Raw genomic sequence first — 115,343 nt, 5'->3', positions numbered from 1 at the left:
AGTATCATCATGCGACGATGGTTGAGCTGGTGAGGGAAAGCAATCTTTCATCTCCTGTTGTTAAACAGATCTTAGAAGAAATGGAATCACGGGGATATGTTGAAAAACAGATGTTGAATACATCTTCCAAAGGTAGAAATGCCAATGTATATAGTTTAAATCATAAGAAATTTATGATTTTGGGATTATTTATTGATGAGCGAACAGTGGATATATCCATACGAGATGCTTTATCACATACGCATTATGAAAACCATCTCTATCTGAAAGAAACAAAAGAACTGGAAGATTTTATTGTGACACTGGTAGAACGTTTTGCGGTGACATGTGTCAGTGTTGCGGCTGCCGGTATCGTGGATGGTCTGTATTTTTATCGTAATCAAAAAGGAACGCTCGGTCAATTTGGCATATGCGAACAACTAAGCAAACGTTTGTCAATTCCTGTCATAATTCAAAATGATGTAAAAACGATGATGATGGGATATGTTGCCAATCATACGATAAAAGATCTAGCATATGTATATTTTAGTACGACAGGTGTAGGAAGCAGTTATTGTTTTCATAAACAGATGATACAGGGGGTTCATCATTACAGTGGAGAACTAGGAATGATTCCATTTTATGGAAAAAGTATCAATGAAATCATTCAATCTGGTGTAGATGATCAGGTAATGAAAAATATTATCACACAGATCATCACCATTGTATCGGTAACCATTGATCCACAATGTATCGTTATTGCAGGTAAAAATATTCCTTTTCATTTAGAAAAAGAAATCAAAGAAAGTTGTAAAACATATTTAGGGGATCGATATGATCTGCACTTAGAATTTCGCAATGTTCCATTACTTGATGTAATGGAGGGGGTTCATTATCTAGGAATCCAGCGATTGTTTGAAGAATATGTAAAACAAGGTGAAAAAGCGTAATTTTCAGTTGACAAAGCGATACGAAATGAGTAAACTAAAAGTACATCCGATGAAAAAGAGCATGTGCATGGATGTTTAGATAGAGAAGAAAACCTTGGCTGGAAGTTTTCACTAGACGATTGCATGATGGACACTTTGGAGGAGTTATCAGGAAATGGATAACCGTAGTTCTTGCGTTAAAGATAAAAGTGCATTCGTTATGAATGAAGTTAGGTGGTACCGCGTGAACAACGTCCTTTCATGTAAAGGACGTTTTTTTTAGGATGAACGTGGTGATAACATATGATAAAAAGGAGGAAATCAGTATGAACTATCAGGTCCCAAGAGGAACACAGGATGTATTGCCAAAGGATATTAGTAAATGGCACCAGATTGAAGAAATGATCCGTCAGTTTTGTTATGTATACAACTTTGAAGAAATCCGTACACCAATTTTTGAGCACACCAACGTATTCAAAAGAGGAAATGACTCCAGTGATATGGTCAATAAAGAAATGTATACTTTTACATTGGAAAACAGCTCCACATCATTGACACTTCGCCCAGAAGGAACAGCTGGTGTTGTCAGAAGTTTCGTGGAAAATAAAATGTTTGGATATCCAGATTTACCAATGAAGATGTATTATGTCGGTCCACAATGCCGTCATGAACGTCCACAGAAAGGTAGAATGAGAATCTTCAACCAGTTTGGTGTGGAAGTCGTTGGCGCAAAAAGTCCAATGCTAGATGTAGAAGCCATCGCTTTAGGGTATTCATTTTTATCTGCTGTTGGTTTACAGGATATGAAGGTATTAATTAATACTTTGGGTGATGATGCATCACGTGATGCTTATCGTACAGCATTAAAAGAACACTTTAAAGACGGTATCAAAGATATGTGTGGAGATTGTCAACGTCGTTATGAACAAAATCCTTTACGTATCTTAGATTGTAAAGTCGATCATGATTCTGAATTAATGAAAACAGCGCCTAAGATGAGTGATTATCTTACAGAAGAGAGTAAAGCTTATTTTCAGGCAGTATTAGATGGCTTGGATGCACTGGGTATCCCATATGAAATTGAGGATACATTAGTACGTGGATTAGATTATTATACACACACCGTATTTGAAATCGTAAGTGAAAATAAAGAAATGGGTGCACAGTCTACTGTACTTGCTGGTGGCCGTTATGATGGACTAGTTGAATATTTTGGTGGTCCTGAAAAGATGAGTGGTATTGGATGGGCACTGGGTATTGAACGTTTGATTATCGCATGTGAAGCAGAAGGTATCGCATTAGGTGAAGATGAAGGCTTAGATGCTTATGTATTATGTTTATCACCAAAGGTACAAATTGAAGCTTTACAGATTGTTACAGAGTTAAGAGCTGCCGGTTATCGCAGTGAATGTGAATTCTTAAATCGTTCATTTAAAGCACAGTTTAAAACTGTAGAGCGCAAGAAAGCTAAGACTGCGATCATCGTTGGTGAAAAGGATATTGAACAGGGTACTGTCAATATCAAAAATATCGCTACACAAACACAACAGACAGTTGCATTAGATGGTGTTGTGGATGCAATGGATGCATTGTTTGGTGAAGAAGAACATGAACATGTTTGTACATGTGAAGATGGAAACTGTACATGTGGACAGCATAAAGAATAGGAGAATAAGCATGAAAAGAACACATACAAATGGAGAATTGAGATTATCCAATGTGAATGAACAGGTGACACTTGTTGGATGGGTCGCAAAACGCAGAAATTTTGGCGCACTTGTTTTCATTGATTTACGTGATCGTTCTGGTATCACACAGCTGGTATTCAATGAAGAACTGGCAAAACAGATCAGTGACGTGCGTAATGAATACATATTACAGGTAAGCGGCATTGTTGTGGAACGTAAAGATAAGAACCCAAAACTTGCGACAGGGGATATCGAAATTCAGGTAGAAGAAGTCACCATCGTAAATAAAGCAGAAACTACGCCAATCATTGTTGCGGATGAAACAGATGCATTGGAAGATACACGTTTGAAATATCGTTATCTTGATTTAAGAAGAAGTCCGATACAAAAGAATCTGATGCTTCGCCATCAGGTCACAATGATCACAAGAAACTTCTTGTCAGATCATGGATTCTTGGAAATTGAAACACCAATCCTATGTAAGTCTACACCAGAAGGTGCTCGTGACTATTTGGTTCCAAGTCGTGTAAGTCCTGGAGAATTTTATGCACTTCCACAATCACCACAGATTTATAAACAATTATTGATGGTGGGTGGATTAGAAAAATATTTCCAGATCGCAAGATGTTTCCGTGATGAAGATTTACGTGCAGACCGTCAGCCTGAGTTTACACAGATCGATATTGAAATGAGCTTTATCGAAGAAGAAGATATCTGGAATATTACAGAGGAACTGATGCGTAAGATATTTAAAGAAATCAAGCATGTGGATCTTCCTGAATTTGTACGTATTCCATATGATGAATGTATGGAACGCTTTGGAAGCGATAAACCTGATATGCGTTTCGGTATGGAATTGTGCAATGTAAATGATATTTTTGCGAATACAACCTTTAAGATTTTCGCAGACGTATTAGAAAATAAAGGCGTTATTCAGGCAATGGTTGTGAAAGGCGGCGCAGATAAATTCTCACGTAAAGATTTAGACAAGCTGCAGGAATTTGTAAAAGTATATGGCGCAAAAGCGCTGGCGTATTTAAAACTTGCGAATGGGGAATTTAGTGGCTCTGTCGCAAAAGTTGTAAGTGATGAAGAAAAAGCTGCACTAAAAGCACAGCTTGGTTTAGAGGATAATGATTTATTGTTCATGGTTGCGGCTAAGAAAAAAGTTGCCCAAACATCACTTGGTGCCTTAAGAAACAAGCTTGGTCATGATTTAAATCTGATTGATGAATCAAAATTCGCCTTCCTTTGGGTCACAAACTTCCCAATGTTTGAATATGTAGAAGAAGAGGATCGATATGTTGCGGCACATCATCCATTCACTTGTCCAAATTTAGAAGATGTAGATAAATTGATGAGTGATCCAGCAAATTGCTATTCTCGTGCATATGACCTTGTATTAAATGGCTATGAACTGTTAAGTGGCTCTATCCGTATTCATGATCAGGAACTTCAAAAGAAAGTCTTTGAAGCAATCGGCATGTCTTTAGAAGAAGCTTATAATAAATTTGGATTCTTCATTGATGCATTTAAATACGGTACACCTCCACATGGTGGTGTAGGTATTGGATTAGAGCGTTTGGTCATGATTCTGGCAGGAACTGACAATATCCGTGATGTTGTCGCATTCCCTAAAACAGCTAGTGCATCTGATTTAATGAGTGAAGCACCAAGTCCGGTATATGATGAACAATTGAAAGAATTGCATATTGGTATTACACATCCTGTAAAAGAACACTAATACATATATAAAAAATCGGTTGAAAAATCGATTTTTTTATTTTTAAAATGGAGTTTATTGAAAAATGGTTAAAGATTATCTTTTAATTTCCAAAATGATTACACGACATACATATATAATCTATTTTTTTATTATATTTCAAAAAAATGAAAACGTTTGCTTTTTTATTAAAACTGATATATTATTAATTATATGGTAAGCAAAATCATATTAGATTAATATTTTAAGGATTCCACAATGTAAGAAAGGAGATTTCTATGATTTCATTAAACAACATAACAAAACAATTTGGAAAGCATGTCGTTTTACAAGATTTAAGCCTTGAGTTTGAGGCAAACAATATGTATGCCATCACTGGTGTAAGCGGCTGTGGCAAGAGCACCTTATTAAATATCATTGGAAAATTGGATAAACCAACACAAGGTGAAGTTTTATATCATCAAAAGCCAATTAAGAACGTAAGAAATTATTTACGAAGTGAAATTGGTTATTTGTTTCAAAATTATGCGTTGATCGAAGAACAAAATGTAGAAAAAAATTTAAAAATCGCTTTGGCTTATCAAAAAAATAAAGAAAAATCTATATCTCAGGTACTCGAAACTGTTGGACTGAGTGGCTATGAAAAGCAAATGATTTATGAATTAAGTGGTGGAGAACAACAACGAGTAGCATTGGCAAGAATTTTGTTAAAGCCATGTAATGTGGTATTAGCAGATGAACCGACCGGAAATTTAGATGAAAAAAATCGTAATGAAGTTATCGAAATATTAAAAGGAATGAAAAAAGAAGGAAAATGTGTGATTATTGCGACTCATGATCCATTTGTGGCAAATGCATGTGATCATATCATCACATTGGAAAAACATAAATGAAAAAAGTGCTGATTCTTGTATGGCTGTTCATATCTGCAATCATGGGGTATATGTCTATACAAACAGTTTCTAAAATAGATCAACAAAGAAGTTTTTCCTTCCTTTATACGAACGATAATGTGTGGCGATACAATATCGCTAATGATACAAATAAAGATATCACTAATCAATTACAACAATTCGCCAAAGAAGAACACTTAAATATGTTTTTTACAAAAACGAAAAAAATATTTTATCCTAATATGCCAGTGCAAGAAGAATTTGAAGTCATTGTGGGTAATCCTCAACAGATGAATGAAATTTGTTCTGATTGGGAGAATGATCATCAATGTCAAATTGAATTTAGTGATAAAAAAAATCAAGTAACAATTAAAAATTATGAAAATATTGATCCTACAATATTTTACATAAGTGGAAACATACAAGAACTAACTGATATACAAACAAAGTTATCTAAATTATTTCCAGATATGAAAGTAACAACTGAAGAAATGCCGGGATATGAGATTCACAATAGTCCAGTTGTATCCATGATTAGCACAGTATTTCTGGAAGATACAAAACCCTATCTGGTTGCCATTATTGTTTTACTAGTTATCACATTATTATATTTTGTCGGTCAGAGCAAAACGTTTGCTGTAAAAAATCTTCATGGATATGCATTTATACGGACATATTTAGATGAGATGAAAGAAATTATAAAAATAGGTTGTATTTGTACTGTCATCATATTCGGTATAAAAATCATCTATCTATTTATAATGAAAACAGCATTTAAAAACATTTTGTTTTACCTATGGATAAATTTACTTTCTGTTTTGTTTTTGTTTATTCTATATTTGCTGCTCAGCTTCCCAAGCTTATATTTGTGCACAAGACAAAAAATTGTTAATTTATTAAAGGGAAAGTTAAATTTAAGACCAGCCAAAATAACCATTTCGGTTTTAAAAGTAATCTTGGTCTCTTTATGTATTGTGAGTAGTTGTGAATATATGTTCAGTATTGAAAGGGCATATCATAATATTCAGCATAAAGAAGTGTATGAAAAATTATGTACAGGTTTTTCTGTGATTCAGTTAGATGAGAACTGGAACTATGAATTTGATGATAATAATTATTTCACAAACACAATAGATGCACTGAGTAAGAAATATGAACTAATTTATTGGAGAGAAAGGATTAGTGTCGCAACAAATGTAGAAATCGACTTATATGATGAAATTGGTCGTACAACGAATTATGAGTATATCAACCGTCTTAAATTGATAGATGTAGATGGAAATGTCGTACATATTGAACCTCAAAGCGGAAAACATCTACTTATGAGTGAAAAATATAAAGATCAGCAAAAAGAAATTGAAAAAGTATATCCAATATTATCGACTTATGTGACATATTTAAAAGAAGATCAACCAATATTCTTGTTTGATGTACAAGATAAGAAATATGCGACAGGAAAAGGAGAGGATTACGTCTTATTTACAGATACACAATTACTGACATCTTCCATGAGTCATTCATATATATATTTTAAAGCAACACCAGAGGAGTTGAAAGCAACACTTCAGGAAGCTGGTATAAAAAATCATCTTTTATATGATGATTTAGCTGTTTTAAGCAATCATGAATATGATCGTTGGATGAAACGAGCAGAAAATGATATTTTCAATTTTCTAGTCTATTTTACAATGATTATAGTCATTCTTAGTATGGACATAAGTTTCTATAAGAAAAGTAACTGGAAACAAATCATGGTAAGACAGTTATTAGGATATAGTGAACAAAGGATTCATCGTAAAAAGATATTGAAAGAAATTGGCTTTATACTCATAGAATGTATACTATCCTATTTTATCATGTTTGTATATGGACATAACGGATATTATACAGATTACTTTATTTTCATGATGATTACAATTACAGTTTTAGATTTTATAATGTTTAGTGTATCCATGTATTTGATGAACCGAAATACGCTTCAGGAAAATCTGAAAAAATAAAGACCAAATGGAGAATAATAATAGGAAATCATAAACGAAAAGAGATTTCTAAAATGATGAGTATCATTAATCATTTTAAAAATCTTTTTTCATCTGTAATTAGGAAAATTGTACTTTATACTATTGTGCTTTTTTCATACACTCTTCAGGTAATTTATCATCACGAAAACCTTTAAATACCGGTTGACGAAGGCCACCTTGTTTTGTATATTCCATAAACTTAACAGTACCAACTAGAAATGGCTTGATCCATATCGCATTTTCATTTCCTTCAGGATAAATATCAAATGGACAGTCTTCACTTTTCTTACTGTGCGTTTGTAGATAGGAAAGGGAAACACCCATACTGACATGCCCCATATAGGTAAGATGTTGATGATCATATTGTGCCATTACCAGTGAAACAACACCTTTTTCTTTTAAAATATATCCTGTAATCACAAAGTCATCATCTAAAAGATTTTTACATTTAATCCATTCTTTTGTACGTTTATCCATATGATATTTGCTTTCCTTGCGTTTGGCAACGATGCCTTCTAATCCATGTTGTTTCGCCAAATCAAACAAACGGATGCCATCTTTTTCAATATAGCGGCTGATATTGATTCTTTCATTTTCTTTGATGATTTTTGATAAATGCTGCTTTCTTTTCATCAAAGGTAGATCCACAAGAAATTGATCTTTATCATATAAGATATCAAATGCTGTAAAGGTAGCTGGATATTTGGAAGCATGTAGCCTGATTTTGAAAGGATCACTTGTTAGAGTACGTTTCTGTACTTCAAAGAAATCGTTGATGCCATCTTTGAAAATATATAACTCACCATCCAGAATACAACGGTGTTTAACCTGTTTGCCAATATCTTTTAACTCTGGAAACTTTCGATTCAATAATAATCCACGTTTATTTTGCAAGACAGCTTTATGCTCATCTACATAAACCAGACAGCGAACACCATCCATCTTCCATTCATAGATATAATCTTCATCATCAAATGCCGGCTGTTCAACACCAATCAACATAGGGCGGATATCCCGTTTATCAAAGTCCATCAGTGAGTAACCCGCCGTCTTCTGCCTTTGGCTTTTGACTTACTTTGCGCAATAGACTGTTGTAAAGCTTCCATTAAATCCATTGGTGTAATGTTATCTTTACGTGCATCACTGCCATGGACAACATCATCTCCATGAATTTTAGCTTCAATGGCTTCTTTTAAACGTTCCTGAAACTCATCATGATATAACTCTGGCTCAAATGGTTTCTTCATACTTTCAATCAATTGTTTTGCCATATCTTTTTCAGCTTTTTCGATTTTTGGATGTGTAAGAGTTTTAGGCATATCCACAATTTCATCATCATAAAATAATGTTTTCACTAAGATGCCTTCCTCTTCTGGACATAATGCCAATAGTGTTTCCTTTGTGCCAATCACGGTTTTCGCAATAGCGACAACACCTAGATCCTTCATTGCGGCATATAATAACTCATATGCTTTTTCCGCATGTTTTTCAGGTATCGCATAATAGTTTTTTTCATAGAAAATATCGCGTATCCCTTCCAGCTCACTGAACTGAAGGATATGAATGGTACGATCTTTTTCTGCCTTTAATTCTTCAATTTCATCATTTGTCATAATGACATATTTATCCTTTTCATACTGATATCCTTTCACGATATCATCACTTTTTAATTCTTTCTGACAATTAGGACAATATTTCTTATATTTGACACGTTCTTTCGTATCCTTGCATAACTGATTAAAAGAAATATCATTATCCTGTGTTGTTCGATACATTTGGATAGGAATATGTACAAGTCCAAATGAAATAGCACCTTTATGTGCGACTGCCATGTTATCACCTCTATATTATTCTGTAAGGTTTTTGCCAAATCATTCTATGAAGATAGGAAACAATCAGCAAGTGAGGAAACAGCACGATTTAGAACAAGAAAAAAAATAATGTCAAGGGGTATATTTTTTTAGAAACCATGATATACTATATTTGTCCAAGAGGTATAAATTTTTCCTACACTTAGAGATAAGGGAGCCCGGACGTCGCATTTTTGTGTTGAAGACCTGCTACGTGCAGGGATCCTGAAAATTTGCGCAGGACACCCACCTGTATATACAGGGAAAGATCTCTCCTCTTGGACTTAAAAAAGCAGATGAAGAATGTTTCATCTGCTTTTTTTATGCTTTATTGATATGATGGGAAATATAATATATTAAAGGGGGGATACTAAATAGATTTGTAATAAAAAATTATATTTTCATAAAATATTGTTTCGTTTATTTTTACTTTTTATTTCCGTACGGTAATGTTATAATGAATCCATATCATACAAACATTCAGGAGGATTTTTATGGACGCAAAAGAACGTTTTATCAACATATATAAAGAGATGATTCATCGTGAAGGCAGCGATAAATTGTTAGATTATTTATTAAGTGAACACTGTGATTTTTTCACTGCTCCCGCTTCTACTAGATTTCATGGCGCATATCCACAAGGACTTCTGGAGCATAGTTTAAACGTTTATGACTGTCTTTGTGATTATTTATCAAGAGAGCGGGCAAAGCTGGTTTATCATATGAATTATTCAGATGAAACAATCGCAATCGTGGCCCTGTTACATGATATCTGTAAGGTCAACTGTTATAAGGAAAGTACACGGAATGTGAAGGTGAACGGTACATGGACACAGGTACCATATTATGAATTTGATGATCAACTGCCATATGGGCATGGAGAAAAAAGTGTATACATCATCACAGGCTTTATGCGTTTAAGCAGGGAAGAAGCATTCGCAATTCGCTATCATATGGGATTTAGCGGGAATGATGAAGTAAGAAATGTTGGACAAAGCTTTGAACAGTTTCCACTATCTTTTGCATTAAGCTGTGCGGATATGGAGGCAACTTATTATATTGAAGGAAAGTAAAAACGATGTGATTTTTTCATTACACATCGTTTTCTTTCATCATTTTTTCAAAAGGATCTTCCTCGTCATCCTGCAGCTTATGCCATAGATCTACTTGCTTTTCATTGCTTAACATATGTACGAAATTGCCTTTTGCCATTGGATATTTTTCATAAAGCTCTTTCAACATGTCTTTCATTTCCTGTCGTTCTGTATAACCATCATTTGGACAGGTGCTTTTCACAAAAGGGATTTCATTATTGTATTGTGCATTTAAAATATCTTCTTCAAAGCAGTAAATCAAAGGACGTATAAACATCACATCGGTACGTGACATATACATCTTTGGTAAGAATGTCGCAATCTTGCCACCATGGATCATATTCATAAATAAAGTTTCTACAGCATCATTGCTGTGATGACCAAATGCGATTTTATTACAGTTGAGCTTTTTGGCTTCTTCAATGACAGAAGCCTTTTTGAATTTTGAACACAGACTGCATTTTAAGTCGCCATTTTTATCTAGATTACGTTGTAAGATTTTATATATCATAGAATCAAAGCTGTGAAATTCTATGCCTTCACGTTCACAGAAAGCTTCTACTTCTGAAAAATCCATATTGGGAAAACCAATTTTGATATGAATACCAACAACATGAAAGTTTTTTCCCTGAAATTTTGAATACATATGTAGCGCCGCAAGCAGTACCATACTGTCTTTTCCACCGCTTACCCCAACCGCAATACGATCGCCATCCTGAATCATACGATAATCCTGATCCGCTTTCCTGATATTGCGTAATATCTCCTGTAATTTCATATTTTTACACATCCTTACATAACGTACAACATTATAGCATGCTTTTGTTTAAATCTGGAATGTAAATTTTTAAGATGACATAGAAATTCCATGCTTTTTTTCTATCATAACAAAATACGAATAGATAGCTATTTCATTTCGTTTGTTGTATAATAAAGAACGGTGATAACATGGATGGAATTTTAGTAATTCATAAAGAAGCGGGTATGACAAGTCATGATGTTGTAGCCCAGCTAAGAAGAATTTTACATATAAAAAAAATCGGACATAGTGGAACCTTGGATCCACAGGCAACCGGTGTTTTATTGGTACTGGTAGGCAAGGCATGTAAAGCATTGCCTTATTTAGAGGATACAGATAAAGAATATATCGCAACCATGCGTTTGGGAGAAAAATATGATACTGATGATATCTGGGGAGCGTTACAGGAAACAAGAGAAGTAATGCCAATCCAGAATTTTGATTCTGTATTACAAACGTTTCAAGGGAATATCAAACAATATCCGCCAATGGTCAGCAGTGTTCGGGTCAATGGCAGAAAACTATATGAATATGCAAGAAATCATGAAACGGTGGAACGTCCTTTAAGAGATGTCACGATTTATGATATTGAAGCATTAGATGACCAAAAACTAGAGTTTCGTGTTGCTTGCAGTTCTGGTACATATATTCGCTCTTTATGTGTGGATATCGCAGAGAAAACAGGCAATCTTGGCTGTATGTCATCTTTGGTGCGCACAAAAGTAGGCAGATTTTCTTTAAACGATGCTTGTACATTAGATGATGTAAGAAATGGAAATTTTAAATTACATACCTTAATGGATATGTTTGCGGGATATACACAAATCGCATATGAACCCATTCAGGATGTTTTTAATGGGAAGAAAATTAAACTGCAATGTGATGCTGATGAAGTCATGATTACGCATGATCAGGAAATTGTTGCTGTTTATCAAAGAGTGGAAAACGATGTATATCGTTGTGCACGTGGATTATGGTAGGTGAAAGAATGAAGATATATCATATAGGAATCGATCATGGAGATGAGATAAAAACACCAATTACAGCATGTATCGGATATTTTGACGGTTTGCATTTGGGACATCAAAAACTGGTAGAATGTGTTGTGGAAACGGCTAAAAATACAAATACGGAGCCTTCTTTGATTACATTTGAACCAGACCCATGGAAGGTTATTAAACATATGGAACATATCCCACATATAACACCAATGAAAAAACGTATGCAGATTGGAGAAACGCTGGGAATCAAAAACTGGATCATCTTGGATTTCACAAAAAGCATGGCAAATTTAAGTGTAGAAGGATTTCATCAGGAAGTACTTGGAAAATTAAATCTACATACACTTGTATGCGGCTATGATTTCCATTATGCCGGCATGGGCAAAGGAAGTGTAGATACGCTGAAAAGTCAAAGAGAATTTGAGGTAAAAGTTGTTGAAGAAGTTGACAGTGAACATCAAAAAATATCCAGTACTCGTATAGAAAAACTGTTAGAAGATGGAAGAATGGAGAAAGCAGCTGCCATTATGGGGCGAGCTTATGAAATCGAAGGACATGTAAAAGAAGGAAACCATATTGGCAGAACTGTAGGCTTTCCTACAGCTAATCTATTAATGGATGATCATTATATAACACCAAAACAAGGTGTTTATGTCGGTGAAGTTTTATGTAAAGGAATATGGTATCCTGCGATTATGAATGTAGGGCATAACCCAAGCTTTAATTATCAAAAGGATACATCTATGGAAGCGCATCTATTAGATTTTCAGGATGACATCTATGGAGAAGCAGTTGTTTTTCGCTTTCTGTCGTTTTTAAGAGAAGAATGTCGTTTTCCTGGGAAAGACGCATTCATGGCACAGTTAAAGAAAGATGAACAGACTGCCCGTACATATTTCCAAAAGAGAAAGGAAGGATCAGCATGCGTTTAAAGGTATTTGATACCATTGATTCTACGTTGGATTTATTAGAGAAAAACCATTCCTTTTATCGTGAAGTAGAAGATGAATTACATGAATATATTGAATTTTTGATGCGTGGAAAACGAGAGATGGTTGTGGATATCAATTCCCGTATAAAATCAAAAGACAGTTTACGTGAAAAAATCATACGTAATCGTTTCTACGTAGAAAACAACAGTGCTCAGGAGATATTAGACAGCTTGAGTGATCTGGTTGGATTTATTATCGAATGTCGTTTTATCGAGGATGAATTTAATGTATTAAAAGTGTTACGGGATAAGCTGAATCGTTTCCATGAAGAAGATGGTTATTACTATAATGAAGTAAATCCAAATTTCTTTTTAGATGTTGCGTCCCGTCAGCCGCAGATTCAAAAAAATGGTTTTGCGATTTATCGTATTGACGGCTATTATTTAAAAGATGGCATGCGTGTGAATGTAGAACTGCAAATTAAGGCACTGGTACATTCCTTCTGGGGTGAGATTGAACATAAACTGGTATATAAGAATACCAACTACTATGTATATGATGATTTCATGAAAGATCTACTGGCAAGTATCAAGGCGAATTTAACCATTACAGATCGTCAGTTGAATATCATTTATAATCAGATGCAGGAATCCAGTGTGAGTGATACAAGCATTACAGAAGGCACATTTGAAAAACAGATATCCAAAGCAATCAATGACTTATTCGCAAGAAAAATGAATGAATCCATTGGTTTTACCATGAATATCAAAAATACTTCTACCATACTGGGCCATTATATCTTTTTAAAGGATATCCGCTATGATGGAGGTAGTAATGATCGTGTAACCTCTTTATTCAAGACGTTTAAAAAGCTGAACAGTATTGATCTGGATTTTGAAAATGAAATAGAAATTGAGGAAGAATTCTTGTCACAGGATATTTTTATTCATATCCTGGGCAACTATTTGTTGAGTATTATCAATACTGATTATGATTGGTATGTATTCTTCAATATGCTGTTTGCGATAGAGCCTGGAAACAATATGGAAGATTTCTGTATGTTTTTAAATGTAATTAAAAATTATCTTGTGGATAATTATTGGTTAAATACAAGCTTTGTGAAACTGCCTATGGATCAAAGTGATCTGTTGCATGAAGAGTGTAGTAAAATCTTAGCAGAATCTTTATGTGAGATTGGTACGATTCATATTATCTATGATGATAAAATGGTCGCTATCAATCATGCTTTTGTGACATTCATTGAAGAACTAGAAGGCCGTGTTATTTCTTATTCAGATTTTATGGAATATCGCAATGCCTATTATGATGAATGGATGAAACGTGTATATCAGATTTTTCAGTCTTAAGAGTGGAGATTTTCCACTCTTTTTTTGTCATAATCCTTCTAATGAAAACATAGGATAGAACAAGACAGGAGGGCAAGACCATGAATAAACAGGCATTGGCATTTCTAACAATGTTTTCTCTGGTGCTCATGTTATCTGTGTATTATGTAACATTACCATCTGATTCCACAAGCGTGATGAGCAATCAGACAACCAGCGGGGAACAAGAAGATTCCAAGGACAGCGAACAGGAAAATACATCCAAACAGGATAATGAGAAAAAGGATTCTGCAGAAGAATTACAGGATCAAATCAATCAAAAGAAAGAAACACAGATCAACGACAATAACCAGGTGGTTGCGGATAAGGACAGTGAAGAAAAAGATAAGGAAGATGCTTTATCGACCATGGAAGAAGTAAAGAGTGAACAACAGTTACAAACAGATATCAAGAATGCCTTAACAAAACAAAAGCTGAACAGTGCTGTAGAAATCAAGGATACCACTTGTACCATAACCATTTTTGATACAAAAGCCGATAAAAAAACAGCCGCGAATATCATGAAAACTGCCAAGGATATCGTAAAAAATCAATATCTGATTGAAGTAGCCTTTAAATAATGAAACAGACTGTGTAAAAGCAGTCTTTTCTATTGACTTCATCCATTTATAACGTTATATTCAAAGAAGAAAGAAGGCGCTTATGATGAGCATATTAGATCATCCTTTTCTTCAGTTTTTCAAGCCGTTACCAAAAGGTGAAAAGCTGAAACATGATTTCATCATTCAATTCAAAAATGGGGTACACATTGACAGGAAAACATTTAATGCTTGTCCAACAGGACTACAAAGTGGCCCATGGGATCCATATGCGGATGGCTTTCGTGGTCATACCAGCATGGAGGAAGATGCATTGATAAAAGGATTTGTGAATGATCTGCATATCCAGGTAGATGATATACAAATCATTCGTGTATCAAATGGTTGGAATTTTGTGAAAGTGTAGAGCACAATGGGTAAATAAAACGTTGAATAAGAAAGCCTGTTCTGTTATAATATCCATAGAAGGTGATGAATATGGCACAAGAATATATAGCATTAAAAGAAAACAACGACGTTGGTGTGATTGCATTAAGCACAGCAGCTTTCCAAGCAATAGCAAAGAATGTGATTGATGAAGAAGAAAATCTGAAGCTGGCAGCTGGAAGTAAACCATTTAAATATCCATTATCATGCAAGATCGTAAATGATCAGCTGATTTTGAACTTGGATGTGAAAGTGAAATACAGTGTGAATGTAAATGATACCTGCAGTAAGGTACAAGGTAAGATCTTTGAGAATATTGAACATATGACTGGATATACTCCGGATGTAATTGATATCCGTGTCGTTGGCTTTATATTTTAAAAGAAATCCTTACGGGATTTCTTTTTTTCGTGAAAGGAGTGAATGATATGGCAGTTACATTAGATGATTGTCTGGTCATTGGCATCAGTTCCAGAGCATTGTTTGATTTAGATGAAGAAAACCGCATCTTTGATGAACAAGGGTTGACAGCGTATGCCCAATATCAGATTGAACATGAAAATGATATATTAAAACCAGGCAGTGGCTTTGCGTTGGTAAAGGCTTTATTAAAGCTGAATGAAGATAAGCATCGCGTGGAAGTCATTATTATGTCAAGAAACAGTGCAGATACTTCTTTACGTATTTTTAACAGTATCGCCCATTACAAACTGGGAATCTCTCGTGCAGTACTTGCGGGAGGAAGCTCTTTGGCAGAATATCTTGGCGCATTTGGTGTAGATTTGTTTTTGAGTGCCAATGAAGGTGATGTAGAAGATGCAATCAATGCAGGCTTTGCGGCTGGAAGAATCTATACAGATCCTATCCGTAAGCCGGAAGTATATGAAGATATTGACCAGATACGTATCGCATTTGATGGAGATGCTGTATTGTTCTCGGATGAAAGCGAGCGTATCTTTCAAAAGGATGGATTGGAAGCATTCGTGGAAAATGAAAAGCGTCTTGCGAAAAAAGAACTACCACAAGGCCCGTTTGCCCATTTTCTTAAGACAATTTCTGATCTTCAAAAACAATTTCCACATGATGCATCACCGATTCGTACAGCACTTGTGACTGCACGAAATGCCCCTGCACATGAACGTGTCATACGAACACTGCGGGCGTGGGATGTAAGAATTGATGAAGCATTCTTTTTAGGTGGTTTACCAAAGAAAGATATATTAGAGGCTTTTCATCCACATATCTTCTTTGATGATCAGGAGGTACATGCCAAGCCGGCAAGCAGCGTAGTTCCAAGCGCGCAGGTCCCTTATCGAAAATAAGAAAACCATAGCACAAGAATAGAAATATATGATGAAACTATGATAAAATAACATATGAGCGGAGGATTTATATTATGGCAAGCAGACATCAGTTAAGAGAAAAAGGCATGACATGTCTTTATCAACATTTATTATTGAACAAAGATATCAAACTGGCATTATATGACAACTGTGAAGGAAATGAAGTAGATCCTTTCCTTTATACAATTACAGTGGATGCAATTACTTATAAAGATGTATATATTGACAAAATCAATGAAAGACTAAATGAGGAATGGACATTTGCACGTCTGGGTTTTGTGGAACAGGCAATTTTATTAATGGCTTGTTGCGAACTGGATTTAGAAACAGCACCAAAACCTATTGTTATTGATGAGGCAATCACACTTGCGAAAAAATATTGCGATGATGAAGCATATAAATTGATCAATGGAGTTTTAGATCGTCTATGAGTAAACCAATGTACAGTGTCGCTGGACTTGTAAAATATATTAAGGGTTCCCTTGATCATGATATGAATCTTCAAAGTATCCTGGTCAAAGGAGAAGTGAGTAATTTTACGAATCATCGAAGCGGTCACTGGTACTTTTCCTTAAAAGACAATAAAGCAAAAATCAGTTGCGTCATGTTTTCTTCTTATGCATGCAGATGTAAAATGCTATTGAAGGAAGGCATGAAAGTCATTGTCAGCGCAAGTGTTTCCATGTATGAAGCAAGTGGAACGACACAATTATATGTCACTGCAGTACAGCAGGATGGACTGGGTGATTTGTTTTTACAATTAGAAGAAGTAAAAAACAGAATGCGTTTAGAAGGCTGTTTTGATGAAGCACGCAAGAAACCTTTACCTGCGTATCCAATGAATATCGCAATTATTACTGCTAAAACAGGTGCAGCTGTGCAGGATATTCTAACAACGATTTCCCGCAGATGGCCGATTTGTGAAGTAAGTGTATATCCAAGTTTAGTACAGGGTATCTCAGCCACTAAAAATCTGATTGAAAACCTTGAAAAGGCAGATGCGATGAAGCATGATGTCATACTACTAGCAAGAGGTGGAGGAGCGATTGAAGATTTGTGGTGCTTTAATGAAGAAGCATTGGCACGTGCGATTTTAAAATGTGAAACGCCAGTAGTTACTGGTGTTGGGCATGAAACAGATACCACTCTGGTAGATTATGTTTCTGATGCACGAGCACCAACACCTACTGCAGCAGCTGAACTGATTACTCCCAATATAGAAGAAGTAAAAAGTTCGCTTTCTGATATCAGAGTGCGTATGATACAGGATATGCGCCAGTTATATATGGAAAAGAAACATCAGCTGGTGCAGATAAAGGAAAACCGTTATTTAAAAGATCCAATGTCGTATATTATGAAAGAACAGATGACACTTGCCATGCATGTACAAAGTTTAGGTAAAGTGGAATCGATGATCAAAACACAGAAAAGTTCTTTACAACAATTATCCAATGCACTGGCAATCTATGCTAAAAAAATCGCCAGTGAAAATGAGAAACAAATGCAAAGTCAAAAAGATCTGTTGATCTATACGATGAAGCAGTTTGAAAATAAACAGAAACAGGCTTATGCCACAAAGCTATCTTTATTAGATGCGTATAGTCCTTTAAAGATCCTTGAAAGAGGCTATGCAATCACTTATCAGGATGATCATGTGGTAAAAAGCATCCATGATATAAAAGAAAATGATTCTATTCGTGTAAGAATGCAGGATGGTTTCATTCATGCAGATGTAAAGAAAAAGGAGGAATTATCATGACAACCAAAACACCATCATTTAAAAAATCAATGCTGCGTTTAAATGAAATCGTTGGCGCACTTGAAAAAAATGATTTGGAACTGGAAGAAGCAATCGCCCTGTTTGAAGAAGGACTTTCGCTTGTTCAAACATGTGATGGACAGTTAAAAAACTTTGAGAATAAAGTAGCCAGTCTGTTAGAAAGCTACCAGGAGGACGCAAACCATGAATAACTTTGAAGAATATTTACTACATACCCTGGATGGTGTGCAGGATTCTAAAGTCAAAGAAGCGATGAAGTATTCTTTGATGGCAGGAGGCAAACGTATACGTCCACGTTTATTGTTTGCGGTATTATCAGCATATGGTGTTCGTGAAGAAGCAGGTTATCCTGTAGCTGCTGCGATTGAAATGATTCATACATATTCTTTGATTCATGATGATCTTCCTGCAATGGATAATGATACCCTGCGCAGAGGAAAACCAACATGTCATGTACAATTTGATGAAGCAACTGCCATACTTGCAGGGGATGCTTTATTGACACAGGCATTTATCATCGCAAGTGAAGTAGATACAACTTCTGCATTAAAAGCAGATATCTTGCGTGCACTTGCTCAATACAGTGGTGCGGATGGTATGATTTTAGGACAAATTAAAGATATCGAAGGCGAAGCAAAAGCTTCCGTCACATTGGAAGAACTGCTGGATATCTTTGAATATAAGACAGGCAAGCTTTTAACACTGCCAATGGTATGTGCCTGCTTTATCGCAGAGCGTAAAGGTGATATCTCCGTATGGAAGAAAATTGGCCGTGCTATCGGCTTAAGCTTCCAGATTCAGGATGATATTTTGGATGTTACAAGTACCAAAGAAGAACTTGGAAAGAATATCCATAGTGATTTATCGAATGATAAGACCACTTATGTATCTCTTCGTGGAGTAGAGGGTGCACAGGTTGATGCACAGAAGTATTATGATGAAGCGATGGCAGAATTAAAGAGTCTGACCGTACATGATGAAAAAGTGACTGAGCTATTACAGTTATTAATCAACAGAAAACATTGAGAGGTGTCTTTTTATGAATATTTATGATATCAAAAGCCCGGATGATATCAAACACTGTTCCATCCCAGAATTAGAAGATCTGTGTGTGCAGATACGTGAGTTCTTAATTGACAGTGTATCAAAAACCGGAGGACATCTGTCTAGCAATCTTGGAATTGTGGAATTAAGTGTCGCCATGCACTATGTTTTTTCAACTCCACAGGATAAATTTCTGTTTGATGTTGGGCATCAGTCATATGTACATAAAATATTAACCGGTCGTGTTTCACAATTTCCAACCTTACGTCAATATAAAGGATTAGCAGGCTTTCAGAAACGTAATGAGAGCGAGCATGATGCCTGGGAGGCTGGACATTCCAGTACATCGCTGTCTGGTGCACTGGGCATGGCAATCGCAAGAGATCTGCGCCATGAAGATTTTGAAGTTGTTCCTGTGATAGGCGATGGTGCATTGAGCGGGGGCATGGCAATGGAAGCATTGAATCAGATTGGTGCGTTAAACAGCAAGATGGTCATCATCTTCAATGATAACAATATGTCCATATCAAAAAATGTCGGAGCAATGGATGAGGCGTTCACAAGACTGCGCACCAGCCGTCCATATAATAATCTGAAAGAGGACTTAAAAGGTGCTTTATCTGGCACAAAAACGGGTTCTGCAGTATTAAAAAGCATGCGCAGTGTGAAAAATGCTGTAAAAGCCAACGTGGTAGATACATCGATTTTTGGTGAATTCAATCTGGATTATATCGGCCCTGTAGATGGACATGATCTTCGTACCTTGATCAAAGTATTACATAATGCGAAAAATCATGACGGGCCAATTGTTGTTCATGTCATGACAAAAAAAGGAAAAGGATATTCCTTTGCGGAAGAGGATAAAGAAGGAAACTGGCATGGCGTTTCTCAATTTGATCCACAAAGTGGTCAAACACTTGCGAAGATGCCAGCAGGTCATTTAAGCTGGAGTGAAGTGATTTCCAAAACACTGATAGACTTAGCCCAACAGGATGAACGTATCGTAGGAATTACACCTGCGATGATTGGCGGCAGCAAACTGCGTGATTTTTTCAATGAATTTCCTGAGCGGGCATTTGACTGTGGCATTGCGGAAGAACATGCCATGACGTTTGCGGCAGGGCTTGCCACAAGCGGCATTCGTCCTTTTATCTCCGTATACTCCTCATTCTTACAACGTGCATATGATCAAATCAATCACGATGTTGCTAGAATGGATCTACCTGTTGTCATTGGTATTGATCGTTGTGGTTTGGTTGGTGAAGATGGTGAAACCCATCATGGCGTTTTTGATATTGCGATGCTCAGAAGTATTCCCAATATGATTTTATCACAGCCAAAAGATGCGATAGAGGCACAAAATCTAATGTATACAGCCTTTCTGCAATCTCATCCTTTTACCATCCGATATCCAAGGGGAAATACCCCTTATCAAAAGCTAAAACATTATACACCACTTGAAATTGGCAGCTGGACCAGCTGGCAGATGGATACATATGAAGTCATCATTATCACTTATGGACCGGATGTTGATCGTATCATCTCAAAAGCCAAGGTGAATCAATTGCCAGTTAGAGTTGTGAATGCACGCTTCTTTAAACCAATCGATACCATGATGCTGGAAGAAATATGTGCACAGAAGAAGCCTGTCATCATTTATGAATCTGATATGTTGGCAGGAGGCTTATCCAGTGCAATTTTAGAATATGTCAATGATCATCATTTAGCTACAGAATTTATACGCTTGGGTATTCGTGATCATTATGTAACACATGGTTCTCTGCCACAGCTTCGTAAACTGGAGCATTTGGATATCAATTCCTTATGTGAACTGGTATTAGATTTGATCAGGGAGAAACATCATGCGAATTGATCAATACTTAGTGGAACATGGCTATGTGACAACCCGAAGCAAGGCACAGGATGCGATTAAAGCACAACGTGTTTCTGTAAATCAGCACATCATAACAAAAAATAGTTTTCAAGTCAAAGATGAGGATGATGTTCAAGTGGCATCATCCCAGCTTTCTTTTGTGTCACGGGCAGGATTTAAGCTATATGATGTCATAGAAGATTTTCAATTAAACTTAAAAGATCGTATCTGTATGGATGTAGGTGCCAGCACAGGAGGATTTAGTGATGTCTGTCTGCGGGAAGGCGCAAAGCTTGTTTATGCATTAGATGTAGGTAGTGATCAATTAGATCCTGCATTAAGAAATGATCCTCGTATCATCAATATGGAGCATACCAATTGCCGCTATTTAACCAAAGATATGTTTGATCAGATTCCTACATTCGCCTGCATGGATGTATCCTTTATTTCTATCAAACTGATTCTTCCAGCTATCAAAGAAGTCATGGATGATGTAGAGCTTGTGGCATTAGTAAAACCACAATTTGAAGCAGGAAAAGAACATATCGGCAAACATGGAATTGTAAAAGATAAAAAAATTCATGTACAGGTGTTAAAAGATATGATATCCTATGTACAGGAAGTTGGATTATATGTGCACCATCTACAGTCCAGCAGTATATTGGGGCGTGATGGAAATAAAGAATTTGTTATGCATATCAAATCTGAACCAACTAAGAAAAGTTTTGATTTAAAACGTATTGTAGAGGAACAAAAAATCATTCGTACATAAGCAAAGGTAGGTGTTGTATATGCTGCAGAGTATTTTTGTGAAGAATTTTGTATTAATTGATGAAGTATCCTTGGAATTTCAAAAGGGATTATCTGCATTTACTGGTGAAACAGGTGCTGGTAAGTCGCTTTTAATGGATGCCATTGGCGTTTTAAAAGGTGATCGTGCCAATGCCGGTATGGTAAAAAAAGGCTGTGATAAAGCAATCATTGAAGGCGCATTCCTCATTGAACATGAAGCTTTGATCAAACAGTTAGAAGCAGATGGTTTTGATATGGAAGAAGGCCTTTTGATTATCACAAGAGAAATCACAAAAGAAGGAAAAAGCACGACACGCGTGAATCATCGTGTTTCTTCTGTTTCCTATGTGAAAGAAATCATATCACGAATCGTGGATATCCACTCTCAGCATGATACACAATATCTGTTGAATGCACGTTATCATCTGTCTTTATTAGATAACTTTGTGAAAGAAGATGCGCTGCGTGAGGAGGTATACCATACATATCATGCTTATAAGAAAATCAAAGATGAATTGGAAGCAGCTTTATCCAGTGACTATAATGAAGATGATTTAGAGTACCTGACATTTCAGTTAAATGAGATTGATCAGGCAGAACTTAGAGAAGAAGAACTGGATGAACTGGAAACACAGTTAAAACGCATGCAGTCTTTTGAAAAAATCAGTGAAGGCGTACAAATTGCCATCGACAAGCTGGAACAGGAAGTGCATCCTGGTTTATATCAGGCTTTTAAACCACTTTCCACATTGCCAGATGATCGTTTGACAAAGATGTCTGAAACGTTAAGCGACCATTACTATCAAATGGAAGACATGATTAGTGAACTGCACGATTTCATGGATCAAATGGAGTATGATGAAGAAACGTTCAACACCATACAGGACCGTATCTTCTTGATACGTAAAATCTATCGTAAATATGGTGGAGATTATTCATCTGTAATGAAAAAACGTGAAGAACTGGATCGAAAGATTGACAGTATCCTACATCGTCAGGATTTTATCGCAAAACAGGAAACATATCTGAAAAAGGCAGAAGATACCTTTTTAAAGGCAGCACATAAACTTCATGATATCCGACAACTGAAAGCAAATGAACTTTCTGATTTAGTTGTACAGCAGTTAAAGGACTTACAGCTGGAGCATGCTCGTTTCAAGATTCAGTTTGAAACAATGGAAGGAAATGCCCATGGAATCGATAAAGTAGAATTTATGATTTCCATGAATGCTGGTGAAGCTTTAAAGCCATTATCCCAAACAGCATCCGGTGGGGAATTATCTCGTTTGATGCTGGGTTTAAAAACCGTATTTACTTCCCTTATGGGAATGGAAACCGTCATTTTTGATGAAATTGATACAGGTGTCAGTGGTAAAGTAGCGTTCGCCATTGGTAGAAAGATGAAACAGTTAAGTGAAACAGCACAGGTATTCTGTGTGACACATTTAGCTCCTGTAGCGGCATGTGCCAATACCCATTACATGGTAGAAAAACATCAGGATGAAGAAACAACACATACCAATATCGTTTATTTAAATGAGCAGGAAAGAATCATGGAACTGGCAAATATTGCCAGTGGTTCACAAAGTGAACATGCCATCAGTTCTGCGAAAGAATTATATGAAATAGCCCAAGGTCATAGGGAATAATTTACTAGAGTGCGCATCATCTAATGAGAGTAGACTAACTTTCAGGAGGTGATGCGTTTTGTATAAAAAAGTCTTATGTATCCTGACATCCTTCGCTTTTTTCTTTGGAAGTATTTCCGCCAAAGAACTGGTGCCAGGAGGTGAAAGTATTGGTATACAGGTGAGTTATGATGGTGTGCTGGTTAGTGGAACCTATACATTTATGGCAGGCAGCCAGCGAATTGATCCATCCCATGTCATCAAGGCAAATGATTTGATTATCGCAATCAATGGTGTAAAAGTTGCTTCTTTACAAGATATGGCCAATGAGATGAATAAATATCAAAAAGAAATCAATGATTTGACAATGACAATTATCCGCAATGATGCAAAGATGGATGTATCGATACAAACAAGTTATGATAAAACTGGTTTTCACAGTGGATTATATGTCAAAGATAAAATCACAGGTGTTGGTACGATATCTTATTATGATCCAGATACAGGAAGGTATGGTGCTTTAGGTCATGAAATTATGGATTCCGATACCCATACATTTGCGAAGGTTCATGAAGGAAATATTTATCCTGCCATTGTAGATGGTATCCAAAAGGCGAAAAAGAATGTTCCTGGTGAGAAACAAGCAACCATTGATTTCACAAAAAGTCTTGGTGACGTTGAAAAAAACAGCAGCCTTGGAATCTTTGGACAATATGATCTGTTGCCTGAAAACAAGCAGGCAATCGAAGTCGGCGATCATACAAAGGTGCATACAGGAAAAGCGATGATTTATACAGTATTATCTGGTAATCAGATAGAAATGTATCAAATTACCATTACAAAAGTGAATAAACAAAACAGCAGGGATATGAAGGGAATCGAATTAACTGTAGATGATCCTGCATTAACAAGTCAAACCAATGGCATCATACAGGGGATGAGTGGTTCTCCTATCATACAGGATGGAAAAATCGTTGGTGCCCTGACTCATGTTGTGACATCAGATCCTATGCGTGGATATGGAGTTTTCATTGATTGGATGCTGGAAGAAAGCGTTTTATAACGAATCTTCGACCTTTTTAACTACCGTATTTGGCAATATGTCAAAAACAATGGTAAAAAAGGTCGATTTTTCATTTTCTTTCTGCAAACTTTGCTAAAATTCTTTTTTCATTTGACAAAACTCGTGCTATTCTGCACCAATACACCGTATAATAAAGTAGGTAAAAGGAGAGAGAGGAACAATATGAACAACAAGATTCAGATTTATGTAGTAGACGATAGCTTAGAAATGATTCATTGTATGAAGGAAGCATTTGCGAAGAGCGATGTGTATCAAATCGTTGGCAGTGCAACGAATGGAGAACAATGTATTAAAGAATTACATGGAAAGCATATTGATGTATTATTGTTAGATTTAATTATGCCGAAGAAAGATGGTATCAGTGTGCTTTCGGATTTAAAAAAGAATAAGATTGAAATTGAACATATCGTATGTACGACGCCATTTGTCAATGATCTTATCGTTAATGCAGTATCGAATTATAAGATTGATTACATATTGATGAAGCCTTTTGAAATAACAGAGCTGGTAGAGAAATTAAATTTCGTGATTGGATTCAGTAAAAAACAGAACATGGCCGCCAGTATAGCGAAGGTCAATCTGAATGAGGATGAAAAGAAACGTATGGTAAAACTGGAACTGGAAGGAGAAATTACCGAAATCTTACATGAAATTGGAATACCTGCGCATATCAAAGGATATATGTATTTAAGAACAGCGATATTGGAAACCTATTTAAATGTTGATTTTCTAGGACAAATCACCAAAGTATTATATCCTGAGATAGCAAAGAAATATGCGACAACTGCTTCTCGAGTAGAAAGAGCAATACGTCATGCGATTGAGGTTGCATGGAACAGGGGCAATATTGATGCCATTGATGATATCTTTGGTTATACGATATCCGCCAGTAAAGCAAAACCAACCAATTCAGAATTTATTGCGATGATTTCTGATAAGCTGCGTTTGGAACATCGTATGAAGAATAAAAACAGTATGATAAAACAATATCGTTAAGGTAGATTTTTTCACAAAATTCCTTTATACTTATCCATAAAGGATGTGTTGTGTTTGAGTGCAAGAGTAATATTTCATATCGATTTAAATTCATTTTTTGCCAGTGCCGAGATTTTAAAAAACTCCGCATTGGCAGGACAACCGGTCGTTGTCGCAGGATTAAACCGCAGAAGTGTTGTATCTACTGCCAGTTATGAAGCAAGAAGCTATGGCGTACATAGTGCTATGCCTCTTCATATGGCGATGGAAAAATGTCCTGAGCTGGTAGTTGTACAAGGCGATTACAGCTGGTATGAGGAATTGAGTGAGCGTTTCTTTAAATATTTAAGAAAGTTTTCTCCTTTTATTGAACCAGCCAGTATTGATGAGTGCTACATGGATGTCACGGAGGCAATCAAGGCTTATAAACGTCCTTTAGATCTTGCTTGGATCATACAGAAAAATGTTATGGATGATTTAAGGCTGCCTTGCAGTATCGGTGTTGCGCCAAATAAATTTTTAGCTAAGATGGCCAGTGATATGCGAAAACCTATGGGAATCACAGTGCTTCGAAAACAGGAGGTACCAAGAAAATTATGGCCATTACCCATTAGTGATATGTGGGGTATTGGCAAGAAAAGTGTTCCTTTATTAATCGAGAATGGCATCGAAACCATTGGTGATCTAGCAAGTGAAGAAAACGAGAAAAAAGTGATGACATTACTAGGTAAACATGCATATGGCTTTATCCAGAATGCTAGAGGCAATGGAAGCAGTAAATTAAATTACAACCAGGGTGTACAATCCATATCCCAATCAACAACACTTGATCGCGATATCAGTGAATATGATGAAGTAAAAACCGTATTTATCCGTTTGGCGAAGTCATTAAGCGCAAGAGCTAAAGAAGAACGACTACAGGGAAAACTGATTTCTATATCTATACGCTATAGTGATTTTTCCAATATGGTAAGAAGTGTTAGTTTACAACACTATACCAATGATGTGAACGTATTGATTGAACATGCGTTATATCTATTTGACCACAACTACAGTGGTGCACCCATTCGACATTTAGGGATTGGGCTAGCATCATTTCAAAGTGCGAAAAGCGTTCATCAAATAAATATGTTTCAAGAGCCGATCGAAAACACCAATAAAGTAGATCTGGTACTGGAAGAATTAAATAAACAATTACCCAATGCCAATCTTACCACACTAGGCAGAATGAAAAAAAGCTGAATATGTCGAACGAAAAGAAGCTATGAAACTTCTTTTTTTTCATATGCTCTAGTAGAGGTGAGTACATGAAACAACAAGCATATCATGGCTTTTTCAGGAAATATCGTCACGTATATCTGTTTATCGGGATATTATTGATTGCAGGAATTGCGGCTGGACTTTATTTCAGTAAGACCATCGACATCAATGATATGAAAAATTTTACCAGTTATATGAATTCCATATCCAGTGATTCTACCTCTTTTTCGGCACAGCTGTTTTCAGGTATCATCTTCATCCTTTTTGTGTTTTTATTAGGTACCAGTATCATCGGCATCCCACTCATCAGTTTTATTATCTTTTCCAAGGGGATGCAGATTGGTTTCTCTTGTGCATTGTTTGTCTATACCTATCAATTAAAGGGTATCGCAGGCATTATATTAACATTATTTCCTCAACTAGTAATCGATTGTTTAGCAACTTTCTTAATATCCGCAAGTGCCATCCAGCTAAGTATGTATCTGATCATCTCTTGCAGCAATCGTGAGAAACTGGATTTTCACAGATTATTCAATTCGATTTTAAATGATTTGATCATCTGTTTTATCATGGTTATAGCAGAAGCATATGTAAAAGCTGATTTGATGGTCTGGTTTGTAAAACTGTTTAATCTCATAGGGAAATAAGGTAGCTGAATCTTGGATACAATGATATAATATACAGGAAAAAGTGAGGGATTCTATGGGTTATACGTATGATTTTATCAATGGCACAGATATTTATTTATATCAGGATGAAGAGATGTTTCGCATGAACAGCGATACCGCTTTATTGGCAAATTTCATGAAGATCAAACGAAACAATCGTGTATTAGATATCGGTACCAATAATGGTGCACTGTTGGCTGTCGCAAACAGCTTTGCACCATCTTGCTTAATCGGTATTGATATACAGGAAAAAGCAGTGGCACTTGCCCGTTATAATATGGAACAATTAAACATTCCCCATGCACAGATTTTGTTGGGAGATGTCAAGGATATGAAAATGCCAAAGGTTGATGTGGTCATCTGTAATCCTCCATACTTTCCAGATCACACCACAAGCGCAAAAAATGAAACGGAAGCACTTCGAATCGCACGTCATGAAATCTATCTATCTTTAGATACACTTGCGAAAAAAAGCTGGGGAGGCACTTGATGAAAAGGGGCGCTTTTATTTGGTGCATCGAAGTGATCGTCTGATCGATATTGTCACAACACTTCGTACATATCGTCTGGAAACAAGGAGTATTCAATTTGTTTATGATGAAAACAAAAAGGAAGCAATTTCAGTTTTGATTGAAGCTATTAAAGATGGAAAACCAAACTGTCATATTTTAAAACCAATCTATAAGACACGTTCATAAGTTTCAGGGTCTTTTTATGAGAAATAATAAGAAAGCTGTGGTATAATAATTTAGGTGGTTTAAATGAATATCGATGAAGCAAAAGAAGATTATATCCACTATATCCGTGTTGTTGTTCAAAAATCGCTGGCGACGGTTTCTTCCTATACCCATGATTTAGATTTATATACTGCATATTTAAATAATCAGGGGATTTCATGTATGGAAGATATTACCGTTTCCCATCTACAGGATTTTCTTGCCATACAAAGTGATCAAAAAGCAGCTGGCAGCGTCAATCGAATGATCGTATCGATTCATATGTTTCATCGTTTTATCAGTATGAATAATCCAGACATTGATGATCCAAGCCAGCATATACATGGACGAAGGACAAGCAAAAAACTGCCAAAGTATTTTAATGTTCATGATATTGAAATACTCTTAGACAGCTTTGATGAAAGTGATCAGGGACTGTTTGATAAAGCCATACTGGAAGTATTATATGGCTGTGGACTTCGTGTTAGTGAGTTATGCGGACTTCATATGTCTATGATCAATCTGGACCATGGCTTTTTACGGGTCATTGGTAAAGGGGATAAAGAACGTATGATTCCTATGCATCAAAGAAGCATTGATGCTTTACAAAATTATATCGTTCATGTACGCCCACAATGGCTGAAGAAAAAAACACAATATGTATTTGTGAAGGCGAATGGAAACCCGTTATTAAGACAGGATGTACATAAACTGATCAAAGCCAGATTACATATGTTAGGATTGAATGAAGCATTAAGTGCCCATAGCTTTCGCCATAGTTTTGCGACACATCTGCTTGATGGTGGCGCTGACTTGCGTGTGGTACAGGAATTGCTGGGGCATAGTGATATCGCAACCACACAGATTTATACCCATATACAGAATAAAAAACTGAAGGATGCCTATACATCCTTTCATCCATTCGCAAAGGAGGATAAAAACGATGAAAAAATATAAGCGTATATTTACAATCGTCATCGATTCCTTAGGTGTAGGCGCTATGCCAAATGCTGCCCAATATGATGATGAAGGCAGTGATACCTTAGGACATATTGATGAACATATGAAACCATTTAATATTCCTTATCTTGCTGATTTAGGACTTGCAAATCTACATCCTCTTCAACATGTAGAATCACGTGTAAACCCACTTGGGTATTATACAAAGATGTTAGAAGCAAGTGTTGGAAAAGATACGATGACCGGTCATTGGGAAATGATGGGATTACATATCACGACACCTTTTCAAACATTCACGGAAACAGGCTTTCCAAAAGAACTGCTGGATGAGTTAAGTAAACGCTGTGGTCATAAGATTATTGGAAATAAAGCGGCTAGTGGCACAGCCATATTAGAAGAGCTTGGCCAACAATCCAATGATACTGGAGATATGATTGTATATACAAGTGCAGATAGTGTGCTTCAAATCTGTGGCAATGAAGAAACATTTGGCTTAGATGAATTATACCGTTGTTGTGAAATTGCCAGAGAATTGACTATGAAAGATGAATGGAAAGTTGGACGTGTGATTGCTAGACCCTATGTAGGTAATTGCAAGGATGGTTTTACACGTACATCCAATCGTCATGACTATGCATTAAAGCCTTATGGAGAAACAACATTAAATGCATTGAAGAATGCTGGCTATGATGTGATTTCTATTGGAAAGATCAAGGATATCTTTGATGGTGAAGGAATCACACAGGCATATAAATCAAAAAGCAGTGTACATGGAATGACACAAACATTAGAAGTCATGGATCAGGATTTTACTGGTTTATGCTTTGTGAATCTTGTGGATTTTGATGCCTTATGGGGACATCGTAGAAATCCTGTTGGATATGGAAAAGAATTGGAAGCATTTGATCAGTCTTTAGGACTTGTATTAGATAAATTAAAATGTGATGATTTATTGATCATCACCGCAGACCATGGAAATGATCCTACCTATAAAGGCAGTGATCATACCAAAGAAATGGTACCATTTTTAGCATATTCACCATCGATGAATGGTCATGGTTTATTGCCATACAGTGATAGCTTTGCGATGGTTGGCGCAACCATTGCGGATAACTTTGATGTGGCAATGCCTGAACATACGATTGGTAAGAGTATATTAGAGGAACTCAGATAGAATAGAGAAGGAGTGTACGTAAAATGAGTAACTGTAACAGTTGTCCTAGTAAAGGAACATGTGGCAAAAGTGAAGATTCTTGTGGAATCCAGAACAATGTCAACAACAAGATCAAACACGTGATTGGCGTGATGAGTGGAAAAGGCGGTGTTGGAAAAAGCAGCATGAGTGTATTGCTTGCGAAAGCACTTGCGGATATGGGATATCAGGTAGGTATTATGGATGCTGATATCACTGGTCCAAGTATTCCTCGTCTAATGGGGCTGGAAAGAGAAAAAGCATATGGAACAAATGATGCTATTCAGCCAGTTATAGATAAAGACGGTATTAAAGTCATGTCATTAAACTTCTTAATGGAAGATGAAAACCAGCCAGTTGTATGGCGTGGTCCAATTGTTGGCAATGCGGTACGTCAGTTCTGGACAGATGTTATCTGGGGAGAATTGGATTACCTGTTAATTGATATGCCTCCTGGAACAGGAGATGTTGCTTTGACGGTATTACAGAATATACCTGTCAATGGGGTTGTCATGGTATCTACACCACAGCCAATGGTTTCTATGATTGTATCAAAAGCAATCAATATGTGCCATCAGGTAGAAGTACCAGTATTAGGTGTTATTGAAAACATGAGCTATGTTGTATGTCCTGATTGTGGTAAACGTATTGAAATCTTCCAGCAGAAGAATACAGAGGATTTCTTAAAAGAAAACAATTTGGAATTGTGGGCAGAATTGCCTATGACACCAAGCATCAATATGATTCATCAGGATGATAACTTTGACAGCGAAACAGCAAAAGAAATGAAAGCATGGATTCAGCCAGCTGCTGAAAAACTGGTAGAAAAATTCAAATAAGCAAGAAAGGCCGATTTTTTGGCCTTTTTTTCTGTCACAAGAGCATTAGAAAAGAATATCTTTAAATATCCATATTTTTCAATGTGAAAAAATATGAAAAATAATGTGAAAATTATTTCCTTTTACGATGATTTGTGCTATATTATTAAAGGATTTTTTGACACAAGAAAACCTTAAAAAATCCCTAAGGAGGAATCATATTATGCCAGGTTATGTAGTAGTAGGTACCCAATGGGGCGATGAAGGAAAAGGGAAGGTCGTAGACTATCTTGGATCAAAAATGGATTATGTCGTTCGTTTTCAGGGTGGAAACAACGCAGGACATACGGTAGTTGTAAAAGATGAAAAAGTAGTTTTACATCTTTTACCTAGTGGTGTTCTTCAAAAAGCAACATGTGTGATTGGACCAGGTGTTGTTGTAGATCCATTCGTGTTTCTTGATGAAATCAAGGCACTGGAAGACAAAGGAATGCATACAGATCATGTGAAAATATCTGATTGTTCCCACATCATTATGCCATATCACGTATTGTTAGATGAATTAATTGAAGAATCATTAAAAGATAATAAAATTGGTACAACCAAACGTGGTATCGGACCATGTTATGCTGATAAATATTCACGTACAGGACTTCGCATGGGCGATCTTCTGGACTTTGAAAGCTTTAAAAAGAAACTGAAAACGGCAGTGGATATGAAAAACATAACCTTTCAGAAAGTATATGATCATAAAGGCTTTGACTATGAAGAACTGGTTCAAAGATTTGAAAAGATCAAAGATTTGTTAACACCAAGAATCATCAATGCCCAGATTGAAGTCAATCAGGCATTAGATGAAAATAAACAAGTATTATTTGAGGGTGCGCAGGCAGCTATGCTGGATATCAATTATGGAAACTATCCATATGTGACATCTTCTTCACCAACAAGTGCAGGTGTATGTACAGGTGCAGGCGTATCACCTAAAAAACTGGATGTGATCATTGGTATTGCCAAAGCATATTCTACCCGTGTGGGAGAAGGTCCATTTGTTTGTGAGCTGTTTGATGACATGGGAGAAACACTAAGAACAAAAGGTCATGAATTTGGCGCAACAACTGGCAGACCAAGACGTTGTGGATGGTTAGATGTCAATGTTGTACGTCATGCGGCAATGATCAATGGTTTAACAGATTTGGTCATTACGAAACTGGATATCCTAACGGGTATCAAAACAATCAAAATGTGTGTTGCATATGAAATTGATGGAAAACGTTATGACTATATTCCAAGCAGCGTAGAAGATTTAGCAAAAGCCAAACCTATCTATGAAGAATTTGAAGGCTGGAATGAAGATATATCCAAAATGCATACGTATGAGGAACTGCCAGAGAACGCAAAAAAATATCTGGCACGTATCGAAGAACTTACAAAGACAAAGATTTCCATGATCTCTGTTGGTCCAGAACGAAACTGCAATATCGTTGTGAAAGAAATGATAAAATAATCTATTGAACAAAGGCGTTCATGAAGAGAAAAACAACTGCTTTTTCTATCTTCATAAACGCTTTTTTTTATTGTTTTCGGATGAAGTGGATACACTAACAATGATAAACGAGGTGAACAAATGAAACTAAATGTTTTAATCGTATCCAGTCAAAGAAGCCTGAATCAATGTATCAAAGAGATACTATTGAAAGAAAGTGTATCCATCATCACTTTCTGTGATCGACTTGATCAAATAGAAGAAGAATGTAAAGAAATGACATATGATATGATGATTGTAAATGAGGACAGTATCCATGACATCCATAACCTCATGATCTATCATAAAAAATTTTCCTGCATCATTGTATGCTTGAAGCATCAAGTAAAAGAATCATATCTTCAACAATGCAAGGCACATCATATGGTGATCTTGATGAAACCAATAAAAAAACATGTATTCACACAGATCCTACAGGTTTGTATACAATCACAGCTTCAGATGAAAGAAAACAATCAAAAACTGCAAGCATTAAACCAGCGTTATCAGGAATTAAAGATCATTCATCATGCAAAATATCTGTTGATGGAAAAGGAACATTTAAAGGAATCACAAGCCCATCGTATGATTGAAAAACAAGCGATGGATAAACGATGCAGTAAACTTGCGATAGCGCAAAGATATATTAAAAAATATGAAGAAAAAGGAGAATAAGTGTATGTGTAAATTTATATTTGTGACTGGTGGTGTTGTTAGTGGTCTTGGAAAAGGTATCACAGCAGCATCGTTAGGAAGATTATTAAAATCAAGAGGATTAAATGTAACGGCGATGAAATTAGACCCATATATCAATGTGGATCCTGGCACCATGAGTCCTTATCAGCATGGAGAGGTCTTTGTGACAGAAGATGGTAGTGAAACGGATTTGGATTTAGGTCATTATGAACGTTTCATGGATGAAGACTTAAATCAGTATTCTAATATCACAACAGGAAAAGTTTATTGGAATGTCCTACAAAAAGAACGTGCAGGTAAATATCTAGGAGAAACTGTACAGGTAATACCACATATCACCAATGAAATCAAAGAACATATCTATTTGGCCCAGCAAAAAAGCAAGGCAGATGTCTTGATCTGTGAGGTTGGCGGTACTACTGGTGATATCGAAAGTCAGCCATTTTTAGAAGCCATACGTCAGGTAGCCCTTGAAAAAGGCAGAGCGAATTGCATCTATATGCATGTGACATTGATCCCCTTTATTGAAGGCAGCAATGAACCTAAATCCAAGCCAACTCAGCATTCCGTTAAAGAACTGCATTCCTATGGTATCTTTCCTGATATCTTGATTGCTAGATGTAATCGTCCTATTGACGAACAAATTAAGGAAAAAATCTCATTGTTCTGTGATATTCCAAAGGATTGTGTTATTGAAAATAAAACCTTGGATTCCTTATATGATGTACCATTTATGCTGCAGCAGCAGGGCCTGGATGATATCATATGTAAACATTTCAGCTTTGATACTCCACAAGCCGATTTATCTGCATGGTCATCTTATATAAAGGAAACAGAGAACATGAACCATGTGAATATTGCGCTGATTGGAAAATATGTCAAGCTGCATGATGCATATCTGTCTGTAATAGAATCTTTACATCACGCAGGCTTTGTGAACCATGCGCATATCCATATCAAGTGGATCGACAGTGAAACAATCACAAACGATAGTATACAGGAATTATTAAGCGATGTGCAGGGCATCTTAATCCCTGGTGGATTTGGAAGCAGGGGAGTAGAAGGAAAGATACTTGCGGCTACATATGCACGTGAACACAATATTCCATATCTTGGGATCTGTTTGGGTATGCAGATTGCTTCTATTGCATTTGCCCGCAGTGTTCTACAATACAAGGATGCCAATTCTATTGAATTTGATCAAGACACCACACATCCTGTAATTCACTTTATGGATACTCAGAATGATGATTTACAAAAAGGTGGCACCATGCGATTAGGTGCTTATCCTATGCGTATAAAAAAAGACACACAACTATATGCCTGTTATCAAGAAATAGAAATAAGTGAACGTCATCGTCATCGTTATGAATTCAATCAAGCGTATCGAAAAGCTTTTGAACAGCATGGCATGATCATATCTGGAACATCATTAGATGATGAGCTGGTAGAAGCAATTGAATATTCTGACAATGATTTTTATATTGGTGTACAATATCACCCTGAATTTAAAAGCCGTATCAACCGGCCACATCCTTTATTTGTAAATTTTGTGAGATATGCATTAAAGCATAAATAAAAGCATCATCACAGCTGTATGATGCTTTTTTTCATATATTAAACGTTGATATCCGCATGCATGCCTAGTGCGGATTTTTCTTGTTCCAGAATAGGATCAATATAATCTCTAAAGAATTCAACTGTCTGATTTGGTGCACGTCCTACAAAGTTTTCAGGGGACATGATGGATTTTAGTTGTTCCATATCCTGAGGGAATGCATCATCATGAGCGATTCTTTCCAACAAATCATTTTCTTTACCTTCTACTTTTACCATTTTACCAGCTTCCATAGAATGTACACGAATATGTTCATGTAACTCCTGACGATCGCCACCAGCTTTTACAGCATCCATCAAGATCATTTCTGTTGCCATAAAAGGCAGCTCTTTCATCAAATGAGATTCAATAACCTTAGGATATACAACCAGACCATCTGTGATATTCAAGTATAAATCTAAAATACCATCAATGGCAAGGAATGCTTCTGGAATACTGATACGTTTATTTGCGGAATCATCCAGAGTTCTTTCAAACCATTGTGTAGCAGCAACGATGGCAGGATTTAATGTATCCGCAATCACATAGTTGGCAAGGGAAGCCATACGCTCACTTCTCATAGGATTACGTTTATAAGCCATAGCACTAGAGCCAATCTGTCCCTTTTCAAAAGGTTCTTCTACTTCTTTTAAATTTTGTAGTAAACGAATATCATTAGAGAACTTATGTGCACTTTGTGCAATAGCCCCCAAAGCGTTTAAGATACGAGAATCCACCTTACGGGAATATGTCTGTGTAGATACAGGATAGCTTTCCTTATATCCCATCTTATCCGCAACCATCTGGTCTAATTTCTTTACTTTATCTTCATCATTATCAAATAATTCCATAAAGCTTGCCTGTGTACCAGTGGTTCCTTTACATCCACGAAGCTTTTTATTTTCTAATAAATAACAGATATCTTCATAATCCATTAACAGATCCTGTGCCCAGATTGCTGCACGTTTTCCAAGTGTTGTTGGCTGTGCAGGCTGGAAATGTGTAAATGCCAAAACTGGCAGATCTTTATATTCCAATGCAAATTTTTCTAATTCTGCAAGAACATTTACCAGCTTTTTCTTTACCAGCTCCAAAGCTTCATACATGATGATAAGATCTGTGTTATCTCCAACGAAACATGAAGTAGCGCCTAAATGAATGATGCCTTTTGCATTAGGACATTGTTCACCATATGCATAAACATGGCTCATCACATCATGACGAACGATTTTTTCACGCTCTTTTGCGACATCGTAATTGATATCCTCTGCATGTGCTTTTAATTCATCGATTTGTTCCTGTGTGATATCCAAGCCCAGCTCTTTTTCACTTTCCGCAAGTGCAATCCACAGCTTTCTCCAAGTCTTGAATTTTTTGTCCTGAGAGAATAACTGCTGCATTTCTTTTCCTGCATAACGCTGTCCTAAAGGACTTTCATATCTATCGTACATATGTATGATTCCTTTCTTTTATTTGATGCCTAAACGGCGATATACTTCCTGGTATGCATCTTCTACATTTCCAAGATCTCGTCTGAAACGATCCTTATCTAAATGATCATGTGTATGAATATCCCAGAAACGACAAGTATCAGGAGAGATTTCATCTGCCAGCACGATTTGATCATGATAACGGCCAAATTCCAGTTTAAAATCAATTAATTCAATATCTGCGGCTTCGAAAATGTGTTTTAGCTCTTCATTTACTTTAAATGCCATATCAGAAATAGTATCAATATCTTGCTGGGTAGCAATACCAATTGCCAATGCCATGTAGTGATTGATCATAGGATCACCTAAATCATCATTTTTATAGCTGAATTCAAGTATTGGACATTTCAATTCCATACCTTCTTCAAGGCCCATACGTTTTGCGAAGCTTCCCGCAACTTTATTACGGACAATCACCTCCAAAGGTACGATTTCCACCTTTTTCACTAACGTTCTACGATCATCCAGTTCTTCGATAAAATGTGTTGGGATGCCTTTTTCTTCCAGCTTTTGTAGTAAGAAGTTAGTCATTTTGTTGTTTACAACACCTTTGCCTATGATCGTTCCTTTTTTTGCTCCGTTGAATGCTGTCGCATCATCCTTGTAATCAACGATCACCTGATCAGGGTTCTCAGTAGCAAAAACCTTTTTTGCCTTACCTTCGTATAACATTTCTAACTCTTTCATTTTGTTCGTCCTCCATATGTAGAACACTTTGAGGCAATGATTCAGCGTAAGAAAAATCAGCTGAACCACCCACCTGAATTTTCTACCTTTCAATTATAGGGCAGTGTTTTTTTGATGTCAATAAACATATGAAAAAAACTGTAAATAGGGGAATGATATGACTTCCTATTTACAGTTTCTAAATTTTCTATTTACCTAAAATCATGTTTGTTAAATCAACAGGATCAACAATCGCGCCATCTTTATAAACACGCATGTTTCCAGAAGCAATTTCGTCAATCAGAATTACTTCATCATTGTTGTAACCAAATTCGAATTTGATATCATACAGATCAAGACCTTTTTTCTTCAAATCATCTGCAACGATCTGTGTGATTTTTAAAGTCTGTTCTTTCATGCTGGCGAATTGTTCTTCACTCATGATACCAAGAGCTGCAAGACCTTCACTTGTGATTAGTGGATCACCTTTCGCATCATCTTTTAACGTAGTTTCAACATAGCCCCCAACAAGAGGTGTACCATCTTCGATATAATCACCATAACGACGGATAAAGCTTCCTGTAGCAACTAGACGACAGATAACTTCCAATCCTTTACCAAATACTTTGGCAGGCAATACTTCCATTGTAGCATTTTCGATATCAGCACTAACATAGTGAGTTTTGATACCTGCATCTTTTAAAATTTCAAAGAAGTGAATAGAAGTTTCAAGGTTTGCTTTTCCAATACCTTCGATTGTTAAACCGACAGAGTTTTCACCTGGATCAAATACGCCATCTTTTCCAGTGCAATCATCCTTGAATTTCAACATTACGTTTCCATTGTCTAATGCGTAGACATCTTTTGTCTTACCTTCGTAAATTTTTTTCATGATTTTCCTCCATTTATCATAACACGATTATTATATCATTATTTTTTTGAATTTCTATGTAAAATTTGGCATTTACACTATTTTTTTAAAATTTTTTTCTGATTTTATTCATCAAAAACACAAAAACGACGCATTTATCAATTAATAAACAGCTGGAAACACATAATAAGAAAGAAAATGACATAAAAAGACATGTTAACGTGGAACTTTTCACTCATTCCATGTATAATAAAAAAGTCTAAAAAGAACAATTACTTCCAAGGGAGGAATTATATGAATACGATTTCTATTTTAGCAACAAAACTTTCAGCGTTCTTATTAAGGCTGATTCACAGAGGCGGCTCTATGCCAGGCTCTATCGGATTGAAGATATCCCCACATGTTTTGAAAAGTCTGAAAATCAACTGTCCCGTCATTCTGGTAACAGGCACCAATGGAAAAACATCTACCAGCAATATGATTGCGGATATGATGATACATGCCAATAAAAAAGTTATCAATAATCGAAAAGGGGATAACCTGAAAGAAGGAATCACCACGGCCCTTTTAACCAATACCGGATTTAACAAAAAGGTACATGCGGATGCCATTGTATTGGAAGTAGACGAATTAAATATTCCATTCATTATGAAGAATCTTCATGTAGATGCGCTGGTTGTGACAAATTTCTTTCGAGATCAGTTAGATCGTGCTCGTGAGATGGAACAGCTAATTCAAAAAATCGAATCAGCGATCAAAGATTATGATGGTACACTTGTTTTAAATGGCAATGATCCTAATGTTGTACGTTTAAAAGATGCTGCGCCAAAGGCGAAAACACAATACTTTGGTATTCATGAATGTGCAACTAGTATGAAAAAAACAAATGAAGCCAGTGAAGGAAAATTCTGTCCTCGTTGTGGAAAGCGTCTGGATTATGATTTCTATCAATACTCTCACATTGGTGTATTCCATTGCTCTGGCTGTGATTTCAAAACACCTGAATTAGATATTGCTGGAGATGTGATTGATATCCCAAGACGATTATTTAAATGGCAAAACGAAGAATTCTGTGCACCTCAAGGCGGCTTATATACGATGTATAACTGTATCGCTGTTTTGGCAGTTGCGGATTTATTTAACATTCCAGCTACATGCGCAAAAAAAGCATTCAAAGAAATCAAAGTACCAGATGGTAGAAATGAAACATTTACATATCATAACCATTCTCTGATTTTAAACCTTGTGAAAAATCCAACAGGCGCAAACGAAGTCATGAAAGTCATTGAAGAGGATCATAGTAAGAAAACCATTTTGATCGTATTAAATGATCATGCACAGGATGGTACGGATGTATCATGGATCTATGATACCTTCTTTGAAAAATTGATGTGTGAAGAAACAACGAAAATCATTGTATCTGGTACACGGTGTTATGATATGGCGCTACGTTTCAAATATGGTGGATATACTGGTGAAATGGAAGTATATGAAAACCTGAAAGACAGCGTCAGCGCATTATTGAAGGCTGATACAACGCTATATGCGATTGCGACCTATACCGCACTGCAGCCAGTGAGAAATCTGCTGATAAGCGAAATGAAAGCGTAAGAAAGGATGTGCTGACATGGAGTTGAATGTATGTTGGATGTATCATGATATCATGGATTTATATGGTGATAAAGGCAATATGATGGTTTTAAAGAAACGTTGCCTTGATCGTGGCATCCAAATAAAAATAGATACCTTGTCTATCAAAGATGAGTGTGATTTATCAACATATGATTTATTATTTCTTGGCGGTGGAGCCGATAAAGAACAAAAAATGTTAATTGACGATTTATTATCAAGAAAAGAAAACATTGCGAAAGCAATGAATGAAAATACTTTTATACTATTGATATGTGGTGGCTATCAATTGTTTGGACAATATTATATAAGCGCAGACAATGAAAAAATCGAAGGGTTGAAATTCTTTGATTATTATACAGAAACAGGCTCTAATGGAACACGTTGTATTGGTAATATCGCAATAGAATGTGATCTTGACGGCAACAAAATTACTGCTGTTGGTTTTGAAAATCATGGTGGGCAAACATGCAATGTTAAAGCTCCATTAGGACATGTTCTACATGGATATGGAAACAGCTTTGAAGGAAAACAGGAAGGATTCTATAATGGTCAGGTACTTGCGACATATATGCATGGACCATTACTTCCAAAAAATCCAGAAATCACAGATTTTGTTATTTATAAAGCATTAAAGAAAAGAAATCCTGATATTGCATTACAGGATTTAGCCCCACTAGATGATACGCTGGAGCATCAAGCAAAAGACTATATGTTAAAAAGATTAAGTTCAAAATAACTATACATAAAAAGTAGGCAAGGGAAGTCAGGTTAAAAATACCTGGCTTTTTTGATGTAAAACATGATAAATGATAATTTATATATGATGGTGTATCTTATGAAAATGCATGTATCATGAATGTTATTTGTACAGGGATATGATATCTATTACGGCAAACAAGATTGACTTTATAGATTTTATACAATACATGATAAGATACATATGTATAATAGATTATAAGATTATGCTTAATACTAAAAGGAATAAGGAATGATATAGGTATTTATTTGGATGTAATTTGCAATGAGATGAAAAAGACTGGTGATTATACATCTGGTTGCAAAATAGAATATAGCTTTCACAAAAAAGATAAGCTGAACAAAGAATGAATAATAGATGTATCTTTATCAAAGAATCAATAATTATAAAGAAATCTAATGAAATATCATATTTTAAAGATTTTTTATAATCTCAAATTATAACATAATATATATTATGCGAAGTAATGTATAAAATAAGAAGTGGAAGTCAGGAGAATAATACCAAACTTCCACTCATTCATTAATCGTTGTTTCTTCTGTTATTACCTAAGATCATTAGTAAAATTCTTAAGATTTGTGCCAATGTGGCAAGCACAGCTGCTACATATGTGAAGGCTGCAGCTTTTAACATTCCTTTGACATAAGGTTTTTCATCTTCGTTGATCATATGCATGCTTTGTAATTGTTTAATTGCTCTGCTGGATGCATTGAATTCTACAGGTAGTGTGACAATCTGGAATAACAGAACCACACAAATCATGGATAATCCAATATATAATACAACTGGTGTTGATACAAACATGAATAGACCAATTGTTAATATAACCCAGCCAAGCTGTGATGCAATGTTTGCGACTGGCAGGATGCGGTTACGTATTGCGATAAAGCCATAATGTTCTTTATGCTGAATAACATGCCCTACCTCATGCGCTGCTACTGCAATGGATGCAATACTTGTGTTGTAGTAGATATCACTTGATAAACGTACAACATGATGTACGGGATCATAATGATCACTTAAACTTCCACCAGTGCTAACTTCTACTGGAACATTATGAAGTCTATTCGCATCCAGAATCATTCGTGCAGCATCTTTTCCTGTAATACCTTTTTCGTTTCTTATTTGTTTATATCGATTATATGCACGTTGTACACTAGATTGGGCAATCATGATGATAACAAATGCAAATATATATAATAAATATTGTTGTGAGTAATAACCAGACAGGATCATATGATTCTACCTCCTAATATATCTCTAATTGCTCAACATTATAACATACAAATGTGTGAGAAACAACAACCAAAATTTAACAAAAAAAGGACAAATTCGATGTCCTTTATTTATCCTTATTTTACAGCGTCTTTTAATGCTTTAGCAGCTTTAAATTTAGGAGATTTTGAAGCAGCAATTTCGATTGGTTCTTTAGTAGCTGGGTTGATTCCTTTACGTGCAGCACGTTCGCTAACTTCAAATTTACCGAAACCAGAAATATCAACTTTGCCACCGTTTGCTAAAGTTTCAGCAATTTCATCAAATACTGTATCAACTGCAACAGTCGCATCTTTCTTTGTCATTTCTAATTTTTCTGCAACGCTTTCAACTAATGCTTTTTTATTTAAAATTTCACTCATGTTTATTACCTCCAACATGAGTATATAATACCATTGCAAAGCCTTTTTTTCAATACATTTTAAGAAAAATAAATAAGAATTAAGAAATCACATCATTTTTCTATAATTTATAAAACGATTGCGATAACGTTTCCTTTCCCCTTATTCACAAGCTTCGTCAGAATATCTTGTAAACGGATTCTTGCGGCTTCCGGTATCATAGATAGTTTTGCGTTTAAACCATCGCGAATCAGATCACTTAATTTGCGGCCAAAGATATCGCTGTCCCAGATAGAACCATCATCGTTTCCTTCATCTCTTAGCAGATAACGTATTAATTCTTCACTTTGTTCTTTGCTGCCAATAATCGGCTCAAAGCTTGATTCTACGTCGACTTTTATCATATGGATACTTGGTGCTATCGCTTTTAATTTAACGCCATAGCGGCTTCCCTGCTTGATGATTTCAGGCTTGCTTAACTCAATATCCTGTAAAGAAGCACTAGCAAAGCCATAGCCTGTCTGTTTTACCATTTTAAGGGCACTGGAAATCGTATCATATTCCCGTTTGGCTTTGCTGTATTCCTGCATCAATGCAATCAATTCGCTTTTATCTTTGATTTCTACGCCAATGATCTCTTTGAGTATTTCATTATACAGTCCGTTTTTTATTGTGATATCAACATTCACAACCCCTGCACCTGTATCAATTGTCGCAATATTGCTGCTATCGATATATTCATTTTCATTTAATACATCTTTGATATTTTCAACTTCTTTTAATTTTTCTACACTGGACATACTGTCCTGAATCGTTTGATTAAAGCTTTTCTTTAGCCAGTGTTCATCATCTAATACTGCAATCCATTGTGGCATGTTGATATTGATTTCTGAAACTGGGAATTCATATAGTGCTTCTCTCAGGATATCGTGGACATCATTTTCACTCATATTGTTAACTGCGATTGCAAGTACAGGTACTTCATATTTTTCTTTTAGTTTATCTACAACTGCCTTACATGCCAGTGAATTTACATCACTGCTGTTTACAACTACAATAAATGGTTTTCCAATGCTTTTTAATTCATCAATGACTTCTGCTTCTGCCTCAATATAAGCTTCTCTAGATAAGTCGGAAATACTGCCGTCCGTTGTTACAACAATGCCAATCGTTGAATGATCCTGAATAACTTTCTGTGTACCGATTTTTGCTGCCTCATTAAAAGGCATAGCTTCATCACTCCATGGTGTTCTTACCATGCGGATACCATCTTCATCCTTGTATCCTTTGGCTTCCGGTATTACATAACCTACACAGTCCACAAGACGTACATTCACAGTAAATCCATCTTCAAATTCGATTGTAGCGGCATTATTAGGCACAAATTTGGGTTCGGTGGTCATGATGGTCTTTCCAACGCCTGCTTGAGGCAGTTCATCGATCATACGTGCTTTTTCATATTCGTCATTCACATAAGGAATGACTGCTTTTTCCATGAATTCTTTGATGAAAGTTGATTTTCCAACACGTACAGGGCCTACGATACCTAAGTATATATCACCACCGCATCTCTGTGCTATATTTTTTAAAATTTCTGTGGTATTCATTGTTTATCCTCCCTTAGTCACTCTAAACTTATGATATCTGTTCATGTTTTATGCCTCTTGAATAAAAGAAAAAGCCGATGTTTTCTTTCATCGACTTATTTCTGATTTAATAATTGAGCAACTAATGCTTCAACTTCATCATTACATGCTCCACATACTGTTCCTGCACCTGTCTTTTCTTGTACCTGTGCAAAGTTTTGACAGCCGGAAGCTATTGCATCTTTGATGTCTTTTACACTGACACCAAGGCAATAACAAACAATATCATCATCATTCATATCTAACACTCCTCGTATTTAGTATGAACTTTTGATTATTGTTTATTCAGCGTTACCTACTTCACTTAATGTTAAGCCTTTATTTTGTTCTGTTGCCCATTTGATTCCCCAGTTGTTCATGAAGATGATCAGATTTCTGCCTTTTAAATCACGAACACGTTTTGATTCGCTTGTCAAATTCAATGTATTTGGATCAATGCTTTGATCATCAATCCAGCGAACACATTGATATGGCAGAATTTCTAGTTTGATATCAACATTATATTCACTCTTTAATCGCTGTTCCAATACGTCAAACTGTAAGACACCTACGCCTCCGACAATGATTTCTTCCATACCGATATTGATTTCCTGGAATACCTGAATTGCACCCTCCTGGGCAATCTGTGTAATTCCTTTGATGAACTGTTTACGTTTCATAGTATCACGCTGTGTTACACGTGCGAAGTGTTCTGGCGCAAAGGTTGGAATTTTTTTAAATTCAAATTTCATAGATGGATCACATAAGGTATCGCCAATGGAAAAGATTCCTGGGTCAAAGACACCAATTACATCCCCTGCATATGCTTCATCGATGATTTCACGATCTTGTGCCATAAACTGCTGCGGTTGTGATAGTTTCACTTTCTTATTCTGTTGCATTAAAGTGACTTCCATGCCTTTTTCAAAACGGCCACTGCAAATACGCATAAATGCGATACGATCACGATGTGCTTTATTCATGTTGGCCTGAATCTTGAATACAAAGGCAGAGAAACGTTCATCAAATGGATCAATTTCCCCAATGGATGATTCCCTTGGAAGTGGAGATGTTGTCATATCAAGGAAATGACTTAAGAATGGCTCTACACCAAAGTTTGTTAACGCACTACCAAAGAAAACAGGCGTCATCTGTCCATGATTGATTTTGTCTTTATCAAATTGTGTACTGGCAATATCCAGCAATTCACTATCTTCTTTTAGCTTTTCAAAGAAATGATCACCTAATACAGAACGAAATGTTTCATCTTCTAAGCTGCCTTCTGTAACTTCTGCGGCTTTCATACCATGATCTCCACCATGGAATGCGATGATACGTTTATGATCACGTTCATAAACTCCTTTGAATTCTTTACCGGAACCAATTGGCCAGTTCATAGCATAAGTTTCCATGCCTAGTTCTGATTCGATATGTTCAAGCAGTTTGAAGGGATCCATCGCGGCACGATCCATTTTATTAATGAATGTGAAAATAGGAATATGGCGTAATAAACATACTTTAAATAATTTCTTTGTCTGTGCCTCGACACCTTTGCTGGCATCAATAACCATCACGGCAGAGTCTGCGGCCATTAAGGTACGATAAGTATCTTCACTAAAGTCCTGGTGCCCTGGTGTATCAAGAATATTGATACAGAAGTCATTATATTCAAACTGTAATACAGAACTAGTAACAGAGATACCTCTTTGTTTTTCAATTTCCATCCAGTCACTGACAGCATGTTTGTTGGCTTTTTTACCTTTTACACTACCTGCCTGAAGGATGGCTCCTCCATACAGCAATAGTTTTTCAGTCAATGTTGTTTTCCCGGCATCCGGGTGAGATATGATGGCGAAGGTTCTTCTTCGCTTGATTTCTTTTTGTAAATCAGACATATTGCATTCCTCCCTGAAAAATTTTCATTCAGCGTTAGTTATTATACCATTAATTATCGGCTTTATCTAGCCAAAAAGAAAGAAACGCAAGTATTTATAACGTTTCTTTCTACATTGTTATATCATTTCATGTTTTAAATCACGAAGCATTAAATCTTTTGCACTTTCTTTTGGATCTTTATCTTCATACAGCACTTTATAAATTTCTTCAATGATCGGCATATCAATACCCTTTTCATGTGCTACATCATGTACAACTTTTGCTGTACGCACACCTTCAACGGTTTTTGTGTTGTTATCCCAGAAGTATTTTGCACTGTTGTGTTTTCCTATATCATATCCAGCCTGGAAATTACGTGAGTGCTTACTTGTACAGGTAACAATTAAATCACCTATACCTGTCATTCCCATAAATGTTTCTTTACGGCCACCCATGGCTACCCCATAACGAATCATTTCCGCTAAGCCACGTGTAATTAAAGCTGCTCTTGTATTATCTCCATAGCCTAAGCCATACAATACACCACTAGCAACAGCAATTGCATTTTTTAATGCCACTCCTGTTTCACTGCCGATTTCATCATCGCCACGATATACACGAAGATAATCATTGCTGAATAGCTTCTGAATGGTTTTCGCATCTTCTTCATTTAAGGATACCGCACAAATTGTTGTCAACATACGGATAACCACTTCTTCAGCATGGCTTGGGCCAATCAAGGATACGACACTGCTTAAATGTTCCTTTGAAATATTGGCGCGAATAACATTGGACATACGATCATTTGTCTGAGGATGAAATCCTTTGGATGCATTTACCGCAATGATCTTCTTTGTTAGAATTGGATCAATCTGTTTACATACAGATTCTATTGCAATAGTAGGTACCACAAACAAGACAACATCAGCGTCATGGAATACATTTAAATCCATAGTTGCTTTTAAATCATGATGTAGTTCTACATCCTCAAAGAACTTTGAATTGCGATGATTTTCATTGATATCATTGATTTCTGCTGGATTATTTCCATAAACCATGACATCTACATGATTATCACATAATACTTGTGCCAGTGCACAGCCCCAGCTGCCACTTCCTGCGACTACGACCTTCATTTTATCACCTGTTTCTTTCTCTTGCGATTATCTTTAACGTTGTTCCTTCAAAACTGAATGCTTCACGTAAACGGTTTTCAAGGAAACGTTGATAACTAAAATGTAATAACTCAGGTTCATTCACAAATAACACAAATGTTGGCGGTGCTACTGCAACCTGGGATGCATAATAGATTTTTAAACGTTTTCCATTATGGGTTGGTGGAGGTGTCATCAACTGTGCATCCATCAACACTTCATTTAATACATTCGTTTGAATACGCATCAAAGAATAATCATGTACTTTATCGATCTCTGGTAAAATTGTTTGAATACGCTGTTTGTTTTTAGCGGATACAAACAGAATTGGCGCATAGCTCAGATACAAAAACTGTGTTCTGATTTCCTTTGTGATTTTATTCATGGTCTGTTCATCTTTTTCCACCGTATCCCATTTATTATACACAATGATAACACCTTTACCAGCTTCATGGGCATATCCTGCGACATGTTTATCCTGTTCACGGATACCGGTTTCTCCATCAATCACAACCAATACAACATCACTTCGCTCAATCGCACTCATGGCACGAAGGACAGAATATTTTTCAATGTTTTCATATACTTTCCCACGCTTACGGATACCGGCAGTATCAATAACGACATAGTCTTTTCCTTCCCGTTTGAAAGGTGTATCAATAGCATCTCTTGTTGTACCTTCTACATTGCTGACGATAACTCTTTCTTGATTCAAAATGGCATTTACCAAAGAGCTTTTTCCAACATTTGGACGTCCAATGACACAAAATCTTGTCATGCCTTCATATTCTTTACGCGTTTCTTTTGGGAAACTTTGAATGATAGCATCTAATACATCACCAATACCAATACCATGTACACCACTGACGGCGATAGGATCGCCTAAGCCTAAAGCATAGAATTCATAAATAGAATCATTCAACTGCTGGTTATCTACTTTATTAACTGCAAGAATCACTGGCTTGCCGCTTCGCTGTAATAATCTTGCGATATATTCATCATCCGGTGTCAAGCCTTCTTTACCACTTACCACAAATACGATCGTATCTGCTTCATCAATGGCGATTTCTACTTGCATTTTAATTTCTTCCTGGAATGGCTGATCAGCTAACTGAATTCCTCCTGTATCAATGATACGAAATTCTTTTGTTAACCATTCTGCTTTACCATAGATACGATCACGTGTAACACCCGGCGTATCTTCTACAATACTTTTTCTCTCACCGATCATTCGATTGAAGATCGTGGATTTTCCTACATTTGGTCTTCCGACAATTGCTACTATACCATTTATCATATACACTGTTCATCAGCTGCATGCTGATGAAACTTCACCTCCTGTTATTCAATACATGGTTGAATCAGATTACGGATGGCACTTACGACTTCTTCAATCGTCATATCGCTGGTATCGATTTCTTTCGCGTCGTCCGCTTTTCTCAAAGGAGATGTCTTACGGTTCATATCCTGATAATCACGTTTCTCAATATCCTGATAGATTTCATCATAATCTGCTTCGATATGTTTTTCTTCATATTCTTTAAATCTTCTTTTTGCACGTGCTTCTACACTTGCAATCATATAAACCTTGACTTCGGCATCAGGTAGTACAACTGTTCCTATATCACGTCCATCAAGAATATATCCTTTATCCTTCGCAATTTTCTGCTGCATTTCCACAAGTTTTTCCCTAACCATAGGATGGGCACTGACACTGCTTGCACGCATGCTCATATCATTGGTACGGATCGCTTTGGAAACATCTTCTCCATTGATGAATACATTCCCCATACTGTCAAAGGAAATCTGCATATCATCAATCATTGCCGCAAGTGCTTGTTCATCATGTTCATCGATTCCTTTTACTTTGGAATAGTAACCAACACAACGATACATGGCACCAGTATCTAAATGGGCATAGCCTAATTCTTTGGCTAACAGTTTACTGATTGTGCTTTTCCCTGCAGCACTAGGTCCATCAATTGCGATATTAATTCTATTCATTAAATCTTACCTCCGGCTTTTAATAAAGAGTATGCAATGAATCCGATAATTACCAACAATACCAGAATCAAAAAGCATAATACAAAATTCAATAATTTATTTGTTTTTTCTACACCATCACTTAAATCGGTTAATTCATCTTCATATTCATCCATTTGTACACGAAGCTGCTGCGTTTCTTCTAACAGCTTTTTATGGATGGTTGGAGAAACAGGAATATCATCATTTTCCTCTTCCTCATCATCTGTTTCTTCTTTTTTCTTTTTGAAAAAGCCTCGTTTTTTAGGCGTTGGTTCTTCTTCCTCTTCTATTTCTTCTTCACTTTCATCTGAAGTATCTTCGATTTCATCATCCAAATGGGAAAAGGAATCCTTGATCAACAATGTCTGCTCAACATCCATATCTGCCTGTTCATTCACCTCAGCTGAAACTGGTGTTTCTTCCTTAACTTCTGTTTCATCCTCTACATCATCTTCTTCTCTTAAAAGATTCTGTACTTCTAACGCAATATCTTCTTTTTTCAAAATCTGTTTCACAGGTGTAGAAACCATTGGCTCTTCTTTTACTTCATCTTCAATTTTTTCTACATATTGTGTCCGTTTTGCACGATTGACAGCATTCAGCTGATTTAAAATATCCACTTGTGTATTTTCACATTCTCTTGTGCCTTTACGAATATTATATTGACGAACTTCACGAATAAAATCGTCCAGATATTCATTTGTGAAACCGGCTTCTTCCCCTTGTGAACCAGTTTCTTCTTTTACTTCCTCGATTACTTTTTCACGTCCTGGCTGATAAGTATCTTCTTTGATTTCAGCTTTCTTCAGCACGGAGGAATCAAAACGTTTTAAGGTATCATCATTATGTAAAGTAGCTTCTTCTTTCTTATCTACATGATTATCAGTTTCGATTGATTTTCTAAGTTCTTCATATTTTTTAACGCGTGACAATTTTTCCATATTGGTAAACCTCCCAACCTAAACTTTATTATATCAAAAATTAGCTTGCTTGAATACAAAAGATATGCAATTCTTTTATAAATTATGAAAAAAAGAAAACTCGTATGAGTTTTCTTAGTCTTTTGATCTGCCAGAATATTTACCATCTGCTGTATTGATGACGATCATTTCATCCTGAGAGATGAATAAAGGTACTTTTACCTGTAATCCAGTTTCTACAACAGCATTCTTCTGTGCACTTGTTGCAGTATCGCCTTTTACAGCTGGTTCACATTCAACAACCTGTAATGTTACCTTATCTGGAAGGATAACACCTAAAATTTCACCTTCAAACATAGAAATCATGACATTGTCATTTGGTTTCATGAAATTGATTTCCCATTCTAAGTGATCTTTTGGAATTTCAATCTGTTCGTAAGTTTCATTGTCCATGAATACCAGAGCATCATCAGTATCATATAAATACTGCATTTCTTTTTTATCGATACGAGCAGGCTGGATTTTATCTCCTCCACCCCAAGAAAGTTCTACGTTAGAACCTGTACGAAGGTTTCTTACTTTTGCTTTAACAACCATGGCAGAACGTGCTGTTTTGTTCTGACTCTGTTCTAAGACTACGAAGATATCACCATCCTGCTGAATTGTCATACCTGGTTTTAAATCATTTGAGCTTATCATAATTTGTATTCACCTTTCCTTAATTTATCCTATTATATTGTAATGCATTTCGCATTTTTGTCAAATATTTTCTTAAATAAGGCTTTTAAAACGAATACTATCTGCGTAAAGTTCTACACATAGAAAGACTACAAGATAATAATAGGTAAAAAATACTTTGGAAATCGCAAACCCCATCAGCTGGTAGCAAAGATAGAAAATCCAAGTGATGATCAAAGTAAATAGAAAATCTTTTCCTTCTATAGATTTTGTATTTGCTTCTTTATAGAAAAAGGAAACACCCCATAACAGCAAAAGAAAGATTGGCATCATCCAGTATGCCTGTGCATTTAAGAATTGAAGCACATTGCCAAGAAATAGAAATAATAGAAAAAATAATGTTGTAATACTGAGTGTCAGCATAACATCACCTCCCCTTTTATTGTTCCTTGTTTTGTTTGTTTTATGCCTATGTATAGCGGATATCCATTATTTCATGTTGTTCATTTACATAAATGTCCATAGCATAGGTTATATGATTTAAACGATAGCTGATATTTACGCTTTCTTTTGTATAGCTAAAAGTTATTGTTGTGCCCTGATAATTCTTTGTTACTCTTTCTACCTCCTTCAAAGATTGTTCATCTAAATCAGTTTCTTTTGATTCTTCACTGGTTTCCTTTTCCTCTGTCAAAGTTTCTTTTAACTTATCTTTTGCCTGATGGATACAATATAACTCAATGATATGCTGTTTGCTTTGTTTTATCAATAACGCTGTAGTTTGTGTTTTCATGACACAATAGGTCACAAAGGATAGAATAATACATAAAACAGCAAGTGCGTAAATAGACACAAAGCCCTGTTTATTCGCAATACAGCGTCGTTTCCTGCTTATTCCAGTGGAATGTGATACAATTTCCTTCTTGTGCAAAATATCCCTCCTTTATATCCTTTATAAAGATTTCATATCCTGGTGTTTTCACAAGCCGGTGATTATGCAATTTTAATGTGATATCTGAATCATGATAACGAAAGGTACACTCTTGATTGCCGCACTGCATGTCATATCCCTGTGCAAACAGCATTCGTAACTGCCGTATGGCGATGATATCATCATTTTGATGGGTATCATCGGATGCCTTTTGTAGTAAGCCACAAACTCCGCTAAATAAAAGTAGACATAAAGATAAACAGGAAAGTGCCACCAGCACTTCAACCATTGTGAATCCATTATTCATAGAGCCTTTGTATTTCTTCATTTTGATACAATCCCCTTTCGGTATCATTCAATTGATGTAAAGATAAGATGCAGGAAGTCATAATCAGCAGTAAAATCGAAACGATCACAAACAATAACAGAGTTTCTATTAAAATCATCCCTTTGTTATCGGACATAAATGGCACCACTTCCAAGTTCTATAACCAAACTTTTTTGTTTACCCTGACAGTTACAGCGAATGGTCTTAGCCTGACTGACGTTTCCATTTGCATAATAATAAAGGGTTGTAGGAGCACAATCCATGCCATCCACAAAGGTATAGCGCTTATGATCATAAAGCATGGAATTAGAGGAGATTTTCACCATCTTTTCCCTGTGTTCGTTTACTGCTGATATTTGTGTCTGTAACAGCAGCTGTTTGATTGTCTGCATTTCATATCCTAATTGAATTTGTTTCTGTGGCTTAATCAATGGAAAAATAACCACCAGCATACTGATCACAAATAGTACTACCAGCATTTCCATCAAAGTGAAGCCTTTATTTGACACGTGCTTCACCATTGACGATTTCTATCATATCCCCACTGGGGCATCTTCTCTGTGATTCTTTTAAATATCCTTTGCGTATGAGATCATTCATACTGGAGGGAGGTGTCAAGTTGTCTACTTCATAAAGCAAAATTTGTCCGTCCACTACTTTTTGTAAAGCATTGCATCCCTGATCACGAATGATTTTTTCTTTCTGTTGAATGTTAGGGAGTGTTAATAAAAATACCAGTGCAATAATGGATAAAACAATCATCATCTCTAAAATCGTAAAACCTTTTGTATTATTTTTCATATGTATGTTCTCTCTTTCTTTTCTACATTGTATCTAACATTTGTAAAGGAATTAACATGATCTGATAAACACTTAATACCATACATGCGATAAACGCATAAGCAAGGCATTGAATCCCCATACCGGCTTTTTTAATCAGTTTTTCCCAATACAGTTCCTGTTGTTTCATAAACAGCTTCATCATTTCACAGATATTGTCGTTATGGGCGCCAATAAAAAACATCTGTTTAAATGCGTCACTTAACAGTGTGCTTTTCTCCATGGTTTCATGTAACTGGGCACCACTTTCCAAAGCGAAGATCATATCCTTCATAAAATGATGCAGTATAGATGTATTCTTTAAATGCAGCAGATAATGAAAGGCGGCCTTGGTGGAGATACCTTTGGCCTCCAGTTCATAAAGATAGCCAGACAGCTGGTAAGATAAAATATCTTTCAATAAAGGAATATGCTGGTGGTGCTGATAAAGCCATACGCTTTGTTTGCGTGGGCGAAAAGCTCCATACAGAAAGAAACCCGCCAAACATAAAACCATCGCCAGAAACAAGTAAAACACGTATTGTAGTATGGATAATAAAGATATCAGCAACTGAAAATCATCTCCAGCATCAAAACTGTTTAACATTTGGGGAATGATAAAGCGTGAAAAAAACACCAGAATCACAAAAGCAAATACCAGAAGAAACAAGGGATAACTGCATTGCTTCACTAACTTTTTCTTAATGTTTTTCTCAAAAGACATCATATGTAACGCACTTTCTATCGCATCTGCCAAAGATGACACTTCTAAAAAGAAAGCAAAATGCATATAGAAGCGCCCTTTATGGTGAGCTAAAAATATATCCTGTATACTTTGTCCATTCTCCAATGCTGCTTTCACCTTTTCCTCATCCTTTTTCAGAAAGGATAAAGCCTCCAGCAAAGGATATCCTTTTTTCAATAGTTCACTTAGAAAATAAAACTCTTGTTCATTCAGTGACAAGATCGTAGGATGCGTCTTTTTCTTTGATCCACCCTTTTGAAACAGCAGCGCAAATGTTGGCAGATATATCTCGATAAGTTTTTTTGCTTTGTCCATGGGCAAGGCAGTACTGCAGTTCTTCTTTTTCCATGATTTCATAAATACATACTCTCCCCTTTCCGTTCGCTGATGGATATAAGCGCTGATTCACGATTGCACTTAGCGTATGTGTTAATTCTTCATTGCTTAAGCCAAACTCATTTAATCGTTTGATTGCTTCACTACAGGATTTTGCGTGTATCGTTGTGAAAATCAAATGTCCGCTAAGAGCACTACGAAGCAACATCCTGGCACTGCTTGGATCACGAATCTCTCCAATCATGATGACATCTGGGTCATGTCGCATGAGCTGCTTGATTCCCTCTTCATAAGAAAAATTGTTTTTTTCATTGATCTGTAATTGTAGATAGCTGTCATCAAAGATTTCAATAGGATCTTCTAAAGATACGACCTGTAAATGATGATCATTAGCAATCTGATGTAAGATTGCATGCAGAGTGGTTGTCTTTCCACTGCCGGTGGGACCAGATAACACGATTAAACCACTCCTTATTTTGGTCCAGTTCATAAAGCTTTGCAGCTGGGCTTGATCTTTGGTAAGATCTTTTAATTCAATTTCACTGTGATTGTTTAATATACGAAGCACAGCAGTCTGCATATGTAGAGTTGTTAACAGACTAAAACGAAAATACAACAGATTCCCCTCATATGTGTACTGAAAATTTCCACTCTGGGGCACACTGAGATTTCCTAAATCTAGATTGCTTAAATATTTCAAATAATGAAATAAAGAAGCATCCAGGGCTGGTGAATAGATTTCCTCCATTCCATACAGCCCGCGCATACTAACCGACAGTTTCTCCTTCTTCATGACGAAGTGAATATCTGTCGCATGATGCAGTTGCGCAAGACGAAGCATTTGATTCATTTTCTCTTGCATAAAAAAATCACCTCCTATTAATACATATACGTAAAAAGGAGGTGAAAATCCTAAAAAAAATGAAGAAATTTTAAAATTCCTTCATTTTCACATATTTAAGTACGGATTTTGTTGTAATTCCCATCTCAAGTCAGTCACAGGACCATGCCCTGGATAAATTTTAATAGATGGATCTAAATCTTTGAATATACGTAAACTATTTCGCATTTTGCCCATATCACCATCTGGCAAATCTGTTCTGCCAATACTTCCCGCAAATAAAACATCCCCGCTAAACAGATTTTCATCCCATAAAATCATACTGCAGCCACTGCTGTGTCCTGGCGCATAAATAAACTGAAATTCAAACACGCCAATTGTATGCTTACCTGCATCTAGGAACTGTGGTTTTGTATGCACAATGATTTCAGGAAGTCCCATTGCTCCAGAAGCATTCAAATACGCATCCTGCAACATATCTTTATCCCATGCATTCATATAGAGCGGACAATGATAATGCTCTACCAACGCATCAACACCGCCAATATGATCAAAATGTCCATGTGTCAAAACGATGCCATCTACAATACCGCCTCGATCATCAATATCTTTCATCAATTTTGAAGAGGCAGTTCCTGGATCAATGATCAATACATGATTATCCTGCCATAGTACATAACAGTTTACCTGCACCATACCTAATACATATGTTTCTATCTTTTTCATATCATTTCACATAATAAAAAAGACCAAGTCTTTGGCCCTTCTTATTTTTTCTCCTTATGTAAAGTTTTCTTGTTACAACGTGGGCAATATTTTTGAATTTGCATACGTTCTGGATTTTTACGTTTATTACGTGTTCCAATGTAGTTTTCTTCGCCACATTCTGAACATTTGAATGTAATTCTATCTCTCATGTTGACCCTCCTCGTACTAGTGCTAGAAAATTATAACATACAATATCGGAAAATGCTAATACTTTTTAATCTTTCTTGTCAATTGGATATTTTTTAAAGAAATCTTGAATGATTTCTGGCATAATTTCCTGATAACAGATATTACCTGCAAGGTTCGTACCTATATTGGTATCTGAATCCGGTGCTAAACAAACAAAAGCTAATGTTGGGTTTTCATATGGTGCCCATCCAATCAAAGCCGCATTGGTTGTTTTACCACCATGTTCTGCACTTTCGGCAGTACCTGTTTTCGCAGCGATATCATAAGGTAAACTTTTGATTGCGCCACCACAGTTACCATCTAAAACACATTGATGAAATCCTGCTCTAACAACATCTAAATCGCTTTCTTTGCCTTTTAATGTTGAAAGAATTGTTGTTTCATTTTTATATACCACATAATCACTATTGACTTCTGTAGCTGTATTCACAAGCTTTGGCTGTACTTTCTTGCCGCCATTGGCAAGCGTGGATACATATTGTGCAATCTGAATTGGTGTGTAAAGATCATACTGTCCAATCGCAAAGTCCAAAAATTTACCGACATCGGTACTGTTACCAACAAATGAAGTTGATGTTTCATCAGGAACATCCAATCCTGTACTTGTGCCTAATCCAAACATAGAATAATAAGAACGCATCAAACGAACAATTCCTGCATAATCATTTACAATCAATGGGCCTTTTGGCACATAGTTTACACCAGCTAATGCCATAACCGTGTACCACATATACACGTTACTGGATACAGATAAAGCCTTTACCGCATTGACTGGACCATGATTTTGATAAGATGCTTTCTTCTGAGATCCTTTGAATTCAATTGGCGCATCTATAAATATGGTGTTTGCGTCAATGACACCTTCCGTAAGTCCCATGTATACTGTCGCACCCTTCACAATAGATCCAGGTACAACACCAGCTTTATAATTACCAGTCGCAAAATTTGTGATTTTGCCATCGTCCCCTTTTGCTTTTCCACTCATCGCATAAATCTCACCGGTTTGTGGATTTATCAAGATCACATACGCATTTTTGAAATACTGTCGACGGCTGTCATTGCTTGCATTTTTTAAAACCTTCTCAAGGACATCATCAACTTTTTTCTGTAGTTCGATATCAATGCTCATATGCAAATCATAGCCTTTTTTACCACTGTTGATTTCATTTAAAACAGCAATGCCGTTTTCATCATATGTGATTTCACTGACTTTACGTGTACCTGTTAATAGATCTTCGTATTGCTTTTCAAGTCCACTGGTTCCAACACGATCGACCATGGAATAACCTTTTGCTTCATAATACGTTTTTAATTCACTAGGTACTCCCTGTACACTGGTTGATACACCACCTAATACATCTCTAAATGTTGATCCATATGGATATTCACGTTTCCAGCCACCCATATCGACATCAAATCCTGGATATTCATCTTTATGTTCTTCCAGATAATATACGATTTCTTTATCTACATCTTCCAAAACAACTTTTAACTGGCTGCTTGGGGCACGACGCATCGCACCAAAGATTGCATAGGCATTTAAATCTTCTTCAGAAAATTCTTTTTCTACCATCTCCTGCGTGATACGTTCACGTTTTAGTTTTTCTGCATCAGCGCTGCCAAGATTTAATTCATCACCTGATAGCAAATTGTTTCCATTATCTTTTTTACCATTTGCATCTGTATGTAAATATAAATAGGCATCCTGATAATCGCTTAGTGTAAAACGATCATGATTGGTTTTAAACTGTTTCGCAAATTTTTGTGCCAACTCCCACTGTTCATCACTTGTCGTGTTCTTTGGTGGAAAATATGTGATATTCAATGCGGATACAGTTCCAGCAACAACTTTCCCATTACGATCATAAATCATACCACGTGGTGTCATGTCTGTCTGTTTTTTACTTGTATAGCTTTCTAACTTTGCAGTGTAGGTTTCTTCTCCTCGTATCTGTAAGAATGCAAGGCGTACTACTACAATTGAGAATACCAGTATAATCACAAGTGCAAAGACACCAATTCGTTTATTTACGATTTTATAATAATCATTTTGCGTCTTTAACGCATCAGAGCTGCGTCTTAATTTTTTTTGATCCAAGTCACGAAATGGATTTCTTAACAAGGCATTCACCTCCTGTCCTTTAGTATATCATAAATGATTTTGAGTTGCTACAAGTTCAGAATTTTGTAAGGTTTTCATTTCTGTTTTCTTCATTGAATTTCCTATTTAACACTGTTATAATGAAACCACGAGGTGAAAACATGAAACGTAATGAAACAAGAGAAATACATGTAGGTAATTTAACGATTGGTCATCAAAATAAGGTAGTGATTCAATCAATGTGTAATACTAGAACATCTGATGTGGATGCCACAGTCAATCAGATTTTAGCACTGGAAAAGGCTGGATGTGAACTGGTAAGAATGGCAATCATAGATGAAGAAGATGCAAAAGCAATTACTGAAATCAAAAAAAGAACACATATTCCACTCGTTGCGGATATTCATTATGATTATCGTTTGGCAATCTCTGCTATTGAACATGGCATTGATAAGATTCGATTGAATCCTGGTAATATCGGTGCGAAGGAAAATGTAGAAGCGGTCGTTAAAGTTTGTAAGGAGCATCATATCCCTATCCGTATTGGAATCAACAGTGGTTCTTTAGAAAAGGATATTCATGAAAAATATGGCAAACCAACAGCAGAAGGCATGATGGAAAGTGCAAAACGCCACGTAAAAATCTTGGAGGATTTAGATTTCCATGACATCTGCTTATCTTTTAAAAGCAGTGATCCATTGCTTTGCATTGATGCATATCGACTAGCAAGTAAAACGTTCCCTTATCCACTTCATCTAGGTGTTACAGAAGCTGGTACATTTATTGGTTCTGCGATAAAAAGCAGTATGGCGCTGGGTACCTTGTTAAATGAAGGTATTGGGGATACCATTCGTATCAGTGTCAATGGCGATCCGGTGAATGAAATCACGATTGTAAAACAATTATTGAAATGCTGTGGTTTATTAAAAGGAGTACCAAATCTGATTGCCTGTCCAACATGTGGTAGAACTGCCTGGGATATGCAGCCTGTTGTAGATGAAATTGAAAAATTTCTACAAACGGTCAACTGTAATGTAAATGTAGCGATTATGGGTTGTGCAGTCAATGGTCCTGGTGAAGCAAAACATGCGGATATTGCTATTGCCGGTGGTAAAAAAGAAGGTTTGTTGATTAAAAAAGGTGTAATTATTGAAAAACTTCCACAAGAAGAAATCGTAGAACGTTTAAAACAAGAAATTCTGGCTTTTGAAGAAGAACATAAAAATGATTAAAAGAAGAAAACAGTTGAAACTACATATTGTAGCTCAACTGTTTTTCATTTGATAACACATTTCTAAGCGTATTTCCTGATGCTTGACATCTTCATTGGAAAAGGCAGATAAGTCACATCCTAAAAATAGGAAGCCATGTTTTTGATAAAAACGAATGGCGGGTACATTATAGGACTGTGTTTCTAAAACAATGCCTCGCATATTTTGTGATGAGGCATATGCTTTTGCATGTTTCATCAATATCGTGCCTATGCCATCATGTCGCTTTTCTTCCTTCACAAAAATGTTGGTTATACGTAAACGCTGATTCCATTCTTTATTCAATTCCACAAAGCCAACAAATTCATTTTGTTCAAATGCACCATAGACAATAGGCTCATTCAGCCATTCACTCATCAAAACATCATCAAAGTGATATATTTTCTGTTCAGAAAATGGTGTATAGTGAAAGATTACACCAAATTGATCATTTGTCTGTTTAATATCCGCATGGAAATAGCCATCTGTTTTTACAACAAAGTGAATAGGCATTCCCTGATAACTTTGATCCAGCTGTCTGATTTCCATTATGCTTCCTCAATGATTTTATCCAATAAATGTTCATCAAACACTTTGTTTTTTAACATCGCAATTTCATATTTATAAGGTGGATGTCCATCTACATATGGGGTTTCCAAGATTTTTACGACATGTGCTACACGTGGGTGATGTACGATGGTACATAATTTATCAAATCCGATCTCGCCAAAGCCAATATTTGCATGGCGGTCTTTCTTCGCACCTTTGATATTTTTTGAATCATTGATATGCATACATAATAAGCGGTCAAGGCCGATTTTTTCATCAAATTCATCTAAGATTGCGTCAAAATCTGATAAGTCAAAACCAGCATCATGGATATGACAGGTATCCATACAAACACCTATATGATCACCATATTTTGCATGCTTGATCAAATAGGCGATATGATCAAATGTATATCCGATTTCACTGCCCTTGCCTGCCATGGTTTCTATAGCAATATGCACATCCTGCATGTCATGCATTGCTTCATCTAATCCTTGAATAATCTTTTCAAGACCAGCTTCCTCTCCTGCTTTTACATGAGAACCTGGATGTAGAACAAGGGTTGTCGCATGTAATGCCTGTACACGTTTGATTTCTTTTTCTAAGAATTCTACACCTAATTGAAAGGTTTCTTCTTTTAGACAGTTCGCCAGATTGATGATATAAGGTGCATGTACGATGACACTGCTTTCCTCAATACCGGATTGTTTCATCAACTCTAAAGCTTCTGCAATGCGTAATTCCTGCATTGGTTTTCTTCTGGTATTTTGTGGTGCGCCAGTATACAGCATGAGTGCATTTGCCCCATATTGAAGAGCTTCTTTGACAGAACCTAATACATATTCAGGCGCAGACATGGATACATGAGAACCTATTTTCATTCTTCATTTCTCCTTCTTTCCAGCTGTTTGCTCTTCGCACGTTCTTTCTTTTGACGCTGGATATCTTCCTGAATAATGGAACGTTTTGCTTTACGTTTTAACTTTTCTACTTCCTGTTTACGTTTCACTTTATATCCTGGTTTTACTTTCTTTTTTTTCTTAGCAACGATCTTTGAAATTTCTTTTTCTAAAGGATCATCTTTTTTTACTTTTTTCTTATGTAATGGTTCTAATGCATTCCAATTGCCATTCTTCAAAGAACGATGTTCAAAATGAATGCCGCGTTTTTCCAGTGCACGGATCATTTGATCATCTTGTTTTTGATATAAGGCATAGCAGATTCCCTTTTTACCAGCACGTCCGGTTCTTCCTGAACGATGAATATAATAATCTAATTCTTTTGGGAAACCTAAAGAAATAACATGACTGATTCCATCAATATCAATTCCTCTGGCAGCTATATCGGTTGCTACAACATAAGGCTTTTGAATATTTTCCAGTTCTTTCATTGCCTTTGTACGTTCACGGCTTGTTAAATCACCATGTAATTCAATTAATGGATATCCTGCATCACGCATCAAAGAAGCTATGTTTGCGGCCTGTTCTCTTGTATTTGCGAAAATCAAACATACGTATGGTGTAAAAGTTGGTAAGATTTCCATTAGTTTCTGTTCATAATTCAAAGGAGTACATGGCACAAGCACATGCTCGATTTGTGGATGAAACTGTTTTGCATCTTCGATATGCACCATTGCTGGCTGTGTCATATATTTCTTCAAAAAGATTTTCAAAGCATTTGGCATCGTCGCAGAAAAACTCATCATCTGAAGATTTTTCTTCATTCTTCCAGCCATTGCGTCGATATCTTCTAAGAAGCCAAATTCCAATGTCATATCCGCTTCATCAACAATCAGCATATCTGCACTTTCTACACGCAGGGTTTTCTCATTTAAAAATAAATCTTTGATTCTTCCAGGTGTACCGATGACAACATGTGGCTGAACCTTTAAGGATTCATTCATTCGACTTTTTTCCATACCGCCAGTAATCAATTTGATACGTAAGGTTGGATCTGCTTCCTGCATATTCTTTGTACGGGTATACAGCTGTAAAGCCAGTTCTCTTGTAGGTGCTGTAATGACTGCCTGAATACGATCGATGGATGTATCCACACGTTCCATCACAGGGATTAAAAAAGCATGGGTTTTTCCACTTCCAGTCGCACTGATACCAATGACATCCTTACCTTTACAGGCAAGGGGCAGTATCTCTTTTTGTATAGGTGTAGGTTCTAAAAAGCCTTCCAACTCTAAGAACTTCTTTGTTGTTTCTTTAAACATATAATCACGATAACTCATTGTATCGCCTCCATTTCTACAATTCTAAAATCAGCTCTTTCATTATACAGGATTTCATAAACTTGTAAAGTAAATCCTTTTTTTGTTGATATCTCTATTTTATCATAAAAATAAATTTTTCATTCATAGAATGCTAGGCATATGTGCAGGATATAGGATATAATAAACACGAGGTGAAAAACATGGAAGTTATAAAAGTTACACCAAGAGGATATTGTAAAGGCGTAACCCGTGCCATTGCTTTAGCAAAAAAAACAGCACAGGAATATCCCGATACGCCAATTTATGTACTGGGAATGTTAGTTCATAACGCTTATGTTATGGAAGCATTAAAGCAACTGCATATTCAGCCGATTGATGATAAAACCAAAACAAGAATGGAATTATTAGATCAAATAGATGAAGGTGTTGTGATCTTCACAGCCCATGGTATCGCTCCACAGGTAATTGAAAAAGCAAGGGCAAAAGGCTTGATCTGCGTGGATGCCAGCTGTCCAGATGTTGTGAAAACGCAGGATATCGTAAAAGATGCATTAACGAAAGGCAGCGAGATTTTCTATATAGGAAAAAAGTATCATCCAGAAGCGGAAGCAGTATTGAGCATGGATGAACATGTACATCTGATTACCTGCGAGCGTGATATTCCTGATATGCCAGAAAATACAAAGATTTTTGTGACCAATCAGACCACAATGTCCATTTTTGATATTGATGCATTGTTTCAAAGTATCGCTAAGCAATATCCAAATGCTGAATTCTGTGAAGAAATATGCAATGCGACAAGAATTCGCCAACAGGCAGTTGCGGATTTAAAACAGCAGCAAATTGATGTGTTATATGTTGTAGGCGATGCACATTCTAACAACTCTAATCGATTGGCTGCCATCGCAAAGGATGCGGGTATTCCTGATGTATACCTGATTGATGATGTTCATGGCATTTTTGATGAGCAATTAGTAAATAAAACTAAAGTTGCGATTACATCTGGTGCTAGTACGCCTACGTATTTAACTGCTCAGGTCATTGCGTATTTAGAAAATTATGAACCAGGTTTAACAAAACCAGAAATTGATATTCAAAAAATCATTTAAAAGCGCTGAAACTATTCATTCAGCGCTTTTTCTATCCTATCCATTAATGCCTTTGTTTTCATATAATTTTCATGAGATGGTGACAACTGATCTAAGATCACCTTTTTTTTCTCATAGATATAATGCCAATATTCTTTGAATAATGGATCTTTTTTGGTATAGATACCAAATAAGCATTGTTCCTTCGTAAGTGGTGTTGTTTCTTCTTTATGCATGGAAATCAGTTGATAATAATGAGAATCTTTTACAATACGCTCATCATCGATCTTAAATCCATGATCACTTAACCATTGACGAAATTCATCCACGTGACCATTGCACTGGATCACCATTTGTTTGAATTTAGAACATTTTTTTAAATCCTGAGATAAGATATGTTTGATGGTATCAAAACCCATACCGGCTATTACGACACCATTCACATCTTCTCCTATTTGTGACATGCCATCACATAGAATGGGAATTACCTGATGCTGCAGACCTGCTTCTTCAATTGCTTCTTTTGCTCTTGAAAGTGGTCCAATACGAACATCACAGGCATATGCTTTTTCACATTTGCCCTGTTTTACCAAAGCAATTGGCAAAAGTCCATGATCACACCCAATATCTGCAATCACTAATCCAGGCTGAATCATATCAAAAATCGCCTGTAAACGTACTTTACCTGCCATACTAAGGTTTATCAACAAAGTCCTTTAAACGTTTACTTCTTGTAGGATGTTTCAATTTACGCAGAGCTTTTGCTTCAATCTGACGAATACGTTCACGTGTAACGTTAAACTCTTTACCAACTTCTTCAAGGGTACGAGTTCTTCCATCATATAAGCCAAAACGTAAACGCAGTACTTTTTCTTCACGTTCTGTAAGTCCCTGTAATACATTGTTGATTTCATCCTTCAACAACTGGTTGTTTGCATATTCATCTGGAGATAATGCTTCTTTATCTTCAATGAAATCACCTAAGTGAGAGTCATCTTCTTCACCAATTGGTGTTTCCAAAGATACTGGTTCCAATGCGATTTTCTGGATTTCACGTACTTTTTCTGGAGAAATGTTTTCCATTTTGGCTGCAATTTCTTCCGCGGAAGGATCACGACCTAAATCCTGAACCAACTGACGCTGGATACGTGTTAATTTATTAATCGTTTCTACCATATGTACAGGAATACGGATCGTTCTTGCCTGATCAGCGATTGCTCTTGTGATCGCCTGACGAATCCACCATGTCGCATATGTAGAAAATTTAAATCCTTTGGTATAATCAAATTTTTCTACTGCTTTTACTAAACCCATGTTACCTTCCTGAATCAAATCCAAGAACAACATGCCACGGCCAACATATTTCTTCGCGATGGATACAACCAAACGAAGGTTTGCTGCAATCAGTTTTTTCTTGGCTTCTTCATCACCAGCCTGAATACGTCTGGCAATTTCAGGTTCTTCTCTAGGGTCTAACAGTTCTACACGACCAATTTCCTTTAAATACATTTTAACCGGATCATTGATCTTTGTATGAGAGGAATTTGCAAATGATTGCTCTAAAGATTCAATATCACTTGCCAAAGCATCATCTTCATCCTCGTCTGCATCATCTAAAAAGTCTAAATCTTCATCATCAACAGCTACAATATCATCATCTAAAATATCTACGTCATCTTCATCACTGATTACGATATCATTGTCTTTAAACCATTCTAATAAATCATCATATTCTTTATCTGTCATATCCAGATGTTCCACTGCATCCAACACATCTTTCTGTTCCAGAACATGTGTCAAATCATAGGATTCTTTTAATTCTTCTTTGATTGCATCCAGGGTTTTATATTCTGGTAATACGGTTGCTTTTTTCTTTTTCGCCATAGTATCTACTTCCTTCCACTTGCTTGTATCCATTTTTCTTTTTCAATAATCAGTTTATTTCGTTCATCGGCCAGTTTTGCCTTTTCTAAAGGATCATGAAGCTCTTTGATTTTCAAATTGATCATATGAATCTGATCCTCTAACAAGCTGGCTTTCTCATTGGCAATCGCTTCATGAAGTACATCAATGTTCACTTCTTTTCTGGCCAGCTCCCAGCTAGCTATCTCCAGCAGAAGATTTTTTACATTCTGCTCCTTTATGACATCCAGTAAGTCTGCGACCAAGATTTCATCATGTGTACGATAATAATCAATGATATAGATGGCCAGTTTATTACTGACATCATCCTTTAAAAAGCCAAGATCTTCTTTAAAGACATTACAGGCAGCAATGCCATTCATCATTTGTGAAAGTATTTCATATTCCGCATGTCCCCGTTTCGTTTTTGGAAATGTCAAAAACGTACGTTTCACATAATCGGTTTTCTTCTTTTCTACAGGTGCTTCCACCTGGTTCACCTGCATATCAAAATCGGTTAATTCACGCAAGCGGACATAATAATTCGTTCTTTCAAAATCATTTTCCAACTTAGCGATTTCTGATGCTATCTCCATGGCATAATCTTTTTTCTGAGAATAATTATCCAGGTTATAGCGTGTCAATAAAAATTCAAAAAGGAAGTCGATCCATGAGATGGTCTTATTGACCAGTGCTTTTAATTCTTCCTTGCCATAAGCATCGATAATTTCATTAGGATCAAGACCTGTTTTATTATCTACGATGACAAAAGGAAGCTTATGCTCAATTGCCATCTTACCAAATTTATAAGTGGCATTCTTCCCTGCATTATCTCCATCGTAACAAACGGTGATTTCCGCATGCATCATTTTTAACAGCTGAATCTGTTCCTTTGTACAGGCGGTACCAAGAGTTGCTACAGCATTTGATATTTCTACTTTTTCAAAAGCTAAAACATCCATGGCACCTTCCACCAGATAGACAGTTCCTGCTTTTCTAGCCAAAGGTTTTGCACGATGGTAATTAAATATCAGATCACCTTTTTTATAGATATCTGTTTCTCCGGTATTGATATATTTTGCTTCATCACTATCTAACAGTCGTCTTGCCGTAAAACCAACCGGATTTCCCATTGCATCATGAATGGGAATCATAATACGATTTTGGAATACATCATGATACCCGCCACTGGTCAAACGGACAACGCCTGCTTTGATCAGATTCTCATCAGAATGCTTCTTCTTATGCAGAAAATGATATAAGGCATCATCTGGCGGATTAAAGCCAATTGAGAATTTCTTTATAATATCTTCTGTAATATTTCGCTTTTGAAGATATTCCTTCACTCTTTTCGCATCCAGTGTATCCAATTGATAATGCGTAAACTCAATAGTATCACTACATACTTTATATAATGCTTCTTTGTAGGGATCAACTTTTTTTTGTGGCAGATCTAAATCAACGGATAAGCTTACCCCTGCATAGTCTGCCACTTTTTTTACAGCTTCAATATAGGAAATCTTTTCATAGTTTTTAACAAAGGTAAAAACATTTCCTCCGGCACCACATGAAAAACATTTATAGATCTGTTTTTCTGTGGATATGCTCATGGATGGTGAATGGTCGTCATGAAAAGGACAGACGCATTGATAATCTTTTCCTTTACGATTTAGCGTAACATAATGTCCAATGACATCAACGATATCTGCCTTGTTACGGATTTGATTGATTTCCTGTTCACTTAAACGAGCCAATCAAGCCACCCTGCTTTCTTAAAGTTTAATACGTTCTTCAATGTATGCAACTAAATCATTGATATTGACGCGTTCTTGTTTCATTGTGTCACGTTCTCTAACAGTCACACAATTATCATTTGCTGTTTCAAAATCAACAGTGATACAGAAAGGTGTACCAATCGCATCCTGACGACGATAACGTTTACCAATGCTTCCTGCTTCATCATAATCACAATAGCCAACAGGTGCCAAAAGCTTAAATACTTCCATTGCCTGTTCACTTAGTTTCTTGCTTAATGGCAGAATACATGCCTTGATCGGTGCTAAGAATGGATGTAAATGAAGAACAGTACGTATATCATCATTTTCCAGTTTTTCTTCATCATATGCATCACACATAAATGCTAAGAACAAACGTTCTACACCAACACTTGGTTCAATACAATATGCAAGATATTTTTCATTTGTTTCAGGATCAAGATATTCTAATGACTTCTTACTTGCTTCCTGATGTTGTCTTAAATCATAATCCGTACGATCAGCAATACCCCATACTTCTCCCCATCCAATCTGTGAATGGAAATTATATTCGATATCGCAGGTACCTTTTGAATAGAATGCCAATTCTTCTGGTGTATGATCACGGAAACGTAAATGATCAGCTTCAATGCCAAGATCTGTCAAAAATTTCATACAGTTTTCTTTATAATAAGCATACCAGTCTAAATCAGTTCCCGGTTTACAGAAAAATTCCAGTTCCATCTGTTCAAATTCACGTGTACGGAAAATAAAGTTTCCCGGTGTAATTTCATTACGGAAGCTTTTCCCGATTTGTCCGATACCAAAAGGCAGTTTTTTACGCATGCTTCTTTGAACATTTTTAAAATTCACAAACATACCCTGTGCTGTTTCTGGGCGTAGATAAATCGTATTTTTCGCATCTTCTACAACACCCTGGAATGTTTTAAACATCAGGTTAAACTGACGAATATCCGTAAAGTTGTGTGCACCACACTTTGGACAAGCGATATTGTGTTCTTTGATAAAATCAGCCATAGCTTCATTGCTCCAGCCTTCTACACTGACTTCACCATTTGTTGCTTCTTCAATCAGCTGGTCAGCACGAAATCTTGACTTACATTCTTTACAATCCATCAATGGATCAGAGAAACCGCCAACATGTCCACTGGCTACCCAGACATTTGGATTCATTAAAATTGCAGACTGAATACCCACATTATATGGAGATTCCTGAATGAATTTACGCCACCAGGCTTTTTTAATGTTTTCTTTTAATTCTACACCCAAAGGGCCGAAGTCCCAGGTATTGCTCAATCCACCATAGATTTCTGAACCCTGGTATACAAAGCCACTGTTTTTCGCATGGGCTACGACTGTATCAAATAGTTTTTCGTTCATTGTGTTATGCCCCTTTCAGAAAAAAACGCATCCTTCATATCGAATGCTATCAAACTATAAAATAGTTACAAGAATACACTATAATATAACACTTAATTTTGTCAAATGTCAATGATTTATACGATTTGTAACGAAAAAAAAGGATTTTCAGCTAAAAATCCTTTCCCTTCGATTCCTCTGCATAGATTTTCTTCAATTTTCAACTGTCATAGGTACGTCAAATGGTGTGGCTTAGATGACTTTGATCTGCGTACATACACGATGTTGTGCTTTTTCTACATAAAAAAGACAAGAAAACGATAAAACCCATTTTCCTGTCTTAAGACATATCTTTTAATATCCTCAAAAATTGAATGCTTTTGATTGGGATACCTGCATATTCTTCAAAGAATGCATACAGCTGTTCAAAGTGTTCAAAGCGAAAGCCGCCAATTTCCTTTAATATATTATAATGCTCTAACTGGGCTTTATTCAATAAGCGAAAACATTTTAAATCCTTGCTGGAATACACTTTATCATAGCCTTTTGCACACATTTTACAAATGAAACCACCATCTTTTAAAGAAATTGCGTAGATGCCTTTGGTTGTGCCACATCGTACACAGCCATCACATTGCATTTCGATACCATGCATTCGATTTACGATTACCTGAAACAAGCATAAGATCACCATGGGATCATCCTGACTTTTTAATATATCAAGCGCATGTTTTAATAAATCAAAAGCAAATGGAGTTTCAAAGTGACTGTATAAGATCATTTCACAGAAGTATGCCGCAATCGATTGTTTGATCAGATCTTCACGGATATGGCGATAACTTTCTAAGATCTCTGCGCTTTTTAAACTTTGCATTGTGCTAGTTTCTCTATAATTCAAATACCAGCGGGAATAAGTAAACAGTTGACATGCCGGAGCATTCTTACTCTTTACTTTCTGAATACCTTTGGCAGATATCTTTATAATAACACCATCATCACGTAATACAGATAGAAGAGCATCATGTTCCCGATATTCCCGATATTCAATCACAATGCCACAAAAAGCATCATTCATCCTCTTCTAGTTCCAGATATCCTAATTGCTGTAATTTGCTGGAACGATTTCTCCAGTTCTTTTCGACACGAACATATAATTCCAACTCTACCCTTTTCTGGAACTTTTCTTTCAGTTCCTTTTGTGCCGCAAGACGAATTTTGCGAATCATTTCGGCTTGTTTACCAATCAGAATTGATTTTTGAGAAGTACGCTCCACAACAATCAGAGCCCGAATGAAGATTTTCGTATCGGTTTCTTCTTTCTTTTCAATGACCACCGCCACAGAATGCGGTACTTCTTCTTCAGTTTTATACAACACTTTTTCACGAATGATTTCCGCAATCTGGAATTGTTCCCCATGATCAGAAATCATATCATCAGGAAAGTATTGTGGACCTTCGTTTAAGTATCCTTTGGTTACTTCCAATAACTGATCAATGTTATCTTTTTTTAATGCACTGATTGGGAATATTTCCGCAAATGCATAACGCTCTTTCCATTCCTGTAAAACTTTGATTAGTTTTTCTTTTCCCAATAAATCAATTTTATTTAAGATTAGAAAACATGGAATATGACTGGTCTTGATTTTTTCAAGAATAAATTCATCTCCAGGTCCAAAGCTTTGGGTCGCATCTACCATCCAGAAATTTACATCTGCTTCTGCGATAGCAGTATATGCATTTTTATTCAATGTCTTTCCCAGCTCATGTTTGGGCTTATGAATGCCTGGTGTATCAATGAAAATAAACTGGGCATCTTCTCTTGTTAAGATACCAGAAATATTATTTCTGGTTGTTTGCGGCTTATTACTTGTAATCGCAACCTTTTGGTTAACGATTGCATTCAACAGCGTACTTTTTCCAGCATTCGGTCTGCCGATAATTGATATAAATCCTGAACGATACATTATAACACATCCTCACTTGTAAATGACATTGGCAACAGTTCTTTTATATTGGTTACCTTTTCTTCTTTATGATTGCTTAAGATAATCGGGGTATCTTCTTCAAGCAGTTCAACCAGTACCTGACGACAGGCACCACATGGAGCTGCAAGTTTCTCTCCATCACTAACAATCGCAATCATTTCTATATCTTCTTTGCGATAGCCTAAGGAATATGCCGCAAATACTGCACTGCGCTCAGCACAGTTGGTTAATCCATAGGATGCATTTTCTATATTGACACCTGGAATAAAATTTCCATCTTTTGTTTTGATACAGGCCCCTACATGATACTTGCTGTAGGGTGCATAGGCATGTGCCATTGCGGAAAATGCACGTTCTATCAAATCTTTATATTCTTCCTTCATCATAGTTTTCCTTTCAGAATCATCAATCCAACTACAGCTGCCACAATGGACATCACAAGCACCGCTGCTGCGGCATAATCTTTCATAATTTTAGCTTTTTCGTTATATTCTGGAGAGATGAAATCCACAATCGTTTCAATTGCGCTATTGATAAATTCCAATGCGATAATGGAACCAATCAGTATCAGTACGATTACCCATTCTATCATTGTTAAATGGAAAAAAGCAAATACAATGATAACACAAACGGTTATCAGACACTGTAAAAAGATACTTCGATCATGTGTAATGCCATGAAACAGGCCACCAAAGGCATAACGGAATTTATTTACGTATTTTTTTAGGAACGATATCATCTAAGATCACATCCTGTAACGCAAACATTTGCTTTTCATCTTCTTCACACATATGATCATAGCCTAACAGATGCAATAATCCATGTGTAAATAAGAAGCATACCTCACGACGCATGCTGTGTCCATATTCACTTGCCTGATCAACGATTGCCTGTATATTGATAAAAATATCTCCCAGTTCATTGTCTTCTTCCATCATTTCATAATCATCTGCTTCATCACGCAGTGCAAAACTGATGACATCGGTTGGTCGATCAATGTTTCGATATGTTTTATTGATTTCATGAATTTCTTCAGGATCCACAAAAATAACAGACATGCTGTATTCATCTTCCAGTTTTAATACTTCCTGGGCACGTTGTGCAATCAATAAGAAGTCTTTTTTGTATCTTGACCATTTTTTCTGCGAGCTTTGATTTGTTATATTGATTTCCATAATCCACCTCATCTACACCATTCTTTTATGGTAAAAACCATCTTTTTTCGCTGTATAAAGTATAACATAAGATACCGCAAAAAGTCATTCCTGATAAAAAAATCTTCAAAATTAAAATTAATTTGTTTTTCAAAGGTATACAGATTGTTAAGAAAATGTTAAAATTATACCGATGTAAGTTTTTACAGGAGGTTTTATATGTTACATATAGCAGCCAATTCGATGTCTGCGGACATCAGCTGGGACTTCATCATCGGTGGGCTTGCCCTCTTCTTATTTGGTATTGAATTCATGGGAGATGGATTGAAAAGCATCGCAGGTGAAAAATTAAGAGATTATATCGACAAATACACGAACAAACCGTGGAAAGGGATTCTTGTAGGTGCTCTGATCACCGTATTTATTCAGTCTAGTAGTGCAACAAGTGCCATAGCGATTGGATTTGTACGTGCAGGGCTAATGACGTTGGAACAATCCATCGGGATCATTATCGGTGCCAATATTGGTACAACGGTAACTGCATTCCTGATTGGTATGAAGGTAGAAACACTTGCCCTCTACTTTGTGTTCCTTGGGGTTTTGATTACCATGTTCTCCAGTCGAAAGAAACAGACCTATCTTGGACAAATTATTTTAGGATTTGGTTTACTGTTCTTTGGACTTCGATTAATGGGCGATGAGTTAAGTAAGCTAGGACAGCTGGATTTCTTTGAAAATCTTGCGACAACGATGGCAGATCAGCCATGGCTTGGCTTATTGTGTGGTACGATCATGACAGGTATCGTACAATCGAGTAGTGCCGTCATTGGAATCATACAGAAGATTTATGATTCAGGGGCAATGACTTTGGCAGCAGCACTTCCATTTGTATTTGGAAGTAACATTGGTACGACTGTTACAGCTGTATTCGCTTCTATTGGAGGCAGCCTTGCGGCAAAACGAAGTGCTTTCTTCAACGTATTGTTTAATGTGATTGGTGCATTATTGTTTATGCTGTTGTTGAATCCATATGTAGATTTCATACAGTATCTTGCTGATACATACAATGTATCTCCAATGATGCAGATTGCGATCGCGCATATCATACGTACGCTGGTAATTTCCATTCTGACATATCCATTTATCAATCAGATGGTCAATTTGATCAAACGTATCATGCCTGGTGAAAGCGAAGAACGTATTGAAGTAGATTTCAATGCACTTGACCCACAGCTTGCGGCTTCTTTGCCAAGTGGAGCTTTGGTTGTCAGTAAACAGGTAACGATTAAAATGGGTGAACTTGCCAGTGACTGTTTAAAAGAAAGTCAAAAATATTTCAATAAACAAAACAGCAAGTATAAAGATGTATCCCGCCAATATGAGGATGCTATCAATTCACTAGACAGTAAGATTACAAGTTATCTGATGAGTATAGCACATAACAGCTTAAGTGAACATGATACAGATGAATTTATTGGAAACTTACAGGTTATCAAAAACATTGAACGTGTTGGTGATTTAACCATGAATCTGAATGAATTCTATGAACTGGCATATGATGATAAAGGTATCTTCTCAAGTGATGCCATCACAGATGTAAATGAAATGTATGACACTGTATTAGAAATGAATGAATTGGCATTACAGTACTTCTCATCAAGAGAAGAACACATTATAAAAGTTATTACAGATAAAGAAAATTATCTTGACCTGGTGGAAGAAAAAGCCAGACAGCGCCATTTCAAACGTATGGCAGATAATTCCTGTAATTCCAGTGTTGCCGCAGGTATTTATGTAGATATCCTGGGTACATTAGAACGTATTGGTGATCATATCTGGAATATCGTAAAAGAAACCAACGATGATTTACCTTTACATGAAGAATTAGAAGAAAAAATTTAGGAAAGCATATTCGCTTTCCTTTTTCTTTACCCAAAATCGTAGTGTTGTCCTTTTACCATATAAATCACATGTTCACAAATATTCTTGACATGATCCCCTGCTCGTTCAATGTTTCTTAACATACTGCTGATTTCAAATACATGCTCCAGTAATGCTTCTTCCTGCTGTTTGGTAACATTATGCTTGGTTTCCTTTAATAATGTATTGATTTGTTTATCCTGCTCCGGTATTTCAAATGCAGCCTCTACATCAGCATTCATATAACAGGTGATTGCATTTTCCAGCATGGCAATGAATTCCTTCTCCATGCTTCTCGCATATTCTCTGATATTTTCATCGAGTTCTTCATGCTTGATCATAAAAATCGCAATATTTTTCGCATAATCACCAATTCGCTCCAATTCACTGGCAATCTTAATTGCCGCAATCACTTTGCGAAGATCACTTGCGACAGGTGATAATAATGCCAAGGATGTAATGGCCTGATCATTGATTTCTTCTTCTAAATGATTGATTCGATCATCACTTTGGATGATTTCTAATTCCTTTTCTTTATCTGGATGCTCTAACACATCCATCACAGCGGTATGCATCAAAATGACTTTGTTTCCCATCTTGATGATATTTTCTTCCATCTCGTTTAACTCTTTATCAATTTTTACCATATGTTTTATCTCCTATCCAAATCTTCCTGTAATATAATCTTCTGTTCGTTTATCTTTTGGCTGCTGGAAAATCGTACTGGTTTTGTCATACTCCACCACTTCTCCCATCAAGAAGAAGGCAGTACGATCACTTACACGTGATGCCTGTTGCATGGAATGTGTTACGATGACGATTGTATAGTCTTTTTTTAATTCCTCAATCAAATCTTCAATCTTGCTTGTGGCTATGGGATCAAGTGCACTGGTTGGCTCATCCATCAAAATGACTTCAGGCTCCATGGCAATCGCTCTTGCGATACATAAACGCTGTTGCTGTCCACCGCTTAATCCAAAGGCACTATCATGCAAACGATCTTTTACTTCATCCCATAAAGCTGCCTTTCTTAAAGACTGCTCTACAATTTCAGATAACACCTTCTTATTTTTGATTCCCTGACATCTTGGTCCATATGTGATATTATCAAAGATTGACATTGGAAATGGATTAGGCTTTTGAAATACCATGCCCACCCTTGTACGTAAATCTACCACATTTAATTTATCACCATACACATCGGTTGTATCAATTTCTATTTTTCCTTCAATCTTACAGCCGTCAATCAAATCATTCATACGATTCAAACAGCGAAGAAACGTTGATTTCCCACATCCACTGGGGCCAATCAATGCCGTTACCTTGTTTTTTTCTATATCCATACAAATATCTTTTAATGCGTGTTTTTCTCCATAATATAAATTCAAATCTTTTACATGAAAGATGGTATCATTCATTTTCATTTCCTCCTAATACCAGGCTTTATTTAATTTCCTGCTTAATAACTTCACAATAATATTCAATATAAGTACAAATACTAAGATCACAATCGAAATTGCACTTGCTAATTCAAAATTCGGCATTTCACTACTCATGATATTATAAATATGAACAGCCAGACTAGTTCCCTGTGATGTAAGGGTTGGGGTATCATTCACATAAGTTCCCATGGTATAGATCAACGCTGCACTTTCGCCTATTACACGCCCAATGCTTAATAATACACCTGTCAATATTCCAGGTATCGCACAAGGCAGCACAACTTTAAAAATCGTCTGGGATTGGTTTGCGCCAATAGATAAGGAGGCATCACGTAAAGATTGTGGTACAACGATTAATGCTTCTTCCGTAGAGCGGATAATCGTTGGCAATAAGATAATCGACATTGTAAAGGAACCTAACAATATATTGGAAGTCGTTGCGCCAAACAGCTGTGTGATTGGAAACAACACCACAACGCCCATCAAACCAAAGATGATGCTTGGAACACCTGTCAACATTTCAATCGCACTGCGAATCAAAGCAGTTAGACGGTTTTTAGGTGCATATTCATGCAGATAGATGGCGGATGCTACACCAAGTGGTAAAGCAATTAACATGGATATAATGATCAGCCATATGGTGGAAATGATACTTCCTTTGATTCCACCTCCTGGTGTTTTAAAGAATACCTGAGATATTTGCTGAGCTTTTTGATCAAGAACGGTAGTTAATTGGGAAGCATTTTGACCAAACAGTTTACCCGCACTCATCTTTGTGCCATGCTCATTCACATACACAAGCTTTTCCACCTGATAACCAGTTTCAGCTTTCATCGTAACAGTTTTATCTTTGATACTGTCATCGATCATATATTGAAATGGTGATTGGGGAGCTATATATTCCACCAGAATCACATTGTCTTTGTTTTGATCCTTGGCATCCACAAAGCCAACACCCCACTTTGTGCTAAAGCTGACATCCTTGTTTAAATCATCTGGTCTTTCATAAACAGCAGGCATGTTTTTGGTTTCTTCCACACTGCTTAAATAACTTTTAGACCAATAATTGCCTGTCAACAGATGCATTCCCAAAGAACTGAAGCCTTTAGAAAAGATAAACACAAAGATAGCAATCAGGATAAAGATACTTAGACCACTGGAGAAATATGTAACGCCATTTAGGACACCATCTTTGATTTTTCGTTTCTTTTTCTGCAACTGAGTGTTCATCATTGCACCTTCCCTACTTTCTTTTTGACATAATTCAATAATAAATTGCTTAATAATATGACTGCCATTAATACAAGACCAGTTGAAAAACGAATATCATAATCCAATCCAGTTGTTTCATTTAATCCAGCTAACATCGTGGTTGTCAGGGTACGTGTGGTATCAAACAGATTCAGCGTTGGTCCAAACATTTTATTGCCCGCAACCATTGCCACAGCAGTAGCTTCTCCAAATGCCCGCCCAATACCTAATATCGCACCAGCAAAGATTCCTGATTTTGCACTGGTTAGAATTACTTTAAAATTGGTTTGTGTCTTTGTTGCACCTAATGCCAGACTGCCTTCTTCAATCTCTTTTCCAACAGAGCGTATCGCTGTAATAGATAAAGATGTAATCGTTGGGAAAATCATAATGGCAAGCAACAGGATAACAGCCAGTAAAGAACTACCTCCAGCTGTAATATAATGAAACTTTTGTGCCAGACCTGATACCAATACGGTAATCGTACCAGAAGCAAATACCCCATATACTACCGATGGAATGGAGGCTAATAATTCAATGACCGTTGTCATGATTTCCGCTACTTTTTTAGGTGCGATCTTTGCGATAAACAAAGCTGTCAAAACGGATAAAGGAAATGACAATAATAATGCACCAAATGCAGACACCAGTGTATTGATGATGATAAATCCTACCCCATAAATACCCTGATCCTTTCGCCATAATGTACCTGTTAAAAACCCAACAAGATCTACCTGTCCATATGTGTAATCAGGAAGGAATGGAAGAATACCTTTTATACTAATAAAAATAATAATGATGGCTATTGCACTTGAGGAAATAAGTGCTGCCAGCATAAACATCAAACGCATATGCTGATCTTTCTTCAGCTTTTTTGCGTTTTTCTCTGTACTGATAAAACTTCTAACATACGATTTCATACAATCACCGTTCCTTATCAAATTCATAAAGGACAGCCTGTTTTTTCAGACTGTCAATTGCTTGTTTTTATTGAATATCTTCCCAGTTTGTCGTTTTACCTGTGAAAATGTCCTTTAACTGTGCCTGCGTCATATTGGTAATATTCTGGTTATCTTTATTTACCACTGCCACAACTGCATCGATGCAATATTGTCCATTTAGCATTGCTTTTGAAATATCTTCACTGCCATCTTCCTTTAATGCTCGACTGGCAAATCCAATATCCCCGGCATTTGCGCCATCTTTTTCACTACCCAGTGTATACTTTACAGCATCCCCACTACCACTTTGATTCATGGTATATGATACATTTCCAGCAAGTGGAGAGAATGCTTCAAGCGCCGCCTTAATGGTTTTTTCTACAGAAGTAGAACCTACTGTACGAATTGTAATTTTCGCATTATCCTTATTCAATACCGGATAATTTTTTGCTATTTCTTCCCATGGTTTTGCTTTTGTGATATCCACTTCACCACCAGCTGCTTTTACCACTTCCATGCCTTCTTGTGAATTAGAAATAAAATCCAAGAAAGCTTTGATCAGCTGCTGTTTATCATCATTTCCAAAATCACCTTCTGCTCTTGTGACATATACAAATGGACGTTGTAGTTTATAAGATCCATCTAATACCGTTTCACTTGACGCATTTACACCTTCATACTGTAAAGCTTTGACATTGTTTTTTTCAAAATCAGTAGATAAAGAAGTATAGCCGATTCCATTCACACTCTGCCCTACTTTGGCTGCCATATCATCATTGCTTTTTACTTCCGTAGCATCTTTTGTAAGTTCCTTTTCAAAGCCGATTCCTTTTTCAAATGCCTCTCTTGTTCCACTAGATGAATCACGTGTATATACCACGATTTTTCCACTTACCTTGCCAGTTTCCCCATTGCTTGCACATCCCGCCAGCAAAGCGACTGCTAATAAACTAACAAATAATTTCTTCATGCTTCATTCCTCCTGTATTTCATATTCTTCCTTGAATACACCTATATGATAAGGGATGATTGTAAATAGAATATGAAGGCTATGTAAAGGAAATGTTAAAAATGATATTTCTATTTGACTTATGTTTTGTATGTTCTTTCCTATTTCTGTCATTTTTTTCTTGCAAACAATTGTGTGATAGTGCTATAATAGGTAAGCAGAAAAAATGTCGCGTTCGGCAAGCGGTTAAGCCACAGCCCTCTCAAGGCTGTATCACGGGTTCAAGTCCCGTACGCGATACCATATAAAAAGCAAGCCTTTGGATAAAAGGCTTTTTTTATACTAATTTATAATCATAAAAGATAAAAATTTATGATTAGGAAATCTATCCTCTCAGATAATTATAAGCATTACGGATATAATACATCCCAGTATTATAAAGGTTTTTCACAAGATGCATCACAAGCACGAATGGTTCATAGAACTTATGAGTAGGCTTTATAAGACAGCGAAAAAAGAAGGAAAATGCTTACAAAGATTTTTTATATTGCTGCATTCACGCCCAAAGAGTGCACAGCGTGTATTCCAACATACTCGTTGCTGTTGAAATAGTAGTTTTCTAACTTCTTTGATAAATATAAAATCAAGTTATACCACCAAAAAGCATCAAATTCTAAATAGTAAAAAACTTATCCTTAACTAATGAGCATTCATCAAGGATAAGTTTTTTTTAATTCTTTAATTTTATAGAGAAAGTGGTTCCCTTGCCTGGGGTGCTATGTACCTCTAACTTGCCTCCATGTGCATCAATGATACCTTTAACAATTGGAAGTCCTAAGCCACTTCCCCCACTTTTTCTGCTTCGATCATCATCAACACGGTAAAAGCGTTCAAAAATATGAGAAAGCTGATATTCGTTTAAACCAGCGCCTTGATCTTCTACCTCGATAATATAATAAGGTGATTCATTCTTTGTCCTTAAGGTAATGGTTCCTGAATCACTGTATTTAATGGCATTGCTTAACAGGTTGACAATGACCTGCTGCATTTTGCCTGGATCAGCGAATACTTCATCCTGACTATGAAAATCACAAATGATGGATAAGCCTTTTTTTTCAGCTTGTTTTTCTAAGGAATGGATGCATTTTTGAATTATCTCACATATATTGATTTTTCTACGTTCCAATATTGGATTTGACATGGATAATCGTGAAAGCTGAAGCAGATCTTTGACAAGGACATCTAATCTATTGATTTCTACTTCGATTTGTTTCATGAATTCAATTCGTGTGGGTTCATCGTCAAAATCATCACGGTTTAGGATTTCTACCATCCCCTTGATGACTGCAATTGGTGTTTTTAATTCATGGGATGCATCCGCAATAAAACGCTTCTGGATTTTTTCGCCTTCCAAAGTTTTGGAGATATCTTGAAACAGTATCAAACAGCCGCTGTATTTCTTTTTTGCGGTAACAGGAACACTAAGTCCCTGATATTCTACACCATTTACCTTCATAATCTTATCTAAGGGCTTTTCCAGGATGAAAGCGTCTTTTATGAATTCAGATATAGGTCTTACGAAATTATTGTTTAAATAGCTCATATCGTCCTGAAAAGGCATATCTAAGGATATCTCAGACAAGTTGTTATGCATAACGATATTTCCAAACTGATCCATTAACAGCATAGGAAATGGGATACTACCAACGATTGCCAGCAGCTGTTTATTTTTTAAATGAGCATCTTTGGCAGTTGATTTGATTTCTTCCTGCAGCTCTAGATTTTCTTTGATCTGCATGGCTTTCTGCGTGTTTTCCAGATACAGCCATAAAAACCCAAAGCCAATACTCATTAAAATGATCATGACATATACATCAAAATCAAGGAAATATTCTACTAATGCGGATATAAGCAGAAAGTAGAACATCACAATGAATTTATTCTGCTTCATGTTTTTCCTCTAGCAGATAGCCTACACCTCTGGATGATTTGATATGTACGCTAGAGCCGTTTAATTTGTTTCTCAGCTTGAAAACATGTACATCCACAATTCTGGTGTCGCCATCATAATCAAAGCCCCAGATGTCATTTAAGATGCTGTCACGGGACAATACGATATTTTTGTTTTGTACAAAATACTCCAGCAGATCAAATTCTTTCTTAGTCAATGTCATTTGTTCATCTTTGATGAAAGCTTCCCTGCGCTTCATATCCATGATCAAATCACCAATACAATGTTTTTCATCCTGTTTCTTCTGCTGGCGTTTTAAATGTGCATTGACACGTGCAAGCAGTTCCCTTGGTGAAAATGGCTTTGTTACATAATCATCTACACCTTGTTCAAAGGCATACAGAATATCTGACTCATCATCTCTTGCTGTCAGCATGATCATAATACTGTCTTTTCCTTCACTGCGTAATTTCTTGACGATATCAATGCCACTGTAATGTGGCAGCATCCAGTCAATGATCAATACATCAAAATCTTCCTTCATGACTTGCTCGATGGCTTCTTTTCCATCCCCACATTCGGTGATATCATATCCGCTTTTTATTAAATCATAAGCTATAATCTTACGAATGTTTTCTTCATCTTCGATTAATAAAATCTTCGCCATACCCTTCTTCCTCCTTCTCATAACGTTCAATGATCTTTTGAACAAGTGGATGACGTACAACATCAAGACTTGTAAGTTCCACAAAGGAGATACCCTCAATACCATATAACAGCTGTTTTGCGTTTAACAGTCCACTGTCACGTTTTTTGATCAAATCGATCTGTGTTACATCTCCGGTAATCACAATACGGGAATGAAATCCCATACGTGTCAAAAACATTTTCATCTGCGCTCTGGTGGTATTCTGTGCTTCATCCAGAATAATGAATGCATTATCTAATGTTCTTCCACGCATATACGCTAATGGTGCAATTTCAATCACTTCTTTTTCCAGAAGCTTTTCTACCTGTTCATTGCCTAAGGTATCATATAATGCATCATATAATGGACGTAAGTATGGATCTACTTTTTCTTTTAAATCACCCGGTAAAAAGCCCAGATTTTCTCCGGCTTCTACGGCTGGTCTGGTTAGTATGATTTTTTTGATTTCTCCTTTTTTCAAAAGATTGGCTGCATAGACAACAGCCAGATAGGTTTTCCCCGTACCAGCAACTCCTGTGGCAAATACGATTTCCGCATGACGCATTGCCTGAAGCAGCTGGCGCTGACCAATCGTTTTGGGATAAATCATTTTTCCATTGATGGTTTTTCCTACCGGCTGTTGATACGTATTGCCGATTTCTTTAATTTTGCCAAGCTTTGCCAAACGGCAACAATAATCCACATCTCGTTCACTAAGATCGATATGTTGATCCATCATGTCAAACAATGCCTGTAGAACTTCTTTGATTTTGTTTATGGTATCCTCTTGTTCACAAAGGATCACAAATTGGTTATCACGTAAAGTCAATTGACATGTGAATGCTTCACGAATTACATCTAAATGTTTATCGTTTGGTCCACATAACTTTACGATCTGGTTCATATCTTTATCGCTTACTTCTATTGTATATTTTCTGTCCATAAATTCTCCTTCACATTCAAGGCGTGGTAATATCCTGAATCAGTGTGTAATGTACTACCATGTTTATTTTACCCGCTTCTTTGGAGAATTGCAAAATATTTTCCTTATAGAGTGCATCATCTTTCTTCATTTGTTCGCTGATTTTATCTCTTGCCTGAAATAACAGCATATAATACTGAAATGCCTTGGGCATTTTATCGTCCTTCATTTGGACATGTACATCTTTCCATGTATAAGCAAATACTCTACCCTTTACAAACAGTTCTTCTTTACTGTTGCTGGATGTATCAATCACATTAGAAACAAGGACATCGCCTTTATGCACGAATTCATTGACCTTATGCAGCTTGTTGCCATGTAAAACATCAAAACGCTGTATCACACCATCACATCGGGCGATGAGTTCTTCATGCTTCAGCTGTTCAATGATGGCGAATTCTTTTGGTGTATACGAGATTTGATAGCGACTGCCTTTTTTCTCAATTTCCAGCCATGCAATTTTATTTTCCAGTTTTTTCTTTAGATCCGTTTTTAACTGTGCTGTATCTTTTTCATAAAAAGGGACCACAATCTGCATATCTTTCAATGTTTTTTGAATCAGCGCCCGGCTTTCATCATCTTCGCCTTTGATATCGATTGCATATACCATATGAGATAATCCATACCATAAAATAATAGCGCATATGATTCCTGCCACCCTGGCTGGCTTTTTCAAAGAACGAAACAGATAGCCTAACATTCCTGTGGTGCATAGATGTTCACAGTTTTCAAAATGTGCAAAAATGATATGGCGCTCATATACTGGCACATAGACAATGACATAGCCTTTATATTCTTGTGCATCGTACATCGCAATATGAAAACGAGAGGCAATTTGTAAGACATGTAAAAGTGAACCATATAGTTTCCATTGATCCAGTCCGATTGATTTCTTATTTTTCATAAACAAACTCGATGCTTTCCAGCTTTCCTGCCATATAAATTTCAGTTGCCTCTAATGCCAATATTTTTAAGTCTTTACCGGATACATGCAGTTTGTAATCTTTAAAACGTACACTTACAAAGCTGGATGTAACGGAAACAAGTTCCGTATAATGTTCCATCATAATCTTATTATTTTCTATGGAAAGCATACACTCACCTCTATACAAGATATGTTTTTTTATGTGATGTTATGCCAGTTCTTTCTCACCTTCCTTTACCATTTTATTATAATGTAAAGAAAAGGATGGTTTTGTAATGTTTTTGTTAAATTTAAACTCTTATGATGATACGATCTATAGGAAAAAGAGTATGCATCGTACACATACTCTAAAGATTTTCCTTTTGTATTTTTATGCGATTAATTCAAATTGTTCTGCAATAGGCGCTAATACTTCCACAACTGCAATATCAATATTTAATGCACTTTGCTTTGTGTTTATTTTCTTTAACATCTTCATCAGATGCTTCTCATCAACAAATACAATATTTTTATCCTGTATCAGCTGATAAATATCATAGATCATGATCAAAGCATTATTTCTGAATTTGTATGTTGTGTGATTCAAAAGTTCAATATCTACAACGATAGGAAAACGAAACAAATCTGTATACGGTTTATGTAAAGGTCCTCCATACCATTTCTGGGCATGACAGCGTATGGTCTTTACCTGATCAAATGGTATGCAGATTTCTTCTTTCTTAGGATAAGCGATAAAAGCATCTGTATGAAGTGGCGCTGAAATCAAAATACGTTCATCATTCATATCAACACTTAATAATGGAAAAGGATAAGCTGCATCGTATATCGTATCGTTTATCTTAAAACCTGCTGGAATATATGTTCCGGTTTTCATAATCTCAGAAATTTTCATATTATCGCTCCTTGCCTGTTATTCTATCTATATCTGTTAACTTCATGATAACACTTTTTATAATATTGTAAAGTCTAAAAAAAGAACCCTCATCATGAGGATTCCATTTGTTTTATAATACTTTACTTAAGAATTCAATCGTTCTTTGATTCTGTGGATGATTGAAGATCTGATCAGGTGTTCCCTGTTCCTGGATATAACCACCATCCATAAACAACACACGATCACTGATTTGTTTCGCAAATGCCATTTCATGAGTAACGATTACAATCGTCATTCCCTGATCTGCCAAACCTTTGATAACATCCAGTACATCTTTTACCATTTCTGGGTCTAATGCGCTGGTAGGCTCATCAAATAAAATGACATCCGGATGCATGGCAAGGGCACGTACGATTGCCAAACGCTGTTTTTGTCCACCAGACAGTTTTCTTGGATATTCATCCTTTTTATCCAGCAGGCCGACTTTCGCAAGTAATTCACAGCCTAGCTTTTCAGCTTCTTCTTTTGGCATTTTTAATTCTAGCGTCGGTGTAATGGTAATATTTTCTAATACAGTCAAATGTGGGAATACATTGAAATGCTGGAATACCATACCGATTTTTTGACGGTGTGTATCGATATTCACACTTTTATCTGCGATATTGACACCTTCAAAAATCACTTTACCATCAGTTGGCACTTCTAATAGATTTAAACAACGAAGGAATGTACTTTTTCCTGAACCACTAGGTCCGATGATACTTACAACTTCCCCTTCATGTATTTCTTCATTGATGCCTTTTAATACTTCCAGATCACCAAAACTTTTTGTTAGATTTTCAACTTTGATCAATGCTTGACTAGTCACTGACACTCAGCCTCCTTTCCATATAATTTACCAGTTTACTTAAAGTAAATGTAGCCACGAAATAAATAATGGCAGTAATCGTTAATGTTTCAAGTGAGAAATATGTTGCGGTTTTTACGACATTGTTGGCAGTCATCAATTCTCCGATATAGAAAGTAGATGCAAGAGATGTTTCCTTTACCATCATGATAAATTCATTACCAAGAGATGGAAGAATCGTCTTGAATGCTTGTGGGAAAATGATTTTTACCATCATATGCTGATTGCTCATACCAAGACTCTTCGCAGCTTCCCATTGTCCTTTATCCACAGACATGATACCACCACGAATGATTTCTGCGACATATGCACTGGAATTGATTACAAGTGCGGTAATGACACTGACGATCATCTGATCGTTTCCAAACATCGCAAATATTGTTACAAACAGCCATAACTGTAATAATAATGGAGTACCACGAATGATTTCTACATATGCACTGGATAGAAACTTCACAAATTTATTCTTAGATAATTTTACAAGTGCAAGGATCGTTCCAAGCAGTGTACCACCAATGACAGTGATAAGGGCAAGACCTAATGTAGCAGCAAGGCCTGTCAAGAATTTTGGCCAGTAAATGCTGAAAATCTGTGCAACACGTTGTAAATAGTTTCCTTCAATTTTCTGTTTGTCATAATTTAAAGCTGTCTGATACCATTCTTCATAAAGGTGTTTGTCTTTGACATCCTTGATGATATCATTCACACGATACAACAATGCTGTTTCACCTTTTGGAATACCGATACGATTACCTGTATAATCTTTGTTTAATGTGAATAACAGTTCTTCTCCAATATACAGGCCGCTTTTTTGTTTTACAAAGTCTTGGCCAGTTCCATAAGCTGTTGCGACTGCATCAACGGTACCGTTGTTTAATAATTCAATCGCATCATTTAACTGTGTGATATACTGTTTCTTTGCATCAGGCAATTGTTCACTGACATATAAGTCCTGCAGGCTGCCTGCCTGTACTGCGATTTTTTTGCCTTTTAATGTATCCAAAGAAGTGTATACATCTTTTTTATCTTCTTTGATCAGGATACCCTGCCAGCCGGATTCGCCTTCTTCATCAAAGTAAGAATCACTCATTTCCATAGAATCTTCACGGGCAGGTGTTTTTGTAATACCAGTGATTGCAAGGTCAATCTGTTTGGTTGTTACACTGGCAAGTACTGCATCAAAGTCCATTGCTTTGATTGTCAGCTTAACGCCTAAAGAATCTGCGATATATTTTGCAAGTTCAATGTCACAGCCAACATACTGATCCTGTCCTGTTTTGGTTGTATCAATAAATTCCATTGGCGGAAAGTCTGGTGATGTACCGACAATTAATTCGCCACGGTCTAAAATCTGTTGTAAAAAGTCGCCCTCGCCTTTTTGTGTGTTATCGTCTTCTGCATGAATGATTGGCATGTTTACACAAATGATTGCCAGCACACTTAGAATCGTTAACAATTTTTTTATTTGTTTCATATTGATCTTCCTTTCTCCTTATAAAAATAAAACGCCGCCTCGATTAGAGGCGACGTATCGCGGTACCACTCTGTTTCATCTTCTGTATCCCACAAAAGATCTTTAGCCTTGTAACGTAAGGCAGACGACCCCTTCTACTGTTTTCAAAGGGACACTCCCAGATGCGCTTCTAAAGATTTCTTACCGCTGACCTTCCACTCTGTATCAGCTCGCTGATGGCGAAATTCTTTATACTCCTTCTGATCCACATTTTTTTATAAGTGTTTTTATCTTACTGTATCTTTTTTTATTTGTCAATATATGTTTTTATAAATTTTACACATATTTATCCATCCACAAAAGATACGCCTCTACACTATCCTATGCATCGTTGACCATCTGGCATAAAAAAAGAAGAAGTTTCCTTCTTCTTATTTACCGCGACGTGCTTTACGTGCAGCTTCTGATTTCAATTTACGGCGTACGCCTGGTTTTACATAAAACTCTCTTTTGCGAGCTTCAGCAAGGGTTCCATTTCTTGACACTTGGCGTTTGAATCTACGTAAAGCATCATCAAGAACTTCGTTTTCTTTTAATACTACTTTCGGCATGATTTACCCTCCCTTCTGATGCAAGCAACACTATTATACTGAAAACATTTGAAAAATGCAACTAATTTTGTATATTTGATGAGATTTTTCAAAGTTTTTTTCTTTAAAAGCGTTACTTCCTATATCCCTTACAGCTTTTCTTCGTCATCTTCAAGTCCCAAACAGTATTTTCTAATACAGTGGCGAGCGACATGGTTATCACCCATCCATGGCTCTCTGCCAAATTCACGATACATAAATACCTCATCCCCTTTTCCAAGGATCAGTACCGTATCGCCAACATTGGCACTTTCAATAGCCTGACGAATTGCTGCATAGCGATCTTCAATAAAGATGTTATTGGTGTGTTCAATACCGCCTTTGATTTCATTGGCGATATCTCTTGGATCTTCATCACGTGGATCATCCTCAGTTAAAATAATACTTTCACAATAACGATCCGCAATCTCTCCAAACACCTTACGTTTCTTGGTATCACGTTTTCCTGCAGAACCAAATACAGAAATAATCGCATGGCCCTCTTCCGTGATACTCTTCGCATATTCAAATACCTTTTCCAAACCATCCGGGGTATGTGCAAAATCTACGATGACATTAAACAACTGTCCTTCATCGATTCGTTCCATTCTTCCATCTACCTGTGTCAAAGAATTGACGTATGGTAAAATTTCTTCTAATGGGATACCACTTTCTGCCATAGCCGCAATCGCTGCCAACAGATTGGAAATGTTATACATTGCCACTAGGTTGGTTCTTACTGGGTATTCTTTTCCATCATGATACAGGATAAAACTAGAACCATCCGTTCCAATCTGAATCTCACTGCCACGATAGTCTGCGTCTTTTTCAATACCATATGTCACAATACGTGCACTGCACGCTTCTTTTAAACGTTCAAAGTATGCATCATCCATATTCAATACAGCGACGCCATCCGGTTTTAAATTGGTAAACAATTTCTTTTTCGCTTCAAAATAATTTTCAATCGTTCCATGAAAATCCAAATGATCATATGTCAGATTGGAAAATATCGCAACATCAAAATCAACACTTTGTACACGTCCAAGTTCTAATCCATGAGAGCTGACTTCCAAAGCCACTGCCTTCATCTTCGCATCCAGCATATCTTTTAATGTCTTATGTATCAAAATCGCATCTGGTGTCGTTAAACTAGGTGGTAAAACCACATCTCCATAACTGATGGAAATCGTACCGATATAGCCACATGGTTCAAAATGACTGTATACATCCTTTATGATGCTTGTGATCGTACTTTTTCCATTTGTGCCAGTTACACCAAATACTTTCAGTTTCCGACTTGGATAGCCATAAAACTTACTGGCAAGGATATTTAGCGTGTTGTTTACATTTTCTACCTTGATGTACGCAACGCCTTTTCGTGTATTTTCAACAGGTTTGGTATGAACAATACATACAGCACCTTTATCAATGACTTCATCAATAAATTCATGCCCATCATGTACCATGCCTTCCATACAAAAATACATATCATTTTTCTTGACTTTTCTTGAATCAATACATAATCCGCCAATTTCTATATCCGGCGCATTATCAAACATCTGTGACAGTTTCATGTAAGATGCCTCCTTAAACTGCATAAAGCTTATCGTTTTCAAATGTCTGAATGACAACTTTCTTCATTTTGTGGAGATCTTCAGGATTTCCTTTGACATAAACCGGCAGATATTCACTGGTATGCCCAAATAAATAGCCATCTTCCATTTTTTCTAACAATACATCTACTTCTTTGCCAATAAAGCGTTCTTTATAGTTATCGTAAAGTTCTTTACTTATTTCAATCAGTTTTCCCGCACGTTCTTTTTTTACTTTGTTTTCAATATGCCCACTCATCTTTGCCGCAACGGTATTGTCACGTTTACTGAATGGAAACACATGCAGAAAAGAGAAATTGATTTCTTTGATATTCTTCATGGTATCCGCAAATTCTTCTTCACTTTCCTGAGGAAAACCAGTAATTACATCCGTGGATATGGAAATATCCGGCATTAAAGAACGAATATATGCCACACGCTGTTTAAACCATTCCACATCATAAGGACGATTCATATTCTTCAATACAGTATTATTTGCGGTTTGAATCGGTATATGTAAATGACGTGCTATTTTTGGTTCTTCTTTCATATACATTAACAATTCATCACTCAGCTCATTCATTTCAATGGATGAAATACGAATACGTTTTAATCCATCGATTTCATTTACCATACGTTTCATCAAATGTAAAAGATTTGTATGGATATCACGACCATAACGACCCGTATGTATACCACTTAATACAATTTCCAAATGTCCGTTTTTCACCAGATCCGTAGCAACACGTAATGCTTCTTCTTCCTTTAAAGAACGCTCAGCACCACGTGCATAGGGAATGATACAATAGCTGCAAAACTGATTACAGCCATCCTGTATCTTCAAGAATGCTCTTGTCTGATGTTCAAATTTATGAATAGGAAGGGCTTCAAAAGCCTTTACCTGGCGCACATCATGCAGCATGATCTGTTTATCTCTATGTATCAGAGCATGTTCAATCATATCTGCCAATTGACTCTTCCCATCACTTCCAACAATAATATCGACATGTTCCATCGCTTCCATTGCATCTTTTGATGTCTGTACATAACAACCAACCACCGCAATGATAGCGTTTGGATTGGCTGCATGTGCCTGATGGATTTTCTGTCTGCTTTTTGCACCTGCCGTATTGGTTACTGCACAGGTATTAATGATATAAATATCGGCTTTATCTTTGAAGGATACTTCTTCATATCCTTTATCTAACAATGCACTTTCATAACCCTGGGATTCATATGTATTTACTTTACATCCCAATGTCGCAATCGCAAATGTAGTCATGCACTCACTCCTTAGTGTTGATTATACTCTAAATCATATCGCTTGAAAAGGTTTCTAGGTATTATTTTTATTCCTTTTTGCCTGCTTTTCCAGTAATTTACTGATTTTTTTCTTCATTTTATCAGGAATCAAAGTACTTTCTATCAGCATTTGGGCAAGATCCTCCTCACGTCCCAGCAAAAACAGCATTGCTGCCATACGCAGTTCTTTTTCATCTATATTCTGCATTTTAGGATCAAGGGACAAGCTGCTGGTATAGTGACCATGCAAAAAACAATAGAAACGGTGAACCATTGGCTGATACACCACAAAGCTATCTCCCATCTGGGCATATACCTGTGTACTTGTAAAACCATTTTCATATGGTAATACGCCATAAAGATCATCTTTGATTTCCTTTTCAAAATCACGGATAAATGTATGATACTGTTTTAAATCCAGTAAAACGATTTCCGTATTATATAAATGATTCATACGTGAATCGAAACATGGCATAAAGATTTCTTCCTCTTCATACATGAAATGCTTCATATCCTGCTTACAGGCATCAATATCCACGTTCATCTGTTGTTTACGTTCTTTATATGTCAAATCATACCAATAATCATACATTTTCACATACGTATCAAAAAATACTTCTTCAAAATGCTGTTTATTTTTGATGGATGACACATAAATTTCATAATGTATACAATCAATATCATCACTTTTTGAACAGGTTACTTTATTTTCTGTCAAAAAGTTTTTCATTTCTTTTAACGTTTTTTTATATTCTTTATGATTCTCTAATTTTTGATCATATGTTTTATTCAATAATTCCACAAGCGTCTTCATGATTGATCCCCCACCATCTCATAAAAGAAAGCAATGTTGTTGATGAGTGAAATAGCAGCAGTTTCTGCACGTAATATCCTTGCGCCTAAAGACACGCGGATAAAACCACTTGCTTCCAATTGTTCCACTTCTTCTATAGAAAAACCGCCTTCACTGCCTACAACCACCAATACAGAAGAAATATTTTTATGCTGTTGCAATACCTGATACAAATGTTCACTTTGATGATCAGCATCTTCATAAGCAATCAGTTTCAAATCTGCTTCTACATCTTTTATTTTTTTTAAATCAACGGTATCCTGAAATTCTACCAATGTACTACGTTTACATTGTTCACAGGCTTCTTGAAGGATCTTTTCATATCGCTGACGCTTTTTATCTGCTTTTTCATCTTTCATCTTCACAACCGTACGGCTGGAGATAAAAGGCAGGATACAACTAACACCTAATTCTGCACTTTTCTGTAGCAGAAAATCCCACTTTTCCTTCTTAATCAAGCCTTGTGCCAGTGTGATATGTACTTTATTCTTTGTATGATCTTCAATCATCTCATCAATATGTGCGAACACATGCTTCCCATCGATATGAATATGAGCAAAATACATCTGTGAAGATGTATCCACAATACGTATCACATCATCCTCCCGCATACGTAAAACATGTGTAATATGATGGGATTGTTCTGTGTTTAAAGCTATCTGATCATTCATATGCGCGATCGTATCAATAAAATACTGCTGCATATATCTACACCTCAATTCCTAATACATGAAAAATCAGGGAATGTCCCTGTTATTTATTTTTCATTTCGCCTTTTTCCGCAAGAGAACGCAATTGTTTTACCTCAAAAGGTTTTAAGATACGGTATTCTCCCTGTCTTAAATCACTACAATGTAAAAAAGCAATCTGTTTTCTATGCAGACGACGTACTTCATATCCAAGAGCTTCCATCATTCGTTTGATCTGACGGTTTCTGCCTTCACAAATCGTCAAATCAAAACTGCACTGATTCTTTTCTTTATCTTTTTCCGTAAACTTGAATTTTGCCGGTAAGGTCTTTGTGCCATCATCTAAAATGATTCCATTTTTGATTTTTTTCATATCTTCAATCGTTAAAATTCCATTGATTGTCAGATTATAAACCTTGGGAATGTGATAACGGGGATGAATGATTGCATTTGCGAAATCTCCATCGTTGGTTAAAATCAAAACACCACTGGTATCATAATCTAATCGACCTACTGTAAAAATACGTTCTTTACAATGAATCAGGTCCACTACACATGTACGGTCAAATTCATCATTTGATGTACACATGGTTTTCTTAGGCTTATTCATTAAAAAATACACTTTATTTTCTTTTTCAATTGGATTTCCATCAACTTCAATGTAATCTCCTTTTTTTACTTTATATCCCATTTCAGACACGATTTCTCCATTGACGCTGACACGTCCCTGTGCGATCATTTCTTCCGCTTTTCTTCTGGATGCAACTCCTGCCTGTGCTATTACTTTCTGTAAACGTTCCATATCTGACACCTCACTGCTTAATTGTACACGAAATGATGTAAATTGTAAAAGATTTTATAAAAAAAACAATGCAAGCCACTATACTCGCATTGTTTTACATCATGAAGCGATGCCATATGCAGAAAATTGCGAACGTATGTTTGCTCTTGTTTCTTTTAGCTTTTCTAGTACGCTAAAAGAGTCCAATGCATCTAACGCCATTTCTTCACTCAAACTGCCAGCCATGATTTCTTGATTATATTGTCTTTTTTTTAAATCGCTCATTTTGAAATCAATCATGTCATGATGCAAAATCATATCAACAGAAATATTATTTCCATCCGTTGTCAAATAAGCATCTTCTTTTATATGATATTTCCCATATAAACCAGAAACAAGGTTATAATTACCATTATCCTCTCGCCTTAGAAATACAATGTATTCTTCTTGTGTTCGCATTGGCAAACATGCTCCAAACACATACAATAAATCTTCTTCACTTATCCCATGTTCAATTCTGAAAGGTTCATACATTTGAATTTTTGTTTCTTTGATATTCATATCTCCTTTATAGACATCTAAAACTTCTACTTCACTGCAAATTGTATTGATTTTTTGAGAACGGTTTTTCAACGTTACTTTTGCAATTAAATCACTATTCTCATATAAAGTATCTATCTTATTCCCATTTGTTTCATACATAGCCGTCACATTGGGATATGAAGGTACATCCCCCTCTTTTCCAGCACTTTCTAAAGTTAGCATTACTTCCTTAATATGATTCAAACCCGTATATGCTTTTGTTTCTAAATTTTTCCCAGCGAAATAAGCATAACCAAGCAAAGCAATAACGATCAATAAAAATATAATGATAAGTTTATTCACTTGTTTCATATAACTGAACCGTCCCATTATTAAATTTATATGTTACATCACATAGATTTTCTATATCTTTTCGATTATGTGATGTAATCATAATCAACTTTCCTTTATTCTTTTCTTCATGTAAAACGTCATAAATCATAGAAACTCCATTTTCATCTAAACCGCTTGTGATTTCATCAAGAATCAAAATATCATTATCTTCCATAATCGCCTGTGCTATTCCTAACCGTTGCCGCATGCCTAATGAATATTTCCCAACTTTTTTATTTTCTTGTGTAAATAGTCCTACTTTCTTAATCGCATTTATAATTTCATTAATTCCAATTTCATTACGTATTTTTGCTAACATTTCCAAATTTTCTAATCCACTTAATTCATTGAAAAAATCAGGTTTTTCTAGTACAATTCCGATTTTAGGCATTTGATGAATCGTACGATACGGGATATCATCTAAAAATAATTCTCCTTCCGTTGGTTTTACCAAATTACTGATAACACGTAATAACATTGTTTTTCCACACCCATTATATCCCACAAAACCATAAATCTTTCCAGAATTCATTTCTACATTAACATTTTGAAAAATACATTGACCTTTTATTACTTTACTAACATTTTCAACTTTTATCTTCATTTTCATCAGCTCCTTAATAATAATCTAGATGATTCACAGCGTAACAATTTCCTATAAACAGCAGTAGCATAACTACACCAAGCCAAATTATTGTTAGTATATCATGTGTTCTCATTAAAATGATTTCAGCCCCAGTTCCTGTTACAATACTTGAAAAAGTGATAACAATAAACACAATCATTCCATAGCTAAATAGTTTTGTATCTTTATAAAATTGATAAATAAGAAACATGGTTAATACTAAGATTTGAATTCTGAAATAACCTTCGACAAGGTATGTTATAAAAGAAATATTATTAGCTCGAAATAATTCATTTATACCATACTTCAATACTAGCATAATGCATAACACAACACTTCCTTTCAAAAATGTTTTCATTAACCATTTGCTGCGATTTCGCATTCTAATAGCATAAAACAATAAATGAGAACGATAATTTTTAAACATCAAATTTAATGTTACAGACACAAGAAATACAGTTGATGATATCCACATAAAGTATGGCAGTACAATTTCTGTAATTACAATGAAAAAGATTTGTGGGAACCCTATAGAATCAATGATAGAAAGATTTTGATACATTATATTCTGTAGCAAAAATAGTATAATAGCCATAATTATAATGAAAAAATTCATGCTTATTTTACATAAATATTCCCATTTCCACTTCAACATGAATATTGTTACATTGATGATAAAAATTGATAATGTCATTATCATAAAAATACTAAAATAATTTTCATTACCTTCAACGTAAAAATTATAGAATGGTGGCATAATCTTAAGTATGATCATATATCCTACACTAATGCTTAAACATAAAAAGTAAGATAAACTTGCCTTTTTCGTTATAATACATTGATGATTAGTTTGAGCAATAAAAACAAAAATTAAAAGTGTATGGATATATAAAATCAAGATATATCTTATATACGATAATGTCATAGAAAAGCAACATAGAAATAATATTAAATAATACAATGTAACAAGAATAAAGCTAGCAAGTACACAATCTTTTAGAAAGCTTTTGTTCCATTCATTTATATCTTTATATCGTATTTGACAAAATATGTTATTATAATAGCGATTAACACGATAAAATATAAAACAAATAAATATTGGCAAAAATAGAAATTGCATACCTTCAAAAAAGAATTCTATAATTTTTTCTCCACCTAATCCAATTTTCCAACGATAAAGTACCGTCAAAGTTAAAAGAAAAAAGAAGATTGCATCTATTATTTTGGATTTATAAATATAAGCATTTTTATTCAAAAGGATCCCTCCTCGCATATATTTTGAATAACACAAAATCAATTAATAAGAACATGAGCAAAAACACAAAATAGACCCATACACTTAATTTAGCGTTTGTATTGTAAGGAGATATTAATGCCTGAAAATACCACTTTCCATAAGGATCATTAAGAAATGAAAAAAGAATATTAGGTATAAACGATAGAAAAAAAACAGCAATATATGTAAGCACTTTTTGTTTACAAATTAAACTAATAGAAAATGCCAGCATGGCACACAAACCTCCATATGTACTGACAATTGCAAAAAAAACTAATATATAAATATATGGATGAGTTGCATATAATTGATAAAAAGTAAATGTTGATTCCAATTCTTTAAAATTATTTTCAGCAGCAATATAAGTGAACATTGTCATTTGATTTGTATGTAAATCCAACATTAATATTTCAGACAAAAAGCTAATCAATAAAGGAATGAATAATAATAAGAATCCAGAAAGAAAGCAAATCAAATACTTAGAGGTAAAAAAATTTTTTTTATTTACCCTGGTAAAAACCACATCTGTCATATTTCTTTCGCTAAGCCATGTATCTGCAAATGGGAACACAACAAGCAAAGGAATCAGATTAAACAATCCATTTTTAAACGAAATTTTCAAATAGTCAGAACCTATTATAAAATGATGTTGATATGAATAACCTTTCGTATATACATCCGTTATATCTCTTAATGAAATATACGAAAAAAGCAGAGTCAATATTATCAACATAATTAGAAATATCTTTTTATGTAATAAAAGATACACATCTTTTTTTAGAGTTTGTAGCATATCATATCCTCCCAAAAAAATTATAAAACAAGCAATCAGACGATTGCTTATTTATTTTTAATATACATTTACTACCCCTTTACAGGTGTATGCAAACGCATTTCCCTCATAATCTCTCCATACTACTTTTACGGATTCTCCACTTTGTCCTCTTGCTGCTTTAGTGATTGGACCGCCTCCTTCTTTTACTATAATATTATCTCCTAATAATGTAGTAGATGGATTATTATACATACAAAGTATCATGGTATTAACTTTTCCATCTAAATCAAATTTAGCTGTCCATTTTTTTCATTTGTATTTTTTGTCACTACTTTGCTAAGTGTTCCATTAGTGGCTGCTATTTGGGTAATTCCAAAAGATGCAGCATCTACATTTGTCATAGCGCATAAGATACCTGCTACAGCCAGCAAATAAATCATATTTCTTTTTTCATAAACTGCTCCCTTCTTGATTTGATATACAAATACTTTTCTAAGATAATTATACTTAAAAAGAGATACTAATGCAAGCGTTTTCATAGCTTTTTTTCGCTGTTTTTAATGATAGAATGTTTCATTTCTTACGAATTATAGAAGTATAAAGTATATTCATATTCATGCAAAAAACAGCATTGTTAAAAGAATTGCCATAGAGATACCCGCAACATCCGCAATCAACCCAATCGATAATGCATTTTTTATTTTTTTAATACCTACGCTGGAGAAATAAAGGGTAATTACATAAAACGTTGTATCGGTAGAACCTTGAATAATACTGGCCATATTCCCTGCTAAGGAATCTACACCACATGTTTGAAAGATGTCCGCAAGAACTGCTAAGGAGGCATTACCTGATATTGGACGAAAGAATACCATCGGCCATATTTGAGAAGGTATGCCTTTGATCATAGATGACATAAAGTTACAAATCATGTCCATCAAGCCACTTTTTCTAAGTAAAGTAATCGCAAACATCATCGCAAGCAAGGCAGGATAGATATCCATAAACAAAGATAATCCATCTTTAACTCCTTGAGTAAATACAGGATATGCTTTGACATGGCGAAAAAATGCAATCACAAAGATGACTAATACAATACAGGGCATGATATAAGCTGTTTTATTCATGATAATTCCACCAGCGATCAACCATGATTCCTATAAAGCTTGCGAATAATGTGGACACGATGGCATATGGTAAAAATCCCATAACATCTATGGAATGAAAACTGGAGCGCATAGCGACAAGGGTTGTAGAGAATAAAGTTACTCCTGCTGTATTTAATACTAGAAAGGTCACCATAGAGCGGGTTGCTGTATCTTTTTGTTCATTATGTTTTTGCATACCTTCCATTGCTTTTAATCCAACAGGGGTGGCCGCTGAACCAAGTCCTACCATATTAACAACGACATTGGTTGCGACATAGCCAAGTGTTTCTTCATCATGTTTCAAATCTGGAAACAGCCATTTTAAAAGTGGATGCATCAAACGTTCCACAAAATGAATAATGCCTGCTTCCCTTGCGACATATAATACACCGTTCCAAAATACCGTGACACATAACAATGGAATCACAAAATCAAAGGTATCTTTGCCCACGTTCACAAATACATCATTGATGATATTCACATCTCCATTTGCTAATGCATACGCGATACTTCCAAGAATCATGACAACCCATAAAAAATTCATGACTGATCTCCTTTCACCTTTTGTAAAGGATAGCTATAAACATTGCTGACATTATTTTTAATGACTTCCACCACAAAATTATTTTTCTCTACATGACTTTTTACCTGCAAGGTATCTTTACCATCTTTTTGAAGGCTTACAGCGATATCCGTATCCACTTGAATCTGTTTTTTCCCAATACAATAGGTTCCTTTATTCAGTAGCACTTCAGTTTTATATTTTTCAAATACCTCCTGGTGTTTACTTTCATGAAATGCAAAGTCATCACTGCTTCTAAGTGTCACGACTACACTGTTTACACCATCATGACTGGCGGTTGTGACAAGTGTTCTTCCGGCCTTTTTTGTAAAGCCAGTCTTGCCTCCTGTGGTAAATGGAAATTCAAATAATAAACGGTTTTTATTTTTCCAGCGATAGTTCCATGTACTTGTATAATATTTAGCGCCTGTAATTTTCTGAAAATCATCATTTTTCATCGCATAGCTCATTAATATTGCCATATCATAAGCCGTTGAAATATTTCCTCCATCTTCTTCATCTAATCCGCTTGGATTATGAAATGTGGTATTCAGCATGCCAATTTGTCTGGCTTTTTTATTCATTTCTTTCACGAAATCATCCACATTTCCTTTGACATGTGTCGCAATCGCAACTGCCGCATCATTTCCACTGCGTAACATCAATCCATATAATAAATCCTGCAGGTTGACTTGTTGGCCTGCTTTTAAGTAGATACTGCTGCCATTTGCCAGTTTGATTTCATCCCCTACATTCCATGTATCTTTTAAATCGCCTTCTTCTATTGCAATCATTGCTGTCATGATTTTTGAGATACTTGCGACACTTTGTGGTTCATTCATATCTTTTTCTTCAATCACTGTATTATCATCTTCGCTTAATACACAATAACTGTCCGCATGTACAACACTGCACTGGATTAGTAAACATAATAAAATACAACCCCATTTTTTCATATCATCACCATTCACAAGTATATGTCGAAGAACAGAAAAAGATGTTGTCCTGACACATCATTTTTGATATGCGGACAACATCTTTTCTAATTGTATTCTATTTAAATTCTGTATGGATATGACAGGACTTGGATCATCATATGGCAATAGATTTTTTTCATAAACACCCACATCCAGCCAACGGCCGTGTTTATAACCTGTCTTATGATATACGCCACACTTTTCAAAACCATATTTTTGATGCATGCCTTCACTTTTTTCATTTGGAAGTGTGATCAGACTGTATGCATTTTTTATACCCTGCAGTTTTAAGATATCGATCATTGCCTGAAACAGGATACTACCATAGCCTTTGGATGTATACTCCTTGTGAAAGTATTGTGACAATTCAACATCCCAGTCATATGCCTTTCTTTGAAACATGCGATGCGCATAAGCATATCCGATGATATGTCCATCTTCTTCTAATACCAGATAAGGATAATCCTTCATGATATCACTCATACGTGTTTGAAATTCCTGTAAGGATGGTACATCATATTCAAACGTGATCTGCGTCTGTTTTACATAATAAGCATAGATATCTAAAATTGCCTGTGCATCTTCTATTTTCGCAAATCGTATATTCATCATATACTCCTTTCTTCTTCATGGTAAATGCCATCTAAATAAGTAATTGCTTCAATCGCATCCCATACGATATTATCAAAGCTTTCTAGTATTTCATAGCGTTCTAATTGATTCATGACAGATGCACTTACACCACATAATATAACACGAATATGCTGATTTTTACAGCCTGTAGCGATATCATTTAACTCCTGTACACCATTTTGATCAATAGATGGAACTCCACGCATAGAGAAAATCAATGCTTCTGCTTCTGTGATAGACGCTTTTAATACCTGCTTGATTTTTCCTTGTGTCGCAAAAAACATTGGACCACTTAAGTATATCAGTTTGGTTTGTTCATGTGAATATTTTAAATCTTTATCTAATCGCTTAAAATCGACATCTTCTACACTGATAGATAAATCAGAGTTATTCACAATAAATAAAATACAAGATACTAAGATGCCAATGAAAATGGCGATTGTTAAATCAAATACAATGGTCGCAATCATGGTTGTAAAAAACTGTGCCAGATTGGTTTTCAGCCTTTTATCGAACATGTGATGAATTTCTCTCCATTCATTCATACGCCATGCGGTCATCATCAATACGCCGGCAAGTGCTGCCATGGGTATTTTTGACATATAAGGTCCTAACAAAAACATAGATGCCAATAATACAAGAGAATGAATCATCGATACCAGACGTGTCTGTCCGCCTGCTTTAATGGCAACACTTGTTCTAGCGATAGCTGCTGTAGCAGGTACACCACCAAAGAATGGTAAAATCGTATTTCCAATCCCCTGTGCCAAAAGTTCACGATCGGCATGTAAGGGTTCATTTTTCATTTTTGATGCACTTGCCCCACATAATAAGGATTCAATCATTCCCAAAGCAGCAATACTTACAGCCGGCATTATCAGGTTCTGCATATTTGACCATGGTATCTGATCCATAAACAAGCGGACATCCGGAAGCAGAGTGGATGGAATTGCACCTACCTCTTTTACCTCATAAGGTAAGAGCATATGGAAAGTTAAAGCAATTAGAATTGCCGCAAGTGATGATGGAAACACACTTTGCCATTTTTTAGGCCATATGATCATAATACCAACAACCATGGCACCAAACAACAATGTCATCCCATCAATAGAAAACCCAAGTTGTCCATAAGACGCCAGTTTTTCAATTAGATTCGTTCCAGATGATGTTGTCCCAAAGAAGTTATCAATTTGTCCTGCAGCAATAATGATCGCAATACCACTGGTAAAACCGGTCACAACACTTGAAGGAATAAATGAAACAATTCTTCCAACTTTAAATACAGAGGCAAGCATCAATATAATGCCTGACATCAAAGATGCCACAAAGACTCCCTGTAAACCATATGTGGCAGATAAGCCAATCAAGATAGCACTCATAGCACCGGTTGGTCCGGAAATCTGATAAGATGCCCCAGATAATCCTCCAATAACGATTCCAGCGATAATCGCAGTAATCATACCTGCAGCAGCATCTGCACCACTGCTGACACCAAATGCTAAAGCAAGTGGCAAAGCAACAGCCGCAACTGTAAATCCTGCCAGCAGATCTTTTAAAAACCGCTGTGTATTATATCCCTTGAATTCCCTTTTTAAATCATTTACAAACGTGTTCAAAACAATTTCCTCCTCAAAAATAATAGACAGGTTTTATTATATGTGTTTTTTATTCAAAATGAAACAAAAAAATTACATTTTTCACAAAAAAAGAAGAAACCCTTGAACGATTTCTTCTTTTCTATATTGCGCTGAAGTCATGCTAATACTCTCTGGCTTCCTCATCTCTTCTATGATCAGTTTCACCATTTCACATGTTCCTTCAGCTGCTATAGATACTTTTTCATCAATTCTTATCACGCCTTAGGCTTTCACCATTTCCAACACATTGTTCCTCATGGCTTTCACCTGCTTGACTTTTCCTTGATGTCATCCTTCCTGACTACATGATTCCCGACGTCCTTGGCTCTGGTATGTTCTGCATACTTCCAAGTCTAATCGGTTTTTGTCATTCTTGATGTTTCTCTATAGCCTTTTCACAAGTGGCCATTACTATCCTGACGCTGGATAAGATAGATACTTTATTATGTTCTTCCTACCTCTTGCCAGTTTCATGAACCATTTGTTAATAAGCTTTTTTCTTTGTACCTTTGTTACGTTTACAGTATAACCCGCATCTTTTCATTCGTAAACATTTTTGGAATAATTTACAGTTTTATGGAATAATTTGCAAAATATCTTATTTTGTTTCTTTTGGCATGACAATCATAAAAATAATATACGCAATCAAACCACTGGAATAAGCCAGTGTAAACAATACAAACAACAAACGTATTATCTTAGGATCGATATCAAAAAATTTCGCTATGCCACCACATACACCGGCTAAATATCTTCCTTTTCTTACTCTAACCAATTTCTTCATGATGTAACCCTTTTACTAACATGCCTGATATACAGCCACATATCCATAATATGATAAGAGAACATATCCAATTTTGTGTAGTTGTATCATAATAACCTGATATACCAAAAACAGCTGTTATTGGATATAATGTTTTTAACGTTTGTGACATACTCATAAACAGTCCTGCAAAAGAATATATTTCCGTAAGCACCATGGATACCCAATAACTTTTTTTCAAATAGGGCGCAATCGCAATGAATGGTGATACAGCAAAGAATACACCAATCCCATCCAACAGATACATTTTGAAAAAGCTGCCGATTAGTGCCCATGACAGATGAGATACATGTACACAAACCTCTATAAAAAGCGTAATGAAAAACAACAATAAATATATGAGAACACAAAATATAAATGTCACGATCAGCTTCGCAAATGTCAGCTTTGTTTCATCAACTGGAATGAGGCGTAAAGATTTCATAGTATCCTCTTGTTCCTCACGGCAAATCATGTAGCTTCCTAAAAGGGCAATCATGGCAGGCAGGACAAATAATGTTGCCCATACCTGTGTAGTTGTCAGATACCAGCCAGTTAAATCCATGGATAATTGTTCATTGGATAATGTTGTAATTCCACCAATATAAACAATAACTGCAATCAAAACAGTCGCAAGCATTGTAATAAAAACAATATTAGAACGTTTGAGTTTTTGAAATTCTGCCCATAATAATATCCGCATGCTTCCACCTTACTTTCTTTTGCTTAACTTTATGTTCGCAAATAAAACAGAAGCTATGCCCCATATGCAAAGGCTGATAAAGGCAATGGAAACATTCGTCTGTGGAAGTGTAAAACCTGAAAGTGTTCCATTTCTTGCGATAATCACAAAAACGCAGGATAAAGGATGTATGCAGGAATTTACAGGTGTGATAAATACACCGGCAAATACATAGATCAACGTTACACATACAGGAAATATATAACCTTTTTGTGAAGCGGATAGCGCAAAGACGGGTAGTATCGCAACAGCTGTCAATACCGCAATCTCGATACTTCGTTCAAGTAAACGCAGGATATCGCCCCAGTCAAATGCTACATAATGTGGTAACACACTAAACAATATAGATGCAAATACATTTAATAACATAAAACAGATGCCATAGATCAATACAACAAAGAACTTGCTAAATAGTAAACCCATTTTACTTACCGGTACGATCCATAACTGTTTCAACATATCATATCGGTTTTCATCATGCATCAACATGGTAGCAAATAAACCTAATACAAATGGAAGGATAATAAATAACGTATAGTTGTATGAGGACCATTTATAAAACGCTGCAGGATCTATATCTTTCTGCCCTAAGTAACCAAAATATAGAAAAGCAAAGAATGGCATGATCCACGCTGACAATAACATGAGCCATATCTGTTTCTTACGGCGCAGCTTACAAAACTCAATTGAAACCAGTTTAAGCAATGCCCTCACCTCCAGTGATTTTTTTGAAATAATCTTCCAGGGTATCATTACAGATACTAGAGCTGATGACAGTGATATTCTCCATAAATAACGCTTTATTGATTTCTCCCATGTGCAGTGTTGTATCATAAATACGAATGGTTTGTTCATCCTGTACAGAATAATCAAATATATGAAATTGACGTTCTAAAAGCAGCGTTGTTTTTGGCACATCGGATACCTGTAACAAGATGTATTTACGATTTCGTTTTTCTAATGCTTGCATACTGCTTTCTTCCAGAAGCACACCATGATCAATAATACCAATATCATCCGCAAGTAATGCGATTTCAGAAAGAATATGACTGGAAATGATGATTGTTTTTCCATATTCATTGCTTAATCGTTTAATAAACTCCCTGACTTCTGCTATGCCGATAGGATCAAGACCATTGGTTGGTTCATCTAAAATCAACAATTCTGGATCATGCAGTATCGCATTCGCAATTCCAAGACGCTGTTTCATTCCAAGTGAATATTTTCCAAAGGTTTTTTTATCTTTATAAGGCAGTCCAACAATCTGTAAGGCTTTCTTTACCGCATCATGGGTTGGTGTGCCCCGCAGTCTTGCGAATATTTCTAAATTTTCTGTACCTGTCAAATTTGGATAAAATCCTGGAGTTTCTATGATTGCGCCAATACGAGGATATATTTTCTTTTCCAGTCCTTTTATATTTTTTCCAAACACTTCTATGTTTCCAGAAGTGATTGGCGTCAATCCTAAAATCATTTTCATAATCGTTGTTTTCCCAGCACCATTACGCCCCAACAAGCCATAAATACGACCTTCTTTCACATGTAGGTTCACTTTGTTCACAACTGTTTGTTTTCCATATTTTTTTGTTAATTGGTTTGTTTGTATTACATGTTCATTCATATCAATTACCTCACTTTCCATAAACCAGTAATATGGTAATGATTATTTACCACTTACACTATGCATTATATCGAAACAACCTTGCCAAAACCTTGCTGAAATCTTGCTTTTACCTTGCTTTACGACAAGAAAGCTCCGTATCTCTACAGAGCTTTTGGTAATGATATGATAAATTCAGTTCCAACATTAGGAGTACTGTTGGCGATGATGGTTCCTTTATGTATGCTTACAAGTTCTTTTGTGATCGCAAGTCCCAGCCCATTTCCTCTAGCGGAGCGTGAGTCATCACATTGATATAATCGCTCAAAGATATGAGGCAGATGTTGTGAGGTGATGCCCTTTCCATTATCCGCTACAATGATCTGTACCTTTTCTTGTTCTTCCATTAAAGATATTTTAAGCAGGTCTGCTTCACTGTGAACGATTATATTTTGTATTAGATTATTAAGAATACGGGTATACGCATTTTGGTCAATTCGCATAAAACACTCATTTTCTGGAATATCGATTTCGTATGCATTATGGTTATTTTCCAAAACAGGTATCCAATCCGCCATAATATTACGCGATAATTCATTTATATCCAAACGTTCAAAATGAAATACTTGTTCTCCAGAATCTAATTTTACCCATTCAAACAGATTTTCTACAAAATGCTTTAAATGCTGTGATTTTTCATAAGCCACATGAAGGTATGCATCTTTTTCTTCACCAGTCACAATATTATTTTCTATCGCCTCCAGATATCCCACCAAAGAAGCAAGAGGTGTTTTCACATCATGGGAAAGACTTGTCATTAAGCGTTTATAAGCCTGTTCCGACTGTTTTTGATGAATCAACTGTGCCTGAGCACTCATTGCGATTTGATTAATGTCATAACAAATTTGTTTTGTCATGTCTTTTTGCGCAAGTACACGTCTGTTTAAATTTCCATCTTTTAAATCCTGTAAAACATCTTTGATAAATGTAATTTGTTCTTTGATATGATACAACTTCACAAGCAGATAGATGATGATACACAAGGCAATGATGAGTGCAATGAAAAGATACTGTTGTATATCCATTTTTATGCCTCCTTATTGAATCGATAACCAACACCTCTAATGGTCTGTATATAAAATGGATGTTCTGGATCTGGTTCTATCTTTTTTCTTAACTTACTAATGAAAGACATGATATTGCTGTCATCAAATGCATATTCATCTTCCCATACCTGCGTATAAATCTGTTTCTTTGTAAATATACGCCCTTTATTAGACGCAAGAAATAATAATAGATCAAATTCTTTACCTGTTAATTCTACAGGCTGCTCATTCACCTCCACAATACGACTTGTTTTATCAATCATCATGCCTTTCAGTATCAAGCGCTCTGTATCTCCTGTAAAAGTAGGATTTAAGGTTGTATAACGACGAATTAATGAATTCACCCGTGCCATCAACTCATTGATACTAAACGGTTTTGTCAGATAATCATCTGCACCTAAGCGTAATCCAAAGACTTTATCATCCTCTGCATTCTTCGCTGTCAACATCAAAATAGGAATATTATTTTCCTCCCTGATTTTCTTTAAAACCTGAAACCCATCCATGTAAGGCATCATAACATCTAAAATGATAAGTGCCAATGTATGACTATCTTTATTTTCTTCCATCAGATGTAGCCCATCTATCCCATTATGAGCAATCATAACATATAAATTCTCCTGTTCCATGCACTTTTTCATTAAGGCACACAGGTCTTTGTCATCATCAATAATCAAAATACTATGCATGATCTATTCCAACTCCTCATCTTTTGTTTAATATTATATTCATATATTTCAACAAAATCAAGAAAGTGTCCCTGATTAAGCAGAGTATAAAATTAATCTTTCTTTTTTAGAAACATTATGGCTTCTAAAAACAATGAGAAAAAACTGATGAATAATAGTGACCACAAAAGAAATGTGTGAGATTCTATAAACTCAAGCACAAGAATCCTTTCATCCACGCAATACTGCCTTTCCAAAACAGTGTCAGCATCATACAAAAAATGATAAAGCTAAATAGTAATTTTATATATCGAAAATATTTCATCATCATTGCCTTCTTTCTTTTTATATCGATAGTATAACTTATAGATTATGACTCGTAAATACCCATGCATATAAAAAAAGAGGAGCTTAATCCTCAAATAATTCACTATCTTCATCCTCATGGAAAGTAGGCAGTTCTGGCAGTTCCTTTAAACTTTCTAATTTAAACGCATCCATAAATTCATCTGTGACTTCATATAGAAACGGTCTGCCTGGTGCATCACTTCGCCCACATTCTTTAATCAGGTTTCTAGCTAACAGCTTTCTAACCATCATATCACAGCCTACACCTCTGATTTCTTCAATTTCTCCACGTGTAATGGGCTGTTTATACGCAATAATCGCTAGTGTTTCAAGTGCTGCCTGCGATAAGGTTGAAATCTTTGTAGATGCGAACATTTTTTCCGCATAAGGATGAATATCCTGTTTAGATACAAATTTATAGATTCCCCCAAAGCGTACCATCTCATACCCACGACGATCATCTTCTAAATATTCTTTCATCATTTCATCCAATAGCTTTTCAATATCTTCTGCTGTTTTATCATCCTCTAAACAGCTTTTGATCTGTTCAACACTTAATCCTTCATCCCCTGCGATAAACAACAGACCTTCAAATATTTTCTTCATATTAGGCTGTGGCATATACTTCTTCTCCTTTAATAATCCATATTTCTTCATCCTGATCAATCGTAAAGCTTAACTCCCTGTGCTGGATTAAATCCAGTATTGATAGAAATGTAACGATGACCATATGCAGACTAGTACAATCATTACATAATTCTTCAAAGCTCATCTTCCCTTTCCAATCTCTCAAACGTTTTTTAATCTGTACAACACGTTCATCCAAAGATAATTCTTTTACCGTCATTTTGGTTTCATAAGGATGTGCCAGCACCTGACGGCGAATTACCTTTTGCATCGCTTTGATCAAATCATAAGGATTTCCTCTTAAATCTTCTTCAATCGTTGTTTTGATCCATTTATTTGCTTCTTCACTTAACGGCTTTGAAAACAACATCTGTCGTTCTGCATATTTCTTTTCAAAATCAGCTGTTACTTCTTTAAACCGTTGATATTCCAACAATCGCTGTGCAAGCTTTTGTTTATCTTCTTCATAATCCTCTTCTACCTCCACCTTTTCTCGTGGCAATAGTTTTCTGCTTTTATATTCTAAAAGTCCTGCAAGTTCTGCCAAATATTCACTTGCGACTTCTAAATGCATGGATTCCATGGCATTCAAATAGGTCAGATATTGTTCAGTTAAAACATCCATATCCAGATCAAACAAATCCAGTTTATTATCTTTTACCAGATGCAGCATCAAATCCAAAGGTCCTTCAAACTGATCTATCGTTACTGTAAATGCCATTGTACCACCTCACAAGTAACAATTATATCATAGGAATTTCGTTTGTGCTATATTTTCTTAAGCCTTCCCTATGCTTCTAAAGGTTTGTCAATATAAGAAAAAAAGAAAATATGTAAGCTCATGCCTACATATTTTCCTGTCATGATTTAAATTTCCCGATTTCCTGCCGCAAATTCTTTTGGGCAGATATCCAATACATCACGAATTGGCTGAATCAGACTTTTTTCATACTGGCAGGTCCATGGAATATTTTGATCCATATATCCTTCTTGATTAATACCATCAATGGTATCTTTAGATTCAATTGGAAAATCATGTTCCAGCTGATAAGATAACACATTGTATACATAACCAACGACATGATTAGGGTTTAAAGAATGAAAATGCATTTGTACATCTGGATATTCTAAAGCATATGCGCCTATAGAGTCAATTACATGCTCATCTTCTTTTCCTTGAATATTGAAGAAACGTACATTCACATACATATTAATAAAGCGATAGACAATATCTTTATCTTGTACAGATAATATTTGATCACGTGTCATAAATTTTCCTGAACAATCCATATAGGTTCCTATACAATCCGGATACATTTCCAAAGCTGCTTCTACTGCATGAACCATTAATTCCATACGCTTTTGATATGGTAGGCCAATGCTCATCATATCAAAGACTGAAATTCCATATTGACAATTTGATAATTGTTCTAATGCATTTTCTACATCCCAATACTGACTTTTTTCTAGATCACTAATGGCATCCAATTTAAATTCCAATGGTTCTATCATATTCAGCATCGCAGGTACTTCTACTTCCTCTTTTGCGTCATTTAACATTTTTGTACAATATCCTTTTACCGCAAACATGGATAAGTTTCCATCACTGACAAGATCTATGTCACCTAAGCGTTTCTCTAAAGCTTCTTTATATGCATCCGCACTGCATAATACCGGCTTTTCATGAAATAACAGTTTCGCAAATAATAAATGATGCTCCTGTGCTACATCCTGCACATCTTGTTGTAATACGTTTTCTTCCATTTTTTCATTCTCCTTTTATGATTTCTTCTATCTCATCCAAAATATCTTCTATCGGCTGATCATCTATATCAACTTTGATGGTATCTAGACATTCATATTTTTGTTGTCTTGCTAAACTCTGGGCAATACAGGAAGCATGACGTTTTCCTGTATCAATATCATGTTGTAAATGCTTTGTGAGGGTTTCATTTTTTAAACGAAGGGTGATGGTATAAATATCAACTGGTTTGTATATACGGCTGATTACTTCATTGATGATAGCTGCCTCATCCATCACCCAGCAAAAGATGATATGTTCATAATCTTTTTGGGATATGAAATTGTTTAACAGATAAGTGATATTATCAAGAACCATGGCTTTGGTATCTTCATTTACCACAAATGGATCTGCCATCCAGCACCAGTCACCATCTAGCCAAACGCTATGAGGCAAGCGTTTATTCAACGCTTTGCATACAGTGGATTTACCTGCCCCCATGGTTCCATTGATCAATATTAATTTTTTCATTTTTGTTCCTTTCCCAAAGAATAAGTAAATTTATCATGTTCTTGCATCATCCCTTGTTTTTTATAAAATGCATGTGCAATCTGCCTGGTTTTATTACAGGATAATTCAACTTGTAAAGCACCTTTTTCTTTTGCACATGTATATAAGGCGGTAAACATTTTAGAACCAATTCCCTGATGTTGATGCGTTTGTTTTACACATAATTCTTCAATTTCTGCGATTTTTGCGCAATGATGTAAGGGATAATGAAAATAAATACTGCCAAAAGCGATAACGCCACTATTTTCATCAACTATATAAATAAATTTATCATCCTTTAAATTACGCTTATAATGCATAAAAAAGATATCTTTGTCAAAGGCTGTTTCTTCTAATTCACAAATCAATTCATAAATAGCATCTGCATCTTCAATTGTCGCATATCGTATCATCGTATCACTTCCAACCGTGTTTATTATACCATGGAAAGTGTAAAACATTCCATCTAAAAAATCCATGATAAGATTGTATCATGGAAAGTTTCATATTACTTTGATAAAAAAAGACTAGATAACTAATCTTTTTTAACTTTAATAGGTGCCCCCACAAAAATTCGTTTACATTCCTTATAGGAGAATGGAATGAAGGGATATAAATAAGGAAACTTGATTGTTTTTGTAGACAGTAAAATCAGCATATGAATGAAAACGCCAATACAAAATCCGTTACATCCAAAGAAAAGTGCCAGGGTACCAATGAAGATACGAAAGACTTTATTCGCAAGGGATAACTCATAACTTGGAGTTAAAAGATTACCAATGTTTGATACCGCCACCATAATTAATATTTCTGATGTATAGGCACCTAATTCAATCGCCATATCACCTAACACAAATACCGCAATAAAACTCATGATGCTGGATAAGATACTGGGTGTATGAATCAGGGACTGACGAATCCATTCCACAACGATATCCGCCAAAATCACCTGAAAACCAAAGGTGATGGGATGAATATCCAACATGGGAAGTTTTAACATCGTAGGAATACGATCAATCAAAAGTCCAATCCAAAGTGGCAATAGATATAAAGAAAATGCGATACCAATTAAACGCAATACCCTGGTAAATATGGCAACCATGGTTGTCTGGGTATATTCTTCGATTTGTTTGGTTTGTTCAAAAAAGGTAGTGGGAAGAATCATGGCTGTTGGTGAATTATCTACCAAGGCAATAAGATATCCTTGTAGAAGATGAATGGCACAGATATCTGGGCGTTCTGTATAACGCACATGTGGATAAGGATTCCACGTTTTGCCATATAAGGATTCACACAGATTACGCTCACTTAATATTTCTGTTTCATCTAACATTTTTAAGCGGTGTTCAAAGTCTTGTAAAACATCTACATCCACCAATTCATCAATATACAGATATGCGATATCCGTTCTGGTTTTAACGCCTTCTTTATTCATCGTGACCACAAGTCGTGGATCACGAATCCTTCTGCGTATCAATCCAACATTTAAAATCACATTCTCCACAAAGCCATCATGTGATCCCCTTACGCTTTTTTCTACGCTGGGTTCTGAAGTAGATCGGGCGGGATAATGTCTAGTTTCTATACAGTAATAATCATCACTATGCTCTAATAGCACAAGTGCCTGTCCGCTTAATAAATTGGTAATGGCTTTCTTATCATCCTGTATTGCTTCTACACCACCGGGATAAAACGTGATATTTAAATGGTTGGATACAGTAGATACAAAGCTTTCCACAAGTCTTGTGATTAAGGCACTGTCACTTAAACTGGATATAAAGAATACCCATGCCTGTGTTCCCTGTATGGATAAATGACGGGATACCACATCAAATGATGAGGATAATTGTGAGGATATGATGTCATAACGCTCCTGCAGTTTCATGATTTTGGTTTAAACACCAATGCCACTAGAAATGCAAACAAGATGGCAGAGGTAATTCCTGCAGCTGTTAAATCAAACATGCCAAGTAATATTCCCATCAAACCTTCCTGTTGCGCTTTCGCAAGTGCTCCATGAATCAGGGAATGTCCAAAGCTTGTGATGGGAAGACTTGCTCCCATACCTGCAAATTTTAACAATTTATCATACCAGCCAAAAGTATCAAGTGCCGCACCGATGACCACAAACAAAGATGTAATATGTCCAGCAGTTAATTTACTGTGATCATAGATCAACTGTCCCACAAGAGAGATAGCACCACAAACAAGAAATGCATTCAGATACATCATGCTTACTCACTCCTTTCATAAACGATGGCATGTGCGATACATGGAATAGATTCTTTCTGCTGCACTGCCACAGGGGATAGTAATGCACCCGTTGCCACTACCATAATACGTTTCATTTCCCCTTGTTCAATCATATTTAAAAGCTTTGTCAAAGATACACACATACTGCATGCACATCCACTTCCTCCACAGAATACTTCCTGATCATCAAAGTTATACATCATCAAACCACAATCATGTAAACGATTATCAATGTGATAATTCTCCTGTACCAGTAAATCAGTTAAGAATGAAAATCCAATTTTTGATAAATCGCCTGTCACGATCATATCGTAATCTTTAAAATCTCGATGAGTATCTTTAAAATGTGTCTGGATGGTATCAAAAGCAGCCGGAGCCATTGCTAAGCCCATATCATTGGCATCTTTATGATCCCAGTCAATAATTTTTCCAGGTGTAAATGCACTGACTTTTATATGTGAGGGTGTTTTAGATAATACGACAGCACCTGCACCCGTAACCGTTGAAGTCGTAGTTTCTTTTTTCTGTACACCATATTCATTAGGATAGCGAAACTGGCGTTCCGCTGTTGCTACATGAGAACTTGTGAAGCTTACCACATTGTCTGCCATATCGTGTTCTACCCATAATGCCCCTTGTCCAATAACCAGAGAAGAAGTAGCACATGCGCCATACATACCGATGAACGGTACAGCTAAATCCTTCGCAAAATAATGAGAACTTGTTAATTGATTAATTAAATCACCGCCTACTAATAAGCCGATATCATCTACCTTTAAAGAGGCTTTTCGTAACGCTGCATCTACTGCATCATAAACAAGCATTCGTTCCGCTTTTTCAAAGCTTGTTTCTGTACAGTAATTATTATCATAGCTTTTATCAAATAAATCACCTAGTGGACCATCTTTTTCAAGAGGACCTACAGCAGTTGCTCTAGATTTGACATATACATTCTTAAAATTTATCGTTGTCATAATTCTACGCTCCAAACATCAAATAGCGGATCGTACCAAAGACAAATGCACTTGCGATGCCATAGGTCAATACACTACCTGCAAGTTTAAACATATTGCCTCCAATACCATAAATAAAGCCTTCTGTTTTTCCTTCTAATGCACAAGAAGTAAGTGAGTTGGCAAAGCCTGTAATGGGGATAAATAGTCCTGCCCCACACACCTGAGCTGCTTTATCAAAGACACCAAATCCTGTTAATATAGAAGTAATCAGAATGACAGTTACCACACACATGGGCATGGCTGTTTCCTGATCAATACCTAATACAATCATATAGATACGCATCAGCAACTGGGCTGCAGCACCTAATGCACCTCCGCTTAAAAATGCTATCAGTGCATGTTTTCCTGCATGCTTGGCAGGTTCATGTTTTTTCGCTGTTTCTTTTAATTGTTTATTATTCATATGTATCCTCCTTCCCTTTCAGTATGTGCATTCCATAAGGTTTTATAAGCAAAATTCAAAAAATCTTCACATAAAATCAACCAGTTCTTTAAAGCTGTCTTGCATATAAAAGATCCAGTGTTTAAACCAGAATATCATTTGAATATGTTTAAATAAGGTTGTTGAAAGAAGCAAGTTGCTTTATAATGAAAGTCGAGGTGAGTTGACATGCAAAAAAAAGTATCATCAAAACAAACATATGAAGCAAGAATTTTTACCATCAGCAAGGATATCATAGAAGATGATGCAGGAAAACAATTTGAAAGAGATATTGTACACCATCACGGCGGCGTTGGTGTTTTAGCCAGAAAAGGCGATCAGATATTATTTGTTCATCAATATCGTCCTGCTGTTGATGCCATGATGTTGGAAATACCCGCAGGTAAGTTAGAAAAAGATGAAGATCCTTATACCTGTGGATTACGTGAATTGGAGGAAGAAAGTGGCTTTACTTGTGATAATTTATCATTGATTTGTGAATTTTATTCGACGCCAGGTTTCTGTAATGAGAAATTATATATCTATGAAGCAAGTGATTTAATTCCTGTGGAGCATCCAAAAGCAATGGATGAAGATGAAGAAATCGAATTATGCTGGTATGATATTGATCAGGCATTAGATATGATCAAACGCAAAGAAATCATAGATGCGAAAACAATCATTGCGATTCAATATGCAGCTATGCATAGATAATAAACAAAAAGGGTTGGGATAGTTAACAACATTGTGTGAACTGCCCAGCCCTTTTATTTTAAATATAAATTATGATTTTTTCTTCATTGCTTCTTCTAATGCCAGCTGAAAAGCACTTTTTTCCTGTTTTACTTCCTGCTCCTGCTTTTTCATATATGCCTTTAACTCTTGTTTACCGGCTTTATTGCTTTTTTGCTTTAATTGTTCATTAAAACGGTCAAATTTTTCACGGAAACCACAGCCGCAGGTATATAGACGTTTTTCCTTTTCTCCAACCACAGTTAACTTTTTGTGACAGTTTGGACATCTTGCGTTACTGATAAAAGATAATTGCTGTTTATATTTACAGGAAGGATCACTGCACACCAATAACTTACCACGTTTCCCATTGACCTCTAACAAGTTTTTACCACAAACAGGACATTTTTTCATCGTCATATTATCATGGCGATAATTTGCTTCACTGTTTTTTACGGCTTCTACAAGTGAAGTTGCATAGGTGCGCATTTCTTGTTTAAATGCGCCATCCTTCATTTGATTTTTCGCAATTTTAGTTAATTTTTCTTCCCATTTGGCTGTCAATAATGGTGAACGCAAATCTTCCGGCACTAAAGAAATTAACTGGATTCCTTTACTTAATGGATAGATATAATTACCACGTTTCTCAATATAATTGGTTTTAAACAGCTTTTCAATAATATCTGCACGAGTTGCGACAGTCCCTATGCCATTCGCATCTTCTAAAATAGTTTTCATTTTAGCATTGTTTATAAATTTGCCTGGGTGCTCCATTGCGGATAATAAAGTTGCTTCTGTATAACGGGCTGGTGGATTGGTGAAATGTGTAGATAATACAACCTGATGAATAGAATACTGTTGATTTTTTTGTACTGCTGGAAGGCTTTGATCATCAATTTCTTCTTCATCTTCATCAAAGACATCTTTTAGATTATATAATGCTCTCCATCCAGCTTCGACTACGATTTTACCACTTGTTTTAAAGGTATGGTTTTTACATTTTGCACTAATTCTTGTAACGTCATACTCACTAGCTGGCATAAAAACTGCCAAAAAACGTCTGACTACTAAATCATAGATGTTACGTTCATCTCTTGATAAACGATGTAGTTCTACATATTCCTCCGTTGGAATGATTGCATGATGATCACTTACTTTACTGTTATCAACGATACGCTTATTGGTTTTTATACCACTTTTCAATATCTTTTGCGCAAATGGTTCATAAACATCAATAGAGATTGACTGTAGACGTTCTTTTAAAGTCGGGATGATATCATCACTGATATAACGTGAATCTGTCCTTGGATACGTAAGCAGCTTATGTGTTTCATATAAACTCTGCATAATATTCAAAGTCTGTTTGGCACTGTAGCCAAAACGTTTATTCGCATCTCTTTGTAACTCTGTTAAATCATATAATAAAGGTGGCAACTCTTTTTTTCGTGTTTTCTTCACATCTGTGATGATAAGTTTTTGACCTTTTAATTCATTAGCTATTTGTTGTGCCTTTTCTTTATCAAAAATCTGTGACTGCTGTTTTTCATTTATATATTGTAAATCAAAACCATCACTCTTAATCTTCATTACTTGATATTCTACCGGCTTAAACTTTTTTATTTCTTCCTCTCTTGCCACAATCATGGCAAGGGTTGGCGTCTGTACACGACCTGCGGATAATTGTGCATTGAATTTACATGTTAATGCACGTGTTACATTTAAACCAACCAGCCAATCAGCCTCCGCACGACAAACAGCGCTATGATAAAGTGGTTCATATGCTTTCGCATCTTTTAAATTTGCGAAACCCTGTTTGATTGCTTTATCCGTTTGAGAAGATATCCATAATCGTTTTAATGGCTTATGAAACCCAGCCATTTTGATGATCCAGCGAGCCACAAGTTCTCCTTCTCTTCCTGCATCTGTCGCAATGACAAGCGATGAGATATCTTTTCTTAACATCTGCTGTTTCACAACACGAAACTGTCTGCCTGTTTCTTTCATTACTTTTAACTGCATTTTTTCAGGAAGCATGGGAAGATCATCCATATTCCATGTTTCTAATCGTTTGTCATAATCCTGTGGATCAGCCAGAGTAACCAAATGTCCTAATGCCCATGTGACAACATAATCATTGCCTTCTACATATCCTTCTTTCATTTGTTTACAGCCAAGTACCCTTGCCAGCTCTTTTCCTACAGAGGGCTTTTCTGCCAATACTAAAGTTTTCATTTCCATTCCTCCCAGAAGCCGGCCATTTTCATCAGCTGCTTCGCATTTGTTGTCTTACAACGTCCATCTTTTAACGTATAGTCAAAATGGATTCGATCATCTTCATAGTATTCAGAGAAGTGATAATTTCTTGCCTGTATCTTCTCATCATATTCCAGATCACATAACTCAAAATCATGTGTACTAACTGCACAGATCACCCATGGCAAATGTAATCGGACAATTGCCTGTTTTGCGCACAGGATACGATCCGCACTATTGGTTCCTTTAAATATTTCATCAATCAATACCAGCATTGGTTCTTTCTTTTTGCTTTCCTCCATCATCTGTTTAATACGAAGGATTTCTGCATAGAAAGTAGAAATGCCTTCACTGACATCATCATGTACCCGCATGGAAGTATAAATGGATAATGGTGAAGCGATAAATTCATCAGCACATACAGGTGCTCCAGCCTGAAACAAGATCATATTGACACCAATGGTACGAAGGAAAGTCGTCTTTCCTGACATATTGCTTCCTGTAATCACATAAGAGCCATCCACCATCTGTAAGGAATTAGAAACAGCTTTTTCTTCATTGATCAAAGGATGTGCCATATGCTTCATATCGATCATAAAAGTATTTGATACTTCTCCAAAACAGATATGATCTTTTGCATATCCTAACTGGGCAAGTGACATCAACGCTTCCATTTCACCAATTGCCTCTAACCATCCACGAACATGATTTCCATATTGATCTTTCCATTTTTTTAATGCTCGCATGCAATGAAAATCCATTAAAAACAAGCCATTGGCAAATAAGAATAAGATTGAATTACTGCGTACTCTTACAAACCCTAATATTTGATTTAATTTACGGATACCATCCTGTGCATCGGATAACTGCTGCTTTAACTGTGTTAATTCTTCACAATCAAAGGATTGCTTTGCGACATTCACA

124 protein-coding genes, 1 tRNA gene and 1 other annotated feature (2 of these 126 running past the window's edge) are annotated in these 115,343 nt (G+C 36.0%); of the genes, 39 read left to right on the top strand and 86 right to left on the bottom strand.

The annotated features are described in order from the left end of the window. The 5 genes from DW761_RS06285 to DW761_RS06265 form a co-directional block, all read left to right on the top strand. On the top strand, nt 1-929 hold the 3' portion of the coding sequence (locus tag DW761_RS06285; protein WP_117516886.1) for an ROK family transcriptional regulator. 40 nt of this gene lie to the left of the window's left edge; only the last 929 of its 969 coding nucleotides appear in the window; its start codon lies off the left edge, out of view; it ends in the stop codon at nt 927-929. 305 nt (nt 930-1,234) lie between these two features. Further along, on the top strand, nt 1,235-2,575 hold the full coding sequence (gene hisS / locus DW761_RS06280) for a histidine--tRNA ligase (RefSeq protein WP_117516884.1): 1,341 nt from the start codon (nt 1,235-1,237) through the stop codon (nt 2,573-2,575). 10 nt (nt 2,576-2,585) lie between these two features. After that, nucleotides 2,586-4,340, top strand: coding sequence for an aspartate--tRNA ligase (gene aspS / locus DW761_RS06275; RefSeq protein WP_117516882.1), 1,755 nt, complete (start codon nt 2,586-2,588; stop codon nt 4,338-4,340). 257 nt (nt 4,341-4,597) lie between these two features. Continuing rightward, the gene (locus DW761_RS06270; RefSeq protein ID WP_117516880.1) at nt 4,598-5,212 is read left to right on the top strand and encodes a putative bacteriocin export ABC transporter; all 615 of its coding nucleotides are present in this window, start codon (nt 4,598-4,600) and stop codon (nt 5,210-5,212) included. Further along, on the top strand, nt 5,209-7,212 hold the full coding sequence (locus DW761_RS06265; RefSeq protein WP_117516878.1) for a hypothetical protein: 2,004 nt from the start codon (nt 5,209-5,211) through the stop codon (nt 7,210-7,212). Before DW761_RS06270 ends, DW761_RS06265 begins: the two co-directional genes overlap by 4 nt. Before the next feature lie 120 nt (nt 7,213-7,332). Here the strand turns inward: DW761_RS06265 and DW761_RS06260 are convergent, their stop codons facing one another. Beyond that, on the bottom strand, nt 7,333-8,265 hold the full coding sequence (locus tag DW761_RS06260) for an RNA ligase family protein (RefSeq protein WP_117516876.1): 933 nt from the start codon (nt 8,263-8,265) through the stop codon (nt 7,333-7,335). Next, the gene (locus DW761_RS06255) at nt 8,265-9,065 is read right to left on the bottom strand and encodes a Ku protein (protein WP_117516874.1); all 801 of its coding nucleotides are present in this window, start codon (nt 9,063-9,065) and stop codon (nt 8,265-8,267) included. The genes DW761_RS06260 and DW761_RS06255 overlap by 1 nt, the downstream gene beginning before the upstream one ends. Before the next feature lie 512 nt (nt 9,066-9,577). Between DW761_RS06255 and DW761_RS06250 the strand changes: the two genes are divergently transcribed. After that, nucleotides 9,578-10,156, top strand: a complete 579-nt coding sequence (locus tag DW761_RS06250; RefSeq protein WP_117516872.1) for a hydrolase — start codon at nt 9,578-9,580, stop codon at nt 10,154-10,156. Between the two features lie 19 nt (nt 10,157-10,175). Here the strand turns inward: DW761_RS06250 and DW761_RS06245 are convergent, their stop codons facing one another. Beyond that, the gene (locus tag DW761_RS06245; protein WP_117516870.1) at nt 10,176-10,955 is read right to left on the bottom strand and encodes an ATP-binding protein; all 780 of its coding nucleotides are present in this window, start codon (nt 10,953-10,955) and stop codon (nt 10,176-10,178) included. Between the two features lie 170 nt (nt 10,956-11,125). Between DW761_RS06245 and truB the strand changes: the two genes are divergently transcribed. The 26 genes from truB to DW761_RS06120 all read left to right on the top strand — a co-directional run bounded on the left by truB (nt 11,126) and on the right by DW761_RS06120 (nt 35,213). After that, on the top strand, nt 11,126-11,956 hold the full coding sequence (truB, locus tag DW761_RS06240) for a tRNA pseudouridine(55) synthase TruB (RefSeq protein WP_117516868.1): 831 nt from the start codon (nt 11,126-11,128) through the stop codon (nt 11,954-11,956). 8 nt (nt 11,957-11,964) lie between these two features. Continuing rightward, nucleotides 11,965-12,909 carry a riboflavin biosynthesis protein RibF gene (gene ribF / locus DW761_RS06235; protein ID WP_117516866.1) on the top strand — a complete coding sequence of 315 codons (945 nt, stop codon included), beginning with the start codon at nt 11,965-11,967 and terminating at the stop codon, nt 12,907-12,909. Beyond that, nucleotides 12,900-14,276, top strand: a complete 1,377-nt coding sequence (locus tag DW761_RS06230; protein WP_117453658.1) for a RelA/spoT family protein — start codon at nt 12,900-12,902, stop codon at nt 14,274-14,276. Before ribF ends, DW761_RS06230 begins: the two co-directional genes overlap by 10 nt. An 80-nt stretch (nt 14,277-14,356) precedes the next feature. Beyond that, nucleotides 14,357-14,875, top strand: coding sequence for a stage III sporulation protein AH (locus DW761_RS06225; protein WP_117516864.1), 519 nt, complete (start codon nt 14,357-14,359; stop codon nt 14,873-14,875). A gap of 82 nt (nt 14,876-14,957) precedes the next feature. After that, nucleotides 14,958-15,260, top strand: coding sequence for a hypothetical protein (locus DW761_RS06220; protein WP_233513042.1), 303 nt, complete (start codon nt 14,958-14,960; stop codon nt 15,258-15,260). A 71-nt stretch (nt 15,261-15,331) separates the two neighbouring features. After that, entirely contained in the window at nt 15,332-15,661 is a 330-nt protein-coding gene (locus DW761_RS06215; protein ID WP_117453655.1) for an Asp23/Gls24 family envelope stress response protein, read from the top strand. Nucleotides 15,662-15,708: 47 nt separating this feature from the next. Next, entirely contained in the window at nt 15,709-16,602 is an 894-nt protein-coding gene (locus tag DW761_RS06210) for a 5'-nucleotidase (RefSeq protein ID WP_117516860.1), read from the top strand. Between the two features lie 74 nt (nt 16,603-16,676). Then, nucleotides 16,677-17,054 (top strand): transcription antitermination protein NusB, encoded by a 378-nt coding sequence (locus DW761_RS06205; RefSeq protein ID WP_117453653.1) that lies wholly within the window; start codon nt 16,677-16,679, stop codon nt 17,052-17,054. Continuing rightward, complete coding sequence (gene xseA, locus DW761_RS06200; protein ID WP_117516858.1) at nt 17,051-18,382, top strand: exodeoxyribonuclease VII large subunit; 1,332 nt, start codon at nt 17,051-17,053, stop codon at nt 18,380-18,382. Before DW761_RS06205 ends, xseA begins: the two co-directional genes overlap by 4 nt. Beyond that, nucleotides 18,379-18,594 (top strand): exodeoxyribonuclease VII small subunit, encoded by a 216-nt coding sequence (xseB, locus tag DW761_RS06195; RefSeq protein WP_117453651.1) that lies wholly within the window; start codon nt 18,379-18,381, stop codon nt 18,592-18,594. The genes xseA and xseB overlap by 4 nt, the downstream gene beginning before the upstream one ends. Beyond that, on the top strand, nt 18,587-19,429 hold the full coding sequence (locus DW761_RS06190; protein WP_117453650.1) for a polyprenyl synthetase family protein: 843 nt from the start codon (nt 18,587-18,589) through the stop codon (nt 19,427-19,429). The genes xseB and DW761_RS06190 overlap by 8 nt, the downstream gene beginning before the upstream one ends. 13 nt (nt 19,430-19,442) lie before the next feature. Beyond that, nucleotides 19,443-21,320 carry a 1-deoxy-D-xylulose-5-phosphate synthase gene (gene dxs / locus DW761_RS06185; protein WP_117516856.1) on the top strand — a complete coding sequence of 626 codons (1,878 nt, stop codon included), beginning with the start codon at nt 19,443-19,445 and terminating at the stop codon, nt 21,318-21,320. Then, the gene (locus DW761_RS06180; protein ID WP_117453648.1) at nt 21,310-22,092 is read left to right on the top strand and encodes a TlyA family RNA methyltransferase; all 783 of its coding nucleotides are present in this window, start codon (nt 21,310-21,312) and stop codon (nt 22,090-22,092) included. Before dxs ends, DW761_RS06180 begins: the two co-directional genes overlap by 11 nt. Before the next feature lie 19 nt (nt 22,093-22,111). Next, on the top strand, nt 22,112-23,761 hold the full coding sequence (gene recN, locus DW761_RS06175; RefSeq protein WP_117516854.1) for a DNA repair protein RecN: 1,650 nt from the start codon (nt 22,112-22,114) through the stop codon (nt 23,759-23,761). A gap of 58 nt (nt 23,762-23,819) precedes the next feature. Next, nucleotides 23,820-24,803, top strand: a complete 984-nt coding sequence (locus DW761_RS06170) for a SpoIVB peptidase S55 domain-containing protein (protein WP_117516852.1) — start codon at nt 23,820-23,822, stop codon at nt 24,801-24,803. A 183-nt stretch (nt 24,804-24,986) separates the two neighbouring features. Beyond that, nucleotides 24,987-25,820 (top strand): sporulation transcription factor Spo0A, encoded by an 834-nt coding sequence (gene spo0A, locus DW761_RS06165; RefSeq protein ID WP_117453645.1) that lies wholly within the window; start codon nt 24,987-24,989, stop codon nt 25,818-25,820. 45 nt (nt 25,821-25,865) lie between these two features. Further along, the gene (dinB, locus tag DW761_RS06160) at nt 25,866-27,041 is read left to right on the top strand and encodes a DNA polymerase IV (RefSeq protein WP_233513041.1); all 1,176 of its coding nucleotides are present in this window, start codon (nt 25,866-25,868) and stop codon (nt 27,039-27,041) included. A 65-nt stretch (nt 27,042-27,106) separates the two neighbouring features. Further along, the gene (locus DW761_RS06155) at nt 27,107-27,706 is read left to right on the top strand and encodes a stage II sporulation protein M (protein WP_117453643.1); all 600 of its coding nucleotides are present in this window, start codon (nt 27,107-27,109) and stop codon (nt 27,704-27,706) included. A gap of 55 nt (nt 27,707-27,761) precedes the next feature. Beyond that, nucleotides 27,762-28,217, top strand: a complete 456-nt coding sequence (locus tag DW761_RS06150; protein ID WP_233513040.1) for a methyltransferase — start codon at nt 27,762-27,764, stop codon at nt 28,215-28,217. Continuing rightward, complete coding sequence (locus DW761_RS21375) at nt 28,189-28,425, top strand: hypothetical protein (protein ID WP_233513039.1); 237 nt, start codon at nt 28,189-28,191, stop codon at nt 28,423-28,425. The genes DW761_RS06150 and DW761_RS21375 overlap by 29 nt, the downstream gene beginning before the upstream one ends. 63 nt (nt 28,426-28,488) lie before the next feature. Next, complete coding sequence (locus tag DW761_RS06145; protein WP_117516848.1) at nt 28,489-29,400, top strand: tyrosine recombinase; 912 nt, start codon at nt 28,489-28,491, stop codon at nt 29,398-29,400. Further along, complete coding sequence (locus tag DW761_RS06140) at nt 29,387-30,577, top strand: phosphopentomutase (RefSeq protein WP_117516846.1); 1,191 nt, start codon at nt 29,387-29,389, stop codon at nt 30,575-30,577. The genes DW761_RS06145 and DW761_RS06140 overlap by 14 nt, the downstream gene beginning before the upstream one ends. Nucleotides 30,578-30,600: 23 nt before the next feature. Next, nucleotides 30,601-31,434: an Mrp/NBP35 family ATP-binding protein gene (locus DW761_RS06135; RefSeq protein WP_117453639.1), complete on the top strand. Its 834-nt coding sequence runs from the start codon at nt 30,601-30,603 to the stop codon at nt 31,432-31,434. A gap of 202 nt (nt 31,435-31,636) precedes the next feature. Continuing rightward, nucleotides 31,637-32,920: an adenylosuccinate synthase gene (locus DW761_RS06130; RefSeq protein ID WP_117453638.1), complete on the top strand. Its 1,284-nt coding sequence runs from the start codon at nt 31,637-31,639 to the stop codon at nt 32,918-32,920. A 120-nt stretch (nt 32,921-33,040) separates the two neighbouring features. Further along, nucleotides 33,041-33,613, top strand: a complete 573-nt coding sequence (locus DW761_RS06125; RefSeq protein ID WP_117516844.1) for an ANTAR domain-containing response regulator — start codon at nt 33,041-33,043, stop codon at nt 33,611-33,613. Between the two features lie 4 nt (nt 33,614-33,617). Then, nucleotides 33,618-35,213 carry a CTP synthase gene (locus DW761_RS06120; protein ID WP_117516842.1) on the top strand — a complete coding sequence of 532 codons (1,596 nt, stop codon included), beginning with the start codon at nt 33,618-33,620 and terminating at the stop codon, nt 35,211-35,213. A 38-nt stretch (nt 35,214-35,251) separates the two neighbouring features. Here the strand turns inward: DW761_RS06120 and purB are convergent, their stop codons facing one another. From purB to DW761_RS06105, 3 genes are all read right to left on the bottom strand, one after another. Further along, nucleotides 35,252-36,682: an adenylosuccinate lyase gene (gene purB / locus DW761_RS06115; protein WP_117453635.1), complete on the bottom strand. Its 1,431-nt coding sequence runs from the start codon at nt 36,680-36,682 to the stop codon at nt 35,252-35,254. An 18-nt stretch (nt 36,683-36,700) separates the two neighbouring features. Beyond that, complete coding sequence (gene purC / locus DW761_RS06110) at nt 36,701-37,408, bottom strand: phosphoribosylaminoimidazolesuccinocarboxamide synthase (protein WP_117453634.1); 708 nt, start codon at nt 37,406-37,408, stop codon at nt 36,701-36,703. Nucleotides 37,409-37,595: 187 nt separating this feature from the next. Further along, nucleotides 37,596-38,279, bottom strand: a complete 684-nt coding sequence (locus tag DW761_RS06105; RefSeq protein ID WP_117453633.1) for a phosphoribosylaminoimidazolesuccinocarboxamide synthase — start codon at nt 38,277-38,279, stop codon at nt 37,596-37,598. Nucleotides 38,280-38,552: 273 nt separating this feature from the next. On the opposite strand from DW761_RS06105, the gene DW761_RS06100 reads away from it, so the two are divergent. Both DW761_RS06100 and DW761_RS06095 read left to right on the top strand, forming a co-directional pair. Next, the gene (locus DW761_RS06100) at nt 38,553-39,869 is read left to right on the top strand and encodes a Mur ligase family protein (protein ID WP_117516840.1); all 1,317 of its coding nucleotides are present in this window, start codon (nt 38,553-38,555) and stop codon (nt 39,867-39,869) included. Between the two features lie 16 nt (nt 39,870-39,885). After that, a complete protein-coding gene (locus tag DW761_RS06095; RefSeq protein ID WP_117516838.1) occupies nt 39,886-40,626 on the top strand; it encodes a type 1 glutamine amidotransferase in 741 nt (246 codons plus the stop codon). A 543-nt stretch (nt 40,627-41,169) separates the two neighbouring features. Here DW761_RS06095 and DW761_RS06090 read toward each other — a convergent pair. The 21 genes from DW761_RS06090 to DW761_RS05995 all read right to left on the bottom strand — a co-directional run bounded on the left by DW761_RS06090 (nt 41,170) and on the right by DW761_RS05995 (nt 57,619). After that, nucleotides 41,170-41,883: a zinc metallopeptidase gene (locus tag DW761_RS06090; RefSeq protein ID WP_117516836.1), complete on the bottom strand. Its 714-nt coding sequence runs from the start codon at nt 41,881-41,883 to the stop codon at nt 41,170-41,172. Nucleotides 41,884-41,999: 116 nt separating this feature from the next. Beyond that, a complete protein-coding gene (locus DW761_RS06085) occupies nt 42,000-42,284 on the bottom strand; it encodes an HU family DNA-binding protein (protein WP_117453629.1) in 285 nt (94 codons plus the stop codon). 107 nt (nt 42,285-42,391) lie between these two features. Then, entirely contained in the window at nt 42,392-43,870 is a 1,479-nt protein-coding gene (gene spoIVA / locus DW761_RS06080) for a stage IV sporulation protein A (protein WP_117453628.1), read from the bottom strand. 95 nt (nt 43,871-43,965) lie between these two features. Beyond that, on the bottom strand, nt 43,966-44,148 hold the full coding sequence (locus DW761_RS06075) for a (2Fe-2S)-binding protein (RefSeq protein WP_117516834.1): 183 nt from the start codon (nt 44,146-44,148) through the stop codon (nt 43,966-43,968). 42 nt (nt 44,149-44,190) lie between these two features. Beyond that, on the bottom strand, nt 44,191-45,783 hold the full coding sequence (locus DW761_RS06070; protein WP_117453626.1) for a peptide chain release factor 3: 1,593 nt from the start codon (nt 45,781-45,783) through the stop codon (nt 44,191-44,193). Between the two features lie 117 nt (nt 45,784-45,900). After that, entirely contained in the window at nt 45,901-46,899 is a 999-nt protein-coding gene (locus tag DW761_RS06065) for an NAD(P)H-dependent glycerol-3-phosphate dehydrogenase (RefSeq protein ID WP_117516832.1), read from the bottom strand. 4 nt (nt 46,900-46,903) lie between these two features. Further along, nucleotides 46,904-48,214, bottom strand: a complete 1,311-nt coding sequence (der, locus tag DW761_RS06060) for a ribosome biogenesis GTPase Der (protein WP_117516900.1) — start codon at nt 48,212-48,214, stop codon at nt 46,904-46,906. A 44-nt stretch (nt 48,215-48,258) separates the two neighbouring features. After that, a complete protein-coding gene (cmk, locus tag DW761_RS06055) occupies nt 48,259-48,921 on the bottom strand; it encodes a (d)CMP kinase (RefSeq protein ID WP_117453624.1) in 663 nt (220 codons plus the stop codon). Further along, nucleotides 48,921-49,883 carry a hypothetical protein gene (locus DW761_RS06050; RefSeq protein WP_117516830.1) on the bottom strand — a complete coding sequence of 321 codons (963 nt, stop codon included), beginning with the start codon at nt 49,881-49,883 and terminating at the stop codon, nt 48,921-48,923. The genes cmk and DW761_RS06050 overlap by 1 nt, the downstream gene beginning before the upstream one ends. A gap of 114 nt (nt 49,884-49,997) precedes the next feature. Beyond that, entirely contained in the window at nt 49,998-50,561 is a 564-nt protein-coding gene (gene efp / locus DW761_RS06045; protein WP_117453622.1) for an elongation factor P, read from the bottom strand. Nucleotides 50,562-50,633: 72 nt separating this feature from the next. Next, on the bottom strand, nt 50,634-50,963 hold the full coding sequence (locus DW761_RS06040; RefSeq protein WP_117516828.1) for a hypothetical protein: 330 nt from the start codon (nt 50,961-50,963) through the stop codon (nt 50,634-50,636). A 46-nt stretch (nt 50,964-51,009) separates the two neighbouring features. After that, nucleotides 51,010-51,471 (bottom strand): hypothetical protein, encoded by a 462-nt coding sequence (locus DW761_RS06035; protein ID WP_147323310.1) that lies wholly within the window; start codon nt 51,469-51,471, stop codon nt 51,010-51,012. After that, complete coding sequence (locus DW761_RS06030) at nt 51,404-51,799, bottom strand: prepilin-type N-terminal cleavage/methylation domain-containing protein (protein WP_158553757.1); 396 nt, start codon at nt 51,797-51,799, stop codon at nt 51,404-51,406. The genes DW761_RS06035 and DW761_RS06030 overlap by 68 nt, the downstream gene beginning before the upstream one ends. Continuing rightward, nucleotides 51,771-51,935: a hypothetical protein gene (locus DW761_RS20975; protein ID WP_158552228.1), complete on the bottom strand. Its 165-nt coding sequence runs from the start codon at nt 51,933-51,935 to the stop codon at nt 51,771-51,773. Before DW761_RS20975 ends, DW761_RS06030 begins: the two co-directional genes overlap by 29 nt. Further along, the gene (comGD, locus tag DW761_RS06025) at nt 51,925-52,308 is read right to left on the bottom strand and encodes a competence type IV pilus minor pilin ComGD (RefSeq protein ID WP_158553756.1); all 384 of its coding nucleotides are present in this window, start codon (nt 52,306-52,308) and stop codon (nt 51,925-51,927) included. Before comGD ends, DW761_RS20975 begins: the two co-directional genes overlap by 11 nt. Beyond that, complete coding sequence (gene comGC, locus DW761_RS06020) at nt 52,298-52,600, bottom strand: competence type IV pilus major pilin ComGC (protein ID WP_117453617.1); 303 nt, start codon at nt 52,598-52,600, stop codon at nt 52,298-52,300. Before comGC ends, comGD begins: the two co-directional genes overlap by 11 nt. Before the next feature lie 22 nt (nt 52,601-52,622). After that, the gene (locus DW761_RS21795; protein ID WP_117516820.1) at nt 52,623-53,678 is read right to left on the bottom strand and encodes a type II secretion system F family protein; all 1,056 of its coding nucleotides are present in this window, start codon (nt 53,676-53,678) and stop codon (nt 52,623-52,625) included. Beyond that, on the bottom strand, nt 53,569-54,561 hold the full coding sequence (locus DW761_RS21365) for an ATPase, T2SS/T4P/T4SS family (protein ID WP_117516818.1): 993 nt from the start codon (nt 54,559-54,561) through the stop codon (nt 53,569-53,571). Before DW761_RS21365 ends, DW761_RS21795 begins: the two co-directional genes overlap by 110 nt. 87 nt (nt 54,562-54,648) lie before the next feature. Further along, nucleotides 54,649-55,266, bottom strand: a complete 618-nt coding sequence (locus DW761_RS06005) for an MBL fold metallo-hydrolase (protein WP_117516816.1) — start codon at nt 55,264-55,266, stop codon at nt 54,649-54,651. Between the two features lie 41 nt (nt 55,267-55,307). Then, nucleotides 55,308-55,457, bottom strand: a complete 150-nt coding sequence (rpmG, locus tag DW761_RS06000; RefSeq protein WP_002609076.1) for a 50S ribosomal protein L33 — start codon at nt 55,455-55,457, stop codon at nt 55,308-55,310. A 65-nt stretch (nt 55,458-55,522) separates the two neighbouring features. Next, the gene (locus tag DW761_RS05995) at nt 55,523-57,619 is read right to left on the bottom strand and encodes a peptidoglycan D,D-transpeptidase FtsI family protein (protein WP_117516814.1); all 2,097 of its coding nucleotides are present in this window, start codon (nt 57,617-57,619) and stop codon (nt 55,523-55,525) included. 140 nt (nt 57,620-57,759) lie between these two features. On the opposite strand from DW761_RS05995, the gene ispG reads away from it, so the two are divergent. Next, nucleotides 57,760-58,830: a flavodoxin-dependent (E)-4-hydroxy-3-methylbut-2-enyl-diphosphate synthase gene (gene ispG, locus DW761_RS05990; protein ID WP_117454736.1), complete on the top strand. Its 1,071-nt coding sequence runs from the start codon at nt 57,760-57,762 to the stop codon at nt 58,828-58,830. Nucleotides 58,831-58,863: 33 nt separating this feature from the next. Here ispG and DW761_RS05985 read toward each other — a convergent pair whose 3' ends face one another. From DW761_RS05985 to DW761_RS05975, 3 genes are read right to left on the bottom strand one after another with little or no spacing between them, the layout of a single operon-like run. Continuing rightward, nucleotides 58,864-59,397 (bottom strand): GNAT family N-acetyltransferase, encoded by a 534-nt coding sequence (locus DW761_RS05985; protein WP_117516812.1) that lies wholly within the window; start codon nt 59,395-59,397, stop codon nt 58,864-58,866. Then, nucleotides 59,397-60,278 (bottom strand): deoxyribonuclease IV, encoded by an 882-nt coding sequence (locus DW761_RS05980; protein ID WP_117454738.1) that lies wholly within the window; start codon nt 60,276-60,278, stop codon nt 59,397-59,399. The genes DW761_RS05985 and DW761_RS05980 overlap by 1 nt, the downstream gene beginning before the upstream one ends. After that, nucleotides 60,275-61,636, bottom strand: coding sequence for a DEAD/DEAH box helicase (locus tag DW761_RS05975; protein WP_117516810.1), 1,362 nt, complete (start codon nt 61,634-61,636; stop codon nt 60,275-60,277). The genes DW761_RS05980 and DW761_RS05975 overlap by 4 nt, the downstream gene beginning before the upstream one ends. Nucleotides 61,637-61,818: 182 nt before the next feature. Here DW761_RS05975 and ispH point away from each other — a divergent pair, with 182 nt between their 5' ends. Further along, nucleotides 61,819-62,727 (top strand): 4-hydroxy-3-methylbut-2-enyl diphosphate reductase, encoded by a 909-nt coding sequence (ispH, locus tag DW761_RS05970; protein WP_117516808.1) that lies wholly within the window; start codon nt 61,819-61,821, stop codon nt 62,725-62,727. Between the two features lie 11 nt (nt 62,728-62,738). Here ispH and DW761_RS05965 read toward each other — a convergent pair whose 3' ends face one another. From DW761_RS05965 to ybeY, 9 genes are all read right to left on the bottom strand, one after another. Continuing rightward, the gene (locus tag DW761_RS05965; RefSeq protein WP_117454741.1) at nt 62,739-63,398 is read right to left on the bottom strand and encodes a tRNA (adenine(22)-N(1))-methyltransferase; all 660 of its coding nucleotides are present in this window, start codon (nt 63,396-63,398) and stop codon (nt 62,739-62,741) included. A gap of 1 nt (nt 63,399) precedes the next feature. Then, the gene (gene rpoD / locus DW761_RS05960) at nt 63,400-64,590 is read right to left on the bottom strand and encodes an RNA polymerase sigma factor RpoD (protein WP_117454742.1); all 1,191 of its coding nucleotides are present in this window, start codon (nt 64,588-64,590) and stop codon (nt 63,400-63,402) included. Nucleotides 64,591-64,595: 5 nt separating this feature from the next. Next, entirely contained in the window at nt 64,596-66,362 is a 1,767-nt protein-coding gene (gene dnaG / locus DW761_RS05955; RefSeq protein WP_117516806.1) for a DNA primase, read from the bottom strand. Nucleotides 66,363-66,380: 18 nt separating this feature from the next. Further along, nucleotides 66,381-67,763, bottom strand: coding sequence for a glycine--tRNA ligase (locus DW761_RS05950; RefSeq protein WP_117516804.1), 1,383 nt, complete (start codon nt 67,761-67,763; stop codon nt 66,381-66,383). A gap of 319 nt (nt 67,764-68,082) precedes the next feature. Next, entirely contained in the window at nt 68,083-68,817 is a 735-nt protein-coding gene (recO, locus tag DW761_RS05945) for a DNA repair protein RecO (protein WP_117516802.1), read from the bottom strand. Next, a complete protein-coding gene (gene era, locus DW761_RS05940; protein ID WP_117516800.1) occupies nt 68,810-69,709 on the bottom strand; it encodes a GTPase Era in 900 nt (299 codons plus the stop codon). Before era ends, recO begins: the two co-directional genes overlap by 8 nt. Then, the gene (cdd, locus tag DW761_RS05935; RefSeq protein WP_117516798.1) at nt 69,706-70,110 is read right to left on the bottom strand and encodes a cytidine deaminase; all 405 of its coding nucleotides are present in this window, start codon (nt 70,108-70,110) and stop codon (nt 69,706-69,708) included. Before cdd ends, era begins: the two co-directional genes overlap by 4 nt. Next, a complete protein-coding gene (locus DW761_RS05930; RefSeq protein ID WP_117516796.1) occupies nt 70,110-70,466 on the bottom strand; it encodes a diacylglycerol kinase in 357 nt (118 codons plus the stop codon). The genes cdd and DW761_RS05930 overlap by 1 nt, the downstream gene beginning before the upstream one ends. Then, on the bottom strand, nt 70,435-70,902 hold the full coding sequence (gene ybeY, locus DW761_RS05925; protein ID WP_117454749.1) for an rRNA maturation RNase YbeY: 468 nt from the start codon (nt 70,900-70,902) through the stop codon (nt 70,435-70,437). The genes DW761_RS05930 and ybeY overlap by 32 nt, the downstream gene beginning before the upstream one ends. A 198-nt stretch (nt 70,903-71,100) precedes the next feature. Here ybeY and DW761_RS05920 point away from each other — a divergent pair, with 198 nt between their 5' ends. After that, nucleotides 71,101-72,783: a Na/Pi cotransporter family protein gene (locus DW761_RS05920; protein WP_117454750.1), complete on the top strand. Its 1,683-nt coding sequence runs from the start codon at nt 71,101-71,103 to the stop codon at nt 72,781-72,783. A 26-nt stretch (nt 72,784-72,809) separates the two neighbouring features. On the opposite strand, the gene phoU is transcribed toward DW761_RS05920, so the two are convergent. The 5 genes from phoU to DW761_RS05895 form a co-directional block, all read right to left on the bottom strand. After that, on the bottom strand, nt 72,810-73,448 hold the full coding sequence (phoU, locus tag DW761_RS05915; RefSeq protein ID WP_117516794.1) for a phosphate signaling complex protein PhoU: 639 nt from the start codon (nt 73,446-73,448) through the stop codon (nt 72,810-72,812). 12 nt (nt 73,449-73,460) lie between these two features. Beyond that, nucleotides 73,461-74,219 carry a phosphate ABC transporter ATP-binding protein PstB gene (gene pstB, locus DW761_RS05910; RefSeq protein ID WP_243205886.1) on the bottom strand — a complete coding sequence of 253 codons (759 nt, stop codon included), beginning with the start codon at nt 74,217-74,219 and terminating at the stop codon, nt 73,461-73,463. Between the two features lie 12 nt (nt 74,220-74,231). Next, nucleotides 74,232-75,476, bottom strand: coding sequence for a phosphate ABC transporter permease PstA (gene pstA, locus DW761_RS05905; protein ID WP_233513038.1), 1,245 nt, complete (start codon nt 75,474-75,476; stop codon nt 74,232-74,234). After that, entirely contained in the window at nt 75,473-76,414 is a 942-nt protein-coding gene (pstC, locus tag DW761_RS05900) for a phosphate ABC transporter permease subunit PstC (RefSeq protein WP_117516792.1), read from the bottom strand. The genes pstA and pstC overlap by 4 nt, the downstream gene beginning before the upstream one ends. A 67-nt stretch (nt 76,415-76,481) precedes the next feature. Further along, a complete protein-coding gene (locus DW761_RS05895) occupies nt 76,482-77,405 on the bottom strand; it encodes a substrate-binding domain-containing protein (RefSeq protein WP_117516790.1) in 924 nt (307 codons plus the stop codon). A 207-nt stretch (nt 77,406-77,612) separates the two neighbouring features. Between DW761_RS05895 and DW761_RS05890 the strand changes: the two genes are divergently transcribed. Beyond that, nucleotides 77,613-77,687 (top strand) — tRNA-Glu (locus DW761_RS05890). A gap of 427 nt (nt 77,688-78,114) precedes the next feature. Here the strand turns inward: DW761_RS05890 and DW761_RS05885 are convergent. From DW761_RS05885 to DW761_RS05690, 40 genes are all read right to left on the bottom strand, one after another. Beyond that, nucleotides 78,115-79,335: a sensor histidine kinase gene (locus DW761_RS05885; protein WP_117454755.1), complete on the bottom strand. Its 1,221-nt coding sequence runs from the start codon at nt 79,333-79,335 to the stop codon at nt 78,115-78,117. After that, the gene (locus tag DW761_RS05880) at nt 79,322-80,002 is read right to left on the bottom strand and encodes a response regulator transcription factor (RefSeq protein WP_117454756.1); all 681 of its coding nucleotides are present in this window, start codon (nt 80,000-80,002) and stop codon (nt 79,322-79,324) included. The genes DW761_RS05885 and DW761_RS05880 overlap by 14 nt, the downstream gene beginning before the upstream one ends. Then, nucleotides 79,974-80,966, bottom strand: a complete 993-nt coding sequence (locus tag DW761_RS05875) for a PhoH family protein (RefSeq protein ID WP_117454757.1) — start codon at nt 80,964-80,966, stop codon at nt 79,974-79,976. The genes DW761_RS05880 and DW761_RS05875 overlap by 29 nt, the downstream gene beginning before the upstream one ends. Before the next feature lie 16 nt (nt 80,967-80,982). Further along, nucleotides 80,983-81,909, bottom strand: coding sequence for a sporulation protein YqfD (locus DW761_RS05870; RefSeq protein WP_117516788.1), 927 nt, complete (start codon nt 81,907-81,909; stop codon nt 80,983-80,985). Further along, entirely contained in the window at nt 81,899-82,099 is a 201-nt protein-coding gene (locus tag DW761_RS05865) for a YabP/YqfC family sporulation protein (protein WP_117454759.1), read from the bottom strand. Before DW761_RS05865 ends, DW761_RS05870 begins: the two co-directional genes overlap by 11 nt. 201 nt (nt 82,100-82,300) lie before the next feature. Next, on the bottom strand, nt 82,301-82,822 hold the full coding sequence (locus DW761_RS05860; protein WP_117516787.1) for a hypothetical protein: 522 nt from the start codon (nt 82,820-82,822) through the stop codon (nt 82,301-82,303). Between the two features lie 112 nt (nt 82,823-82,934). Next, the gene (locus DW761_RS05855) at nt 82,935-83,672 is read right to left on the bottom strand and encodes an amino acid ABC transporter ATP-binding protein (protein ID WP_117454761.1); all 738 of its coding nucleotides are present in this window, start codon (nt 83,670-83,672) and stop codon (nt 82,935-82,937) included. Then, nucleotides 83,665-85,185, bottom strand: coding sequence for an ABC transporter substrate-binding protein/permease (locus DW761_RS05850; protein ID WP_117516785.1), 1,521 nt, complete (start codon nt 85,183-85,185; stop codon nt 83,665-83,667). The genes DW761_RS05855 and DW761_RS05850 overlap by 8 nt, the downstream gene beginning before the upstream one ends. 42 nt (nt 85,186-85,227) lie before the next feature. After that, nucleotides 85,228-85,441, bottom strand: a binding site (T-box leader). A 154-nt stretch (nt 85,442-85,595) separates the two neighbouring features. Next, nucleotides 85,596-85,775 (bottom strand): 30S ribosomal protein S21, encoded by a 180-nt coding sequence (gene rpsU / locus DW761_RS05845; RefSeq protein ID WP_002609166.1) that lies wholly within the window; start codon nt 85,773-85,775, stop codon nt 85,596-85,598. A gap of 128 nt (nt 85,776-85,903) precedes the next feature. Then, nucleotides 85,904-87,370 carry a UDP-N-acetylmuramoyl-L-alanyl-D-glutamate--2,6-diaminopimelate ligase gene (locus tag DW761_RS05840; protein WP_117516783.1) on the bottom strand — a complete coding sequence of 489 codons (1,467 nt, stop codon included), beginning with the start codon at nt 87,368-87,370 and terminating at the stop codon, nt 85,904-85,906. Between the two features lie 13 nt (nt 87,371-87,383). Continuing rightward, complete coding sequence (gene mtaB, locus DW761_RS05835; protein WP_117454764.1) at nt 87,384-88,670, bottom strand: tRNA (N(6)-L-threonylcarbamoyladenosine(37)-C(2))-methylthiotransferase MtaB; 1,287 nt, start codon at nt 88,668-88,670, stop codon at nt 87,384-87,386. 54 nt (nt 88,671-88,724) lie between these two features. Continuing rightward, nucleotides 88,725-89,504, bottom strand: a complete 780-nt coding sequence (locus DW761_RS05830) for a hypothetical protein (protein WP_117516781.1) — start codon at nt 89,502-89,504, stop codon at nt 88,725-88,727. Continuing rightward, a complete protein-coding gene (locus DW761_RS05825; protein WP_117516779.1) occupies nt 89,501-90,247 on the bottom strand; it encodes a 16S rRNA (uracil(1498)-N(3))-methyltransferase in 747 nt (248 codons plus the stop codon). Before DW761_RS05825 ends, DW761_RS05830 begins: the two co-directional genes overlap by 4 nt. Before the next feature lie 49 nt (nt 90,248-90,296). After that, nucleotides 90,297-91,034, bottom strand: coding sequence for a pseudouridine synthase (locus tag DW761_RS05820; RefSeq protein WP_117454767.1), 738 nt, complete (start codon nt 91,032-91,034; stop codon nt 90,297-90,299). Nucleotides 91,035-91,133: 99 nt separating this feature from the next. Then, on the bottom strand, nt 91,134-91,907 hold the full coding sequence (locus DW761_RS05815; RefSeq protein WP_117516777.1) for a hypothetical protein: 774 nt from the start codon (nt 91,905-91,907) through the stop codon (nt 91,134-91,136). Then, nucleotides 91,891-92,532 (bottom strand): ABC transporter ATP-binding protein, encoded by a 642-nt coding sequence (locus DW761_RS05810; RefSeq protein WP_199485598.1) that lies wholly within the window; start codon nt 92,530-92,532, stop codon nt 91,891-91,893. Before DW761_RS05810 ends, DW761_RS05815 begins: the two co-directional genes overlap by 17 nt. A 13-nt stretch (nt 92,533-92,545) precedes the next feature. Then, nucleotides 92,546-93,808 (bottom strand): hypothetical protein, encoded by a 1,263-nt coding sequence (locus tag DW761_RS05805; protein WP_117516773.1) that lies wholly within the window; start codon nt 93,806-93,808, stop codon nt 92,546-92,548. Continuing rightward, nucleotides 93,801-94,622, bottom strand: coding sequence for a hypothetical protein (locus DW761_RS05800; protein ID WP_117516771.1), 822 nt, complete (start codon nt 94,620-94,622; stop codon nt 93,801-93,803). The genes DW761_RS05805 and DW761_RS05800 overlap by 8 nt, the downstream gene beginning before the upstream one ends. 57 nt (nt 94,623-94,679) lie before the next feature. Further along, a complete protein-coding gene (locus tag DW761_RS20970) occupies nt 94,680-94,856 on the bottom strand; it encodes a hypothetical protein (protein ID WP_158553755.1) in 177 nt (58 codons plus the stop codon). A 29-nt stretch (nt 94,857-94,885) separates the two neighbouring features. Then, complete coding sequence (locus tag DW761_RS05790) at nt 94,886-95,143, bottom strand: hypothetical protein (protein WP_117516767.1); 258 nt, start codon at nt 95,141-95,143, stop codon at nt 94,886-94,888. A 75-nt stretch (nt 95,144-95,218) separates the two neighbouring features. Continuing rightward, nucleotides 95,219-95,731, bottom strand: coding sequence for a spore maturation protein (locus DW761_RS05785; protein ID WP_117516765.1), 513 nt, complete (start codon nt 95,729-95,731; stop codon nt 95,219-95,221). Further along, complete coding sequence (locus DW761_RS05780; protein WP_117454775.1) at nt 95,724-96,296, bottom strand: spore maturation protein A; 573 nt, start codon at nt 96,294-96,296, stop codon at nt 95,724-95,726. The genes DW761_RS05785 and DW761_RS05780 overlap by 8 nt, the downstream gene beginning before the upstream one ends. Further along, nucleotides 96,293-97,270: a D-alanyl-D-alanine carboxypeptidase family protein gene (locus DW761_RS05775; RefSeq protein WP_117516763.1), complete on the bottom strand. Its 978-nt coding sequence runs from the start codon at nt 97,268-97,270 to the stop codon at nt 96,293-96,295. Before DW761_RS05775 ends, DW761_RS05780 begins: the two co-directional genes overlap by 4 nt. A gap of 57 nt (nt 97,271-97,327) precedes the next feature. After that, nucleotides 97,328-97,903 carry a GNAT family N-acetyltransferase gene (locus DW761_RS05770; protein ID WP_199485597.1) on the bottom strand — a complete coding sequence of 192 codons (576 nt, stop codon included), beginning with the start codon at nt 97,901-97,903 and terminating at the stop codon, nt 97,328-97,330. Continuing rightward, nucleotides 97,900-99,540, bottom strand: coding sequence for a SulP family inorganic anion transporter (locus tag DW761_RS05765; protein ID WP_233513037.1), 1,641 nt, complete (start codon nt 99,538-99,540; stop codon nt 97,900-97,902). The genes DW761_RS05770 and DW761_RS05765 overlap by 4 nt, the downstream gene beginning before the upstream one ends. Before the next feature lie 619 nt (nt 99,541-100,159). Beyond that, complete coding sequence (locus DW761_RS05760) at nt 100,160-100,345, bottom strand: PspC domain-containing protein (protein WP_117516760.1); 186 nt, start codon at nt 100,343-100,345, stop codon at nt 100,160-100,162. Further along, nucleotides 100,329-101,066, bottom strand: coding sequence for an ABC transporter permease (locus tag DW761_RS05755; RefSeq protein WP_117516758.1), 738 nt, complete (start codon nt 101,064-101,066; stop codon nt 100,329-100,331). Before DW761_RS05755 ends, DW761_RS05760 begins: the two co-directional genes overlap by 17 nt. Nucleotides 101,067-101,075: 9 nt before the next feature. Then, a complete protein-coding gene (locus tag DW761_RS05750; protein WP_233513036.1) occupies nt 101,076-101,819 on the bottom strand; it encodes an ABC transporter permease in 744 nt (247 codons plus the stop codon). Beyond that, nucleotides 101,803-102,726, bottom strand: a complete 924-nt coding sequence (locus DW761_RS05745) for an ABC transporter ATP-binding protein (RefSeq protein WP_117516896.1) — start codon at nt 102,724-102,726, stop codon at nt 101,803-101,805. The genes DW761_RS05750 and DW761_RS05745 overlap by 17 nt, the downstream gene beginning before the upstream one ends. A gap of 143 nt (nt 102,727-102,869) precedes the next feature. Next, nucleotides 102,870-103,790 carry a sensor histidine kinase gene (locus tag DW761_RS05740; RefSeq protein ID WP_117454782.1) on the bottom strand — a complete coding sequence of 307 codons (921 nt, stop codon included), beginning with the start codon at nt 103,788-103,790 and terminating at the stop codon, nt 102,870-102,872. 2 nt (nt 103,791-103,792) lie between these two features. Next, nucleotides 103,793-104,500, bottom strand: a complete 708-nt coding sequence (locus DW761_RS05735; protein ID WP_117516754.1) for a response regulator transcription factor — start codon at nt 104,498-104,500, stop codon at nt 103,793-103,795. A gap of 390 nt (nt 104,501-104,890) precedes the next feature. Beyond that, nucleotides 104,891-105,448 carry an SMC-Scp complex subunit ScpB gene (gene scpB / locus DW761_RS05730; RefSeq protein ID WP_117516752.1) on the bottom strand — a complete coding sequence of 186 codons (558 nt, stop codon included), beginning with the start codon at nt 105,446-105,448 and terminating at the stop codon, nt 104,891-104,893. After that, nucleotides 105,435-106,175: a segregation and condensation protein A gene (locus DW761_RS05725; RefSeq protein WP_117454785.1), complete on the bottom strand. Its 741-nt coding sequence runs from the start codon at nt 106,173-106,175 to the stop codon at nt 105,435-105,437. Before DW761_RS05725 ends, scpB begins: the two co-directional genes overlap by 14 nt. A 146-nt stretch (nt 106,176-106,321) precedes the next feature. Next, nucleotides 106,322-107,218 (bottom strand): DUF4261 domain-containing protein, encoded by an 897-nt coding sequence (locus DW761_RS05720; RefSeq protein ID WP_117454786.1) that lies wholly within the window; start codon nt 107,216-107,218, stop codon nt 106,322-106,324. A 4-nt stretch (nt 107,219-107,222) separates the two neighbouring features. Continuing rightward, nucleotides 107,223-107,726 (bottom strand): AAA family ATPase, encoded by a 504-nt coding sequence (locus tag DW761_RS05715; protein WP_117516750.1) that lies wholly within the window; start codon nt 107,724-107,726, stop codon nt 107,223-107,225. Beyond that, nucleotides 107,723-108,223 (bottom strand): GNAT family N-acetyltransferase, encoded by a 501-nt coding sequence (locus DW761_RS05710; RefSeq protein WP_117516748.1) that lies wholly within the window; start codon nt 108,221-108,223, stop codon nt 107,723-107,725. The genes DW761_RS05715 and DW761_RS05710 overlap by 4 nt, the downstream gene beginning before the upstream one ends. A 56-nt stretch (nt 108,224-108,279) precedes the next feature. Next, entirely contained in the window at nt 108,280-109,629 is a 1,350-nt protein-coding gene (locus DW761_RS05705) for a spore germination protein (RefSeq protein WP_117454789.1), read from the bottom strand. Then, complete coding sequence (spoVAE, locus tag DW761_RS05700) at nt 109,626-109,976, bottom strand: stage V sporulation protein AE (protein WP_117454790.1); 351 nt, start codon at nt 109,974-109,976, stop codon at nt 109,626-109,628. Before spoVAE ends, DW761_RS05705 begins: the two co-directional genes overlap by 4 nt. A 2-nt stretch (nt 109,977-109,978) precedes the next feature. After that, on the bottom strand, nt 109,979-110,971 hold the full coding sequence (gene spoVAD, locus DW761_RS05695) for a stage V sporulation protein AD (RefSeq protein WP_117454791.1): 993 nt from the start codon (nt 110,969-110,971) through the stop codon (nt 109,979-109,981). A 4-nt stretch (nt 110,972-110,975) separates the two neighbouring features. Beyond that, nucleotides 110,976-111,416 (bottom strand): SpoVA/SpoVAEb family sporulation membrane protein, encoded by a 441-nt coding sequence (locus DW761_RS05690; protein ID WP_117454792.1) that lies wholly within the window; start codon nt 111,414-111,416, stop codon nt 110,976-110,978. 207 nt (nt 111,417-111,623) lie between these two features. Between DW761_RS05690 and DW761_RS05685 the strand changes: the two genes are divergently transcribed. Continuing rightward, nucleotides 111,624-112,148 (top strand): NUDIX hydrolase, encoded by a 525-nt coding sequence (locus DW761_RS05685; protein WP_117454793.1) that lies wholly within the window; start codon nt 111,624-111,626, stop codon nt 112,146-112,148. A 69-nt stretch (nt 112,149-112,217) separates the two neighbouring features. Here DW761_RS05685 and DW761_RS05680 read toward each other — a convergent pair whose 3' ends face one another. Next, a complete protein-coding gene (locus DW761_RS05680; RefSeq protein WP_117516746.1) occupies nt 112,218-114,398 on the bottom strand; it encodes a DNA topoisomerase III in 2,181 nt (726 codons plus the stop codon). Further along, nucleotides 114,395-115,343: the 3' portion of a MutS family DNA mismatch repair protein gene (locus DW761_RS05675; protein WP_117516744.1), read on the bottom strand. It continues 842 nt past the right edge of the window; the window shows 949 of its 1,791 coding nt (coding positions 843-1,791); its start codon lies beyond the right edge, outside the window — the gene reads right to left on this strand; the stop codon is at nt 114,395-114,397. The genes DW761_RS05680 and DW761_RS05675 overlap by 4 nt, the downstream gene beginning before the upstream one ends.

Origin of the sequence: Absiella sp. AM29-15 (assembly GCF_003434225.1) — a bacterium.
Classification (GTDB): Bacteria; Bacillota_I; Bacilli_A; order Erysipelotrichales; family Erysipelotrichaceae; genus Hoskinsella; species Hoskinsella hominis.
This window is presented reverse-complemented; position numbering and strand designations above follow the sequence as displayed.

Bases quoted from the DNA above. Each gene is read 5' to 3' on its own strand.
- ispG (WP_117454736.1), top strand. From the start codon at position 57,760: ATGAAACGTAATGAAACAAGAGAAATACATGTAGGTAATTTAACGATT.
- DW761_RS06130 (WP_117453638.1), top strand. From the start codon at position 31,637: ATGCCAGGTTATGTAGTAGTAGGTACCCAATGGGGCGATGAAGGAAAA.
- DW761_RS06050 (WP_117516830.1), bottom strand. From the start codon at position 49,883: ATGGAAAAATTGTCACGCGTTAAAAAATATGAAGAACTTAGAAAATCA.
- truB (WP_117516868.1), top strand. From the start codon at position 11,126: ATGGATGGAATTTTAGTAATTCATAAAGAAGCGGGTATGACAAGTCAT.
- DW761_RS06125 (WP_117516844.1), top strand. From the start codon at position 33,041: ATGAAACTAAATGTTTTAATCGTATCCAGTCAAAGAAGCCTGAATCAA.
- aspS (WP_117516882.1), top strand. From the start codon at position 2,586: ATGAAAAGAACACATACAAATGGAGAATTGAGATTATCCAATGTGAAT.
- DW761_RS05895 (WP_117516790.1), bottom strand. From the start codon at position 77,405: ATGAAGAAATTATTTGTTAGTTTATTAGCAGTCGCTTTGCTGGCGGGA.
- DW761_RS05690 (WP_117454792.1), bottom strand. From the start codon at position 111,416: ATGAATAATAAACAATTAAAAGAAACAGCGAAAAAACATGAACCTGCC.
- cmk (WP_117453624.1), bottom strand. From the start codon at position 48,921: ATGAATAGAATTAATATCGCAATTGATGGACCTAGTGCTGCAGGGAAA.
- DW761_RS06210 (WP_117516860.1), top strand. From the start codon at position 15,709: ATGGCAGTTACATTAGATGATTGTCTGGTCATTGGCATCAGTTCCAGA.
- DW761_RS05760 (WP_117516760.1), bottom strand. From the start codon at position 100,345: ATGAAGAAATTGGTTAGAGTAAGAAAAGGAAGATATTTAGCCGGTGTA.
- DW761_RS06070 (WP_117453626.1), bottom strand. From the start codon at position 45,783: ATGTCTGATTTACAAAAAGAAATCAAGCGAAGAAGAACCTTCGCCATC.
- DW761_RS05820 (WP_117454767.1), bottom strand. From the start codon at position 91,034: ATGGAACGTTTACAGAAAGTAATAGCACAGGCAGGAGTTGCATCCAGA.
- DW761_RS06030 (WP_158553757.1), bottom strand. From the start codon at position 51,799: ATGAAGAAATACAAAGGCTCTATGAATAATGGATTCACAATGGTTGAA.
- hisS (WP_117516884.1), top strand. From the start codon at position 1,235: ATGAACTATCAGGTCCCAAGAGGAACACAGGATGTATTGCCAAAGGAT.
- DW761_RS21795 (WP_117516820.1), bottom strand. From the start codon at position 53,678: ATGGACAAAGCAAAAAAACTTATCGAGATATATCTGCCAACATTTGCG.
- DW761_RS05840 (WP_117516783.1), bottom strand. From the start codon at position 87,370: ATGAAACTGTCACAGATGTTTGATAATGCGCCGGATATAGAAATTGGC.
- DW761_RS06220 (WP_233513042.1), top strand. From the start codon at position 14,958: ATGATGAGCATATTAGATCATCCTTTTCTTCAGTTTTTCAAGCCGTTA.
- DW761_RS05790 (WP_117516767.1), bottom strand. From the start codon at position 95,143: ATGAAAACGCTTGCATTAGTATCTCTTTTTAAGTATAATTATCTTAGA.
- DW761_RS05870 (WP_117516788.1), bottom strand. From the start codon at position 81,909: ATGAAAAATAAGAAATCAATCGGACTGGATCAATGGAAACTATATGGT.
- DW761_RS05880 (WP_117454756.1), bottom strand. From the start codon at position 80,002: ATGGCGAAGATTTTATTAATCGAAGATGAAGAAAACATTCGTAAGATT.
- DW761_RS06225 (WP_117516864.1), top strand. From the start codon at position 14,357: ATGAATAAACAGGCATTGGCATTTCTAACAATGTTTTCTCTGGTGCTC.
- ybeY (WP_117454749.1), bottom strand. From the start codon at position 70,902: ATGGAAATCAATATAACAAATCAAAGCTCGCAGAAAAAATGGTCAAGA.
- DW761_RS05975 (WP_117516810.1), bottom strand. From the start codon at position 61,636: ATGAGTTATCGTGATTATATGTTTAAAGAAACAACAAAGAAGTTCTTA.
- DW761_RS06085 (WP_117453629.1), bottom strand. From the start codon at position 42,284: ATGAGTGAAATTTTAAATAAAAAAGCATTAGTTGAAAGCGTTGCAGAA.
- DW761_RS05950 (WP_117516804.1), bottom strand. From the start codon at position 67,763: ATGAACGAAAAACTATTTGATACAGTCGTAGCCCATGCGAAAAACAGT.
- DW761_RS05715 (WP_117516750.1), bottom strand. From the start codon at position 107,726: ATGAAAAAATTAATATTGATCAATGGAACCATGGGGGCAGGTAAATCC.
- DW761_RS05965 (WP_117454741.1), bottom strand. From the start codon at position 63,398: ATGGCAGGTAAAGTACGTTTACAGGCGATTTTTGATATGATTCAGCCT.
- DW761_RS05825 (WP_117516779.1), bottom strand. From the start codon at position 90,247: ATGCAGCAGTATTTTATTGATACGATCGCGCATATGAATGATCAGATA.
- DW761_RS05785 (WP_117516765.1), bottom strand. From the start codon at position 95,731: ATGAATAAAACAGCTTATATCATGCCCTGTATTGTATTAGTCATCTTT.
- DW761_RS05860 (WP_117516787.1), bottom strand. From the start codon at position 82,822: ATGAAAATTTCTGAGATTATGAAAACCGGAACATATATTCCAGCAGGT.
- spo0A (WP_117453645.1), top strand. From the start codon at position 24,987: ATGAACAACAAGATTCAGATTTATGTAGTAGACGATAGCTTAGAAATG.
- purC (WP_117453634.1), bottom strand. From the start codon at position 37,408: ATGAAAGAGTTAGAAATGTTATACGAAGGTAAGGCAAAAAAGGTTTTT.
- DW761_RS05745 (WP_117516896.1), bottom strand. From the start codon at position 102,726: ATGAATGAACATGTAATACAAACAAACCAATTAACAAAAAAATATGGA.
- DW761_RS05735 (WP_117516754.1), bottom strand. From the start codon at position 104,500: ATGCATAGTATTTTGATTATTGATGATGACAAAGACCTGTGTGCCTTA.
- DW761_RS06040 (WP_117516828.1), bottom strand. From the start codon at position 50,963: ATGCTGACACTCAGTATTACAACATTATTTTTTCTATTATTTCTATTT.
- DW761_RS06245 (WP_117516870.1), bottom strand. From the start codon at position 10,955: ATGAAATTACAGGAGATATTACGCAATATCAGGAAAGCGGATCAGGAT.
- DW761_RS05755 (WP_117516758.1), bottom strand. From the start codon at position 101,066: ATGCGGATATTATTATGGGCAGAATTTCAAAAACTCAAACGTTCTAAT.
- DW761_RS06180 (WP_117453648.1), top strand. From the start codon at position 21,310: ATGCGAATTGATCAATACTTAGTGGAACATGGCTATGTGACAACCCGA.
- DW761_RS06265 (WP_117516878.1), top strand. From the start codon at position 5,209: ATGAAAAAAGTGCTGATTCTTGTATGGCTGTTCATATCTGCAATCATG.
- DW761_RS06215 (WP_117453655.1), top strand. From the start codon at position 15,332: ATGGCACAAGAATATATAGCATTAAAAGAAAACAACGACGTTGGTGTG.
- DW761_RS05980 (WP_117454738.1), bottom strand. From the start codon at position 60,278: ATGAAAATAGGTTCTCATGTATCCATGTCTGCGCCTGAATATGTATTA.
- DW761_RS06190 (WP_117453650.1), top strand. From the start codon at position 18,587: ATGAATAACTTTGAAGAATATTTACTACATACCCTGGATGGTGTGCAG.
- DW761_RS05680 (WP_117516746.1), bottom strand. From the start codon at position 114,398: ATGAAAACTTTAGTATTGGCAGAAAAGCCCTCTGTAGGAAAAGAGCTG.
- DW761_RS05810 (WP_199485598.1), bottom strand. From the start codon at position 92,532: ATGAAGATAAAAGTTGAAAATGTTAGTAAAGTAATAAAAGGTCAATGT.
- mtaB (WP_117454764.1), bottom strand. From the start codon at position 88,670: ATGACTACATTTGCGATTGCGACATTGGGATGTAAAGTAAATACATAT.
- spoVAE (WP_117454790.1), bottom strand. From the start codon at position 109,976: ATGATGTATCTGAATGCATTTCTTGTTTGTGGTGCTATCTCTCTTGTG.
- DW761_RS05800 (WP_117516771.1), bottom strand. From the start codon at position 94,622: ATGCTACAAACTCTAAAAAAAGATGTGTATCTTTTATTACATAAAAAG.
- DW761_RS06155 (WP_117453643.1), top strand. From the start codon at position 27,107: ATGAAACAACAAGCATATCATGGCTTTTTCAGGAAATATCGTCACGTA.
- DW761_RS06230 (WP_117453658.1), top strand. From the start codon at position 12,900: ATGCGTTTAAAGGTATTTGATACCATTGATTCTACGTTGGATTTATTA.
- DW761_RS21365 (WP_117516818.1), bottom strand. From the start codon at position 54,561: ATGCAAGAGAAAATGAATCAAATGCTTCGTCTTGCGCAACTGCATCAT.
- spoIVA (WP_117453628.1), bottom strand. From the start codon at position 43,870: ATGAATACCACAGAAATTTTAAAAAATATAGCACAGAGATGCGGTGGT.
- DW761_RS05885 (WP_117454755.1), bottom strand. From the start codon at position 79,335: ATGAAGCAGAATAAATTCATTGTGATGTTCTACTTTCTGCTTATATCC.
- rpsU (WP_002609166.1), bottom strand. From the start codon at position 85,775: ATGCCGAAAGTAGTATTAAAAGAAAACGAAGTTCTTGATGATGCTTTA.
- pstB (WP_243205886.1), bottom strand. From the start codon at position 74,219: ATGAATGATACCATCTTTCATGTAAAAGATTTGAATTTATATTATGGA.
- scpB (WP_117516752.1), bottom strand. From the start codon at position 105,448: ATGCCACAGCCTAATATGAAGAAAATATTTGAAGGTCTGTTGTTTATC.
- rpmG (WP_002609076.1), bottom strand. From the start codon at position 55,457: ATGAGAGATAGAATTACATTCAAATGTTCAGAATGTGGCGAAGAAAAC.
- DW761_RS06095 (WP_117516838.1), top strand. From the start codon at position 39,886: ATGGAGTTGAATGTATGTTGGATGTATCATGATATCATGGATTTATAT.
- rpoD (WP_117454742.1), bottom strand. From the start codon at position 64,590: ATGGCGAAAAAGAAAAAAGCAACCGTATTACCAGAATATAAAACCCTG.
- xseA (WP_117516858.1), top strand. From the start codon at position 17,051: ATGAGTAAACCAATGTACAGTGTCGCTGGACTTGTAAAATATATTAAG.
- DW761_RS05720 (WP_117454786.1), bottom strand. From the start codon at position 107,218: ATGGAAGAAAACGTATTACAACAAGATGTGCAGGATGTAGCACAGGAG.
- DW761_RS05985 (WP_117516812.1), bottom strand. From the start codon at position 59,397: ATGGAAATCAGACAGCTGGATCAAAGTTATCAGGGAATGCCTATTCAC.
- DW761_RS05685 (WP_117454793.1), top strand. From the start codon at position 111,624: ATGCAAAAAAAAGTATCATCAAAACAAACATATGAAGCAAGAATTTTT.
- DW761_RS06100 (WP_117516840.1), top strand. From the start codon at position 38,553: ATGAATACGATTTCTATTTTAGCAACAAAACTTTCAGCGTTCTTATTA.
- DW761_RS05740 (WP_117454782.1), bottom strand. From the start codon at position 103,790: ATGGATATACAACAGTATCTTTTCATTGCACTCATCATTGCCTTGTGT.
- DW761_RS06145 (WP_117516848.1), top strand. From the start codon at position 28,489: ATGAATATCGATGAAGCAAAAGAAGATTATATCCACTATATCCGTGTT.
- purB (WP_117453635.1), bottom strand. From the start codon at position 36,682: ATGTACGATAGATATGAAAGTCCTTTAGGACAGCGTTATGCAGGAAAA.
- DW761_RS06150 (WP_233513040.1), top strand. From the start codon at position 27,762: ATGGGTTATACGTATGATTTTATCAATGGCACAGATATTTATTTATAT.
- DW761_RS06255 (WP_117516874.1), bottom strand. From the start codon at position 9,065: ATGGCAGTCGCACATAAAGGTGCTATTTCATTTGGACTTGTACATATT.
- der (WP_117516900.1), bottom strand. From the start codon at position 48,214: ATGATAAATGGTATAGTAGCAATTGTCGGAAGACCAAATGTAGGAAAA.
- DW761_RS06260 (WP_117516876.1), bottom strand. From the start codon at position 8,265: ATGGACTTTGATAAACGGGATATCCGCCCTATGTTGATTGGTGTTGAA.
- DW761_RS06075 (WP_117516834.1), bottom strand. From the start codon at position 44,148: ATGAATGATGATGATATTGTTTGTTATTGCCTTGGTGTCAGTGTAAAA.
- DW761_RS05815 (WP_117516777.1), bottom strand. From the start codon at position 91,907: ATGAAACAAGTGAATAAACTTATCATTATATTTTTATTGATCGTTATT.
- DW761_RS05725 (WP_117454785.1), bottom strand. From the start codon at position 106,175: ATGGCATTTACAGTAACGATAGATCAGTTTGAAGGACCTTTGGATTTG.
- recN (WP_117516854.1), top strand. From the start codon at position 22,112: ATGCTGCAGAGTATTTTTGTGAAGAATTTTGTATTAATTGATGAAGTA.
- DW761_RS06065 (WP_117516832.1), bottom strand. From the start codon at position 46,899: ATGAAGGTCGTAGTCGCAGGAAGTGGCAGCTGGGGCTGTGCACTGGCA.
- DW761_RS05930 (WP_117516796.1), bottom strand. From the start codon at position 70,466: ATGATATCGTTCCTAAAAAAATACGTAAATAAATTCCGTTATGCCTTT.
- comGC (WP_117453617.1), bottom strand. From the start codon at position 52,600: ATGAAAAATAATACAAAAGGTTTTACGATTTTAGAGATGATGATTGTT.
- cdd (WP_117516798.1), bottom strand. From the start codon at position 70,110: ATGAAGGAAGAATATAAAGATTTGATAGAACGTGCATTTTCCGCAATG.
- efp (WP_117453622.1), bottom strand. From the start codon at position 50,561: ATGATAAGCTCAAATGATTTAAAACCAGGTATGACAATTCAGCAGGAT.
- DW761_RS20975 (WP_158552228.1), bottom strand. From the start codon at position 51,935: ATGTCCGATAACAAAGGGATGATTTTAATAGAAACTCTGTTATTGTTT.
- recO (WP_117516802.1), bottom strand. From the start codon at position 68,817: ATGAATGATGCTTTTTGTGGCATTGTGATTGAATATCGGGAATATCGG.
- DW761_RS20970 (WP_158553755.1), bottom strand. From the start codon at position 94,856: ATGTATAATAATCCATCTACTACATTATTAGGAGATAATATTATAGTA.
- DW761_RS05875 (WP_117454757.1), bottom strand. From the start codon at position 80,966: ATGGACAGAAAATATACAATAGAAGTAAGCGATAAAGATATGAACCAG.
- DW761_RS05920 (WP_117454750.1), top strand. From the start codon at position 71,101: ATGTTACATATAGCAGCCAATTCGATGTCTGCGGACATCAGCTGGGAC.
- DW761_RS06090 (WP_117516836.1), bottom strand. From the start codon at position 41,883: ATGATCCTGTCTGGTTATTACTCACAACAATATTTATTATATATATTT.
- pstA (WP_233513038.1), bottom strand. From the start codon at position 75,476: ATGATGAACACTCAGTTGCAGAAAAAGAAACGAAAAATCAAAGATGGT.
- DW761_RS06270 (WP_117516880.1), top strand. From the start codon at position 4,598: ATGATTTCATTAAACAACATAACAAAACAATTTGGAAAGCATGTCGTT.
- pstC (WP_117516792.1), bottom strand. From the start codon at position 76,414: ATGAAATCGTATGTTAGAAGTTTTATCAGTACAGAGAAAAACGCAAAA.
- DW761_RS05830 (WP_117516781.1), bottom strand. From the start codon at position 89,504: ATGAAGACGCTTGTGGAATTATTGAATAAAACATATGATCAAAAATTA.
- DW761_RS05850 (WP_117516785.1), bottom strand. From the start codon at position 85,185: ATGAAACAAATAAAAAAATTGTTAACGATTCTAAGTGTGCTGGCAATC.
- DW761_RS05775 (WP_117516763.1), bottom strand. From the start codon at position 97,270: ATGAAAAAATGGGGTTGTATTTTATTATGTTTACTAATCCAGTGCAGT.
- ispH (WP_117516808.1), top strand. From the start codon at position 61,819: ATGGAAGTTATAAAAGTTACACCAAGAGGATATTGTAAAGGCGTAACC.
- DW761_RS06205 (WP_117453653.1), top strand. From the start codon at position 16,677: ATGGCAAGCAGACATCAGTTAAGAGAAAAAGGCATGACATGTCTTTAT.
- DW761_RS06140 (WP_117516846.1), top strand. From the start codon at position 29,387: ATGAAAAAATATAAGCGTATATTTACAATCGTCATCGATTCCTTAGGT.
- DW761_RS06005 (WP_117516816.1), bottom strand. From the start codon at position 55,266: ATGAAAAAGATAGAAACATATGTATTAGGTATGGTGCAGGTAAACTGT.
- DW761_RS05770 (WP_199485597.1), bottom strand. From the start codon at position 97,903: ATGATGAATATACGATTTGCGAAAATAGAAGATGCACAGGCAATTTTA.
- DW761_RS05710 (WP_117516748.1), bottom strand. From the start codon at position 108,223: ATGGATTTTTTAGATGGAATGTTTTACACTTTCCATGGTATAATAAAC.
- DW761_RS06120 (WP_117516842.1), top strand. From the start codon at position 33,618: ATGTGTAAATTTATATTTGTGACTGGTGGTGTTGTTAGTGGTCTTGGA.
- DW761_RS06135 (WP_117453639.1), top strand. From the start codon at position 30,601: ATGAGTAACTGTAACAGTTGTCCTAGTAAAGGAACATGTGGCAAAAGT.
- DW761_RS05865 (WP_117454759.1), bottom strand. From the start codon at position 82,099: ATGCTTTCCATAGAAAATAATAAGATTATGATGGAACATTATACGGAA.
- dxs (WP_117516856.1), top strand. From the start codon at position 19,443: ATGAATATTTATGATATCAAAAGCCCGGATGATATCAAACACTGTTCC.
- xseB (WP_117453651.1), top strand. From the start codon at position 18,379: ATGACAACCAAAACACCATCATTTAAAAAATCAATGCTGCGTTTAAAT.
- DW761_RS06105 (WP_117453633.1), bottom strand. From the start codon at position 38,279: ATGAAAAAAATTTACGAAGGTAAGACAAAAGATGTCTACGCATTAGAC.
- spoVAD (WP_117454791.1), bottom strand. From the start codon at position 110,971: ATGACAACGATAAATTTTAAGAATGTATATGTCAAATCTAGAGCAACT.
- phoU (WP_117516794.1), bottom strand. From the start codon at position 73,448: ATGGTAAAAATTGATAAAGAGTTAAACGAGATGGAAGAAAATATCATC.
- ribF (WP_117516866.1), top strand. From the start codon at position 11,965: ATGAAGATATATCATATAGGAATCGATCATGGAGATGAGATAAAAACA.
- DW761_RS05705 (WP_117454789.1), bottom strand. From the start codon at position 109,629: ATGAAACTGCAGGAGCGTTATGACATCATATCCTCACAATTATCCTCA.
- DW761_RS05780 (WP_117454775.1), bottom strand. From the start codon at position 96,296: ATGAATTTTTTATGGGTTGTCATGATTCTTGGAAGTATCGCGTATGCA.
- DW761_RS06250 (WP_117516872.1), top strand. From the start codon at position 9,578: ATGGACGCAAAAGAACGTTTTATCAACATATATAAAGAGATGATTCAT.